Origin of the sequence: Stenotrophomonas sp. Ps181, assembly GCF_025697425.1 — a bacterium.
Taxonomy (GTDB): domain Bacteria; phylum Pseudomonadota; class Gammaproteobacteria; order Xanthomonadales; family Xanthomonadaceae; genus Stenotrophomonas; species Stenotrophomonas sepilia.
Map to the genome: position 1 here is coordinate 171955 of NZ_JAHWBI010000006.1, position 113883 is coordinate 285837.

Consider the following 113883-nt stretch of genomic DNA (forward strand, 5'->3'; position numbering starts at 1 on the left):
GCATGACCGACGTAGGCGAACTGCTGGTGGTGGGATGCCAGGGCGATGGCTGCATGGGTGGGGCCTCCGTGCCCGGGCAGGAGCGCCCGGCGGCGCAGCCTAGCAACGCCCCATGACGACTGCCTGAATCGCGGCCAACCTGATAACCGCCGGTACGGGCGTCATCGCCAGCGGCTTTCAGCGGGCGGCCCCGGCTGGCCTATGGTGGCGGTTTCCCCGGATGGAGCCTGGTGCAATGAGCGACCCGCAGTGGCAACTGGAAACCCTGGCCGTGCACGGCGGTTACCGTCCCGACCCGACCACCCGCGCGGTGGCGGTGCCGATCTACCAGACCGTGGCGTATGCCTTCGATGACACCCAGCATGGCGCCGATCTGTTCGACCTGAAGGTGCCCGGCAACATCTACACGCGCATCATGAACCCCACCACCGACGTGCTGGAGCAGCGCCTGGCCGCACTGGAAGGTGGCATCGGTGCGCTGGCGCTGGCCTCGGGGCAGGCCGCGATCACCTATGCCCTCCAGACCATCGCCGAGGCCGGTGACAACATCGTCGCCTCCAGCGCGCTGTACGGCGGCAGCCTCAACCTGCTGGCACACACGCTGCCGCAGTACGGCATCCAGGCGCGCTTCGCCGACCCGGCCGATCCTTCTGCGTTCGCCGCGCTGATCGACGAGCGCACCAAGGCGGTGTTCGTCGAATCGATCGGCAACCCGCGTGGCAACGTCACCGACATCGCCGCCATTGCCGAGGTGGCGCATGCTGCGGGTGTGCCGCTGATCGTCGACAACACCGTGGCTACGCCTTTCCTGCTGCGCCCGTTCGAGCACGGTGCCGACATCGTCGTGCACTCGCTGACCAAGTACCTGGGCGGCCACGGCAACAGCCTCGGCGGCGCCATCATTGACTCCGGCCGCTTCGACTGGGCGGCACAGCCGAAGCGTTTCGCCCGCCTCAACCAACCCGACCCCAGTTACCACGGCGTGGTCTATACCGAAGCACTGGGGCCGGCGGCCTACATCGGCCGCGCGCGGGTGGTGCCGCTGCGCAATACCGGCGCTGCGTTGTCGCCGTTCAATGCGTTCCTGATCCTGCAAGGCATCGAGACCCTGGCGCTGCGCATGGAACGCATCAACGCCAATGCACTGGCCGTCGCGCAGTTCCTGAAGGCGCACGACAAGGTCGCCTGGGTTCGTTACGCGGGACTGGCCGACGATCCCGAGCATGCCGCCGCGCAGCGCTACCTGGGCGGGCATGGCTCGGGCGTACTGACCTTCGGCCTGCCGGGTGGACGCGAGGCTGGCGCGCGCTTCCTCGACGCGTTGAAGCTGTTCACCCGTCTGGTCAACCTGGGCGACGCAAAGTCACTCGCCACCCATCCGGCCTCGACCACCCATCGGCAGCTGGATGCAGCGGAGCTGGCCAAGGCCGGGGTCAGCGAAGATACCGTGCGGCTGTCGATCGGCATCGAGCACATCGGCGACCTGCGCGCCGACCTGGAGCAGGCCCTGGCCGCCGCCTGATAGCCACGCGCTTGGTGCATATCGCCTCAGGCGATCACCGCCGGCCACGCGATGCGCTACGGTGGAACTGCCTCTCCAAGGCGTGGCAACGTGGCGATCCAGATCCCCGGTCGATGCGGGTCGACCGGGGATCTTTTTGTTTCCGGGGTCAGATCCGTTTTCCTGCCGAAAACGGATCTGACCCCGTGCGCCGCCGTGTCGACCAAGGTCGACATCCACCAACAGCAGCGGGGAACTGTCGAAGGCGGGGTGGGTCCGGTTGCGGGAGTGTCCGCGGCATGGATGCCGCGGCCAAGCCCCCATGGAAGGGTTTACGGCGTCTCCCGCAATCGGACCCACCCCGCCATCCCACGCTATGCCAGCTTTTGCCGTTGCCGTTGTTTCGGCAGGTGCAGGGCTGCAAGCCCTGCCGCACGCACGCCCCTCACACCACCGGGATGCTGTGCTGCCCCAGGTTCCGGTACGGCGGCGTGGACATCACCATCTCCGCCAGCGAATAGGCCAGCTCACGCTCGGCCATCACCGTGCCATCGGCACCATGCTCCAGCAGATGCTTCACTTCGGCATCGCTGTGCGCACGTGCCAGCAGGGTCAGGTCGGGGTTGATCGCCCGCAGCTTGGCCAGCGCCTCACCGGCTTCCAGCGGCTGTGGGATCGCCAGCACCGCGATCTTGGCGCGTTCCGGGTGGGCCTCGGCCAGCACCCGGTCGGCAGCGGCACTGCCGCGGATCGCCGCCAGGCCCTTGGCGTGCGCTTCCTCGACGTGTTCCTTGTTGTCATCGATCACCAGCACCGGCACGCCACGGTCGCGCAGCACCTGCGCCAGTTCGCTGCCGACGCGGCCATAGCCGATCACGATGGCGTGGTCATGCAGATCGCGCGACGGGCCGGTCGCCTCTTCCGGCTCCGGCGTTTGCGGCTGCTTTTCCTGCTTGGCCTGCCATCGGTCGAGCAGGCCGAACACCAGTGGGTTGAGCATGATCGACACCAGCGCGCCGGCCAGCACCAGCGACTGGCCTTCCTTCGGCAGGATCTGCAGCGCCACGCCGAGCCCGGCGATGATGAAGGCGAACTCGCCGATCTGCGCCAGGCTGGCCGAGATGGTCAGCGCGGTGCTGGTCGGGTGGCCGAATGCGCGCACGATGAAGAACGCCGCGGCCGACTTGCCGAACATGATGATGGCCACCGTCGCCAGCACCTGCCACGGGTGCTGCACGAGGATGTTGGGGTCGAACAGCATGCCGACCGAGACGAAGAACAGCACCGCGAACGCATCGCGCAGCGGCAGCGAATCGTGCGCGGCCTTGTGGCTCAGTTCCGATTCGTTGAGCAGCATGCCAGCAAAGAACGCGCCCAGCGCGAACGAGACGCCGAACAACATGGCCGAACCGAATGCCACGCCCAGCGCGATCGCCAGCACCGACAGAGTGAACAGCTCACGCGAACCGGTACCGGCGATGCGTTCCAGGATCCACGGGATGACCCGGCGCCCGACCACCAGCATCACCGCCACGAACAGGCCCAGCTGCACGAAGGTCCAGCCGATGTCGGCCAGCACGCTGCCCAGCGAGTGCGATTCCTTGGCTGCATCGGGGCCGAACACACCCGCCATCACCGGCATCATCACCAGCGCCAGTACGCAGGCCAGGTCTTCCACGATCAGCCAGCCGACCGCGATCTTGCCGCGCATCGTCTCCAGCAGGCGGCGTTCTTCCATCGCCCGCAACAGCACGACGGTACTGGCCGTGGCCAGCGAGAAACCGAAGATGACGCCATGGATGGCTGGCCAGCCCATCAGCGAGGCCACGCCCCAGCCGAGCAGGGTGGCCACTGCGATCTGGCCGATGGCACCGGGAATGGCGATGGCCTTGACCGCCATCAGGTCCTTCAGCGAGAAGTGCAGGCCGACACCGAACATCAGCAGCATCACGCCCAGTTCGGCCAGCTGGTTGGCCAGCGCCTGGTCGGCGACGAAGCCGGGGGTGAACGGACCTACGCAGATGCCAGCAACCAGGTAACCGACCAGGGGAGACAAGCGGAGCTTGTTGGCCAGCGCGCCGAAGATGAAGGCGAGCCCCAGGCCAACGGCAACGATGTTGATCAGGTCGGTGTCATGGTGCATCGGCACTCGCAGGAAATCGGGGGAATGCCCCGATTTTCACCGATGCGGCCACATACGGCAAACCCGGCCAGCGTATCGGATCGTTGCGTGGGCGGCTTGTGCGGGCGAGATATCAAGCCTTGTTGAGAGATGGCAGGCCCTGACGGGCCGAATGGTGCCTACCTATGGGGGGCTCCAGGCGTAGCCGTCGATGATCACACCATCTGCCGGCGCTGGGTCTCTTCCAGGGCAGGCTCGGCCTGCTGCGGCGAGGCGGCCAGCTGCTTGTCCAACTGATGAATCTGCCGCAGCGACTCCGCAACGGGTGGCTGAAGGGCCGTTTCAATGTTGATGTGGGCACGCAGATGGCCCGGGTCATCCAAGGCTCCTTGAATGACGAAGATGTTCTCCGGCCTTGGGGGCTGACCAGCCGGCAAGCCCAATACCACATGGTCGATCCGTTCCAGACCTTGTGCCCGGGCAAGTTGGGTGAGGCTGGCCGCCATGCGTTGGCTGGATTCATCAGATGCGCGACCCAGCGATGCGTCCAGCGCGTGGACGCCGGCGAGTGCCTGCTGGTGAAGCGATGCCGAGGCATCGCTCAGCGATGGGATGCTGGTTTCCGGCCGTTCGGTTGCCGGTTGCGGCTGCGAAGGACTGGTGGGCCGCACGCGCTCTGCCTTGCGAATGGACTCGATCAGCTCCCGCGGTGTATCGGTGAACAGCAGTTCGCCTGCATCCAGGGACTGCCCGGTAACCTTGTTCACGGTACTGGTCGCCCACGATGCGCAGGTATTGCCATATGACCAGGTGACATTTTCGCCCAAGGCCTGGTCAAGTCGCTTGACCTGCTCGGGAGTCAATTCGTAATAGCGTGAGGCCGAAGGTGTGGCCCGGGCTTCCATGCCTTCGCGGATGTCCGAACCTGGGCCATTGTCCTCAACGAGTGGATGGTTGTCTGGCCACAGGCCATGGAACGTCGTATGGCCGTTTCGCGTCACCGAGATCCAGGCGTGGCCGTCCACGAACTGATTGAACGACCCCTGTGTATTGGGATCTACGTGACTATGGATGCCGAGGACGACCTTGTCGCTCATGGGATGCCCTTACGGAAAAATCTGTGTTTCGCCATCGGCGTACAGCATCACCACGCGCGGCGCCATCAAGGGAATTTCCTGACGGGCCGGGCCAGCAGGTCCGGGCTTCACGTCGCGCCGCAGCATGGTTGTGCATTGGCCGGATATGGGGCAGCGATCAACAACGACTTTCATGGTGTCCCCTTCCACGACATAGCTCATCCCTGCCGCGTAATACATGCTTTCCATCGGTTCATTGAACTGGACCTGGAGCTTCGACGCGGAGAGCTGGGTGACGACGACCGGCTCAAGGCTCGATTTGGAATAGCTGGGTTTCACGTGATCTCCTGAACACCCTGACAGGGGGGCCGCCAGCGCAACCCACGCGAGCGCAGCGTACACATGGCGGCGAGTGATGCAGGCTCTCGTCACGGAGCGGCTCCTTCGTTGGTCCGCTGATTATGCACGGGACGACCTATGAGGCGCGTGCAACAGAGCACAGCCTGGAAACCGGGTGCAGGAGCTGGCAACGGTATACGGTCAGGACCGCGCCTGCCCCGGGGCCGCGGGCGGGTGTGTGGAGCAGCGCCGGGCAGGGCCCGGCGCACCCATTACCGCTTACCAGGTGTACTTGATCCGCCCGTACACATACGCGCCGTTGAAGCCGAACGGCGAGTAGTTGCTGTACGGCAGCATGCCGAAGGTGGAGTTCTGCAGGTCTTCGGTGCGGTCCGGGTACTTGTCCAGCAGGTTGTCGGCGCCCACGGTCAGGGTCCAGTTGCTGCTGGGCTTGTAGCTGGCCGAGGCATCCACCACCCAGGCATCGCCGTAGGTCTGGTCGCGCAGCGCGGTGGCAGAGTTGCGCACGGTGAATTTGCCGTAGCGGGTCGCGGCCAGGCCCAGTTCCCAGTGGTCCGAACGCCAGGTGCCGCTCAGGATCGCCTTGTCGCGCGGGTAGCTGTCCTCGATGCGACCGATCTCATCACGGCCGATCAGCGACTGGGTCAGGCCCAGCGTGCCGAATACCGCCGGAGTGCCGCCGACACGGCGCACTTCGGTGTCGTTGTAGCTGTAGGCGGCGGTCAGCTCCAGGCTGCTGGCGCTGAACGGCACCGTGTAGCTGGAGACAAAGTCGACACCGCGGGTGCGCGTATCCAGGCCGTTGGTGAAGTAGGAGAACGCGGTCACCTGCGGCAGGCCCAGGGTGCCCAGCAGCGCGCTGGTCGCGGCATTGGTGGTGATGCTCGACGACAGCGCGATGCGGTCATCGATGTCGATCTGGTAGGCATCGACGGTGATGTACAGGCGGTCGACCGGCTGCAGTACCAGGCCCAGGCTGTAGGAGGTGGAAGTCTCGGCCTTCAGCGGCGAGGCGCCCAGCGCCTGCGCGGCCGGGCTGGTGGTCGGGAAGGTGCCGCGCTCGACGAACACGCCATTGAGGAACTGGCTGGTGACCGCCTGGTAGCCCTGCTGCGCCAGCGATGGTGCACGGAAGCCGCTGGAGGCGGTGGCACGCAGCGCGACCTTGTCGGTGAACGCATAGCGCGCCGACAGCTTGCCCGAGAAGCGGTCGCCGAAGTCCGAGTAGTCCTCGTAGCGGCCGGTGATGCCGGCCGAGAACTTCTCGGTCAGGTCCGCTTCCAGGCCGGCGTAGACCGCGTAGTTGTGGCGGTCGGCATGCACTTCATTGGTCGGGGTGAAGCCCGCGAAGCCCTGCGCGCCGCTGCCGGTGTACGAGTTCAGTTCGCCCGGGTTCTGGTCCCACTTCTCCTTGCGGTACTCACCGCCGAAGGACAGCGTGACCGGGTAGGCCAGGCCCCAGTCCAGCGACTTGGTCAGATCGGCATTGAAGATGTCCTGCTGGTACTTCAGCGTACCGTCGTAGAACGAGCGCGGGCTGGTCGCACCGAGGCTGTAGTTGATGCTGTTGCGGGTGTGGAAATCGAGGGTGTTCTCGCCGTGGTTCAGGCTCAGGTCCCAGGTCCAGCCGCTGTCGGTGTTGCCCTTGACCCCGGCCACCAGCGAGCGGTCCTTGGAATACTGGTTGATCTCCGGCACGTAGCCGTCCGGGTAGGTCTGCGCCAGCAGCGCGCTCTGCCCGCTGTGGTTGCGCGAGCGGTAGAACGCGAACGAGGTGATGTCGCGGTTGCTGAGCAGCGCGCTGGCGTAGCCGGCCACGTGGTCGCTGAAATCGAAGCTGGCGTTGGCGGAGGCTGCGGTGGCGTCCACGCGCGGGTCGCCGACGATGAAGGTCTTCTGGCCGATGCTCGGGAAGTTGCCGGTGTTCGGCGTGGTGCCGCGGTACGGGCCGGCGCGGTTGCTCTCGTCCTGCTGGCTGATCTGGCCGGCCACGTGCACGCGGCCACGGCCGTTGCCGAACTCGACGCCGGTATCGCCGGAAAGCTGGTACTTGTTGCCGTCGCCGGCCGAGTACTGGCCGTAGTCCACTGCCAGGCTGCCGCCACGGCCGCTGCCCTTGAGCACGATGTTGATGACGCCGGCGATGGCGTCCGAGCCGTACTGCGCCGAGGCGCCGTCGCGCAGCACTTCCACCCGCTCGATGGCGGCGATCGGGATCGCGTTGATGTCCACCGCCGACGAGCCACGGCCGATGCTGCCGTTGACGTTGATCATCGCCGAGGTGTGGCGCCGCTTGCCGTTGACCAGCACCAGCACCTGGTCCGGCGACAGGCCGCGCAGCTGCGCCGGGCGCACGCCGCTGGTGCCGTCGGTCAGGGCAGGGCGTGGGAAGTTCAGCGAGGGCAGGGCGCGTGACAGGGCGGTGGCCAGTTCGCTGGTGCCGGTGGACTGCAGTGCTTCGGGGGTGATGATGTCGATCGGCGACTGCGATTCGGCGACCGTGCGGTCGGCCACGCGGGTGCCGGTGACGATCACCGTGTCCAGGGTGTTGGCGGCGGTGCCGGCCTGCTGGGCGGCGGCGACGAACGGAGAGCCACCGAGTGCGACAGCGACGGCGGCGGCGATCAGGCTGGTCTTGCGGGTCATCGGGATGGGGCTCCGGTTGGCGGGGGCGGCACCGGAATCGACATCACGGGGGTGAGGCGGACGGCGGTTGTTGCGGTGCGCAATACAGCAATTAACGGGATATTCAGTGCCTGTCAAATGCCGGTCATCGGGAAAAACGTTGCAGCAGCAACCATTTAGCCCGGACAGGCATCGGCGGGGAGGAGACCCGGGACGCGCGCGGCGGGGACGTGGGAGAGAGGAACGTCGGCCACTGCGCATCCCGGGACGCGTCAAGTATTCGTTAACGCTAGAATTGCGTCGCAGGAACAGTGCTCACCAGCACATTCCATCCGGTTATATGGACCCCTCCCCCGATGATCTCCCTTCGTAATTTCGCCTTGCGCCGCGGCGAGCGGCTGCTGTTGTCCAATGTCGACCTGACCCTGCACGCCGGCTACCGGGTAGGTGTGGTCGGCCGCAACGGTGCTGGCAAATCCAGCCTGTTCGCGGCGGTGAAGGGCGAGCTGGAGGCCGACAAGGGTGACGTCGACCTGCCCGGCAAGGTCCGTATCGCCAGCGTGGCCCAGGAAACTCCGTCGCTGCCGGACCCGGCGCTGAGCTTCGTGCTGGGCGGCGATACCGAGGTGGCCGCGGTGCTGGCCGAAGAGGCCGAGGCAACCGCCCGCGAAGACTGGGAGGCGGTGGCCAACGCACACACGAAGATGGCCGAGATGGGCGCCTACGACGCCGAAGCGCGCGCCGGCAAGCTGCTGCACGGGCTCGGCTTCCCCGCCGAGACGCACCACCGCGCGGTGTCTTCGTTCTCCGGTGGCTGGCGCGTGCGCCTGAACCTGGCCCGTGCGCTGATGATGCCCAGCGACCTGCTGCTGCTCGACGAACCGACCAACCACCTCGATCTGGACGCGGTGTACTGGCTGGAACAGTGGCTGCTGAAGTACCCGGGCACCCTGCTGCTGATTTCGCATGACCGCGAGTTCCTCGACAACGTGGCCACCCACACCCTGCACCTGCACGGCGGCGGCGCCAAGCTCTACCCGGGCGGCTACACCGATTTCGAGCGCCAGCGCGCCGAACAGCTGCGCCAGCAGCAGATCGCGCACGAGAAGGAGCAGGCCGAGCGTGCCCACCTGCAGAGTTTCATCGACCGCTTCAAGGCGCAGGCCAGCAAGGCCGCGCAGGCGCAGAGCCGCATGAAGCGCCTGGCCAAGCTGGCCGGCACCGAAGCGGTGCGCGCCGAACGCGAGTTCCGCATCGAGTTCGCGCCGCCGGCCAAGCTGCCGTTCTCGCTGATCCGCCTGAACCACGTCGAGGCCGGCTATGGCAAGGACGCGGTGATCCTGCACAACGTCGGCTTCGGCCTGGAAGCGGGCCAGCGCATCGGCCTGCTCGGCCCCAACGGCGCCGGCAAGACCACCCTGGTGAAGACCCTGGTGGGTGAACTGGCGCCGATCGTCGGCGAGCGCATGGCGCACCCGGACCTGAGGATCGGCTACTTCGCCCAGCACACGGTGGAGTCGCTGCACGAGGGCCAGTCGCCGATGGAGCATTTCCGCGAGATCGCCCCGGACGCACCGAACCAGTCGTTCCGCGATTTCCTTGGCAAGTGGAATTTCCCGGGCGACCGCGCGTTCGAGCCGGTGGATGGTTTCTCCGGCGGCGAGCGCGCGCGCCTGGCGCTGGCGCTGATCGCCTGGCAACAGCCGAACGTGCTGCTGCTGGACGAACCGACCAACCACCTTGACCTGGAAATGCGCGAAGCGCTGGCCGAGGCACTGGCCACCTTCGAAGGCGCGATCGTGATGGTCTCGCATGACCGCCACCTCATCGGCCTGGTCTGCGATACCTACTGGCGCGTGGCCGATGGCGTGGTCGAACCGTTCGATGGCGACCTGGATGCCTACGCCGCGTGGCTGCGCACCCGTCCGCAGGCGCAGGGCACCAAGGCGCGCATGGAGCAGGTGGAAGAGCCGGTGGTGGTCAAGACCGCCCCGGTGGCGCAGGTGGTGCAGAAGAAGCCGGTGAACCCGCACAAGCTGGCGGCCGCCGAGGCCAAGGTGGCCGAGCTGGAAGGTGCGCTGGCCGAACTGGATCGCCAGCTGGCCGATCCGGCCAACTACGCCGATGCGACCCGCATGGCGGTGATCGGACGTGACCGCGAAACCACCGCCGCGCAGCTGGAAAAAGCTGAGGCAGCGTGGATGGAGCTGCTGGAGTCCTGACCGGTCGTGCCGGCCGCTGGCCGGCAGCGCGATGCGCTCACAAGGATCCAGGGGTTGCCGGCCAGCGGCCGGCACTACCTATGCGCGCTGCGCCTGCAGCCATTCGCGGAAGCGCTTGGCCGGCTCGCGCTCGGCGCGCGAGCGCAGCCGCGTCAGCCAGTAGCGGCCCAGCTCCAGCGTGGTGCCGAACGGCTGCAGCAGGCGGCCTTCGGCCAGTTCCTGCTCGAACATGCGCAGCGGCAGCAGCGCCACGCCGGCTCCCCCGGCGGCGGCCATCGCCACCGTCAGCGAGGAATCGAACACCGGCCCGCGCGCTTCCACGCCGCTGACGCCGGCCGCCTGCAGCCAGCGCGGCCATTCGTCGCTGCGGTAGGAGCGCAACAACGGCAGCGTGGCCAGGTCGCGCGGCTGTTTCAGCCGCCGCGCCAATGCCGGTGCGCACAGTGGCGCGAACGGCGCATCGAGGATCGCCGTGCAGGCCTGGCCCTGCCAGTCGCCATCACCGAAGCGGATGGCCAGGTCCAGCCCTTCGCCGGCCAGGTCGATGCGGTTGTTGTGGGTCTGCAGGCGCAGCTCGATATCCGGGTGCGCGGCCTCGAATGCGGCCAGCCTTGGCAGCAGCCAGCCGGTGGCGAAGGTACCGACCACGCCCAGCGTCAGCACTTCACGGGCCGGCCCGCCGGTGTAGCGCGCGATGCTGGCAGAGATGCGTTCGAACGATTCGTTGAGCACCGGATACAGCGCCGCGCCTTCGTCGGTGAGGGCCACGCCGCGCGGCAGGCGATGGAACAGGCGGATGCCGAGCCGGTCCTCCAGCCCACGGATCTGATGGCTCAGCGCGGCCTGGCTGACACACAGCTCCAGCGCGGCACGGGTGAAGTTCTGGTGGCGGGCGGCGGCCTCGAACGCGCGCAGGGCGTTCAACGGCAGGGTGGGGTGCAGCATCGTGCAGTCGTGAGCTGGAGTGATGGCTGATCCTACCCTGTCAATGAAGTTGTTCGTAACAGCAGTGGGTTGAATGCAGCAGCCATGAATAATATTCATGTCTCTCGCTGATATTTCGCGCTGGTCGCCCATCGTGCTGGCCTGAATAATCGAGTGGTTGCCAGGAGATTCCGTATGCTCGCCCGTCGCCGATTCCTGCAGTTCAGTGGTGCCGCCGTCGCTTCTTCGCTTGCCCTGCCGTTGCTGGCGCGTGCGGCAGGCAAGGCCAGCGCACGCGCACCGACCGAGGCTGCCATTACCACCGCCAACGATTTCGCAGCGCTGGAGATGGCCTGCGCCGGCCGCCTGGGCGTGACCCTGCTCGACACCGCCAGCGGCCGCCGTTTGGGTCATCGCCAGGATGAGCGCTTCCCGATGTGCAGTACCTTCAAGAGCATGCTGGCGGCCACCGTGCTCAGCCAGGCCGAGCGCATGCCGGCATTGCTGGACCGGCGCGTGCCGGTGCGCGATGCCGATCTGCTCACGCACGCACCGGTCACCCGTCGCCACGCCGGCAAGGACATGACCGTGCGCGATCTGTGCCGGGCCACGATCATCACCAGCGACAACACCGCCGCCAACCTGCTGTTCGGCGTGGTCGGTGGCCCGCCCGCAGTGACCGCGTTCCTGCGCGCGAGCGGTGATGCGGTGAGCCGCAGTGACCGGCTGGAGCCGGAGCTGAACAGCTTTGCCGAGGGCGATCCACGCGATACCACCACGCCGGCGGCGATGGCCATGACCCTGCAGCGTGTGGTGCTGGGCGATGTGCTGCAACCGGCGTCGCGGCAGCAGTTGTCCGACTGGCTGATCGACAATGAAACCGGAGATGCCTGCCTGCGCGCGGGACTCGGCAAGCGCTGGCGGGTGGGTGACAAGACCGGCAGCAATGGTGAAGACGCGCGCAACGACATCGCCGTCCTGTGGCCCTTGTCCGGCGGCGCGCCGTGGGTGCTGACCGCCTATCTGCAGGCCGGCGCGATCAGCAACGAGCAACGCGCCGGGGTGCTGGCGCAGGTGGGGCGCATTGCCGATCGCCTGATCGGTTGAGGTAACCGGGAGTCATCCAGAAACGGCTTGCCGGATCGGTTCAGCGCGCGCATCCTGCGCGCGTTCCAACCCCACGGAAGACCCCGATGAGCCATGAGTTGATCTACCTGCTGCTGATCTTCGCGCTGCTGGTGATCCCGCGCGCGTTGCAGCGTTTCAGCCTGCCTGCCCCGTTGACCTGCCTGTTGTTCGGCATCATCGGCATGCTCTGGCTGGGGGATCAGGCACATGATGCGGTGATCGGACTGCTGGCCACCCTGGGCATTTCCTCGCTGTTCCTGTTTGCCGGCCTGGAAGTGGATCTGCAGGCGCTGCGCCGGGGCATGTGGCCGCTGCTGGCACATCTGGTCATCCGTACCGGCACGTTGTTCGGCGTCGGCTGGTTGGCCTGGCGTTACGCAGGATTGCCGTGGCAGGCCGCCGGGCTGCTGGCGTTGGCGCTGCTGACGCCCTCCACCGGCTTCATCATGGACTCGCTGTCGCGGTTGGGCCTGAGCGAGGACGAACGGTTCTGGGTGACCAGCAAGGCCATCGCCGGCGAACTGCTGGCGCTGGCGGCGTTGTTCATCGTGCTGCAGGCCGGTGATCCGGGGCACATGGCGCTGTCCAGCCTGGCGCTGCTGGCGATGATGGTCGGCCTGCCGCTGCTGTTCATCGCGCTGGGCCGCTGGGTGGCGCCGCACGCGCCGGGCTCGGAGTTCTCGCTGCTGGTGATGGTCGGCATGGTGGCGGCCTACATCACCTACCTGCTGGGCGTGTACTACCTGGTCGGCGCGTTCATCGCCGGCCTGGTCGCGCGCCTGCTGCACCAGCGCATGCCGCTGCTGGCCTCGCACGAGAACCTGCACGCGCTGCGCCTGTTCGCTTCGTTCTTCGTGCCGTTCTATTTCTTCAATGCCGGCACCAAGGTGCCCAGCGAAGCCCTCAGTTTCGAGGCCCTGGGGCTGGGCATCGTGATTACCCTGGTGGTGCTGCCGCTGCGCATCGGCGTGGTCTGGCTGCAGCGCCGGGTGATGTTCGGCGAGAGCTTCCGCAGCAGCCTGCGGGTCTCGCTGGCGCTGGCTCCGACCCTGATCTTCACCCTGGTGCTGGCGGCGATCATGCGCGAGCGTTTCCAGATTCCAGCGGTGCTGTTCGGCGCGCTGCTGCTGTACGCCGCACTGACCACGCTGCTGCCGTCGCTGGTGTTCCGCACACCGTTCGATGTCGATCCGGTGGAGCAGGAGCCCGCGGGCGAGGGCGAGGCCGCACCGGTGGCGGCCACCGAAGCCATCCATGCCGCGCCGCTGAAGGCGCCGCTGCCACCGCAGGGCTGAGCCGCAGCCGCGTGCAGCGGCTTGCACTCCCGCGCGCCAACACAGACACTGCGCGCCCGTGAAGCGCGCCCTGTCGTGGGCGGCCACAGTCAGGAGCAACAGGCGTGACCCAGGAAAGCAACCCAGACCGCAGCCTGTTGCCGGGCAAGATCCTGTTGTGGTTCTCGGCGGTCGCGCTGCTGGTCCTGCTGGGCTGCAGCTGGTCGATGCCCCCGGTCGATGCCTCCGGTTTCCGGCAGACGCAGACTGCACTGTCGATCGACTGGTTGCTGCGCGGCGGTCCCTGGCTGGACTACGTGACCCCGGTGCTGGGCGCGCCCTGGTCGATCCCGTTCGAGTTCCCGTTTTACCAGTGGTTGGCGGCGTTGCTGTCCAGCGTCACCGGCATGAGTGCCGACAACAGCGGGCGGCTGGTCTCCACCGTCTTCCATGCCGGCTGCATCTGGCTGGTCTACCGCACGCTGCTGGCATGGCGCCCTGACCGCACGCTGGCGCTGTGCGTGGCCGGCGCATTCGCCGTCTCACCGTACGCGCAGTTCTGGGGGCGCTCGGTGATGATGGAGTCCAGCGCGGTGTTCTTTGGCCTGCTCTTTGTCTGGGCGATGGCACGCCTGCGCAGCCAGCCGCGCGTGTGGGTGGGCCTGGTTGCCGTCGTCGCGGCGGTGCTGTCGGCGGCCATCAAGGTGACTTCGTTCTTCGGCTTTGCCGCGTTCGTTGCACTGGCCTTCCTGTGGCTGGCCCTGCGCGAGCACGGCTGGCGCCCGCGGTGGCTGCAGCAGCATTGGCAGCTGCTGTTCTGGGGTGGCCTGTCCGCGCTGGCCGTGCTGGCCACGCTCAGCCTGTGGCTGCAGCATGCCGATGCACTGAAGGCGCAGTCGGCGCTGGGCCGGCAGATCACCTCCGATGCACTGTCCACCTGGAATTACGGCACCCTGCAGCAGCGCCTGGATCCGGCTACCTGGTGGGGCACGGTGTTCAAGAAGCGCTTCTCCGGTGCGATCGGCTCCAACTGGATCTTCCTGGTCTTCGTCATCGCCGGGCTGTGGCAGAAGCGCACGCGCACGGCGGTGGCTGTCCTGCTGCTGGCCTACCTGGCGCCGTTCCTGGTCTTCACCAACCTGCACATCGCCCATCCCTACTACCAGGCGGCCAATATCGTGTTCGCCACGTCGATCATCGGCCTGGTGCTGTGGTCGACGGTGCTGGCGGCCGAAGCGGCGGGCAAGCCGCGCCGTGGCGTTGCGCTGGCGATCTTCCTGTGCGTGTTGTCGGTGGGCTTTGGCCTGGTGAAGTCGCTGAAGGACATCAAGGAAGCACGCGAGCCGACACCGGTTTCGCAGATCGCCGAGGCCATCCGGACCGGCACCACGGCGCAGGGCGTGGTGGTCGCGTTCGGCCAGGACTGGTCCTCCGAGCTGCCGTATTTCTCCGGCCGCCGTGCCGTGATGATTCCGGACTGGGCCTCGGACGACGTGCTTGCGTCGTTGGCCGCAGATGATGCAGCACTGGGGGGCTTGCCGCTGGCCGCACTGGTCAACTGCCCCAGCCAGGTAGGCAGCAGCCCCGAGCGCGTGCAATGGCTGGCCGAGATCACCCGCCGCTATGCCGCCGGTGGCCGGAAGCAGGACGTGGGCGGTTGCGAGGTCTGGCTGCACCACTGAGGTGACGTGGCCGGTGCGCAGGGTTTGCGCGCATCGGCCGGGGTCGTTAGGGTTGGGGCATGAAACTGCCTGCCGTTGTCACCGCTTCCGCCCTCCTGCTCAGCCTTGCTGCCTGTTCGCAGCGTTCCGATACGGTCGCCCATGATCTGGCGACCGCACCGGCCGATGCCTTCATGGCCGCCATCGCCGCGCATTGCGGCCAGGCCTATGAGGGCCGGGTGGTGGAGGACACGCCGGCGCCGACCGGCAAGGACCCGTTCGCCGGCCAGCGTCTGGTCATGCATGTGCGCGGCTGTGCCGACCCTGCCCACGAGCTGCGGATTCCCTTCCATGTGGGGGATGACCACTCGCGCACCTGGGTGCTGAGCCGCACCGGAAATGGCCTGCGTCTGAAGCACGACCATCGCCACCCGGATGGCAGCGCGGATGCGATCACCCTTTACGGGGGCGACAGCACGCCGCCGGGCACCGCCGAGCGCCAGCAGTTCCCGGCGGACACCGATTCGGTGGCGATGTTCCGTCGTGCCGACATGCTTGCGTCCACGCACAACACCTGGGCGATGGAGATCGACCCGGACCAGACCTTCGTCTACGAGCTGGCCCGCCCGGACGGCCGCCGCTTCCGCGTGAAGTTCGACCTGAGCAAGCCGGTCGATCTGCCGCCGCCGCCGTGGGGCGACGACAAAGCGCCCGCACCATGATCGCGGGGTCGGATGCCTCCTGTGGAGCGCTCCGACCCCGGAAAGACCCCCGGCAGATCCGCGTCATGCGTGGATGCGGGAAACCTGGTCGGGTCAGAGTCCCGGCCGCTGGCCAGGGATCCGCCCCCGCAACTCAACGCGTACCGAAGCGCGCCCGGCAACCATTGCTCACCCACACCTGGCCACGTGCGTAGCCCCAGCTGCGGCCCTCCTGGCAGGCGCTGCCGGACAGCTGCTGCTGCAGCACCGGCCGGCCCTGGCGCTCATCCCAGTCGCAGTTCTGCGTGCGGTTGTTGTTGCTGCTGCAGGTGATGGAGTAGTTGCTGTTACCGCCGCCCCAGCCACCGCCCCCGCCGCCACCCCATCCGCGAGCTTCGGCGAATTCGGCGCGGCAGCCGTTGCTGACCCACACCGCGCCATTGCGCACCCCCCAGGTACGGCCTTCGTCGCAGGGGCTGCCTGACAGCTGGCGGACCAGGCGGGCGTTGCGCCAGCCGACCGGGCAGCTGCGTTCGCGATTGTTCTGGCTCTCACAGCGGATGGTCTCGCCGGGGCGGCCGTTGTTGCCGCCCCAGCCACCGTCGTTGCCGCCGCCCCAGCCACCACGGGCTTCGACGAATTCGGCGCGGCAGCCATTGCTGACCCAGATGCTGCCATTGCGGCTGCCCCAGGTGCGGCCCTCGTCGCAGGCGCTGCCGGACAGCTGGCGGACCAGCTGCGCATTGCGCCAGCCTGTATTGCACACGCGTTCTCGGTTGTTCTGGCTCTCGCAACGGATCACCCCGCTTTGCGCGGCGGCCGGGGCAGAGGGCAGGGCGAGCGTGGCGATGGTGCCTAGGCTCAGGGTCACGGCCAGGCTGGCCAGGGACAGCGGATTCATGGCGGCATCCCATACGGTGGCAGGTGCCTGACTATAGGGAGGGGGATGATCAAGCCGGTGTGACTGGCCGGATTTGCCCCGGCCGGGGCCTCGGCCGCAGAATACGAGGCTTTCCGGCCCCCATCCGGCGCCGGCGTTCTCCAGCGGAGCTTCCCCCAATGCGTACCCACTTCTGCGGCCTGGTCGACGAGACCCTGATTGGCCAGACTGTCACCCTCGCCGGTTGGACCGACGTGGCCCGTAACCAGGGCGGCGTCTGCTTCATCGATCTCCGCGATCATGAAGGCATCGTGCAGGTGACTGTGGAGGTCGACAACGCCGAAGTGTTCGCCGTGGCGGCTTCGCTGGGCTACGAGGACGTGCTGCAGGTGGAGGGCGTCGTGCGCGCCCGCCACGCGGTGAACGACAAGATGCGCACCGGCAAGGTGGAAGTGATCGCCACCGCCATCACCGTGCTGAACAAGGCTGCACCGCTGCCGTTCCACGCCCACGAGAACCCGGGCGAGGAAACCCGCCTGAAGTACCGCTACCTGGACCTGCGCCGTCCGGAAATGCAGCGCATGCAGCGCACCCGCATCAAGCTGGTGCAGGCCCTGCGCCGCCACCTGGACGAGAAGGGCTTCCAGGACATCGAGACCCCGATCCTGACCAAGGCCACCCCGGAAGGCGCGCGCGACTTCCTGGTGCCGGCGCGCATGCACCCGGGCGAGTTCTATGCCCTGCCGCAGAGCCCGCAGCTGTTCAAGCAGATCCTGATGGTGGCCGGCTTCGACCGTTACTACCAGATCGCGCGCTGCTTCCGCGACGAAGCGCTGCGTGCCGACCGCCAGCTGGAGTTCACCCAGCTGGACATGGAATTCGCCTTCGTGCGCGAGCGCGACGTGCAGGACTTCGTCGAAGACATGATCCGCGCCATCTTCAAGGAAGTGGTCGACGTCCAGCTGGATGCCAGCTTCCCGCGCATGACCTGGGCCGAGGCGATGCGTCGCTACGGTTCGGACAAGCCGGACCTGCGCATCGCGCTGGAGCTGGTCGACGTGGCTGAACTGGTCAAGGACAGCGAGTTTGCAGTGTTCACCGGCCCGGCCAACGATGCCGAAGGCCGCGTCGCCGCGCTGCGCATCCCGGGCGGTGCAGCGCTGAGCCGCAAGCAGATCGACGAGTACGCCGCGCACGCTGCCAAGTACGGCGCCAAGGGCCTGGCCTACATCAAGATCGCCGACAACGGCGAAGTCAGCTCGCCGATCCAGAAGTTCTTCAGCGAGGCCTCCTTCGCTGCGCTGGTCGCCCATGTTGGCGCCGGCAACGGCGACATCGTGTTCTTCGGTGCCGGTGGCTACAACAAGGTCTCCGACTTCATGGGCGCGCTGCGCCTGAAGGCCGGCAAGGACTTCGGCCTGGTCGCCGACGGCTGGGCGCCGCTGTGGGTCACCGACTTCCCGATGTTCGAATGGGACGAGGAAGAACAGCGCTACGTCGCCCTGCATCACCCCTTCACCGCACCGGCCGTGGATGACATCGCCGACCTGCGCGCCAACGCCCGTACCGCCGTTTCGCGCGGCTACGACATGGTGCTCAACGGCAATGAAATCGGCGGTGGTTCGATCCGTATCCACCGCCCGGACATGCAGAGCGCAGTGTTCGAGCTGCTCGGCATCGGCGCCGAAGAGGCCCGCGCCAAGTTCGGATTCCTGCTCGACGCGCTGAACTACGGCGCGCCGCCGCACGGTGGCATCGCCTTCGGCATCGACCGCATCGCCGCGCTGATGGCCGGCACCGAATCGATCCGCGACGTCATCCCGTTCCCGAAGACCACCGGTGCACAGGATCTGATGACCGACGCGCCGTCGCCGATCGTCGACGCGCAGCTGGCCGAAGTGCACATCCAGGTTCGCCCCAAGACCAACTGATCAGGAGATCCAGGCAATGACCGAGTTTGCGTTTTCGCTGGAGTGGGAAAAGCTGGGCAATGAAGGCTCCGAGGCCAACCTGGTCACCGAGCGTGCACGTGTGTTCGGTGGTTGGCTGGTCCGCGTCGGTACCAACCCGGCGGCGATGGCCCTGACCTTCGTCGCCGACGGCGAAGGCCGTTGGGACGGTGAAGACTTCGGCGTCGAGGATTACGAGGACGACGAAGAGGAAGAGTACGACGAGGACGAGGAAGGCGAGGAAGAAGAGGACGAGGACGAAGAGGAGTACGAGGAAGAGGACGAGGAAGAGGACGAGGAAGAAGAAGCGGAGTCGCCTGAAAAGGCTTGACCCCCGCTTCGCCCTGGCGTCAACTTCCTGCATGTATTCGATCCGCCGCGCCACTGTGGACGATGCGCCGACCCTGTCGGCGCTGGCCGCCCGCACGTTCACCGAAACCTTCGGCCATCTGTACCCGCCGCAGGACCTGCAGGCCTTCCTGGAGGAGGCCTACACGGTCGAGCGCCAGCGCGTGATCCTGGCCCACCCCGATTACGCGGTGTGGCTGCTGGAACTGGATGGGGAGGCGGTCGGCCATGCCGCCGCCGGACCCTGTGGCCTGCCGCATCCGGATGTGAAGCCCGGTGATGGCGAACTCAAGCGCCTGTACCTGATCAAGACGCAGCAGAGCTGCGGCTGGGGCAGCCGCCTGCTGGAAACCGCGCTGGCCTGGCTGGAGCGCGAAGGCCCGCGCACGCTGTGGCTGGGCGTGTGGTCGGAGAACTTCGGCGCGCAACGCTTCTACGCCCGCTATGGTTTCGAGAAGGCCGGCGAGTACCTGTTCCCGGTCGGCGATACCAACGATCTTGAATTCATCCTGCGCCGCGCACCGCGCGCGGCCTGACGTTCACCGCCGCTTGCTGCGCGCGCGTGTTCAATCACCTCACGTTCCTGCCCCGCTGACCGCCAGGCTGTTTGCATGACTCCCCCCGTATTGCTGCTGCATGGCATCTGGAATGCCCGCGCCTGGGTCGGGCCGCTGGCCTGGCGCCTGCGCGCGCGTGGTTTCCAGGTGCATGCGTTCGGTTACTCCTCGGTGTTCGGTGGTCCCGACGTGGCGGTGCCCCAGCTGCTGGAGCGGCTGGCCGATGCCGGGCCGTTGTCGCTGGTCGGCCACAGCCTGGGAGGGTTGCTGGCGCTGGAAGCGCTGCGGCGCAATCCGCAGCTGCCGGTGCAGCGGGTGGTCTGCCTGGGCTCGCCGCTGCGCGGCAGTGGTACCGCACGCTCGTTGTCCGAGCACGGCTGGGGCCTGGCGCTGGGACGCAGCAGCGAGCTGCTGCTCGACGGCCTGCCGGACTGGCAGGGCAGGGCCGAGGTTGGCCTGATCGCCGGCTCGGTGCCGCATGGGCTGGGCAGCCTGCTGGGTGCCATCGACGATGCCTCCGATGGCACCGTGGCACTGGCCGAGACCCGGCTGCCGGGCCTGGCCGACCATTGCGTGGTCCGCACCAGCCACAGTGGCCTGGTGGTGTCGCCCGACGCCGCTCGGCAGACCGCGCATTTCCTGCGTCATGGCAAGTTCGACCACAGCCGCGACGCGGTGGCGGCCTAGGGGCAGGGAGCCAGGGCCGCCCTGTAGAGCCGGGCCCATGCTCGGCTGCATTCGGTCGGGCCCATGGAGCCGGGCATTGGCTCGGCTCTACAACAATACGGGCCTAGACACGGTTGCAGCGCCCGATCAGGTAGAATCCGCGCCTTGATCCTGAAGCAGCCAGACGGTAGCACCCATGGGTAGAGGCCCCTCCATCGAAGCCCGCAAGAACGCGTCCGACGCGAAGCGCGGCAAGATTTTCACCAAGATCATCCGCGAGATCGGCGTTGCCGCGCGCGGCGGTGGAGGCGACCCCAACAACAATCCGCGCCTGCGCGTGGCCGTGGACAAGGGCCTGGCCGTGAACATGTCCAAGGACGTGATCGAGCGTGCCATCAAGAAGGCGACCGGTGAGCTGGAAGGCGTCGACTACGAGGAAGTCCGCTACGAAGGCTACGCGCCGGGTGGCGTGGCCGTGATCGTCGACTGCCTGACCGACAATCGCGTGCGCACCGTGGCCGATGTCCGCCATGCGTTCAGCAAGTGCGGTGGCAACATGGGCACCGAGGGCTCGGTGGCCTTCATGTTCAAGCGCCTGGGCGTGCTCAGCTTCGCCGCAGGGGCCGACGAGGAAGCCATCACCGAAGCGGCCATTGAGGCCGGTGCCGATGACATCGTGGTCTACCCCGATGACGGCTCGATCGATGTGGTCACCAGCCCTGACGCGTTCAACGCGGTGAAGGATGCGATGGCCGCCGCCGGCCATGTCGCCGACCACGCCGAGATCACCTTCCGCGCGGACAACGACATCAAGGTTGAAGGCGACGTCGCCCTGCAGGTCAAGAAGCTGCTGGACATGCTCGAAGACCTGGACGACGTGCAGGACGTGTATTCCAACGCCGAACTCGGCGCCGACGCCTACGCCTGAGCCGTCTTCGACGGCCTGGGCGCGGGCCGTTGAACGGTCACCGCGGACAGTCATGAGCCCATACGCCTGCCAGCGCATCCCGTTCCGCCCCGCCAGGAGTGCAGCATGACCCGCATCCTCGGCATCGACCCCGGTTCGCAGCGGACCGGGGTCGGCATCATCGATGTCGATGCCGCCGGCCGCGTCACCTACGTGCACCACCAGCCACTGGTGCTGCTGGGCGCCGACGACTTCCCGCAGCGCATGAAGCTGCTGGTGCTGGGCCTGGCCGACCTGTGCCGCGAGTACCAGCCGCAGGAAGTGGCCATTGAAAAGGTGTTCATGGCCCGCAATCCCGATTCGGCGCTGAAGCTGGGCCAGGCCCGGGGCGCGGCGATCTCGGCCGTGGTGCTGCGCGACCTGCCGGTGCACGAATACGCCGCCAGCGAGATCAAGCTCGCCGTGGTTGGCCGTGGTGGCGCCGAAAAGCAACAGGTTCAACACATGGTCGGGCTCATGCTCAACCTGAAAACCAAGCTGCAGGCCGACGCGGCCGACGCGTTGGCGGTGGCGATCACCCATGCCCACGTACGGGCAACGGCCAACCGCCTGGGGCTCAGTGCCCGCCAGGCGTGGGGCCGCAAATGAGGAGCTGCACGCAATGATCGGTCGACTGCGCGGCATCGTCGCCTACAAGGCGCCGCCGTGGCTGGTGGTGGACGTGAACGGGGTGGGCTACGAACTGGAGGCGCCGATGAGCACCTTCTACGACCTGCCCGAGCTCGGCCGCGAGGTCACGCTGTACACCCACTACGCGCAGAAGGAAGACAGCGTTTCGCTGTACGGCTTCCTGCGCGAGGGTGAGCGGCGCTTGTTCCGCGACGTGCAGAAGGTCAGTGGCATCGGCGCGAAGATCGCGCTGGCGGTGCTGTCCGGCGTTTCCGTCGAGGAGTTCGCGCGCATGGTCCAGGCCGGTGACATCACGGCGCTGACCCGCATCCCCGGCATCGGCAAGAAGACTGCCGAGCGCATGGTGCTGGAACTGCGTGACCGCGCCGCCCAGTTCGGCGCCGGCGGCGCGCTGCCCACCGGCAGCGGCCCAGCCCCGGCCGACCCGCTGTCCGATGCCACCGTGGCCCTGCAGCAGCTGGGCTACAAGCCGGCCGAAGCGGCACGCATGGCCCGCGACGCCTTCAATGAAGGCGACGAGGTAGCCACCGTGATCCGCAAGGCGCTGCAGTCGGCGCTGCGCTGAGCCGCGTCCCTTTCCTTCAACGAACCGCCTGAGCATCGCCAGGAGTCCCATGTCCAGCAGTCAAACCCCGCACGCAGCTGCCTCCGGCAGCCACGGTCACGCCCCTCCAGCAGGAGGCATGGCGCTGATCATCGGTGCGATCGGCGTGGTGTTCGGCGATATCGGTACCAGCCCGCTGTACACGCTGAAGGAGGCGTTCTCGCCGCACTACGGGCTCAACAGTGACCACGACACCGTGCTGGGCGTGCTGTCGCTGGCGTTCTGGGCGCTGAACATCGTGGTCACGCTGAAGTACGTGACCATCATCATGCGCGCCGACAACGACGGCGAGGGCGGCATCATGGCGCTGATGGCGTTGACCCAGCGCACGCTGCGCAACGGCTCGCGCTCGGCCTACGTGGTCGGCATCCTCGGCATTTTCGGTGCCTCGCTGTTCTTCGGCGACGGCGTGATCACCCCGGCGATATCGGTGCTGGGTGCGGTGGAAGGCCTGGAGGTGGCCGCGCCGGGCCTGCATGCCTTCATCGTGCCGATCACGGTGGTGGTGCTGTTGATGGTGTTTGCGGCGCAGCGCTTCGGTACCGAGAAGATCGGCAAGGCGTTCGGCCCCATCACGTCGGTCTGGTTCATCTCGCTGGCGGCGATCGGCATCTACAACATCGTCGATGCGCCGGAAGTGCTCAAGGCATTCAACCCGTGGTGGGCGATCCGCTTCTTCATGGAGCACAGCTGGCATGGGATCTTCATCCTCGGCGCAGTGGTGCTGGCGGTGACCGGTGGCGAGGCGCTTTACGCCGACATGGGCCACTTCGGTGCCAAGCCGATCCGACACGCCTGGTACTTCTTCGTGCTGCCGTGCCTGGTGCTGAACTACCTGGGGCAGGGCGCACTGGTGCTCAACCACCCCGAGGCGCTGAAAAACCCGTTCTTCGAGGCGGTGCCGCCGTGGGCGCTGTACCCGATGATCATCCTGGCCACCATGGCGGCGGTGATTGCCTCGCAGTCGGTCATCACCGGTGCGTTCTCGGTCTCGCGTCAGGCGATGCAGCTGGGCTACATCCCGCGCATGCGCATCAAGCACACCTCGCACGACACCATCGGCCAGATCTACATCCCGGGCATCAACTGGGGCATCGCGGTGATGGTGATCGGCCTGGTGCTGGCCTTCCGCAGCTCGTCCAACCTGGCGGTGGCCTACGGTATCTCGGTGTCGGCCACCATGCTGATCGACACCCTGCTGCTGGCCCTGGTGGCCCGTTCGCTGTGGCCGAAGGCGCGCGCCTGGCTGCTGCCGCTGTGCGTGGTGTTCTTCATCATCGACCTCGGCTTCGTCATCGCCAACGGTGCCAAGCTGCTGCAGGGCGCCTGGTTCCCGGTGGTACTGGGGATCTTCCTGTTCACCATGATGCGCACCTGGCGCCGTGGCCGCGAACTGCTGCGCGATGAGATCCGCAAGGACGGCATCCGCCTGGATACCTTCCTGCCTGGGCTGATGCTGGCACCGCCGGTGCGCGTGCCGGGCACTGCAGTGTTCCTCACCGCCGACCCGACCGTCGCCCCGCATGCGCTGATGCACAACCTCAAGCACAACAAGGTGCTGCACGAACGCAACGTGTTCCTGCACGTGGAGACCCTGCCGATCCCGTATGCGATGGAAGGGCAGCGGCTGAAGATCGAATCGGTGGGCGACGAGTTCTACCGCGTCTATGTGCGCTTCGGCTTCATGGAAACCCCGGACGTGCCGCTGGCGCTGATGCGCTCGTGTGACCACGGTGGCATCTACTTCGACCCGATGGACACCACCTTCTTCGCCAGCCGCGAAACCATCGTTGCCACCGCCAACCGCGGCATGCCGATCTGGCGCGACAAGCTGTTCGCGCTGATGCACCGGAATGCCGCGCCGGCCACGGGCTTCTTCCGTATTCCCGGCAACCGCCTGGTCGAACTCGGGGCCCAGGTCGAGATCTGAGGTCTGGTAGTGCCGGCCGCTGGCCGGCTTCCGCCGCACCACCGGTGTTCATGGGGTTGCCGGCCAGCGGCCGGCACTACCGTGCTTCCGGCCCCGGAATGCAACCATTTACCGCATAATCACGGTATGACCGACGACCGCATCATCGGCGCCGGCGCCACCCGCGAGGATGACGCCGCCGACGCCAGCATCCGCCCCAAGCGCCTGGCCGACTATCTTGGCCAGGCCCCGGTGCGCGAGCAGATGGAGATCTACATCGAAGCGGCCAAGGGGCGCGGCGACGCGCTCGACCACGTGCTGATCTTCGGGCCGCCCGGCCTGGGCAAGACCACGCTCAGCCACGTCATCGCCAACGAACTGGGCGTGGCCCTGCGGGTGACCTCCGGCCCGGTGATCGAGAAGGCCGGCGACCTCGCCGCGCTGCTGACCAACCTGCAGCCGCACGACGTGCTGTTCGTGGACGAGATCCACCGCCTGTCGCCGGTGGTCGAGGAAGTGCTGTACCCGGCGATGGAAGACTTCCAGATCGACATCATGATCGGTGAGGGCCCCGCGGCCCGTTCGATCAAGATCGACCTGCCGCCGTTCACCCTGATCGGTGCCACCACCCGCGCCGGCCTGCTGACCGCGCCGCTGCGCGACCGCTTCGGCATCGTCCAGCGGCTGGAGTTCTACAGCGTCGAGGAGCTGACCCGGATCGTGCGCCGCTCGGCCACCATCCTCGGCATCGACTGCACCGCCGATGGCGCCGGCGAGATCGCGCGCCGCGCGCGCGGCACCCCGCGTATCGCCAACCGCCTGCTGCGCCGCGTGCGCGACTATGCGCAGGTGAAGGCGGGCGGCCACATCGACGAGGCCGTGGCGCAGGCCGCGATGAAGATGCTCAAGGTTGATCCGGAAGGCTTCGACGAGCTCGACCGGCGCCTGCTCAAGACCCTGGTCGACTACTTCGATGGCGGCCCGGTCGGGATCGAGTCGCTGGCCGCGGCGCTGTCCGAGGAGCGCGGCACGCTGGAAGACGTGGTCGAGCCGTACCTGATCCAGCAGGGCTTCCTGGTGCGCACCGCGCGCGGCCGCATGGCCACCCACAAGGCCTACCGGCACATGGGCCTGAAGCCGAAGAACCCGCCGCAGGACCTGTTCGCGGAGGTTCCCGATGTCGGTTGAGCCACTATTCAGTTGGCCGACACGCATTTACTGGGAAGATACCGACGCAGGCGGCGTGGTCTACCACGCCCGCTATGTGGCCTTCATGGAACGGGCCCGGACCGAATGGATGCGTGCGCTCGGCTACGGCCAGGAGCGCATGCGCGCCGAGCATGGGATGGTCTTCGCGGTGCGCTCGATGCAGATGGATTTCATCAAGCCGGCACGGCTGGATGACACCCTGCAGGTGAGCGCCCGCCTGGTCCAGCTGAAGAAGGCCAGCATGGTCTTCGACCAGCAGATCCTGCGCGACGGCGAGCTGCTGCTGTCGGCCCGGGTCCGCATCGCCGCACTGGAAGCGGCCAGTTTCCGCCCGCGTGGCATGGACGAGGCCGTCCTTGCCATGCTGCAACCCCACCTCCACCCCGAATCCGAACACTGAGGAACAACGGATGATCGCAACGCTCCTGGCCCTGCAGGCCACGGTCACCGAGGCACTGCCGGCCGACGTCAGCAACGCCGCGACACAGACCCTTGCCCAGGCCACCACCGGCGGCGGCATCAACTACCTCGAACTGATGGCCAAGGCCAGCCTGCCGGTGAAGATCATCGTGCTGCTGCTGCTGGTCGGCTCGTTCGTCAGCTGGGTGATCATTTTCCGCAAGGCCCGCGTGTTCAAGCAGGCCACCCGCGAAGCCGACGAGTTCGAGAACCGCTTCTGGTCCGGCGCCGACCTGGGCAAGCTGTACAGCGCCGCCACCGACCGCAGCCGCAGCGTGACCGGCCTGGAAGCCATCTTCGAAGCCGGTTTCCGCGAGTACACCCGTCTGCGCGACAAGCGCCGCCTGGATGGCCGTGCGCAGCTGGAAGGCGCGCAGCGCGCCATGCGCACCACCTACACCCGCGAAGTGGACCAGCTTGAGCGCAACCTGGAACTGCTGGCCAACATCGGTTCGACTGCCCCGTACGTGGGCCTGGTCGGTACCGTGTTCGGCATCATGGTGACCATGCACGACATGATCAGCAGCGGTGCGCAGGCCGGTATCGCCGCCGTCGCGCCAGGCATCTCCGAAGCCCTGTTCGCCACCGCCATCGGCCTGTTCGTGGCGATCCCGGCGGTGTGGGCCTACAACCGCTTCACCACCCGCGTGGAGCGCATGTCGGTGCGGTTCGAGACCTTTGCCGAAGAGTTCAGCTCCATCCTGCAGCGCCAGAGCGCTGGCGACGAGTAAGCGCCTGACCCGGGAGTCCAAGCCATGTCCGCTGCCATCGGTCGCCGCAAGCGCCGCAAGCTGAAATCGGAAATCAACGTCGTTCCCTACATCGACGTCATGCTGGTGCTGCTGATCATCTTCATGGTCACCGCGCCGCTGCTCACCCTGAGCTTCGACGTCGACCTGCCGCAATCCAACGCCAAGGCGCTGGAAAGCAAGCAGGACCCGGTGATCGTCTCGGTGCGCCAGGACGGCCAGCTGAGCCTGAAGCTGCCCGATGCCAAGGAACCGACCGCCGTGTCGGCCGAGGAACTGGAAGGCCGCCTGGCAGGCATCGCCGCCCAGGACAAGGGCGTGCGCGTGATCGTCGCCGCCGACCGTGCCGTGGCCTATGAAAAGGTCATCGCCGCGATGGATGTGATCAAGCGCGCCAAGGTAGACAAGGTAGGCCTGGCCACCGATGCACGCTGACGCCCTGCCACCTCCACAGCAGCGCGAACCCGGCTGGGGCCTGCCCCTGGCGCTGGCGTTGCTGGTGCACCTGCTGGTCGCGCTGGTCTTCATCGTGGCCTGGTTCTGGTCACCCGAGCGCAACACCGACGCCGCCGCCGGTGATCCGTCGGTGGAGGCCAGCCTGGCGCTGTCCGCGTCCGAGGCGTCCGCCGCCCGCCAGGCCCTGCGCCAGTCCGAAAAGCTGGAGGACCTGCCGCCGCCGGTGGCCGAGCCGGATCCGGTGCCGGAAGACACCATTCCGCCGCCACAGCCGATTCCCGAGCCGCGCCCACAGGACGCCCCCACGCCGCAGCAGCAACAGGCGCAGGAGCGCGTCGCGCAGCCGGATACCAAGGACCAGGAAGCAGTGAGCGCGCTGGCCATCTCGCAGGAGAAGGCGAAACAGGAACAGGAAGCCAAGCGCCGCCAGGAGCAGATCGACCTGACCGAACGCAAGCGCCAGGAAGAGGCCGAGCAGAAGCTGCGCCTGGCCAAGCAGCAGGAAGAAGACGCGAAGAAGAAGCTGGCCGATCAGGCGCGCCAGGCCGCGGACAAGGCCGAGGCCGAGAAGCAGAAGAAGATCGCCGAGATCCGTGCCCGCCGCGAGCAGGCCGAAAAGGAAGCCAAGCTGGCCGAGCAGAAGCTGCGCCAGGTCGCCGCCGCGCGCAATGCCGCGGGCAGTGCCGCCGCCGGTGCCAGCGGTGCGTCCCAGCCGGCCGCCGGTGGCGGTGGCAACAGCGATGATCTTTCGGCCAAGTACGCCGCGGCGATCCAGGCCAAGGTCCTGTCGCAGTGGGTGCGCCCGGATACGGTGCCACTGGGCCAGCGCTGCCAGATCACCATCACCCAGATTCCGGGTGGCACGGTGATGCAGGCCAAGGTCAGCCCGAACTGCCCCTACGACGAGGCCGGCAAGCGTTCGATCGAGGCCGCCGTGCTCAACGCGCAGCCCCTGCCGTACCGTGGCTTCGAGTCGGTGTTCGCACGCACGCTCAACTTCACCTTTACCGCCCAGGATCGCTGAGGCGGGCAGGGCAGGGGGGGCTCGGGCCACTCCTGCCCACGGTTGTCGCGCTTGCCTCTGGTGTGCTCGGTTTCGACCGGGCAGGCTGTGGGCTGCTGTCGAACGCCGTCCTCCGGGGCGGCGTGACCAGGGCAGACGGTGCGATGTTGGCCACGACGTTAACGGTGCGTGAGAAGACGGGCTGGAACTGACCCGGAATTCACGTACCCTTGGTTCATGATTGCGAAGCGGTTCACTCCCGCTTTGTTATCCCTCGTTCCGGTTTCCCCTTATTGAGCGCTCCATGAAAAAGATGCCTCGCTGGCTTGCCGTGTTTGCGGCCCTGTTGCTGCCCTTTGCTGCCGTCGCGCAGCAGAAGGGGCTGGATATCGACATCATCGGCGGCAATGCCTCCGCGCTGCCGATCACCATCGTGCCGATGCCCTACCAGGGTTCGTCGGCCGCTCCGCAGACCGACGTCGCCGGCGTGGTCCGTGCCGATCTGGAGCGTTCGGGCCAGTTCCGCACGCTGCCGGAAGCGCAGATCGTCGAGAAGCCCGTGCGGGGAGGGGATATCCAGTTCGCGACCTGGCGCGCGCTGAAGCAGAACTACATCGTGGTCGGCCGCGTGCTTGATGCCGGTGCCGGTGCCTACCGCGTCGAGTACGAACTGTTCGACGTGCCCAAGGGCGAGCGCCTGCTGGGCCTGGCGATGACCGCCCGTGGCAATGCCATGCGCGACGTTGCCCACCAGATGGCCGACGCCATCTACGAAAAGATCACCGGTGTGCGCGGCGCCTTCTGGACCCGCATCGCCTACGTGACCGCCAGTGGCAAGGGCGACGCCATGCGCTACGCGCTGATGGTGGCCGATTCCGATGGTTTCAACCCGCAGACCATCGTGCGCTCGGCCGAGCCGCTGCTGTCGCCGTCGTGGAGTCCGGATGGCAGCAAGCTGGCCTACGTCAGCTTCGAGCGTGGCAATTCGGCCATCTACATCCAGAACATCGGTACCGGTGCGCGCGAGCTGGTCACCAGCTTCCGCGGCATCAACAGCGCCCCGGCGTTCTCGCCGGACGGCCGCAAGCTGGCCCTGACCCTGTCGCGCTCCGGTAACCCGGAAATCTACGTGATGGACCTGGGCAGCAAGCAGCTGACCCAGCTGACCAACCACTTCGCCATCGATACCGAGCCGACCTGGGCACCGGACGGCAGCGCGGTGTACTTCACCTCCGATCGCGGCGGCCGTCCGCAGGTCTACAAGGTCGGTGCCGGCGGCGGCAGCGCCGAGCGCGTGACCTTCCAGGGCAACTACAATGCCAAGCCGTCGGTGTCCTACGATGGCAAGAAGATCGCCGTCGCCCAGGGCTCGGGCAACAGCTACAAGATCGCGATGATGGACAGCTCGCTGGGCTCGCCGCGCTGGAGCACGCTGTCCCCGGGTTCGCTGGATGAATCGCCGAGCTTTGCGCCCAACGCAAGCATGGTGCTGTACGCCGCCCGCGAAGGTGGCCGTGGTGTGTTGTATGCCGTTTCGGCCGATGCGCGGGTTCGCCAGCGCCTGGTCCTGGCTGACGGTGATGTGCGCGAACCGGCATGGTCCCCATACCGTACCCAGCGCTAAAAGAGTGTTAATATTTTCGTTGTCTTGAACCCCTCATCGGCTTAGGAGCCACAAAGGTATCGCCATGAACAAGTCCACCCGCGTTCTGCTTGTTTCCCTGCTGTCTGTGGCCGTCCTGGCCGGTTGCTCGAAGAAGGTGAAGGAAGAGCCGGCAGCCCCGGTCGACACCGGCACCTCGACCACCACCCCGACCGGTCCGTCGACCTCCGGCCTGTACGGCCCGGGCGACCTGGACACCGACGCTTGCCTGCGCCAGCGCGTGGTCTACTTCGACCTGGACAAGGAAGACGTGAAGCCGGAATTCCAGGCCATCATGGCGTGCCACGCCAAGTACCTGCGTGACCGTCCGTCCTCGCGCATCACCCTGCAGGGCCACACCGACGAGCGCGGTTCGCGCGCGTACAACCAGGCCCTGGGTGAGCGTCGTGGCAACGGCGTCAGCTCGGCCCTGCAGGCCAACGGTGGTTCGGCTTCGCAGCTGACCGTCGTGTCCTACGGTGAAGAGCGTCCGGTCTGCACCGAGTCGAACGAGTCCTGCTGGTCGCAGAACCGTCGCGTCGAAATCGTCTACACCGCGCAGTAATCCATGCGCATTGGCATCAAACTGATGCTGGTCGTTGCGGCAGCCCTCGTGGCTGCCGCACCGGCGCACGCACAGCGACAGAGCCTGGCTGACCGTGTCGGCGCGCTCGAGCAGCAGATGTACAACAACAGTGCCAACCAGGACCTGTTGAACCAGATCAATCAGCTGCGGCAGCAGGTCACCAGCCTGCAGGCCTCGATCGAGCAGTTGCAGCATGACAACGCCCAGCTCAAGCAGTCCGCCCAGGACCAGTACCTGGATCTGGACAGCCGCCTGAACCGGCTGGAAGGGGGCAATGCCGCCCCGGCCCTGCCGCCTGTTCCGGCGAGCGCGCCGAAGGCCGCACCGGCCCCGGCAAAACCCGCAGCGGCGGCCACTTCCGAGCGGCCGCCTTCCGTCCATGGTGATGCTGGCAGCCTTGCCGCCACCGGCGACGAGCGCACCTCCTACAACGTTGCCTTCGATGCGTTGAAGGCCGGCAGGTACGACGATTCGGCGCAGCTGTTCCTGAGCTTCCTGGAGTTGTACCCGAACGGCGTCTACGCGCCGAATGCGCTGTACTGGCTGGGCGAGAGCTACTACGCCACCCGCAATTTCCCGATGGCCGAGACCCAGTTCCGAGAACTGCTCTCGCGCTATCCGACCCACGACAAGGCCGCGGGCGGCCTGCTCAAGATCGGCCTCTCGCAGTACGGCGAGGGAAAGGTCGACCAGGCCCAGCAGACGCTGGAGACCGTCGTGGCGCAGTACCCCGGCTCGGACGCCGCGCGCACCGCGCAGGACCGTCTGCAGTCCATCCGCCTGGGCAAGCAGATCCGCTGACCGGGCGTACAATACGCACCGTGGCGCTGGGCTGATGCCCGGCAGCCTCCTGTAGAGCCGAGCCCATGCTCGGCTGCTTTCGTTTCCGGCGCCGTGAATCGGCTGCCCGTCCCATGAAGAACTTTCCGCCATGACCGCCGTTACCCCGTCCAACGCCGTCGCCACCCCCAGCGACATCGTGCAGTCGCCGCTGCCGCGCCTGAAGATCACCGAGATCTTCACCTCGCTGCAGGGCGAAGCCGAGACCGCTGGCTGGCCGACCGTGTTCGTGCGCCTGACCGGCTGCCCGCTGCGCTGCCAGTACTGCGACACCGCCTATGCCTTCCATGGCGGCACCTGGTGGGATATCGACGATATCGTGGCCGAGGTGCTGGCCCAGGGCGTGCGCCACGTCTGCGTGACCGGCGGCGAGCCACTGGCGCAGAAGCGCTGCCTGGTGCTGCTGCAGAAGCTGTGCGATGCGGGCATGGATGTCTCGCTGGAAACCTCCGGCGCGCTGGATGTCAGCGCAGTGGACCCGCGCGTGTCGCGCGTGGTCGACATCAAGACGCCGGGTTCGGCCGAAGTGGCGCGCAACCGCTGGGAAAACCTGCCGCTGCTGACCGCGCGCGACCAGATCAAGTTCGTCATCTGCAGCCGCGAGGACTACGACTGGGCCAAGGCCATGGTCGCCGAGCACGGCCTGGTGAAGCGTTGCACCGTGTTCTTCTCGCCGAGCAAGGGCGAGATCACCGCGCGGCAGTTGGCCGACTGGATCGTCGAAGACCGGCTGCCGGTGCGCTTCCAGATGCAGTTGCATAAAATCCTGTGGAACGACGAGCCCGGCCGATGAGCCGGTGCAGCGTTCCCTGATGTAGCTCCGGCGCGGGACAGCGTGCTGGCTTTCCCCTCCCAACCGGAAGATTCTCCATGAAGAAGGCAGTCGTGCTTCTCTCCGGCGGCATGGATTCAGCCGCCGTCATCGCCATGGCCCAGGAACAGGGCTTCGCCGTGCACGCCCTGAGCGTGCGCTACGGCCAGCGCCACACCTCCGAACTGGATGCCGCCGCCCGCGTGGCCAAGGCCCAGGGCGTGGTCGCGCACAAGACCGTGGACGTGGACCTGCGCAGCATCGGTGGCTCGGCGCTGACCGATGACATCGACGTACCGGAGGCCGGTGGTGCCGGCATTCCGGTCACCTACGTGCCGGCGCGCAATACCATCATGCTGTCGCTGGCCCTGGGCTGGGCCGAAGTGCTCGGCGCCAACGACATCTTCTGCGGCGTCAACGCCGTCGACTACTCCGGCTACCCCGACTGCCGCCCCGAGTTCGTGGCCGCGTTCCAGGCGCTGGCCAACCTGGCCACCAAGTCCGGCGTGGAGGGGGCGGGCATCAAGGTGCATGCGCCGCTGCAGTTCCTCAGCAAGGGCCAGATCGTCAGCGAAGGCGTGCGCCTGGGCGTGGACTTTGGCTTGACCGTGTCCTGTTACAACGCCGACGCCAACGGCGCCGCCTGCGGCCACTGCGACGCCTGCCGGCTGCGCGCGCAGGGCTTCGCCGAAGCCGGCGTGCCCGACCCTACGCTGTACGCTTGAGGTAATGGGGGCGATGTCCCCCCGTGGTGGGTGCGAATCGTTGGTTCGCACTCCCTGTTCCGCCGCTACCGGCGGCTGGAGTCTGGTAGTGCCGGCCGCTGGCCGGCAGCCTCATCAGGCAACCACCCCGATGCCTCGATGAAGGCCCGCACCGCCTCCGGATCGGCGTAATCCAGCTCGATCATCCGCGCGATCCCCGCCTTCTCATCGGCCTGCTGCCGCATGTACTCCTGCGCTATGCGATACCCGGCGTAGTACCCCAGATCACTCACCCCGAACGGATTGCGGGCGCTGTTGTAGAGCCAGTTGTCGAGGTTACCCCCGTCCATCTCGGCAATGAAACGCGTGCGGATGTCCGCCTCATGCGCGGGCCCGTAGCTGTACAGCGGAAGCGCCGGCCGACGCCCGCTCAGCCGCTCGGCCACATACTCGGCGACGCCCTCGCGCAATGCATGCTGGGCCAGGCTGCCGGTGGTCTCGCGCTGCTGGGTATGCACGTACTCGTGCAGGTTGTTCTGCGCGTTGTTCGCGCCCGGGCGGCTGTCGTAGAAGATCCGCAGCCGGCTGCGCATCGGCTCCGGAAGCTCGCTTACATCCACTCGCTCATCACCCAGCGCCATCTCCGCACCGATCAATACCTTGTTGCCCAGCGTGGTGCCGCCGGTGCGCAGGACACCGATCGCATAGGTGATGGTGGCCGGGCGCAGTGCCGGGTAGAGCGCGCGGAAGGCGGTCAGATCCCGCTCCAGCGTGGCGCTGGCCTGCTGCGCGTTCGCAGTCAACGGCCGTACCGACGTCCAGAAGCGTGGCCATGACTGCATGGCCTCGGCGTACTCGCGGGCGGTGTAATGGCGGGCCTGCATCAGTGCATGCAGGCCGGGGCTGCCCGGATCGATGTAGCGCTGCTGGACCAGCGCCACCCGGCGCTCGGCATCGGGTTCGGCGCGCACCGCGTCATAGGTGGCCCAGAAGCGGGCGATGTCGTCGGTGACGACCTGGGGCGGCGAAGCCAATGCTTTGCAGGGCAGCAGGGCGGCAAGCAGGCTGACGATCAGACGCATCCATGGCTCCAGAAAGGACCACAGATGGGATGCGCCAGTGGCGCCAAAGGTTTAATCCCGCTGGTAGTGCCGGCCGCTGGCCGGCAACCCCGACACACCGGGGTTCCACGCGACCGGCCAAAATAGGGTAGAATGCCCACCCCGCCGAAAGGCCGGGGCGATGCATTGGGCCGTTAGCTCAGTCGGTAGAGCAGAAGACTTTTAATCTTTTGGTCGAAGGTTCGAATCCTTCACGGCCCACCAATTGCATCAACGACTTAGGCGCCCGTGCGGCGCCTTTTTTGTGTCTCCGGAAAAATTAAGTGGATCCACGCTCAAGTGCGTTCCTCCTTCCGGGCGGTTGAACCACCGGCAGTTCATCGTCACCTTCGGCGATCCCGTGGAACGGACAGTGCATCTTCATTTCCCGTCTGAAGAATCAAAATTCTGCCGACATTGGCGGAATTCCTCCGCATGAGCCACTACCCATGTCCACATGGGAATCATCAGTACAAGAAGGTCCTTGCCCAGCGCTGTGATGCTGTACTCCACGTGCGGCGGTACTTCGTGGAAATCCTCCCGGCTGATCAACCCGTCACGCTCCAATTGCCGGAGGGTGCGCGTAAGCATGCGCTGGGTGATCCCCTTCATCCGTCGTGCGACCTCGGCATGACGCAGCGTTCCATACACGCCAAGCGCATGGATGATGCCCAGGGACCAGCGGCTACCAGCGTGCGCCAAAACCTCCCGGCGCAGTCCATCTTCGTCCTCGCTCATCCCGTCGCATATCGCTTGAGAGTGCCTTAGCAGTTCTTCCGGACTCATGAACGGTGCGGTCGGTATCATCGATGTGCCTTCTTACGTGTGGGCCAGTAGGCGAGCAGAATCGCCGCCATCGTACACACACAGGGCGATTTCCATGTCATCTCATATCAGCACTACCCCCTCTCGGTCGATCCTGGTGCTCGGCGCAGGCGAGCTTGGAATGCCTGTCATCCGGAACCTTGCACGTTTGGCCGTAAGTCATCCAGGCACACGGATCAGTGTGATGCTACGGGCGACGTCGATTGACTCAGAACTGCCGGAGAAGCAGCGGGTGGTCGATGAAATCCGCGCCTTGGGGGTGAATATCGTTGCTGGTGATCTGGTGACTGAATCGGTAGAGGCGTTGGCGGCTACCTTTGCGCAGTTTGACACAGTGATTGGATGCACCGGCTATGCCGCAGGCCGCGATACGCCAATGAAGGTTGCGCGTGCGGCGGTGAAGTCGGGTATTCCCCGCTACTTTCCTTGGCAGTTCGGTGTCGATTTCGATGCCATCGGGCGCGGTGGTCCCCAGGACCTGTTCGATGCCCAGCTGGACGTGCGCGAGTATCTGCGTTCGCAGACTGCGATGGACTGGGTGATCATCTCTACTGGAATGTTCACCAGTTACCTCTTCGAGCCGGACTTCGGGGTGGTCGACCTGGTTGGGCATAAAGTGAACGCGTTGGGCTCGGCGAGCAATGCTGTCACCCTGACCACGCCGGATGACATCGGCGCAATGACAGCGCGCATCGTGTTCCACGCACCTGCGATCCGCAACGAGATCGTGTATCTGGCAGGCGATACCATCCGCTACGGTGACCTTCCGGATATTCTGCAGAAGGCGTTCGGGGAACCTTTCGAGCTGGTGATCTGGGGCGTACCCCAGCTCATGCAGGAACTGGCTAACGACCCGGGCAACATGATAAAGAAGTATCGCGCCGCCTTTGCCCAAGGGAGGGGCGTTGCGTGGGATGTGGAGCGAACCTTCAATGCGAAGATCGGGGCCGAGCTACAGGGCGTGCAGGCGTGGCTGGATTCCAACGTGCAGCGCTCCTGATTTGCCGCTGGATTGTGAGGAGGCGCCCGCTGGGCGCCTTTTTCATTGCCGTTCCCGCCCGCACGCTCACGATGGTCGCACGTCGCGGCACACCAGTTCACCAGTGGCTCGGTAACCGGCGTCAAACGGTGGAACCTTGGTCGTGGACCCCGTGTATATCCCTTGAGACGGCGGAAAAATTGTCGAGTGAGCTTAGGATCGGCAATGGTTCCACGCTCGGCGGGCGGAAAAATAGAGCGGCGCACCCGGTTGTTTTCAAAGGAGTCGCAAGCCTTCTTTTGATCTTTTTGGTCGAAGGTTCGAATCCTTCACGGCCCACCAATGCAATCAATGACCCAAGTCATTCAGAAAGGCACCGCTCAGCGGTGCCTTTTGTGTTGTTGCCCGCAAAATGCCTATTTCGCCTTGGCGCCGCGCGCCCGCGCCGCCTCGCGTTCGGTGGCTGCCTGCGCGCCAACGGCTGCAGCATTGGCGGCGGCATTCGCAGCCCGCACCGCTGTCGCACGATCCGCATCGAACCGCGCCTGCCGCTGGGCGCTGGAGGTGCGTTCCAGTTCCAGCGAGGCAAGAAAACTGTCTGGATGCTTTGCGGCACACGCCTGCTGTACCAGTTGCACAGCATGATCGGACAGCCCGGGCTGGATATTGCCCAGCAGGCAATCGGCATACGGAACGGACGCAGCCGGGCCAGCAGCCAGCGCGGCAACGATCACGACATTCAACACGCAAACCTCCTTGTAGGTTTCGATGGGACCCGGTGCCGGCCGGTCCGGCCCCAGTATGGCCCGGTTCGCGGCACAGGGTGATGCTACTCCGGCCGCACATCCCGGCACACCAGCTCGGCCAGGCTGCGGCAGGCGAAGAACAGCCCTTCAATCACGCCGGCATCCAGATGCCGGTCCGGCGTGGCCATTGCCCGGCAGCGGTCGGCGGCGTGCAGCATTTCCACCACGGTCAGCATGCCGATGGCGGCCCGTTCCACCCGCGACAGGGCAACCCCGCGCCCGATGGAAACGCTGGTTTCAGGCCAGGGCAGGCCATCGGCGCCTTCGCCCGCGCGGATGCGCTTGAGGCAGCCTAGAAACGTGCTCAGTTCGGGCGAAGGGTTGTCGTCGTCATAGTGAGTACTGGCGGTGTACGAAGCATAGGGCGGACGATCGGTCATCTCGGCTTCCTCGACTCTGGAGTGGGCGTGCCACCGCGCAGAACGGGTGGCGGGCGATGCGTGGCTGCAAGCCGGAATGACAGTAAGCAGTTAACCGGCGGGTCCGAAGACCCCCACGCAGCGCCCGCCATGAAGACCGACGGATCACCCGCCGGCATGGTCCAGAGACAGTGCCGATGGGTGAGCGCAAACAACATGCTTACAGTCATCACGGGCTTGCAGGCCCGCTGCCACCCGTTGTCGGTGGCGCGGCATGGTGTTTACGCCTGCGCCTGGACCTCAATGAGGATTTTCCGAAGAACGGTGCGGAATCCAGGCGCGCGACGATGGTGGCGCAGGCCGCGCCGACGCAGCAAGCGACAGGGCGCGACGCATGTGCTCAGGCGCTTGGCTAATCACGTTGGAAAATGTCGGCAACTGCCGCTGACGGCACGTTTGCCGTGATGGGGTACGTGGAAAGTGGGCGCCACGTTTGCCAGCCGTGGTGGTACGGAACAGCGGGTCACGCACTCAAAAATCGGTGCATCTGCGACGTCCAAGGTGTTGTAGAGCCGAGCCATGCTCGGCTGCGATTTGCGCGGTGGGCTGAGCCGAGCGTGGGCTCGGCTCTACAGTGATCCGTCCCATCCACGACGGTTGAGCTGTTGTAGAGTCAAGCCATGCTCGGCTGCGATTTGCATGGGAAACCGAGCCGTACCCGGTTGCGCGCGGGGAGGTCATCCCCGCATGGCATGGATCCACGCATCTGGCAGGGATGCTGAGCGTGCAGAAGCCGCCAATGCCTGCCGCTGGGGGCTATGCTCGGTCTCTATCCCAGGACGGGTCACCCCATGCGCTTGATCATGCTGTCGCTGTTGTTGTCCGCCATCTCCGTCGCGCCGCTGATGGCCGCCGAACCGGCACCATCCGCACAGGCATCGCCGGCAAACCCGCTGGTGATCGGCGAAACCTTCACCATCGAATCGAAGGCGCTGGGCGAGACCCGCCGCATCAATGTCTACCGTCCGCAGCCGTGGGGCCTGGACCCGAAAGCGCCGCTGCCGGTGCTCTACATGCCCGACGGCGGCATCGATGAGGATTTCCTGCATGTGGCCGGGCTGGTGCAGGTGCTCAGCGGCAACGGCAGCATGCGTCCGTTCCTGCTGGTCGGCATCGAGAACACCGAGCGCCGCCGCGACATGACCGGCCCCAGCAGCGACCCGCAGGACCAGAAGATCGCACCGCGCATCGGTGGCTCGGTGGCCTACCGCGCGTTCCTGCGCGATGAACTGATGCCGCAGGTCCGCCAGCGCTACCCGACCACCGACGAGCGCGCACTGATCGGCGAGTCGCTGGCCGGCCTGTTCGTGGTGGAAACACTGCTGCAGGAGCCGATGCTGTTCAACAGCTACATCGCGCTGGACCCCAGCCTGTGGTGGAACCGGGGCACGATGCTGGCGGCCGCGGCCAAGCAGTTGCCGGCCGTGATGCGCGCGCAGCCGCGCGTGTTCCTGGCCAGCAGTGGGCAGCCGGAGCTGGCTGCGTCCGCCGCACAGTTGGCCACGCTGCTGCAGCAGGCGTCGCCATCGCCACTGGTGAAGTACCTGCCGCTGCCGGAGGAAACCCACGCCACGATCTATCACCCGGCCGCCTTGCAGGCGCTGCGCACGCTGTTCCCGCCGCCGCCGCCGGCCTCGCCCTGACCGCACTGGCAGCGGCGTGCACAGCATGCAAGGATGCGGCAGCGGCGCCATCCGGTGCGCCGCCCGCAATGGGAGCGTGTGGATGCAGCGTGTGCGTGGATGGAGTATGGCGGCCTGCCTGGCCGTGAGTGGCTGTGCGATGTCGGTGGCGCCACCGGCAACGCAGCCTGAAGCGAAGGGCGACGCGACCAAGGCCGCGACGGGCGTGGTGCTGCCGGACACCGAAGCGCTGCGCGTGCACGATCCGGTGGGCCGCGATTACCCGATCTGGGTAGCACTGCCGGCTGACTATGCGGCGCATCCGGAAAAGCACTACCCGGTGCTGTATGTGACCGACGCGCTGTACAGCTTCCCGCTGGTGCGCAGCGTGCGCAACATGGTGGGCCAGAAGGGCGTCAACATCGAGGATTTCATCCTGGTCGGGCTGCCGCCGCAGGAGGGCCTGACCTCCAAGCAGAGCCGCTCGCGCGATTACACGCCCAGCAATCCAGCGCGTACGGTCGATGGCTACTACAGCGATGACGTCACCTACGGCGGTGCCGCGCACTACCGCGATTTCCTGGCAGCGCAGGTGCTGCCGATGGTCGATGCACGCTACCGCACCGATCCCGCCCGCCGCATGTTCGCCGGCCATTCCTATGGCGCCTTGTTCGGGGCCTACGTGTTGACGACCCAGCCGGACATGTTCAGCACCTACATCCTGTCCAGCCCGTCGCTGTGGTTCGACCAGCTGCTGCTGCCGCGTATGCAGGATGCCGCTGTGATTCCGGCGCAGCCGACGCGGGTGCTGTTGTCGGTGGGAAGCTACGAGACGGACAAGCCGGGGCCGCGTTACTCAACCGGGAACGACATGCTGCGGCAGACTGCCGACTTCACTGCACAGCTTGAGCGCAGTGGCCGCAAGTTGAAGGTGGACAACGTAGTGATCGACGGTGAGGACCACCTGACCGTCTACCCGCGGGTGATCACCCGTGCGCTGCTGGACGTGATGCCGGGAGAGGGGCCGTATACCAGCGGCTGATGGCCGGTTGCATCCACGCGTGGCGCGGATACTGGGGTGTTGGCGCGGATGACTGCCTCACGCCGCCTGCGCGTCCGGCCCGATCAGTACGCCCACATCGGCGTGCCGGAAGCACAGCCGGATGGCGTCGAGCAGCTCGCTCATGTTGTAGGGCTTGGGCAGGAAATGAATGCCGTCGCGCAGCTGCGGCAGCACCTGGTGCTGGTCCATGCCCGACGTCACCAGGATCGGCAGCTGGGGATACAGGCTGCGAACCCGGTTGGCGGCTTCAATGCCGCTGATCGGGCCCAGGTTGACGTCGGTGAACAGCAGGTCGAAACGCTCACCGGCGGCCAGCAGGCCCAGTGCTGCTTCGGCAGAGCTCACACCCACCACGTGGCAGGCCTGGCTTTCCAGCGCAAGACGGCTCAGCTCGCGGGTTTCCTCGGCATCCTCGATCAGCAGGACGCGGGGTTCAACGTGGCGCTTGGACAGCAACATGACGCTACAGCTCCGGAAAGCAGCAATGAAAAGGCGCGCAAGTATGCGCAAGCCGGGGGTGATCCCGGCGTGCACGCCAGGCTAAGTGGGCGTTACAGCGAGCGCTGGCGCTGGCGGCGTACCTGCCAGGCCAGCACCGCCACCGCCAGCAGCGCGGTGCCGATACGCAGGCTGGTGGCCTGCCAGCCCAGCGCAACGACGTCGTCGAGGCTGAACACGTTCCACGCCATGTTCATCGATACGTGCAGCACCAGGCCGCACCACAGGGTGTCGCCGTCCAGATGGTCGAGCCAAGCGAAGATGAAGCCGCCCAGTGCGATGACCGCGCCGACGAACAGGGCAGTGCCGCCGCCGTCGAAGCCGCCGAAGCCCAGCCAGTGCACCCAACCGAACAGCAGCGCCTGCGGCAGCGCAAGCAGGGACCACGGGCCACGCATGAGCTTCACCACCAGCACGAAGCCGAGGCCGCGGAACAGCACTTCCTCGGCCAGTGGGAACAGCACGGCGAGCATCGTCGCATCGAGTGCGGTCAGTGCGGTGTTGGGCGTGCCCAGCACCGCCAGGCCCAGCCAGCAGGGCAGGCTGGCCAGCAGCACCCACAATGGGCCGCGCCAGCCGTTCCCGTGCAGCCCCAGGCTGGCCATCAGGCCCACCCCACGCGGGCGCAGCAGTGCGGCCAGGAGCAGCGCCAGCAGGACGGCCAGTGCGTTGTCCAGCAGGCTGCCGCCGTAGGGCATAGGCAACGCGGGAATCGGCGCGCCTGCGGCCGCAGCGACATCGCGCAGATTCAGGCCAACGCCGACGCCGAGCAGCACCAGCAGCAGGCGCGCGGCGTTGGGCAGGCGGGACAGGACGGTCATGCACGCACTCCCTGCGGAACCAGCGTGGAGTGTGGAAGGCGGCCGGGGACGCTGGCACGCGCCGGAAGTCCCTGTGCCATCGGTCATGTGTTGCCGCACAGTCATCGGTGGGCAGGTAAAGTCGTTGCCAGACCTTCAGGAGCCATGCCCATGCTGTGCCCCGTGTGCAAGACCCAGACCCTGCAGATGGCCGAGCGCCATGGCATCGAGATCGATTACTGCCCCGGCTGCCGTGGCGTGTGGCTGGACCGTGGCGAGCTGGACAAGATCATCGAACGCGCCGGTGCCGGCGCTGCGGTGCCGCCGCCGGCACCTGTGCAGGCGCAGCCGGCCGCTGCGACGCCGCCGCCGGTGATGCATCGCGATACCCGCCACCTGGGCCAGCGCTACGAGGACAACCGTGGCCAGCAGTACGGCCATGGGTACAAGAAAAAGAAGAAGGACAGCTTCCTGTCGGAGCTGTTCGATTTCTAGTTTGTAGCGTCGAGCCATGCTCGACGGGATGTTGCAGGCCCTGGTCGAGCATGGCGCGACTCTACAGAGACGCGATCACGGCCGCCGCAGGATGAACTCGCGGTCGTGCGTGTCACCGACGATGAAGTCGTACTCGCCGACCTTGCTGCAACCGTAGCGCGCGTAGAAGCGTTGCGCGCCGGAGTTTTCTTCCCATACGCCCACCCACAGGGTGCGGCGGCGCGGCTGGTCCAGCCAGGCCATGAACGCGTCCATCAGGCGTGCACCATGGCCGCCGTTCTGGTGTGCGGCCAGGATGTAGAACCGCTTCAGTTCGATGTCGCCCTCGCATGCGTCGGCATGCGGGAGGGTGTTGGCGCCGGCGGCCAGGTAGCCGACCACGGCGTCAGCGTCCATCAGCAACCAGACCGCGCTGCGCGGGTCGGACAGTTCGGTTCGCTGCGGTTCGCTGCTGTAGTGCGCCTGCAGGAAATCATGCAGCTCCTGCGGCGGATAGGAATCGCCCCAGGTTTCGTTGTAGGTGGCAATCGCGATGGCCGACAGGGCGTCGACATCGGCAAGGGTGGCGCGGCGGATCTGCAACGACATGGGGGTGCCTGCAATGGAGCGTGGCGCAGTGTAGCCGGCCCCGGCGGCTGCCGGGGCCGGCCATTGCTCACGAACCGCTGCTCAGAACCACATGCGCACGCCCGCCACCCAGCGCGTGTCGCGTGCGTGGTCGCCAGCATAGTCGGCGGTGTCGCCAAACGTGCGCTCGTGGCTGATGCCGATGTACGGCGCGAAACGGCGGCTCAATTCATAACGCAGGCGCAGCCCGGCTTCGACCTTGTTCAGTCCGCGACCAATGCCGTACTCCGGTTCATCCTTGGCTGCGACGGTGGCTTCCAGCAGCGGCTGCAGGATCAGGCGGTTGGTCAGCAGCACGTCGTACTCGACCTCGGCCTTGGCCAGTACCTGGCCACCGGAGCCCATGTACAGCGTCGCCGAGCTCTCGAATTTGTACGGTGCAAGGCCCTGGATGCCGATGGCCGCCCAGGTACGCGAGTCGGCCGGCCGGAAGTCCTGGCGCACGCCGACCAGCACGTCCCACCACGGCGATACGCTGCGACCATACAGTGCTTCCAGTGACGACGATTCCGTACGGCCGCGGCTGCGTTCGCCATCGGTGCGCAGCCACAGGCGGTTGATGTTGCCACCGATCCAGCCGGTGGCCTCCCAGGCCTGGCCGGTGCTGTTCTTGCCGTCCCATTGTTCGAGGCGATCGATCAGCAGCAGGCTGTTGATCTCCGGTGCATGCGCCATCGCACCGTGCCCGATCGGTGGGAATGCGGCAGCGCGGTCGGCATCGGCGAGAACCGGGATGGGTTCGCGCGGTTCGGTTGGTGCGGGCGCGCCGGGCCCCATCGCTGCGTGGTCCATTGTTGAATGGTCCATCGTCGAGTGATCCATCGTCGAATGGTCCATCTTCGAATGATCGGCCGGTGTCGTTGCGGTCTTCGCCGGCGGCGCCATCGCGCCCATGTCATGCCCGGCATGCGATTGTGCGAACACCGGCAGTGCGGCAGCCAGGCCCAGGGCCAGCAGGCTGGGGGAAAGCAGTGAGCGGCTCATTCTTCGATCCTCACTTCGCGCATCATGCCCGCTTCCATGTGGTACAGCAGATGGCAGTGGTAGGCCCAGCGACCGAGCGCATCGGCACGCACGCGGTAACTGCGGCGGGTGCCCGGTGGCATGTCGATGGTGTGCTTGCGCAGCTGGAATTCGCCCTGCGCGTTCTCCAGATCGCTCCACACGCCGTGCAGGTGGATCGGGTGCTGCATCATGGTGTCGTTGACCAATACGATGCGCATGCGCTCGCCGTAGTTCAGTCGCAGCGGTTCGGCGCTGGCGAATGGAATGCCGTCGAACGACCAGGAGAACTTCTCCATGTGCCCGGTCAGGTGCAGCTCGATCTCGCGGCTCGGCTCGCGGCCATCGGGATCCTCGAACAGGCTGCGCATCGCGCCGTAGGTGAGTACCTGGCGACCGTTGTCGCGCAGACCGATGCCGGGATCGTCCAGCTTCGGTTCGGTGGCCGAGCTCTGCATGTCCACCAGCGGGTTGTTGCGCTCGCTGGCCGGGTGCTTCGGCGCCCTGCTGGCGGTATCGCCGCCGCCGTGCGGGCCGTGGCCCATGCTGGCGCCGCAGCCGCCTTCCATGCCCTTCATCGCGGCCATGTCGTGGCCACCATGGTCACCACTACCCATGTCGTGCCCCATGTCGCTCATCGTCAGCAACGGGCGTGGGTCGCGCGCGGGAATCGGTGCCTGCAGGCCATGGCGGACCGCCAGCGTGCCGGCGGCAAAGCCGGTACGGCCCATGTCCTGGCAGAAGATGGTGAACGCGTCCTGCCCGGTCGGTTCCACCAGCACGTCGTAGGTTTCGGCCGGCGCGATGCGGAACTCGTCGATGCTGACCGGATGGATGTACTGGCCGTCGGCGGCGACCACGGTCATCTTCAGGCCGGGAATGCGCACGTCGAAGTAGGTCATCGAGGCGCCGTTGATGAAGCGCAGCAGCACTTTCTCGCCGCTGCGGAACAGCCCGGTCCAGTTGCCGGCCGGGGCGGTGCCGTTCATCAGGTAGGTGTAGGTATGCGCGTTGATATCGGAGATGTCGGTGGGCGTCATCCGCATCCGCCCCCACATGCCACGGTCGGACAACGCGGCCGACCAACCGTCGCGCTTCACGTCACGCAGGAAGTCGGGCAGGGTGCGCTTGTAGTAGTTGTCATGCTCGGCGAGCTTCTTCATGCGCCGGAACAGCGCGCCCGGATCCATGTCGGTCCAGTCCGACAGCATGATCACGTGCTCGCGGTCGTGCCGGTACGGCGCTGGCTCGGCCGGGTCGATGATCAGCGCACCGTACAGGCCGGCCTGCTCCTGGAACATCGAGTGGCTGTGGTACCAGTAGGTTCCCGACTGCTTCAGTTCGAAGTGGTAGTGGTAGGTCTCACCGGGGCCGATGCCATTGAAGCTCAGCCCCGGGACACCGTCCATGTTCGCAGGCAGCAGGATGCCGTGCCAATGGATCGAGGTCGGGTGGCGGGCCAGTGTGTTGCGCACGAACAGGTCCACGGACTGGCCTTCGCGCCAGCGCAGGATCGGCGCCGGCAGCGAGCCGTTGACGGTGATCGCCGGTCGGGTGCGGCCGGTGAAATTGGCCAGCGATTCGCCGATGGCCAGTTCGATGCGGGTATCGCTGAGCACGGCCGGAGCGCCAGCCAGGCGTGGGGTGGCAGTGGCCGCGGCAAGCGCACGCTGCGGCACGCCGACGGCAGCAATGCCGGCGACCACGCCACCGGCGGCCAGGCCCTGCACGAACAGGCGGCGCGACGGCATGGGCAGGGCGCCCGGGCCGGGGGGATTACGGGTATTCATGAGGATGACTCCAGACACGGAAAGACGCCGGCAGGCCGCCGGCTCCGGTGCGCAGCGCGCACGCTGCGTGTGGAATCAGCCGATGGGAGGGCGTGAGATCGGCGGCAGCGGCGGCGCCGGCCGGCCGGTGGCCGGCATCGGCTGCGGGGCCAGCGACAGGCCGGGGCCCGCCAGGTACGGCAACGGCTGCACCACCAGCAGCGGGTGCTGGGCGCAGCTGCGCACGCAGTCCTTGATCTGGCAGTGGGCGTCGTGGGCCGGGGCCTGGGCCTGCGGGGCCGGGTCGGCCTGCATACCCGCGTGGTGGTGGCAGTCGGCAGTGCCGCCATCAACAGCAGCGGCCACGGCGTGCGCCATCCGGCCCATTTCTTCGTGACCACGGGCCATGGCCGCGTTCAGCCCGTTGAGCAACAGGCTGAGCATGAGCACGACGCGGAGCAGGGTCGAGGCCAGGGACATGACGCTAATCTAGCCGCAAGCGGGCGCGGATGCACTTCCGGCTGAATGGCCGGTTCAAGGTTGGAGCCGCACCAATGTAGAGCCGAGCCGGCGCTCGGCTGCTTCTGCGGCAATGGCAGCCGAGCGCCGGCTCGGCTCTACAGGAGCCCGGCTTACCCCTCTTCGCGCACGATCTCGACCAGGCGCGGGCCGTAGCGGCTCAGCTTGGTGCCGCCGATGCCACCGACCCGGGCCAGTTCGTCCAGGCTGGTCGGGCGCTGTTCGGCGATGTTGCGCAGGGTGCTGTCGTGGAAGATCACGAAGGCCGGCACGTTCTGCTCGCGGGCCAGTTCGGCACGCAGGCCGCGCAGCGCGTTGAACAGGGCCAGGTCCTGCGGCAGCACCGACAGGCCGGTGCGCTGCGCACTGCGCTCGCGTCCGCTGCTGCTGCTGGCCGGGTCGCGGCGCATGCTGATCTGGCGGCGGCCGGTCAGCACGTCGCGGCTGGCGTCGGTCAGGCGCAGGCCGCCGTGGCCCTCGCTGTCCACTTCCAGCAGGCTGGCGGCGACCAGCTGGCGGAACACGCTGCGCCAGGTGCGTGCATCCAGATCGCGGCCGATGGCATAAGTGCTCAGCTTGTCGTGGCCCTGCTGCCTCACCTTCTCGTTCTCGCTGCCGCGCAGGATGTCGATCAGGTGGCCGACACCGAAGCGCTGGCCGCTGCGGTAGACGCAGCTCAGCGCCTTCTGTGCCGGTATGGTCGCGTCCCACGAGGCCGGCGGCGTCAAGCAGTTGTCGCAGTTGCCGCAGGGCTGGGGGTAGGTTTCGCCGAAGCCGGCCAGCAGCACCTGGCGACGGCACTGCATGGATTCACAGTAGCCCAGCAGATGATCGAGCTTGGCCCGCTCCAGCTGCTTGCGCTCTTCGCCCGCCTCGGACTGCTCGATCATCTGCTTGAGCAGTACCACATCACCCAGGCCGTAGCACAGCCAGGCCTCGGCGGCTTCGCCATCGCGGCCTGCGCGGCCGGTTTCCTGGTAGTAGCCCTCCATCGACTTGGGCAAGTCGGTATGCGCGACGAAGCGCACGTCCGGCTTGTCGATGCCCATGCCGAAGGCGATGGTGGCACACATCACGATGCCGTCCTCGCGCAGGAAGCGGCGCTGGTTGCTGGCGCGCACTTCCGGCGGCAGGCCGGCGTGGTAGGGCAGAGCGTTGAAGCCCTGGCCGCAGAGGAATTCAGCGGTCTCCTCGACCTTGCGCCGCGACATGCAGTAGACGATGCCGGCCTCGCCACGGTGGCCGCGCAGGAAGTCGGTCAGCTGCTTGCGGGCATTGTCCTTCTGCACCACGGTGTAGCGGATGTTGGGGCGGTCGAACGAGCTGACGAAGTGGCGGGCTTCCTGCAGATCGAGGCGCTCGGCGATCTCGCGCTGGGTCGGCGGATCGGCGGTGGCGGTCAGCGCGATCCGCGGGATCTGCGGCCAACGCTCGTGCAGCACGGTCAACTGGCGATATTCGGGGCGGAAGTCATGGCCCCACTGCGACACGCAGTGCGCCTCGTCGATGGCGAACAGGGCGATCTGGCTGCGCGACAGCAGCGACAGGAAACGCCCGGTCAGCAGCCGCTCGGGGGCGACATAGAGCATGTCCAGTTCGCCGGCGAGCAGCTCGCGCTCGACGCGGCCGGCGGTCTCGGCATCCAGGGTTGAATTCAGGTACTCGGCGCGCACGCCGAGCTGGCGCAGGGCTTCGACCTGGTCCTGCATCAGCGCGATCAGCGGCGAGATGACGATGCCGCAACCGTCACGCAGCAGGGCCGGGACCTGGTAGCACAGCGATTTGCCGCCGCCGGTGGGCATCAGCACCAGGGCGTCGTGACCGGCAGCCACATGCTCCACGATGTCCTGCTGCGGACCACGGAAATCGTCGTAACCAAAGACGCGTTGGAGCAGGTCGTGCGCGGGACGGGAAGCCATCCGCTTAGTTTACCCCGGCGGGGGAGTCGGCAGGGCTGCGCCCTGCACCTGCAGAAGCGTTCAAGCCAGGGCAACGTCAAAGGCAACAGCCGGCTCTGGGGTGATCCGTTGTTTGGTGGGGCGGTGTCGGATTGCGGGGACGCCGTAAACCCCCAGACCGGCCCAGCCGCTGGCGGCTGTGCGTTCGGGCGCTTGCGAAGCAGTGCTTCGCAAGCAAAGCGCCCTCACCCCTGGGGGCTCGATGGCGCCATCCATGGCGCCAACGGTCCTGCAAGCCCACACCGCCCCGCCTTCGACGGTTTCCCGGTCACGGAGGGTCCATCCACGCCATGCGTGGATGAAATCTGTCAGATATCGACAAACAAAATGGGGTCAGATCCCGTTTTCTTGCGGAAAACGGATCTGACCCCAATGGCTTTGCTGGCAGATCGCGGAAAACTGTCGAAGGCGGGGTGGGTCCGGTTGCGGGGGCGTGAGCCGCATGGATGCGGCGACCGAGCCTACATGGACGTATTCACGGCGTCCCCCGCAACCGGACCTACCCCGCCAACCCACAGGAAACCCGCTTCTGCTCCGGCTGTTGCCGTTGCCGTTGCCTCTGCGGGTGCAGGGCGCAGCCCTGCCGAACCGCCCCCAACCCTTACTGCAACAGCGAGCGCAGCATCCAGGCATACTTCTCGTGGGTCTGCAGCCGCTGGGTCATCAGATCCTCGGTCGGGGCGTCGTCCCCCTTGGCCGCCACGTCCAGGACTTCACGTGCCGTACGGCAGACCGCTTCGTTGGCGACCACCAACTGGCGTACCATTTCACGCCAGTCCGCACTGTCGGTCAGGCCCGGTTCCTCGACGATCGAGGTCAGCGCAGCGAATTCCCGGTAGGAGCCCGGGGCATTGAAGCCCAGCGCGCGGATGCGCTCGGCCACATCGTCCAGTGCCGCCCACTGCTCGGTGTACTGCGTCTCGAACATGGTGTGCAGCGAGTTGAACATCGACCCGGTCACATTCCAGTGGAAGTTGTGCGTCTTCAGGTAGAGCGTGAACGCATCGGCCTGGAAGCGCGACAGACCGTCGGCGATCTTCTTGCGGTCGCCCTGGGTGATCCCGATATCGATGTTCGGCGCCGACGGTGCCGCCGCTGCAAGCTTCTGCTTGCCGGTCTTGGCCTTGGTCGTGCTCTTGGTCTTCGCCATGGGGTTCCTCCTTGTGGAATCGTTGGCCTTCACAATAAACCGGTCGTGATGACTGGTCGCTTTCAAAGTTTTGAACGAACCGATTGATGAACTCTATCGATAAAAATCCATCGCCCCGCCTGCGCCAACAGCGCGCCGCCATCGATGGCGCCATGAGCCGCGACCGGGGCCGTTTGCTGGGAATGCTCTCGCGTTGCCAGGCCAAGCCGCAGGATTCGGCACTGGCCGCTACTTTCGAGCAGGCCTTGCAGGCGTCGGTGCAGCGCCGGCAGGTGCGGGCGCAACAGCAGCCGTCCATTACTCTGGACCCGCAGCTGCCGATTGCGCGTGAAGCCGACGCGATCATCAAACTGATCCGCGACCACCAGGTGGTGGTGATCGCCGGTGAAACCGGTTCGGGCAAGACCACCCAGCTGCCGAAACTGTGCCTGGCCGCAGGCCGTGGGCAGGCTGGCATGATCGGCTGCACGCAGCCGCGACGGATCGCCGCACGTGCGGTGGCCAGCCGCGTGGCGCAGGAACTGCAGAGCGAACTGGGCCAGCTGGTGGGCTACCAGGTGCGCTTCAATGACAAGGTCAGCGACGACAGCCGCATCAAGTTCATGACCGACGGCATCCTGCTGGCGGAGATCGCCAGCGACCGCTGGTTGTCGAACTACGACACGATCATCGTCGACGAGGCACACGAACGCAGCCTCAATATCGACTTCCTGCTGGGCTACCTGAAGCAGCTGCTGCGCAAGCGCCCGGACCTGAAGCTGATCGTCACTTCGGCCACCATCGACACCGAACGCTTCGCCCAGCATTTCGACAATGCGCCGGTGATCAGCGTCGAAGGCCGCACCTACCCGGTGGAAGTGCGCTACCGGGCGCTGGAAGGCGAGGGCGACGACCAGGGCGAGCGCACCGTCAATGACGCCATCGTGTCGGCCATCGACGAGATCACCCGTCTGGATGCGCGCGGCGACGTGCTGATCTTCCTGCCGGGCGAGCGCGAGATCCGCGATGCGCACCAGTCGCTGGAACGACGCAAGTACCGCAATACCGAGGTGCTGCCGCTGTACGCGCGCCTGTCCAACCAGGACCAGGACCGGGTGTTCAACCCCGGGCCGAACCGGCGTATCGTGCTGGCCACCAACGTGGCCGAGACCTCGCTGACGGTGCCACGCATCCGCTACGTGGTCGATCCGGGCTTCGCCCGCGTCAAGCGCTACAGCCCGCGCAACAAGCTGGATCGCCTGCACATCGAGCCGATCTCGCAGGCCAGCGCCAACCAGCGCAAGGGTCGCTGCGGCCGTATCGCCGAAGGCATCTGCTACCGCCTGTACGCCGAGGCGGATTTCCAGGCGCGGCCCGAGTTCACCGATCCGGAAATCCGGCGCTCCAGCCTGGCCGGCGTGATCCTGCGCATGCTGCAGCTGGGCCTGGGCCGCATCGAGGAGTTCCCGTTCCTGGAGGCGCCGGACGAGCGCGCGGTGGCCGATGGCTGGCAGCAGCTGACCGAGCTGGGCGCGATCGATGCCGAGCGGCGCATGACCACCATCGGCAAGCAGATGGCGCGCCTGCCGGTGGACGTGAAGCTGGCGCGCATGCTGGTCGCCGCGCAGGCCGCCGGTTGCCTGCGGCCGATGCTGGTGATCGCCTCGTTCCTGGGCATCCAGGACCCGCGCGAACGCCCGCCGGAAGCACGCGGTGCGGCCGACAGCGCGCATGCGCAGTTCGCCGATGGCCGCTCCGAGTTCGTCGGCGTGCTGCGCCTGTGGGATGCCTACCGGCAGGCCCATGAGGACCTGACCCAGTCCAAGCTGCGCGACTGGTGCGGCCGTCATTTCCTCGGGTTCCTGCGCATGCGCGAATGGCGAGAGCTGCATCGCCAGCTGCGGCTGCTTTGCGAGGAGCTGGGCTGGAAGGAAGAGGCCAGCGAGGCGTCGATGGCACCGTTGCTGGCCGGCAGCAGTGCGCCGGCACCGGCGCGTGATGACGCGGCCGCAGTGAAAGCCACGCGTGGCCAGCTGCACCGCGCCGCGCGCCTGGCCCGCGAAGGCAAGGCCGAGGCCGCACCGGCACCGGTGGCCGTGCGCGCGCAGAAGGAACAGGCGCCCGCCAGCGGCGGCTTCAGCGAACGTGTACGCGCTGCTGCCTACCAGACCCTGCACCGGGCGCTGGTGGCGGGCCTGCCGACGCAGATCGGCCACCGCACCGAGAAGGGCGATTTCCAGGCACCACGCCAGCGCCGCTTCCTGCCGTTCCCCGGTTCCGCGCTGGCCAAGCGGCCACCGCCGTGGCTGCTGGTGGCCAACCTGCTGGATACGCAGAAGGTATGGGGCATGACCCTGGCCGCGATCGAGCCGGACTGGGTGATCGCCGAACTGCCGCACCTGCTGCTGCGCAAGCACTTCGACCCGCACTGGTCGCGCGCGCAGGGCCAGGTGCTGGCGTCCGAGCAGATCAGCCTGTTCGGCCTGGTGCTGGCACCGAAGAAACCGGTCCATTACGGCCGCATCGCGCCGGGCGAGGCGCATGACATCTTCGTGCGCCAGGCACTGGTGACCGGCGAGATCAATACCCGCGCCAGTTTCGTCGCCGACAACCAGAAAGTGCTGGGGGTCGCGCGCGAGGAAGAAGCCAAGCTGCGCCGCGCCGGCATCGTTGCCGACGAAGACTGGCAGGCACGCTGGTACCTGGACCGGGTGCCGCCGCAGATCCACTCGGCGGCGGGACTGGATAGCTGGTGGAAAGGGCTGGCGCCGGAACAGCGCAAGGCGCTGCACTGGTCGTTGGCAGACCTGTTGCCCGGTGAGGGCAGCGAACAGGAGCGCTATCCGAAGTACCTGGCGCTGGGCCAGGCGCGCTTGCCGCTGCACTACCGCTTCGAACCGGGGGCCGACGACGATGGCGTCACCCTGGACGTGCCACTGCACCTGCTCAACGCGTTGGATCCGGTGCAGCTGGGCTGGCTGGCGCCGGGCTTTGTCGCCGACAAGGCCTCGGCACTGATCCGCAGCCTGCCCAAGGCGATGCGCCGCAACTACGTGCCGGCGCCGGACTTCGGTCGCGCGTTCTACGAGGCCTTCCCGCAGCCCAGCGCCGATGCCATCACCGGCGAGCTGGCGCGTTTCCTGTCACGTGCGACCGGCGCGACGGTGACCGCACTGGATTTCGAGCCGGGTTCGATCGAGCCACACCTGCACATGAACCTGCGGCTGCGCGACGAACAGGGCAAGGTGCTGGCCACCTCGCGTGATCTGGAAGCGCTGCGCGCGAAATTCGGTGGCCGTGCTGGCGATGCCTTCGCCGCGCGTGCCGGGCGCGAGATGGCGGCTGACGGCCTGCGCGCGTTCCCGGCCACGCCGATTCCGCTGCAGGTGCCCGGTGAAGCCGGCGTGCCGGCCTATCCGGCGCTGCTGGACGAGGGCGACAGCGTGGCGCTGCGCATCTTCGCCGATCGCCAGCAGGCGCAGGAGGCCCATCCGCTGGGCGTGCGCCGCCTGCTGGAGATCGCCCTGGCCGAGAAGGTGAAGCAGGCACGCAAGCAGTTGCCGGTCGGTGCCAAGACCGGCCTGTTGTATGCCGCGATCGAATCGCAGGAGCGCCTGCGTGGTGATCTGGTCGACGCAGCGATGAACGCGGTGCTGGCCGAGGGCCTGGAAGACATCCGTGATGCGGCGGCCTTCGAGCAGCGCCGCGAGCATGCCGCCAAGAGCCTGTTCGGCGAGGCCATGTCGCGGCTGAAGCTGGCCGAATCCATCCTGGCGCTGGTGGCGGAGCTGAAGCCGATGCTGGAAGCGCCGTTGATGGGCTGGGCGCGCGGCAACCTGGACGATATGGAAGCGCAGCTCGCCGGCCTGATCCACCCCGGGTTCCTGCGCGATACGCCGGCCTATGCGCTGGCGCAGTACCCGCGCTACCTGAAGGCGATGATCCTGCGCACCGAGCGTGCCAAGCGTGATCCGCCGCGCGACCAGGCGCGCATGCTGGAACTGCATCCGTTCCTGGAAGCGCTGGAGGCGGGCGAGCAGCAGGGACTGCGTGATCGCCCGCAATGGCAGGCGCTGCGCTGGGATCTGGAAGAACTGCGGGTATCGCTGTTCGCGCAGGAGCTGGGTGCACGTTCTGGTATCTCGGCGAAGAAGCTGGCGCAGCGCGTGACTGCATTGCGCCAGGCCTGAGCGCGCCACGGTCGCCCCGCCGGGCGACCGTGGCCGGCCGGGCAGGGAGCCGGCACGGCCGGAATGCCCGGGCGTTACTTGGTGCGGCGAACCTTCGGCTGCACGTTCACCCCGTCCACCTTCATATACCAGGCGCCCATCACCCCTGGGCGCATGCTGACGCCCGGGGCGTCCTTGCGGCCACCGGAATAGTGCGTGGCGTCTATCTGCTCCCACTCCTGGCCGTTCTGCAGCACGTAGCGGCGGCCCTGGTCGAATCCACGGAATTCGCCCTGCAGGTTGCTTTCGATCGGTTCGCTGCTGCCGAAGTCCAGGAAGCCGCGGTTCTTCTTGATCACTTCCTGGCGGCCTTCTTCGCGCGCTGCGGCGACGGCCTGGGTGGTGGCCGCCTCGACCTTGCCCTGCAGCCAGCGGTTGAGCGTGGCCAGTTCACCGGCACTGAGCTTGTCCAGGCCGGCGGCCTTGAACTCGGAGGGCGACATCTGCTGCTGCAGGTCGCCCTCCACCACGCGCTGGGCCAGCGCAGGCGCGGACAGGGACAGCAGCACGGCGGCACAGGCCAGCAGCCGTGGACGGACGCGCGGGGCAATCGAAGGCATGGCGGGTCTCTCCTGGGTGTGTGGGCGAGTGTAGCGGCATGTCTTCATGCCGGGTGATGGTGGCTGCAGTGATTGTCCCTGAACGGCGCCGGCGCTAGTGTAGGGGCCTCTGTCTTGCCTGCTCGATGCTGTGAACCGCGCTTCCGTCCCTGGCCTGGATGCCTTGTTGAACCGTCCCTCGGCAGCGGTGCTGCCTGCTCCGCTGCGCCAGGCCCTGCGTGAGCATTGGGAAGCGCCGGATTGCGACCAGCAGATGCGTGCCACCTGGTCGGTGCTGGGCGATACCCTCGATGCGCTGGCGATGCTCTCGGCCGACGAAGGCGCGGTGGTGGCCGCATTGCTGTTCGACCTGCCGGGCCTGCGCGCCAGCCTGGACCAGCTGCCGCTGGGCAACCACAAGGCGGCGGTGGTCGGCCTGCTGGATGGCCAGGATGCGGCCGATCCGGTGTGGGCGCTGCATGCCGGCCGTGAGGCGGGGCGCAACAGTGAGGGCCTGCGCCGGCTGCTGCTGGCGATCATCCGCGACCTGCGCGTGGTGCCGATCCTGCTGGCGCGGCAGCTGGCACGGATGCGCGCGGCCGACAAGCTGGACGAAGAGCAACGCCGCGCGCTGGCCCAGCTGACCCGCGACATCCACGCGCCCCTGGCCAACCGGCTGGGCATCTGGCAGCTGAAGTGGGAACTGGAGGACCTGGCGTTCCGCCACCTGGAACCGGAAACCTACCGCCGCATCGCCCGCGAGGTGGATGAAACCCGCATCGCCCGCGAGCGTTACGTCGAGAACGTCAAGAAGGTGCTGTCGCGCGAGCTGGTCGCCCAGGGCATCAAGGCCGAAGTCAGCGGCCGCCCGAAGCACATCTACAGCATCTGGCGGAAGATGCAGAAGAAGCGGCTGGCCTTCGACCAGCTGTATGACATCCGTGCGGTGCGCGTGATGGTCGACGACGTTGCCGCCTGTTATGCCGCGTTGGGCGTGGTGCACGCGCTGTGGGCACCGGTACCGAGCGAGTTCGATGATTACATCGCCCGGCCCAAGGCCAACGACTATCGCTCGCTGCATACCGCTGTGGTCGGCCCGGAAGGTCGCACCATCGAAGTGCAGATCCGCACCCATGAAATGCACTCGCAGGCCGAGCTGGGCGTGGCCGCGCACTGGAAGTACAAGGAAGGTGGCAAGGGCGCGGAGAAGTCCTTCGACCGCAAGATCACCTGGATGCGCCAACTGCTGGAGCAGGCGCAGGACGGGCAGGGCAATGAACTGGCCGGGGCGCTTGATGCCGAGCTGACCGAGGACCGGGTCTATGCGCTGAGCCCGAAGGACGAGGTGCTGGACCTGCCGCAGGGCGCTACGCCGCTCGATTTCGCCTACCAGGTGCACACCATGGTCGGGCACCGCTGCCGCGGCGCCAAGGTCAACGGCCGCATCGTGCCGCTGACCTACCGCCTGCGCAGCGGCGACCGCGTCGAGATCCTGACCGGCAAGGAGGCCGATCCGCGCCGCGACTGGCTGATGCCGGCCAACGGCTTCCTGGCCAGCAACCGCTCGCGCGAGAAGGTGCGCAGCTGGTTCCACAAGCTGGACCGCGCGCGCAACGTGCAGGCCGGTCGCGAACTGCTCGAGCGCGAGCTGAAGCGGCTGGGCCTGCAGCACGCGGACCTGGCCGTGGCGGCGAAGAAGTTCCATGCCGACAGCGTCGATGACCTGTACATCCAGGTGGCGCTGGGCGATACCGGCCCGAACCAGGTCAGCCGTGCGCTGCTGGAGGCGGAGCGCGCTGCCAGCCAGCCCGCACCCGCACCGGCCCTGCCGCGGCCGACCGCGCGCCGCGAGAACCTGGGCAAGTCCAAGTTCACCGTGCAGGGCGTGGGCAACCTGCTGGTGCAGCTGGCACGCTGCTGCCAGCCGGTGGCCGGCGAGCCGATCGTCGGCTACCTGACCCGTAGCCGGGGTGTCACCGTGCATCGTGCAGACTGCGCCGCGCTGGCCCGGCTGGCGGCCAGCAGCCCGCAGCGCATCCTGCCGGTGGAGTGGGGCCAGGCCGGGGGCGGCTACGAGGTGGACGTCGTGGTCGATGCGGTCGATCGCCGCTGGCTGCTGAAGGACATCACCAACCTGATCGCCCAGGAAGACGCCTACGTGCTCGACATCCACAGTGACAACGTGCGCAACAGTGGCCGTGCCCATCTGCGGCTGCGCCTGAAGGTCAGTGACTACGGGCAGTTGTCGACGCTGCTGGGCAAGCTCGATGCGCTGCCGGGCGTGAGCGAGGCGCGTCGCCTCGGCTGAGCTTCACGCTGCCCCGGCTACCCTGCACGCATGGAACGCGAGCCCCCGCATCGCCCGCATGGCGCTGAACATCCTGCGCTGGACCGCGTCCGTCGCGAGGGGCGTTGGTGGTGGCTGCAGGCGCGCCATGCGCGACGGGTCTGGCGCTGGGCGCTGCTCGCAGCGCTGGCCGTGTTCGTGCTGCTGGTCCTGCTGCGCAAGCCGTTGGCAGACTGGTTCTGGGATGAGCCGCAGATCGAACAGCTGCTGGCCGAGGGGGATCGTGCATTGGCGGCTGGGCGCCTGAGCGATGCCGATGGCAGTGGTGCGCGCGAGCGCTACCAGGCGGCGCTGGCGCTGGACGGTGATCGCCCGCAGGCGCGCCAGGGCCTGGCCAATACCGGCACGGCAGCGCTGCAACAGGCGCGCGATCGCCTGCAGGCGGATGACCTGGACGGCAGCGCGCAGGCCCTGGCACTGGCCCGTGAGCTGCAGGTGCCGCAGGGCGACGCCGATGCGGTCGCCCGCCAGTTGCAGGCGCGACGCAGCGCCGGAGCCGGTATTGGTGCGTTGTTGGCGCAGGCGCGTAACGCGTTCGCGGCCGGACGCCTGGATGACGGCGACAGCAGTGCTTTGCCCTTGTTCCAGCGCATCCTGGCCCTGCAGCCGGACAACCTGCCGGCGCTGGAAGGGCGCGAAGATGCGCTGAGCGACCTGCTGCTGCAGGCACGCACGCTGGCGGAGCGAGGGGAGTTGGCCGAGGCGGCCGCGCTCCTGCGTCGTGCCCGTCAGTTCGATGCCGGTCATGCCGATCTGCCGGCGAGCGAGGAGGCCCTCGCGCGCGCGGCCGACCGGCGCCTTCGGCAGGCGCAGCGTGCGTTGCGACGGCAGCAGCTGGAAGCTGCGGCCAAGGGTTTCCAGGCGGTGCTGGTGGTGGCCGCCGATGATTCCAATGCGCAGCGCGGGCGTGAGCAGACCCTGCAGGCAGTGGTTGCACGCAGCCAGAAGTCCGCCGACGACTTCCAGTTCGATGCGGCGCAACGTGATGCGGCCCTGGCGGCGGAGCTGGGGGCTTCGCAGGCAGTCCGGCAACAACTGGCGCAGCGCCTGCAGCGCGCGCAGCAGGCGCTGCGGGCTCTGCAGCAGCCCGCGGTCAGCACGGCGCAGCGCGAACGCCAGCTGCGCGACCACCTGCGGAAGATCGAACGTGCCGAGCGTGCGGGGCAGTGGATCAGCCCACCCGGGCACAGCGCGTTCGACGCGTTGCGCGAAGCCCAGTCGCTGGCTCCCCGCGATGCGCGGGTGAAGGCAGCCGCCGCACGCTTGCTGCCCGCCAGCCGACGCTGCTTCGACGACAATCTGCGGCAGAACCGGGTACAGGCGGCGGGTGCCTGCCTGCAGGCCTGGCAGACGCTGTCACCGACCGCAGCGGGCCTGCCCTCGGCGCGGCTGCGGTTGGCCCAGCGCTGGCTGGCGATCGGCAGCGAGCGGCTCGGTAACGGTGACCTGGCCTTCGCCGCGCATGCCGCCGAACAGGCGCGGTTGCTGCAGCCGGATCTGGCCGAACTGCCGGCGTTTGAAGATCGCCTGCGCCGCGCCGGTGGTGAGCTGCGACCACGCTGATATCGACAGGATTCGTGCAGGTCGCACTGGTCGGGTATAGTCCAGCCGCTGCGTCACGCTCAAGCGGGGCAGTGAGTTGTCAGTCTTGCTGTCAATGCTATTGCTGCAGGCTTGACGGGAGATGGCCTTTGGTCGTTTTCATCGTTTTTCACACAGCCTGCGTTCCGCAGCCAGCGACATGACGTCATGAATCCAGTGATTCCGCAAGGGCCAGGTCCGGGGCCCGCATTCGATGCCTCCCTTGTCTGCGCTGTCATCGTCACCTATGGGCCCGAGCCGGACCTGTTGCGGCGGGTGGTTGACAGTGTGCTGCAGCAGGTGGGGCATCTGGTGGTGTTCGACAATGGCAGCACTGGTGTTGATGTCGACGAACTGCTGGCCGGAAGGGAGGGGATCAGCGTGGTTGCCTCGGCGCACAACGTTGGCCTCGGGAGTGCCTTGAACCGGGCCTATGAGCGGGCGCAGGCGCTCGGCTTCGCTTATGTGCTGCTGATGGATCAGGATAGTGTGCTGGCGCCAAAGATGGTGGATGTCCTGGGGACTGCACTGATCGAACTCAACCGCGCAGAGCGCGTGGCTGCTGTCGGGCCGCAGTTCCGCGATTCGCGCAGTGGCATGCTTGCCCCGTTCGTTCGCTTTGGCTTCCCGTTCAACCACAAGTTGCGAGGGGGGGCGGGCCAGCGCATCTCCTGCGATTTCCTCATCACGTCCGGTTCGCTGGTGCCGATGTCGGCATTGCAGGATATTGGTGCAATGGACGAAGACCTGTTCATTGACAACCTGGACATGGACTGGTGTTTCAGGGCCAAGCGCCAGGGTTATTCTCTGTATGGCATCTGCGATGCGCAGATGACCCATAGCATCGGCGAGGAGCTGCTGCCATCACGTACGAAGCCGGATGGCGTGATCGTGCACAAGCCCTTCCGCCTTTACTTCATCATGCGCAATCGCGTTCTGCTCTATGGACGTGCCTATACGCCCCGGGTGTGGATTGCCCAGGATGTGCCGCGCCTGTTGCTGAAGCTGGCAGGCAACGGTCTGTTCCTCGCCCCTCGCTGGATTCGGTTGCGGTTCATGCTGAGAGGTCTGTGGGATGGACTTCGAGGCAAGGCCGGGCCTTTGCCTCCGGTAAATCGCTGAACAGGCGGTTTGGTGAACCTGCCTTGCGGAAATGGGCTGGGGTAGACTCCGCTGACGCCCCTGCCATGTTTCTCCCGTGCCCCGACGCTACGATTCCGACGACACCGACGATTTCGACGACGACCAGCAGGACAGCGGTCCGCTGTGGCGGCGCCGGCTGATCACCTGGAGCATGGCTGCGGTCGCATTGGGATTGGGTTTCCTCATTCCCTATACGCTGTACCTGAACCAGCAGGTGACCCAGCGTTTCGGCGAGCTGCGCTGGCAGATTCCGACGCGCGTGTATGCGCGGCCGCTGGTGCTCACCCCCGGCAAGGCGATGGACGCGTCCACGCTGAAGACCGAACTGGCCGCCTCCGCCTACCGTGATGACGGCCAGGGCAAGGAGCCGGCCACCTATGCGGTGAACGGCGGTCGCTTTGTGATCTCCAGTCGTGGCTACAACGACGTCGATGGCCGGGTGGCCCCGCGCCGGGTGGAGCTGTCGCTGGCCGATGGCGGCGTGGCCTCGCTGCGCGACGCCGACAGCCGCAAGGCACTGAAGGCCGCGCGGCTGGATCCGGCGCGCATCGCCACGCTGTACGGCCAGAAGCAGGAAGAACGCCGCCTGATCCGCATGGACGAGGCGCCGGACCTGCTGGTGACCGGCCTGCAGGCGGTGGAGGACAAGGACTTCAACCGCCACCACGGCATCGACCTGTCCGGTATCGCGCGCGCGGTGTGGGTGACGATCCGTTCCGGTGGCCAGAGCCGCCAGGGCGCTTCGACGCTCACCCAGCAGCTGGCCCGCAGCGGCCTGCTCGGCATCGGCAAGGAGCAGACGCTCACCCGCAAGTTCAATGAGGTGCTGTACGCGCTGATCATGGAGGCGCGCTACGACAAGCGCACCATTTTCGAGGCATATCTCAACCAGGTGTACCTGGGCCAGCGCGGCAGCCAGGCGATCCATGGCATGTCCTCCGGCGCCGAATTCTGGTTCGGGCGTGACCTGCAGTCGCTGGAGACCGAGCAGATCGCCCTGCTGATCGGCCTGGTCAAGGGGCCGTCCTTCTACGACCCGCGGCGCAACCCGGAACGCGCGCTGGATCGCCGCAACTTCGTGCTGGGCAAGCTGCACGAGGCCACGCTGATCGACGATGCCGAGTACCAGCGCGCGCTGAAGGCTCCGTTGGGCGTGCCCAAGACACCGGGCCTGGTGGCAGCCAACCGCTTCCCCGCCTACGTCGACCTGGTCCGCCGGCAGCTTGCGCATGATTATCCGGAATCTGCGCTGCAGGGCGCGGGCCTGAGCGTGATGACCGGCATGTCGCCGTCCGCGCAGGCCTATGCCGAAGGCGCGGTGACCCGCACCATCAAGTCGCTGGAAAGCCAGCGTCGCCCTGAACTGCAGGCCGGCATGGTGCTGACCGACGTGCACAACGGCGACGTGCTGGCGGTGATCGGCAGCCGTGAGGTGTCCGAGGTCGGCTTCAATCGTGCGATCGAGGCGCAGCGCCCGGTCGGTTCGCTGCTCAAGCCGTTCGTGTACCTGCTGGCCCTGGCGCAGCCTGACCGCTATTCGCTGGCCAGCTGGGTCGATGATTCGCCGGTGACGGTGCAGCTCGGCCGCGGCCGCAACTGGAGCCCCGGCAACGCCGACAACCGCAGCCACGGCACGGTGCGCCTGATCGATGCGCTGGCGCATTCGTACAACCAGGCGACGGTGCGCTTGGGCATGCAGGTCGGCCCCGAGCGCGTGACCCAGCTGATCCATGTGCTGGCCGGCATCAAGGCCGAGGCCAATCCGGCGGTGATCCTCGGCTCGACCGACCAGAGCCCGTATGCGATGGCGCAGCTGTACCAGTTCCTCGCGTCCGGTGGTGAGATCCAGCCGTTGCACGCCGTGCGCGGCGTGCTCGATCCGCAGGGCAAGCTGCTCAAGCGCTACGACAAGACGCCGGCACCGGCACAGGAAGGCGATTCGATTGCCGCCAACCTGATCAGTGTCGGCCTGCAGCAGGTCGTCGCCAGCGGTACCGCGCAGCGGCTCAATGCTGATGGCCTCGGCCGTCTGCAGCCAGCCGGCAAGACCGGCACCACCAACGATGGCCGTGACAGCTGGTATGCCGGCTACACCGGCGATCACCTGGCGGTGATCTGGATCGGCAACGATCAGAACCAGCAGGCCGGCCTGTACGGCGCCACTGGCGCGATGCGGGTCTGGTCGGGCATCTTCCAGCGCCTGCCGAGTGCGCCATTGCGGGTCAGCAACAAGGGCCTGGATTGGCAGCCGGTGGCTCCCACCGGTCTCAACAGCACCGATGAAGGCTGCCCCGGCGCGCGTCGTTTCCCGTTCGTGGTGGGCTATGCGCCTGCCTATGCGCCGTGCGCGCCGGCCGCGTCGCCCGAGGGGCAGGGCGAGGCTGAAGGCGAGGGCGGTGGCTGGCGAAGCTGGTTCGGCCTGGACCGCAAGCCGGAAGCACCCGCCGAATCTGCCGCCACCCCTTCTCCCCCGAGCCGATGATGCCGATGAACATGCGAACCCTGCTGCAGCCCCTGGTCCTGACCGGTCTAAGCCTGGCCCTGGCCGCCTGCGTGAGCAGCGCGCCGCCGGTAGTCAAGCCGGTCGATACCACCACGCCGGCGCAGCGCCTGGCGGCCGTGGATGCTGCAGCGGGTCCGGACGACAAGGAACTGTCGGTGCAGCCGCTGCGTGATTCGCAGGTGGAAGACCTGAGACTGGCCGCACAGGCGCAGCGCCAGGCCAACGACCTCGCCGGTGCCGCCAGCAGCCTGGACCATGCGCTGGAGATCGTGGCCGGTGACCCGGCGGTGCTGCAGGAGCGTGCCGAACTGGCGCTGCTGCAGGGGCAGTGGGCACAGGCGGAGACGTTCGCGCGCAAGGCCGTGGATCTGGGCTCGAAGACCGGGCCGCTGTGCCGCCGGCACTGGGCGACGATCGAGCAGTCGCGGCTGGCGCGGGGCGAGAAGGAAAATGCGGTGTCGGCGCACGCGCAGATTGAAGGTTGCACGGTGCCTGGGATCAAGCGTTACTGAGTTTTCAGCCAACGGCACAGCCCCTCGTGGCTGTGGGTTGGTCGCTGAAGCCAGAAGCAAAAGCCGCGCTTGGCCGGGCGGGGTGGGTTCGCGGGGGACGCCGTGAACCCGTCCCTGGGGGCTTGGCCGCGGCATCCATGCCGCGGACACCCCCGCGAACCCACCCCGCCCGGCCTCTGACAGTTTCCTTGTGCTGCCAGCCACGGAAGAGAGAAAGAAAATCAAAAGCGGGTCGCGCGCTGCGCGCACTCGTTGTGGGGTCGGATCCGTTTTCCGCAGGAAAATGGATCCGACCCCTTCTTGTTTCCGTTCCACCCACCGCTTCTGAATCAGTCGAGCAAGCGCGACGCTACGAAGCACGTCCATCCGTCACCGGGAAACTGTCGAAGGCGGGGCGGGAGGGGCAGGCAGGACCGTTGGCGCCATGGATGGCGCCATCGAGCCCCCATGGACGGGTTTACGGCGTGTCCTGCCTGCCCCTCCCGCCCCGCCAAACACGCAGCAACCCAGAGCCATGAACCACGCTGTTGCTGTTGCCTTTGCCTGCGCTCTGGCTTGAAACGGGTGCCGGGCAGCGCCCGGCCGGGTATCCTTTCCCTCTGATGTCCGACCTTGTCCATGCCAGCCGCGAAGCCCTCAGCGAAGGCGGCGCGCTCGCCTCGCATCTGGATGCCTTCGTCCCGCGTCCGGCACAGCTGCACCTGACCGCAGCCATTGCCGATGCGCTGCAGCAGCGGGACCTGCTGCTGGCCGAGGCCGGTACCGGCACCGGCAAGACCTTCGCTTATCTGGTGCCGGTGCTGCTGTCCGGGCTGCGCACCATCATCTCCACCGGTACCCGCGCGCTGCAGGACCAGCTCTACCACCGCGATCTGCCGCGCGTGCGCCAGGCGCTGGGCGTCGGCCTGCGCAGCGCGCTGCTGAAGGGGCGCGCGAACTACCTGTGCCGCTACCGACTGCAGCAGGCGCGGGGCGAGCCGCGGTTTTCCAGTCCCGAACAGGCCGCGCAGTTCCAGCGCATCCTGGCGTGGTCCGGCCGCTCGGAGTTCGGTGACATCGCCGAACTGGAGGGCCTGGCCGATGACTCGCCGCTGCTGCCGATGGTCACCTCCACTGTCGACAATTGCCTGGGCACCGATTGCCCATTCTGGGACGACTGCTTCGTGGTGCGCGCACGGCAGCGTGCGCAGGCCGCCGACGTGGTGGTGGTCAACCACCACCTGCTGCTGGCCGATCTGGCACTGAAACAGGACGGCTTCGGCGAGTTGCTTCCGGGGGCGCAGGCCTTTGTCATCGACGAGGCACACCAGCTGCCCGAACTGGCAGCGCAGTTCTTCGGCGAAGGTTTCGGCATGCGCCCATGGCAGGAACTGGGTCGCGACTGCCTGGCTGAAGCGCGCGGCGTAGGGGGCGCGCAATCGGCGCTGCAGGCGCCGGTCGACCAGTTGCAACAGGCGTTGCTGGCGTTGCGTTCGGCGATGGAGGGGCTGCCGCCGCGGGGCACGCAGTGGCGTGCGCTGGCCATGCCAAAGGTCCGTGACGGCTTCGATACGGTGATGGCCGGCCTGGTGGCGCTGGAGCAGGCCTTGCAGCCGCTGCGCGAAGCCGCAGCGGGCCTGGATGCCTGCCATGCGCGGGCGCGCGAGGCGGTGTCGCGGTTGCAGCGCTGGCTGGGCGATGATGAACCCGCTCTCGATTTCGATGCCGATCCGGCGGACCACGCCAGTGCCGCCGATGTGCTCTGGTACGAGCTCACGCCGCGGGGTTTCCGCTGCCAGCGCACGCCGATGGATGTGTCCGGCCCGCTGCGCGAGCACCGCGAGCGCAGCCGCGCGGCATGGATCTTCACCTCGGCCACGCTGACCGTGGGCAATGGATTCGACCACATCGCCACGCGCTTGGGCCTGGACGATCCGCATACCCTGGTCCAGCCGAGTCCGTTCAACTGGCCCGAGCAGGCGTTGTGCTACCTGCCGGAAGGCCTGCCTGATCCGGCCGCACGGGGCTTCGGAACCGCGCTGATCCAGACCCTTCGGCCGGTGCTGCAGGCATCGCAGGGCAGGGCATTCCTGTTGTTCGCCTCGCACCGTGCATTGCGCGAGGCGGCCGAGGCACTGCGCGACGGGCCATGGCCGTTGTTCGTGCAGGGTGAGGCACCGCGCGCGACGCTGCTGCAGCGCTTCCGTGAATCGGGCAATGGCGTGCTGCTGGGCTCGGCCAGCTTCCGCGAGGGCGTGGACGTGGTCGGCGAAGCGCTGAGCGTGGTGATGATCGACAAGCTGCCGTTCGCGGCACCGGACGATCCGGTGTATGAGGCACGCCTGGAGGCGATCCGCGGCCAGGGCGGCAATCCGTTCCGCGACGAACAGTTGCCGCAGGCGGTGATCGCACTGAAGCAGGGGGTCGGTCGCCTGATCCGCAGCGAAAGCGACCGTGGCGTGCTGGTCCTGTGCGATCCGCGCCTGCTCAACCGCGGCTATGGCCGGGTCTTCCTGGATTCACTGCCACCCTTCCGCCGCACCCGCAGCCTGGCCGATGTGCAGGCCTTCTTTACGCCACAATGGGTGCCCGTGGCTGATGATGCGGCTGACCCGGCCGCTGTTGCGCCGGGCCCGGAGCCGGCTCCCGGTGCCACGTTCCCCCTGTTCTGACCTGATCTGATGAAACTGCTTGCCTTTGAAACCGCCACCGAAGCCTGCTCCGTTGCCCTGCATGTCGATGGGCGGGTGCTGGAACGCTTCGAGATCGCCCCGCGCCGGCATGCCGAACTGAGCCTGCCATGGGCCGAGGCGCTGCTGGCCGAAGCCGGCATCAGCCGTCGCCAGCTCGATGGCATCGCGCTCAGTCGCGGCCCGGGGGCGTTCACCGGTGTGCGCCTGGCGATCGCCATCGCCCAGGGCATCGCGTTGGCGTTGGACCGCCCGCTGCTGCCGGTTTCGACGCTGCAGGTGCTGGCGCTGCGGGCACCGGCGGAAGAAACGCAGATCCTGTCGGCGATCGATGCACGAATGGGCGAACTCTACGTCGCGCGCTTCGAACGCGTGGACGGCCTGCCGGTCGCGCAAGATGCCGAGCGCGTCTGCGCGCCCTCCGTGGTGACGCTGCCGGAAGGAATGCCGGCCTACGGTGTCGGTACCGGTTTCGGCGCGGGCGACGGCGCGCTGGTGGCACAGTTGGGCAGTGGCCTGCGCGGTTTCGATGCTGCGGCATTGCCGCGGGCGTCGGACGTGCTGGCACTGGCGGTGCCGGCGTTCGCGCGTGGTGAGGCGATCGCACCGGAGAAGGTCGAGCCGGCGTACCTGCGCGACAACGTGGCACTGACCCTGGTCGAGCAGCAGGCCGCGCGCGAGGCGAAGGCGAAGGCCAACGGCTGAGCCCCTCGTGGCGGGGTTGGTTGATCGCATAAACCAAAAGCCGCGCTTGGCCGGGCGGGGTGGGTTCGCGGGGGACGCCGTAAACCCCCAGTCCGGCCCAGCCGCTGGCGGCTGGGCGTTCGGGCGCTTGCGAAGCAATGCTTCGCAAGCGAAGCGCCCTCACCCATGGGGGCTTGGCCGTGGCTTGCACGTGTGCGCTGTCCTGCGCACACGGCAAGACCGGGGTTGGGCGTCCTGCCCAACCCGTCGGGCGCATGCGCCCGACCCATGCCGCGGACACCCCCGCGAACCCACCCCGCCCGACCTCTGACAGTTTCCGTGTGCGTCCGCCACGGAAAATCAAAAAAGAAAATCAAAGTCAAAAGCGGATCGCTTCGCTCGCATCCACGCGTGGCGTGGATGTGTGTCGACCAAGGTCGACACCTACCAACAGCGGAGCGGGACGCGATGCGCCGCGATTTGTCGGAGGTGGGGCGGTGTGGGCTTGCAGGACCGTTGGCGCCATGGATGGCGCCATCGAGCCCCCAAGGACGGGTTTACGGCGTGTCCTGCAAGCCCACACCGCCCCGCCAGGTCCAGCATCCCCGCCGCCGCTTCTGCTGTTGCTTCTGCTGTTGCTGTTGCCTCCAGCGGGTCCCGGGCCGCAGGCCCGGGCAACAAAACCCTACCGATCGTCGTGCAGGGTGCCACCCGGCAGGAACACCCAGGTACGGGTGACCTGCAGGATGTCGATCTCGTCCTCGGTCTTTGGCAACGGCGGGAATGGCTGCGCCAGCTTCACCACCCGCAGCGCCGCTTCATCCAGCAGCGGCGTTCCGCTTGAACGCAGGATGCGGCTGCTCTCCACGCTGCCATCGCGGCGCACGCCCACGCTGATCACCACCTGGCCGCCGAGCCGTCGCTGCCGGGCCTCGTCCGGGTAATTCAGGTTGCCTACGCGCTCGGCACGGTCGACCCAGGCACGCAGGTAATTGGCATAGGCATATTCACGCGTGCTGGCCGACACGAACTTGCGATTCGGGCGCTTGGCATACTGCGCCGAGCGCAGATGCACTTCGGCAGCCAGTCGCGCCATCTCCACATCGCGCTGCTCACGCGCGCTCAGCGGCGCATCCGGCTCAGGCTGTTCCGGCGTTGGACGGGACTGCGCCTGCGCCACGGTGTCCTCCCCATTGCGGCTGCTGACCACCCGTGCCTGCGGCGGCGGAACCGGCGCGGCCGATTGCTGTTGCTGGGGAACCGGGCTGAGTCCGGATTGCGCCTGCGGCACGATGCCGGCCTGGTTGTCGCGCGGACGCTGTGCGCGGTCGTGCTCGCCACCGCCTTCCTGGTTGGCGGCGGCAAGGAAATCAGCCTGCTTTGGCGTCAGTGCGGTGCGCGTCTGGCTGAAGATCACTTCCAGCGTCGGCACCAGCGGAGCATCGCCTTTCACGGCGAAGCCCACGCCCAGGATCAGCAGGGCGTGGACCAGCACCGACAGTGCGATGGTGGCCCCCAGCCGTTGCGCTTCGCGTGGCGGCGGGGGCAGAACGGCGGGTGCGGACGGCATCAGCGCAGGCCGGCCTCGAGCGCGTCGAACAGGGTGCCGGCAATGTTCAGGCCGTACTGCGCGTCGAGCTCGCGCACGCAGGTCGGGCTGGTCACGTTGACCTCGGTCAGGTAATCGCCGATCACGTCCAGGCCGACGAAGCGCATGCCACGACGCTTCATCTCCGGGCCAACCTGGCCGGTGATCCAGCGGTCACGCTCGCTCAGCGGGCGCCCTTCGCCACGGCCGCCGGCCGCCAGGTTGCCGCGGAACTCGTCACCCTGGGGAATGCGCGCCAGGCAGTAATCGACCGGTTCGCCGTCGACCAGCAGGATGCGCTTGTCGCCGGCGGTGATGTCGGGAATGAACTTCTGGGCCAGCGCCAGCTTGCGGCCGCCGTCGGTCAGGGTCTCCAGGATCACGTTCAGGTTCGGATCGCCCTGGCCGCTGCGGAAAATCGAGCGGCCGCCCATGCCGTCCAGCGGCTTCAGCACGGCTTGGCCGTGTTCGAGGGCGAAGGCCTTCAGCGCCTTGGCATCGCGGCTGACCAGGGTCGGCGGGCAGCACTGCGGGAACAGCAGGGCTGCCAGCTTCTCGTTGTAGTCGCGCAGGCCCTGCGGGTTGTTGACCACGCAGGCACCGGCAGCGGCGGCCACGTCCAGCACCTGGGTGTCGTAGATGTACTCGGCGTCGACCGGCGGGTCCTTGCGCATCAGCACGATCTGGCCGGGCCCGAACTCGGTACGGCTGAACTCACCCAGCTCATACCAGCCCGCCGGGTCGTCGCGCACCTGCAGTGGCGCGGTCCGGGCCACCGCCACGCCACCTTCCAGGGCCAGTCCGCCCGGCCGCACGTAGTGCAGGGCATGGCCGCGGCGCTGGGCTTCCAGCAGCATGGCGAAGGTGGTGTCCTTGGCGATCTTGATGTGGGCGATGGGGTCCATCACCACGATGACGTTCAACGGCATGGGCGCACCTGTCAGGCAAGGCGTTGATGGTAGCGGCAACGCCGGCCGCGCGCCTCCCTGCCATACTGCAACGCAGCGTCCGCCCGGCGGTCGCGCACCCATTGCGAAACCCGTCACGTTCAGGAGGGCGCCATGCCCCGCGCCGTGGGGCGGCCTTGAAGCGGGCGCGGAAAGTGCGATATAGATACGCTTTCGCAGCGGCCCCCGCCAGAGATCGGGCCGTGCGCTTGGGGATAGGCAATGACTGAAAACACGACTGCGGGCGGGGAACTCGCAGGACTCCGGGTGATGGTCATCGATGATTCGAAGACCATCCGCAGGACTGCGGAAACGCTGCTCAAGCGCGAAGGCTGCGAGGTGGTCACCGCCACCGACGGCTTCGAAGCGCTTGCCAAGATCGCAGACCAGCAACCGCAGATCATCTTCGTCGACATCATGATGCCGCGCCTGGACGGGTACCAGACCTGCGCGCTGATCAAGGGCAACCAGCTGTTCAAGGCGACCCCGGTCATCATGCTGTCGTCCAAGGATGGCCTGTTCGACAAGGCGCGGGGACGCATCGTCGGCTCGGAGCAGTACCTGACGAAGCCTTTTACGCGTGAAGAACTGCTGGGTGCCATCCGCACATACGTCAACGCCTGACCAGGGGGGAAAGGCACAATGGCTCGTATCGTCCTGATCGAGGATTCACCGACCGACCGCGCGGTGTTCACCCAGTGGCTGCGCCGTGCCGGCCACGAAGTGCTGGAAGCGGACAATGCCGAGGATGGCCTGCAGCTGGTCCGCGACCAGGTGCCGCAGCTGGTGCTGATGGACGTGGTCCTGCCTGGCATGAGCGGCTTCCAGGCGACCCGTGCGATGGCCCGTGATGCGGCGATCAAGCACATCCCGGTGATCATCGTCAGCACCAAGGCGATGGAAACCGACAAGGCCTGGGGCCTGCGCCAGGGCGCCGCCGATTACATCGTCAAGCCGCCGCGCGAGGATGAACTGATCGCGCGGATCAACGAACTGGTGGCCTGATGCGCTCGCCCTTCGACATCCTTGAAGCCTATGAACGGCGCAGCCTGGCCCATGCGGTGCAGCTGCCCGGAAAGCAGTTTGCTCAGGACCTGTGGCGTGGCGTGGGTTACCGCGTCGGCCAGCGCCGGCTGGTGTCCGATTTCCGTGAAGTGGTGGAAATCGTGCCGATGCCGCCGGTGACCCCGGTACCCTGCGCGCAGCCCTGGCTACTGGGCGTGGGCAACCTGCGCGGCAACCTGTTCCCGGTGGTCGACCTGAAGTACTTCCTGGAAGGCACGCGCACCGTGCAGCAGGAAGGCCAGCGCGTGCTGATCATGCGCCAGGCCGGCGGCGACGTCGCACTGACCATCGATGAACTGTTCGGCCAGCGCAGCTTCGAGCTGGACCAGCAGATCGAAGCGGGCACGCTGGCCGAAGGTCGCTACGGCCATTTCGTTGACCGTGCCTTCCATGCCGACGGCCACGACTGGGGCGTGTTCTCGCTCTCGCTGCTGTCGCGCACCCCTGAATTCCGGCAAGCCGCGGCCTGAGGCCGGGCATCGCCCCCTGCATTGAAGATCGAGGTTGAACGATGAGTACTGCTTCGGACGCCACCAAGACCGGCAAGCTGCGGCTGGGCGGCAGCAACCTGTGGCTGTTCCTGCTGCTGGCATCGATGATCCTGTTCGGCGTCAATACCGGCGTCGCCACCTGGCAGGGCAGCCGCCTTGCCGACGCCGGCTCCAAGGCCGCCGACCTGCAGGTGCTGTCGCAGCAGCTGGCCAACCAGGGACGTGACGCGGTCGGCGGCAACGCCCAGGCCTTCACCGCCTTCAAGGCCACCCGCAACGCGATCGAGCAGAACGTGTCGACCCTGCAGGGACGCTACGGCAAGGAGCCGGGCGTCGCCGGTGCCATCGCCACCCTGGGCGAGACCTGGGCGCCGCTGGGCAAGCAGGCCGGGCAGCTGGTGGCCAGCGAACCGGCCGTGCTGGCGCTGGCCGGCAACGCGAACAACTTCACCGGCGCGGTGCCGGGCCTGCAGGCCCAGCTGAACGAGCTGGTGCGTGCGATGTCCGCTTCCGGCGCGCCGTCGTCGCAGGTGTACAGCGCGCTGCAGCAGGTCGTGGTGGCCGGTTCGATGGCCCGCCGCGTGACCGAAATGCGTGCCGGTGGCAGCGCCGCGGCGACCTCCGGCGATGCGCTGGCACGCGACATCACCGTGTTCTCGCAGGTGCTCGACGGCCTGCGCAACGGCAACGAGGAACTGGGCATCACCGCCGTGCGCGGTGCCGCCGCCGTGGCCGCGTTGGAACAGTCGCAGCAGAAGTGGGAAGCGATGAAGCAGGACGCCGACGCGATCCTGGCCAGCTCGCGCCAGCTGTTCGCGGCGCAGTCCGCTGCCACCGCGCTGGGCCAGGGTTCGGCCCACATGCTGGATGACAGCCGCAAGTTGTTCGATGCGTTCTCCTCGTTCGGCTCGGTATCCGACACCCGCCTGTTCCCGAACTTCTGGATCGGCGTGGTGTCCGGTGCGCTTTCGCTGATCGCGATCATCGGCTTCGTCTCCACCAACGTGCGCAGCCGCTCGCGCGAGCAGGAACTGCGCTACCAGACCCAGGTGGAATTCAACAGCCGCAACCAGCAGGCGATCATGCGGCTGCTGGACGAAATCTCCTCGCTCGGCGAGGGCGACCTGACGGTGAAGGCCTCGGTGACCGAGGACATGACCGGCGCGATCGCCGACGCGATCAACTACGCGGTCGACGAGCTGCGCCACCTGGTGACCACCATCAATGACACCTCGGCCAAGGTCGCGATGTCCACCCAGGAAACGCAGGCCACCGCCATGCAGCTGGCAGAGGCCGCGGGGCACCAGGCCAACCAGATCACCTCGGCTTCGGACCGCATCGGAGAGATCGCGGCGAGCATCGAGCAGGTGTCGCGCAACTCGGCCGAGTCGGCCGACGTGGCACAGCGCTCGGTGGTGATCGCTGCCGAAGGTGCCGGCGTGGTGCGCGAGACCATCCAGGGCATGGACCAGATCCGTGACCAGATCCAGGAAACCTCCAAGCGCATCAAGCGCCTGGGCGAGTCGTCGCAGGAAATCGGCTCGATCGTGGAACTGATCAACGACATTTCCGAGCAGACCAACATCCTGGCGTTGAACGCGGCGGTGCAGGCCGCGTCGGCCGGTGAAGCGGGCCGCGGTTTCGCGGTCGTGGCCGACGAAGTGCAGCGCCTGGCAGAACGCACCTCGGGTGCGACCCGACGCATCGAAAACCTGGTCCAGGCCATTCAGGCCGACACCAACGAAGCGGTCACCTCGATGGAGCAGACCACCGCCGAAGTGGTGTCCGGTGCACGCCTGGCCGAGGATGCCGGCACCGCGCTGACCGAGATCGAGCGCGTGTCCAATGCACTGAACACCCTCATCAAGAACATCTCCATCGCCGCCCAGCAGCAGTCGGCCGCCGCCTCGGACATCACCCGCACCATGGGCGTGATCCGGCAGATCACCGGCCAGACCTCGCAGGGTGCCGGACAGACCGCAGAGTCGATCGGCCACCTCGCGCAGCTGGCGGCGGACCTGCGCCGTTCGGTCGCCGACTTCAAGCTGCCGGCGTGACGCGGGCAGGGCGGCGAGCAAGGAACCAGTCGATGAAGCATTTCCATTCCCCACGCCAGAACTCGCGCGGCTTCCGCGCGGCGGCGAACGGAGCGCGTCCATGAGCAGTCTGCGCGATGCGATGAGCCACGCAGCGCTGGGCTGGGTCAAGCCCGAGCTGGACGAGACCCTGCGCCAGGTGCGCAACGAAGTCGAGTACTACGCGGAAGACCCGACCGACGCCAGCCGCATGCGCATCTGCGCCGGCTACCTGCACCAGGTGCAGGGCACCCTGCGCATGGTCGAGCTGTATGCCCCGGCGATGGTGGCCGAAGAACTGGAGCAGCTGGCCAATGCCATCGGCGCCGGCCGCGTGGCCGACCGCGATGAAGCCTGCGCGACCCTGATGCGTGGCAGCGTGCTGCTGCCCGACTACCTGGAACGCCTGCAGAACGGCCATCGCGACATTCCGATCGTGCTGATGCCGCTGCTCAACGAGATCCGTGCGTCGCGCGGCGAAGAAGGCGTCACTGACAGTGTGCTGCTGGCCTTTGCGCCGGACAGCGTCACCGCCACCGAGGCCGAGCTGGACCATGCCCGTGGCAGCCTGAGCGGGCGCAATCGCGAACTGCTCGACACGGTCGGCAGCGCGGTGAAGGAAGAGCTGCTGCGCATCAAGGATGCGCTGGACCTGCACCTGCGTACCGGCGGTGCGCCGGAACAGCTGCAGACCCAGGCCAACGAGCTTGGCGCCGTGGCCGATACGCTGGGCATGATGGGCCTGGGCGTGGCCCGCGGCGTGGTCGTGCAGCAGCGCGATGCGCTGCGCGGCGTGGTCGAAGGTCGCCAGCAGATCGACGAGAACCTGCTGCTGGATATTGCCGGTGCACTGTTGTACGTCGATGCCTCGCTGGACGACCAGGTTGCCCATCTGGGCGCCGGCGGCAGTGGCGAGGACGACCCGAGCGCGGTCGAGAACCGGCGCACGGTGGAGGTGCTGGCGCACGAAGCCATCGCCAACTTCGCCGCTGCCCGCGAGCATTTCGTCGCCTTCATCGAAACCAGCTGGAACCATGCCGAGCTGCAGGATGTGCCACGCCTGCTGGGCGATGTGTCCGGCGCGCTGCGCATGCTCGACCTGGGTACCGCCGCCGATTACCTGCGTGGCGTGCAGCAGTACATCGAGGCCGAACTGATCGGCCGCCAGCGCGTGCCCAGCGGCCGCCAGCTGGACACCCTGGCCGATGCCATGGCCAGCCTGGAGTACTACCTGGAAGCGCTGCGCGACCGCCGCCCGGGCCGCGAGGACATCCTCGAAATCACCCGCAGCAGCCTCGAGGCTCTGCGCTACTGGCCGCTGCCGGAGCACAATGCCGTCGCGCCGGAAGCGCCGGCACTGCTGCCGGTCGAACGTGAGCCGGTTGCGTTGCAGGCTGAGCCGCTGCAGCCGGAGCGCATCGAGGTTCCAGTGCAGCCTGCGGCGCCCACTGCCGGCGACGTGCCGGTGCCACTGCCGGACTTCACCTTCGATCCGCCGCCGGCCTCGCCGGCGCCGATGGTGTCCGACAACCGCCTGATGTTCGGCGCACTGGGCACCGTGGCAGCCGTGGCCGCCAGCACGGCTGATACCGATGCTTCGCCGTTGCCGACGCACGACGATGCGGAGGCATCGCTGGTCTTCGCGGCGTCCAGCGCACCTGCCCCGGATGTCCCACAGTGGGAGCTGGCGCCGTTCCATCCGGAGGCCGACGCCATCGCGCCTGCCGATGACGAGCGCAGCCCGACCTTCGCCAGTTTCGATCCGGTCAGCTTCGAACTGGCCGACGGTGATCACTCCGGTGCACCGCAGTGGTCGCTGTCCGAGGCGCCGCAGATGCTTGAGGAGACCGCAGCGCCGTCGATCAGTGAGACGACGGACGCGGTGGCTTCATCCGGGACCGCTTTCGATGCTGCACCGGTGTTCGACCCGGTGGCAGCCGAACAGGATGCGGCTGCCGTCGCCGACGACGTGGTGTTCCGCTTCGATGCCGACGCGCTGGACAACGCTGACGACGTGCTGTCGCTGCATGCAATGGAAACGCTGTCGCTGGATGATGATGCCCGCTTGCAGCCGTCGCTGGAGATCGTCGATGCCGTGGCGCCGCCGCTGGCCGATGCATCGCCCGGCGCGCTGGTCGAGGTGGATCAGGCGCCGGATGAGCTGCCGGTACCGTCGATCACGTCGCCGTCGATCGAAGCGCTCATCCCGGCAGCGGAAACCTCCGCTCCGGCCGTGTCGGTGATCGATATCGACACCATCGCGCCGATCGATTTCAGCGAAGCCGATGCCCAGTTCTTCGCCGAGCTGAGTGCGGCCGCTGCCGGCTTCAATCCACAGGCGATGGCCGCTGCGGCAGCGCCGGAGGCAGTGGATTCGGCCGTTGCCGGGACCGACGCCGACACCAATGCGGGCTTCGACGCCGGCTTTGACGACGATGCCGAGAACATCGACGAGGACATCCGCGAGGTGTTCCTGGAAGAGTTCGATGATGAGCTGGCCAATCTCGGCACGCTACTGCCGGCATGGCGGATGCAGCCGGACAACATGGACCGGCTGCGCCCGATCCGCCGCATCTTCCATACCCTCAAGGGTAGCGGCCGCCTGGTCGGCGCACGCACCTTGGGTGAGTTCGCGTGGAAGATCGAAGGCATGCTCAACCGCGTGCTGGATGGCAGCCGCGCCGCGTCCCCCGCCGTGCTGGCGATGGTCGACAACGCGCATGCGGCGCTGCCCCAGCTGAACGCGGCGCTGCGCCATGGCCAGCGCATCAGCGTCGACCTGCAGGCCATGCAGGCCATCGCCGATCGTGTCGGTGCAGGCGAGGAAACCTACTACGTACCCCTGCCTGGTGCCACTGCACCGGTTGCACCGGTGGCCGAAGCCGAAGGCGAAGACGAGATCAGCCGCATTCTCGACGCGGAGATGGTCGCTTCGGCGCTGGCCGATACCGCCGAGGAGGCCGAAGCCACCGGCACGCCGGCCAACATCGACAGCGTGCTGCGCGAGATTCTCGAGGCCGAGGTGGAAGTCCACCAGGCCACCCTGCAGGACTGGCTGCGTTCGGCGCAGCAGGCACCGCAGCCGGTCAGCGACGCCCTCCTGCGCGCAGTGCACACCATGAACGGCGCCTTCGCGATGACCGAAGTGCCCGAGATCACGGCTGTAACCGGCGGTGCCGAGTCCTACATCAAGCGTGCACTGGCCGCCGAGGTGGTGCCGGGTGATGAAGGCGTGGCCGCGCTGGATGCGACCGCGCAGGCGATCACCGCCACCATGGAAGCGCTGCAGGCCGAACAGCCGCGCATCGCACCGCTACAGGTACTGGCACAGCGCCTGCAGGCGCTGGCCAGCGAGTTGCCGGAAGCGCGCTGGCCGATGGTGGGCCTGGAGGACGACGAAGCCGAGCTGGCGCTGGATGACGAACCGGCGGCGGAACGGGATGCGGACGCCTTCGCAGCCGTCGCGCCTGAAACCGATGCGGTACCGCCTTCGTTCGTCGTGCCGGAGCAGGAACCACAGGCAGTTGTCGATGCCGCCGAAGCCCCGGTCGAGGATGCGGCGATCGAGGGCGAGGGCGGGCTGGAGGTCGGTGAGCTGACCGCCAGCGACGATCTTTCGCGCTACTTCGATGCCGGATGGCCGTCGGTACCGGGTGAGGGAGCGGCGTCGCTACCGGTGGTCGAATCGATCCGGGTGGCCGACGATGCTCCGGGCGTTGAGGTAGACGGTGTCGAGGCGGAGGCCGAAAGCGCGCCGCTGTTGTCCGACGATGCCGGTTTGACCGTCGTGGACGATCTGTCGCCGTACCTGGATGCCAGTGCGCTGCCGGTCGACGACCGCGATGCCGAAGAGATTCCTGATGCTGTCGAAACCGTCGCATCTGACCTGAATGCGTCCTCGTTCGATCACGTGCACGTCGCAGACGCTGAGGCATTCGAGACGCCTGCTGCACTGCCACTCGACAGCGAGCTGTCGAGCCTGCAGGATGAAATGGCTGCGCCGGGGTTTGCAGAACCGGTCTCGCTGGACGCCGCGCTCGAGGCCGGCCTGCACGTGATCGACGAAGAGCAGCCCCTGGCCGACGACGGGCAATGGTCCGTGCTCGGCCTGCAGGCCAGCGAACTCGCGCCGGGCGAGGCGGAAGCCTTTGCCGAGGATGCGGACGTCGGCGGGGAGGCGGCGATCGGTGAAGGAGAGAGCGCCGATCAGCCGTCCCCGGCGACGGTGAATGAGGTGATCGCGGAGGCCGCGGCGCCGGCCACCGCCGGGCCGGTGCGGTTCTTCGAACTGGAAGACGCGCCGGGCCAGGTGCAAGTCCACGCCGAAGGTGCCGATACCGATACCGTGTCGGATGCCCCGGCCGTTGGCGCGCCTGGCGCCGACGTGGCTGATGTCGTGGCACCCGACGTCCTTGACATCCCGGCGCCGGAAGACAGCGCTGATACGCTCGACTTCAGCGTCTACGATCGCGAGCTGGTCGACATCTTCGTCGAGGAAGGCAAGGACCTGCTCGACCACTGCGATGGCCTGATCAGCGAGCTGCGCGATGCGCCGCAGGACCGCGAGGTGCTGGCCGGCCTGCAGCGTGACCTGCATACCCTGAAGGGTGGCGCACGCATGGCCGGCATCAACGCCATCGGCGATCTTGGCCACAGCATCGAATCGTTGCTGGAAGCCGTCGCCGCTGGTCGCACCGAGATCGAACGCCGCGATGTGCAGTTGCTGGAGCGCGGATTCGATCGCCTGCACCAGCTGCTCACCCGCACCGGCAACCACCGCGTGGTGGAACCGGCGCAGGACCTGGTCGACGCGTTCGAAGTGCGTACCACCACCGATATCGCTGCGGCGGCTGCTGCAGCCGCAGCCAACGTGGCGAGCGTCGCAGAAGCCACTTCGGCACCGGTTGCCAGCCCGGCACCGCCGCTGCTTGATGCGCCGTTGTCGGCACCGCTGCCGGCCGAAGGCGTGGTCGATGAAGATCCGCTGGCACGCCCGCAGCAGGAACAGGTGCGCGTGCGCGCGGATCTGCTCGACCGCCTGGTCAACCATGCCGGTGAGGTGGCGATCTACCGCTCGCGCCTGGAGCAGCAGCTCGGTGCCTTCCGAGGCGCGATGGGCGAACTGGAGCGCACCAACGCGCGTCTGCGCGACCAGCTGCGCCGCCTGGACCTGGAAACCGAAGCGCAGATCGTCGCCCGCTACCAGCGTGAGCAGGACCAGGCCGATCAGAAGTTCGATCCGCTGGAACTGGACCGCTTCTCCACGCTGCAACAGCTCAGCCGTGCGCTGAACGAATCGGCGGCCGATCTCGGGGGCCTGCAGGGCGTGCTCGACGATCTGTCACGCCAGTACGATTCGCTGCTGCAACAGCAGTCGCGCGTCAGCTCCGAGCTGCAGGACGGCCTGATGCGCGCGCGCATGGTGCCGTTCGATGGCCTGGTGCCGCGCCTGCGCCGCGTGGTCCGCCAGTCCGGCATGGATACCGGCAAGCAGGTGCACCTGACCCTGGAGGGCACCCACGGCGAACTGGACCGCAATGTCCTCGATCGCATGGTCGCGCCGCTCGAACACATGCTGCGCAACTCCGTGGCCCACGGCCTGGAAGCGCCGGAACAGCGTCGCGCCGCCGGCAAGCCGGAAGAGGGCGAAGTCGCCATCCGCCTGCACCGTGAAGGCTCGGAAATCGTGCTGGAAGTGGCCGATGACGGTGCCGGCCTCGATCGCGAAGCGATCCGCCGCCGCGCCATCGACCGTGGCCTGTTGGCCGCCGATGCGCAGCCCAGCGAGCAGGAACTGGACAACCTGATCTTCGCCTCCGGTTTCTCCACCGCCGACCAGGTCAGCCAGCTGGCCGGTCGTGGCGTGGGCATGGACGTGGTGCGCAACGAAGTGCGCCAGCTGGGCGGCTCGGTCGACATCCAGTCGGTGCGCGGCCAAGGCGTGCGCTTCACCCTGCGCCTGCCGCAGACGCTGGCCGTCACCCAAGCGGTGTTCGTGCAGATCGGCGAGACCACCTTCGCCGTGCCGGTGGCCTCGGTCAGCGGTATCGGCCGCCTGTCGCGCGAACGTTTCGAGGCCGCCGACAGCAGCTACCGCTACAGCGGCGAAGACTATCCGTTGTATGACCTCGGCAGCCTGGTCGGGCAGGCTCCGGCGCGTGCCGATGGCCAGGACCAGGTGCCGCTGCTGCTGGTGCGTGCCGGTGACCTGCGTGCAGCCGTGGCGATCGACCAGGTGCTGGGCAACCGCGAAATCGTGGTCAAGCCGGTCGGCCTGCAGATCGCATCGGTACCGGGCATCTACGGTGCCACCATCACCGGCGATGGCCGCGTGGTGGTGATCCTGGACGTCGCGCCGCTGGTGCGCCGCTTCCTGGCCAATCCGACCGCACCGGTGCTGGCCAATGCGCCGCGCGACGAACGCCAGGTGCCGCTGGTGATGGTGGTCGATGACTCGCTGACCATGCGCAAGGTGACCGGCCGCATCCTCGAACGCCACAACTTCGAAGTCAGTGTCGCCCGCGATGGCGTGGAAGCACTGGAGCGGTTGGAAGAGCGCGTGCCGGACCTGATGTTGCTGGACATCGAGATGCCGCGCATGGACGGCTACGAGCTGGCCACCGTGATGCGTGCCGATCCTCGCTACAGGGATGTGCCGATCGTGATGATCACCTCGCGCAGCGGCGACAAGCACCGCCAGCGTGCCTTCGAGATCGGTGTCCAGCGTTATCTGGGCAAGCCGTACCAGGAACTGGACCTGATGCGTAACGTGTACGACCTGCTGGGGATCGCCCGTGTCCGTGAGTGAAACCCATCCGGCCCCGGCCGTCGCCCTGCTGGCCCGCCCCGGTGCGGCGCGTGAACGCCTGCGCGAGGCGCTGGCGCATGCCGATGTACAACTGGTCCTGGAAGATGATCCGAACGGCCTGGAGCCGCAGGCCCTGCAGGCCGCGGATCCGCAGTTCGTGGTGATCGCGCTGGAAGCGGCCATCGAGGACGCACTGGAACGGTTGGAAGCCGTGCTCTCGGCACCGGGGCTGACCCTGGTGTTCGATGAGGCTGAGCTGGCCGCCCGCCGCGACGGCTGGGAGGCGCAACGTTGGGGGCGCCACCTGGCCGCCAAGCTGCACGGCCACCAGCAGGTGTTGCCGCCGGGCGCCGAAGAAGAGCCCAGCCTGCAGTTGGAGCCTGGCCATCCGGCGCCCGCGCCGGCGCCGCAGGAAGAAGCCCTGCGGCCGCATCTGGAACAGGCGCTGAGCTGGGCCGATGACGTTCCGGCCGACGGCCTGTATTCGCCACCGGCAGACCTGCACGAACCGATCGCGCTGGAGCAGGCCCTGGCGGCGCTGCAGCCGGTCGTGCCCGAGCCTCTCGATCCGCCTTCGGCGCCGCAGGCACTGGCCGAACCGGCGGCGCCCGGGACACCGCCGGTCTCCTTCGATCACACCGCCTGGTCGCTGGTCGAAGAATCGATCGAAGCACCAGTATCGGCAGAAGCCGTGGCGTCGGTCGTCGCGCCGCAGCCCTCGTTCGATACCGATCATTTGAGCCTGGTCGATCTGGATGCCGCCGCCCCGGCCGGTGCGCGTGCCGCATCGCTGCTGGTGCTGGCCGGCATCGGTGGCCCGGATGCGTTGCGTCGCCTGCTCGGCGCACTGCCCGCGTCGTTGAGCGTGCCGGTCCTGGTGCACATGCGTCTGGATGGTGGCCGCTACGGCAACCTGGTCAAGCAGATGTCCCGTGTTTCGCCGTTGCCGGTGCAGCTGGCCGAGGCCGGCCAGCACGCGGTGCCGGGCGAGGTGCACGTGCTGGCCGATGATATCGGCGTGCGCGCGGCCAGCGATGGCCTGCATTTCCAGAGCGATGCCAATGGTATTTCGCTCGCTTCGCTGCCGGCCGAACACACCGCGCTGGTGCTGCTCAGCGGTGCCGACCTGGCCCACGTAGGCCCGGCGCTGGACCTGGCGGCCGCCGGTGCGTGGGTGGCCGGGCAGGTGGGCGAGGGCTGCTATGACCCGGCGGCGGCCACCGCCGTGGTGGCTGCCGGCATGGTGGCCGGTGAACCGCAGGAACTGGCGCAGGCAATTGCCGCGCGCTGGGGTGAGCAGGACGACAACGGAGAGGCACCATGAGCTACGCCAGCAATGACGAAATCCGCGGCGTCCTGATCCAGGCCGGCAACGAGCGCGTACTGCTGCCCAATGCCACCGTGGCCGAAATGATGTCGCGCGTGCCGGTGCAGCCGGTCTCCGATGCGCCGCGCTGGCTGGTTGGCGAGATCGGCTGGCACGGCTGGCAGGTGCCGCTGGTGTCGTTCGCACGCCTTTCGGGGCTGGGCGAAGAGACGGTGGCCGGCCACAACAAGGTGGTGGTGCTGAAGTCCCTCAGCGGCAACGCGCAGCGCCCGTACTACGCGCTGCTGACGCAGAACTTCCCGCAGCTGATCTCGGTGCCACGCGATGGCCTGCTGGCCGACGCCTCCGAAGAAACCCTGCCGCAGACCGTGCACATGCGCGTGCTGCTGGGTGAGCAGAGTGCGCTGCTGCCGAACCTGGACGCGTTGGAAGCGGCGCTGGATTCGCTGGCGGCTTGATCGCGATTCCGCCGGTCGGATCCCGGTAGTGCCGGCCGCTGGCCGGCAACCCCATGATCCCGTGGATGCCGGCCAGCGGCCGGCACTACCACGAAGCAGCCTTACCCCAGGTCGCCCAACCGCGCCTGCAACGCCGCGACAGCGGCCAGCCCGGCCGTTTCCGTGCGCAGGATCCGCGGGCCCAGCTGCAGTCCCTGGAACCCTGCCGCTGCCAGCTGGTCGCGGTCGCGCGGCGACCAGCCCCCTTCCGGGCCGATTGCAATCACGATACCGCCAGCGGGAGCGGCTCCCAGCGTCGACAGGCGATGTGCTCCCTGCGGATCCAGGGTCAGCCGCAGCGAATCGGCTGGCAGCGCCGCCGCAGCCTGTGCCAGCGACAGCGGGGATCCTACCGGCGGAATGCGCGCGCGCCCGGACTGGCCGCAGGCCGAGGTCACCACGTTGTTCCAGTGCGCCACGCGCTTCTCGGCCCGTGCTGGATCGAGTTTCACCTCGGTGCGCTCGGCGTTGACCGGAATGATCGCCGCCACGCCCAGTTCGGTGGCCTTCTGCAGGATCAGGTCCATCTTCTCGCCACGGGCGATGCCCTGCAGCAGGGTGATCGCCAGCGGTGATTCATTGTCAATGGCCTGCATGGCGTCGATGCGCACCTGCACCTCGCGCTTGCCGGCCACGGTCAGCGTCGCGCTGTAGTCATGGCCGTCGCCGTTGAACAGCACGCAGGTGTCTCCCTCGCGCAGGCGCATCACCCGCACCAGGTGGTTGGCCGTCTCTTCCGGCAGGGTCACGGTCTGGCCGCTGTGCAGCGCCAGGTCGATGGGGCAGCGGGTCACGCGCATGCAATCGCCTCGTCGATGGCCGCCAGCGTGGTGTGTGCCAGCAGCTCCAGTTGTTCGTCATCCACGCAGTAGGGTGGCATCCAGTACAGCACGTCGCCCAGCGGGCGCAGCACCACGCCGCGCTTGAGGGCGGCCTTGTAGGCGTGCAGGCCCAGCCGCAGGCCCGGGTCGAACGGCGTGCGCCTGTTGCCGTCGCGCGACAGCTCGAAGGCCACCACCATGCCGGCCTGGCGCACGTCGGCCACGTGTGGATGGTCGGCAAACGGTGCCGCCAGCGTGCCCATCACCGAGGCGATGCCCCGGTTGCGCGCAATCACATCGTCGTCGCGGAAGATGTCCAGCGTCGCCAGTGCCGCCGCGCAGGCCAGCGGATTGCCGGTGTAACTGTGCGAATGCAGGAAGGCGCGCTCGCGCGAGTCGTCGAGGAAGGCGTCATACAGCGCCTGCGTCGCCAGCACGGCGGCCAGTGGCAGGAAGCCGCCGGTCAGGCCTTTGGACAGGCACATCAGGTCCGGCATCACCCCTGCCTGCTCGCAGGCGAACAGGGTGCCGGTGCGGCCGAAGCCGGTGGCGATCTCGTCGGCGATCATGAACGCGCCATGGGCATCGCACAGTTCGCGCACGCGCTGCAGATAGACCGGGTCATGCATGCGCATGCCGCCGGCACACTGCAGGCGCGGTTCCAGGATCACCGCGCAGATCTCGCCCGGATGCTGGTCGAACAGCGTGGCCAGGCCGTCGGCAGCCTGCCGCGCGCGGTCGGCCGCGCTCTGGCCGGGTTCGGCCAGGTAGGCATCGGGCGACGGCGCGAACAGCCCTTCGGCCAGCAGCGGCGCATAGACGCGGCGATACAGCGGGATGTCACCCAGCGCCAACGCGCCCAGGGTCTCGCCGTGGTAGCCGTTTTCCAGTGCAATGAAACGCGTGCGCCGCGGCTCCCCACGGTTCTGGAAATACTGGAAGGCCATCTTCAGCGCCACTTCCACGCCGGCCGAGCCGTTGTCGGCGTAGAACACCTTGGCCAGCGGCTCGCGGCCGGGCTGGCGTGGTGCCAATGCCAGCAGGCGTTCGGCCAGCGTGATGGCCGGCTCATGGCTGAAGCCGGCCAGCATCACCTGTTCCAGCTGCGTGGCCTGGGTGGCAATGGCACCGCCGATGCGCGGTTCGGCATGACCGAACAGGTTGGTCCACCAGCTGCTGACGGCGTCCAGATAGCGGTGGCCGTCGTGGTCGATCAGCCACGCGCCTTCGCCACGGGCGATCGGCACCAGCGGCAGGGTGTCCGGATGCTCACGCATCTGCGTGCACGGGTGCCACAGCACCTGCAGGTCGCGCTGCCGCCAGTGGCGGGCCAGCGGGGAGGGGGTCGGGTCTGCTAGCATTTCGGGCTCATGAACATGTTGCTGCCTGCACATTCTATCGGCCCCGGCGCAGCCGCCGGTCGCCGCGGAGATTCCGCATGAACGATGACCGTGCCGGCCGTCGCTTGCCGATCATCCATCGGATCACCGATGAGGAGAACGGCCCCTTCCAGCGCCAGCATCTGGACCTGGAATTCTCCAACGGTGAACGTCGCCGTTTCGAGCGCCTGGTCAGCCGTGGTCACGGTGCAGTGGTGGTGGTGCCGATGCTCGACGATGAAACCGTGCTGCTGGTGCGTGAATACGCCGCCGGCATGCATCGTTACGAACTGGGGCTGGTGAAGGGCAGGATCGACGCCGGCGAGACCCCCGAGCAGGCGGCCGACCGCGAACTGAAGGAAGAGGCCGGTTATGGTGCGCGCCGGGTCGACGTGCTGCGCGCGATGACCCTGGCCCCGACCTACATGAGCCACCAGTCGTGGCTGGTGGTGGCGCGCGACCTGTACCCGGAAAAGCTGGCCGGCGACGAGCCGGAAGAACTGGAAGTGGTGCCGTGGAAGCTGGCCGAACTGGACCAGCTGATGTTGCGCGAGGACTTCTCCGAGGGACGCTCGCTGGCGGCGCTGTTCATTGCCCGCCAGTGGCTGCAGGGAACGCGATGATCAAGCTGACGACGGACCTGCGCGAGACCGCCATCGCCATCGCCCAGCAGGCCGGCCAAGCCATCATGCAGGTGTATGCCGATGGCTTCGAGGTCCAGATCAAGGACGACAACAGCCCGGTCACCGCGGCCGACCTGGCGGCCAACCAGGTCATTGAGCTGGGCCTGCGGCAGCTGACACCGGACCTGCCGATCCTGTCCGAGGAATCGGCGCAGGTGGGCTGGGAGCAGCGTCGCCATTGGGGCGCTTACTGGCTGGTGGATCCGCTCGACGGTACCCGCGAGTTCGTCAAGCGCAACGGCGAATTCAGCGTCAACATCGCCTTGATCTACCAGGGGGCGCCGGCATTCGGCGTGGTGCTGGCGCCGGTCACCGGCATTGTCTGGCATGCCATGCGCGGCGAACTGGCCTATCGGCGGCAGGGCCTGCATGACACCGTGCTGCGCACCCGCACGCCGGCCTCCGCCCCGTTGCGCGTCGCCGCCAGCCGCTCGCACCGTTCGCCGGAAACCGAGGCGCTGCTGGCGCGCATGGGCCGCATCGAGACCATCGCGCAGGGCTCGTCGCTGAAATTCTGCCGGATCGCCGAAGGCGGCCTGGATGTCTATCCGCGGCTGGGCCCGACCTCTGAATGGGATACGGCCGCCGGCCAGTGCGTGCTGCATGCCGCCGGCGGCGCGGTGCTGTCGGCGGCGACCGGCAAGCCGTTCCGCTACAACCGCCGCGAGACCCTGTTGAACGGCGATTTCATTGCCCTTGGTGATACCAGCCTGCCATGGCGCGACTGGTTGTCCGACTGATCCTGGAGGCCGCATGAGCGCGCACGACACCCCCGCCACCGGCAGCGCCGCAAGCAACGAACTGGAGCGCCTGCTGGCGATCATGGCGCGGCTGCGCGACCCGCAGGGCGGCTGCCCGTGGGATCTGGAGCAGAACTTCGCGACCATCGCCCCCTACACCATCGAAGAAGCCTATGAGGTCGCCGATGCGATCGACCGCGGCGACCTGGACGATCTCTGCGACGAGCTTGGCGACCTGCTGCTGCAGGTGGTGTTCCACGCGCGCATGGCCGAGGAGCAGGGGGCGTTTGCCTTCGCCGAGGTCGCCCGTGCGATCAGCGACAAGATGCAGCGCCGTCACCCGCACGTGTTCGCCGATGTCAGCGTGGACGATGCGGACGGGGTGACGCGCAACTGGGAGGCGATCAAGCGCACCGAGCGTGCCGCCAAGGGCGAGCAGGACACCTCCGCACTGGCCGGTATCTCGCGCGGCCTGCCGGAATGGCAGCGGGCGGTGAAGCTGCAGTCGCGCGCGGCCAAGGTCGGTTTCGACTGGCCGGGTCCGCTGCCGGTGCTGGACAAGGCAGCCGAGGAGCTGCAGGAGCTGCGCGAGGAGTTCGAACGCGGCGATGTCGCGGGCAACAAGGCGCGCCTGCAGGAAGAACTGGGCGACCTGCTGTTCGTCTGCGCGAACCTGGCGCGTCATGCCGATATCGATCTGGGCGCTGCACTGCGCGGTGCCAACCACAAGTTCGAGCGTCGCTTCCGCGCGATGGAAGCGCAGGCCGACGCACAGGGTGAGGCGTTGGCCGCATTGGACCTGGATGCGCAGGAAGCACTGTGGCAGCAGGCCAAGGCAGCAGAGAAGGCGTGAAAACGCTCGGCCTGTTCCTGCTGACCGCGCTGGCCGAGATCGTCGGCTGCTACCTGCCATGGTTGTGGCTGCGCAAGGGAGGCAGCGTCTGGCTGCTGCTGCCGACGGCGGCCAGTCTGGCCCTGTTCGCCTGGCTGCTGACCCTGCACCCGACGGCCAGCGGACGGGTCTATGCCGCCTACGGTGGCGTGTACATCGGCACCGCGCTGTTCTGGCTGTGGCTGGTCGAAGGCATTCGTCCCAGCCGCTGGGACCTGCTGGGCGCAGCGCTGTGCCTGGCCGGCATGGCGGTGATCATGTTCGGGCCGCGCACGCCTTCGGTGTAGGGCCGGGCATGGCTCGGCGCAACAAGGTCAGCGATGGCGCATGATGGGGGCGCCCCTGGCCCCCGGAGCACGCACATGTCCCGCTTCGCCAGCTTCCGCGAGTTCTATCCGTTCTATCTCAGCGAGCACCGCCACCCGGTATCGCGGCGGCTGCACTTCATCGGCAGTTGCGGGGTCCTGCTGCTGGTCGCCACTGCCTTGTTGCGCGGCCAGCCGCTGTTCCTGCTCGGCGCCCTGTTCTGCGGCTACGGGTTCGCCTGGGTCGGCCATTTTTTCTTCGAGAAGAACAGACCGGCGACGTTCCGCCATCCGCTGTACTCGTTCATGGGTGACTGGGTGATGTTCCTCGACATCCTGCGTGGGCGGGTGCGCCTGTAGCGGGCGGCCCCGGTGCTTTGCGGGCATTGCCTCGCCGGCAGAGGAAAGGGCCCGGCGGGCCGCGCTTCCGCTTCCACGAACCGCTGCGCTGCGGCACGCCTGCGGGCGGCCGATCTGGGATAATGGGGTTTCTTGTTTCCTCTGCTGCCGGACCCGGTCATGACCCAGAAGACGCTGCTCAACGATACCCACCGCGCCCTTGGCGCCAAGATGGTCGATTTCGGGGGTTGGGACATGCCCATCCACTACGGCTCGCAGCTGGACGAGCACCATCTGGTGCGCCGTGAGTCCGGCGTGTTCGACGTCAGCCACATGACGGTGGTCGACCTGCGTGGTGACCAGGTCAAGCCGTTCCTGCGCCGCCTGCTGGCCAACTCGGTCGACAAGCTGAAGGTGACCGGCAAGGCACTGTACTCGTGCATGCTGAATCCGCGCGGCGGCGTCATCGACGACCTGATCGTCTACTACCTGGGCGACGACTTCTTCCGCATGGTGGTCAACGCCTCTACCCGCGAGAAGGACCTGGCCTGGCTGCGCGAGCAGGCTGCGCCGTTCGGCGTCGCCGTCGAGCAGCGCCCGGACCTGGCCATCCTCGCCGTGCAGGGCCCGCAGGCGCGCGACATCGTGATCGGCCTGGCCCGCGAAGCCGACCGCGCAGCGTTGACCAAGCTGGGCCGCTTCGCCGCCCTGCAGGTGCAGTCCGATGACGGCGTCGAGCTGTTCGTCGCGCGCACCGGCTACACCGGTGAAGATGGTTTCGAGATCCTGCTTCCGCAGGACGCCGTGGTCGCCTTCTGGAACCGCCTGCTGGCGGCGGGCGTGAAGCCGGCCGGCCTTGGCGCGCGCGACACCCTGCGCCTGGAAGCGGGCATGAACCTGTACGGCCAGGACATGGACGAAGAGATCAGCCCGTACGAAGCGGCGCTGGCCTGGACCGTGTCGCTGGACGAAGGCCGCGACTTCATCGGCCGCGACGTGCTGGAGGCGCAGAAGAGCGCCGGCACCGCGCGCCAGATGATCGGCCTGGTGATGGACGAGAAGGGCGTGCTGCGCCACGGCCAGACGGTCACCACGGCCAGCGGCCAGGGCGAGATCCTGTCCGGCACCTTCTCGCCGACGCTGGCCAAGGGCATCGCCTTCGCCCGCGTGCCGGCCGGTGAACTCGGCGAGGTCACCGTCGACATCCGCGGCCGTCAGGTGCCGGTGCGGGTGGTCAAGTTCCCGTTCGTTCGGGAAGGCCAGGCGCAGCCCGGCGTGCTGGCCGACGCCTGATCCTTACGTGCCGGTCGTCACTGACAGCAGTGGCGGCCGGTTGGTTACACTAGCCCCGTTTTTTCCACCCCCTGCATATCTCTGGAGCAGTCCCATGAGCGAGATCCCCGGCGACCTCAAGTTCCTCAAGTCCCATGAGTGGGCCCGTGTCGAAGGCAATGGCCGCGTCACCGTCGGTATTTCCGACCACGCCCAGGGCCTGCTGGGTGACCTGGTCTACGTCGAACTGCCGGAAGTCGGCGCCGACGCCAAGGCCGGCGAGCAGATCGCCGTCGTCGAGTCGGTGAAGGCCGCCTCGGACGTCTACAGCCCGATCAGCGGCAAGGTCGTCGAGGTCAACTCGGCCCTGTCCGACAAGCCGGAAACCATCAACGAAGATGCCTACGGCGAAGGCTGGATGTTCGTGGTCGAACTGACCAACGCCGATGAGGTCAACGAGCTGCTGGACCCGGACGCGTACGCCGAAGCCCTGGAGAACGAAGACCACTGAGTCGTCGTTTCCGGATTCTGGAACGGCCACCTTCGGGTGGCCGTTCTTGTTTTGGCGACTGCACCGGACTCATGACGCGGGGTTCGCTGCGCACCCTCGGCGTGGCATCAGCCGACAGGCGAACGGTGCCGATGGGCGTGCGCAGTTTTGCGCAAATCCGCGTTTCAGCCCCGCGCCGACGCACTCGGATGTGAAAAGTTTTCGCCCCCTGTTGCGGCGCCGTTGTGCTGGCGTTGGTGGCGTTGCCGGTGACCATCGACGTCGCACGCGCGATGCCGTTGCGAGTCTGCGTCTATATGCGCGGAGTGCTTATTTCAAGTGTTTTTTGTTCAACGTATGCATCGATGCCGGTGCATGCAGCGCGCTTGCGCGACGTTTCAACCGCCATGGCGGGCCGCGTAGAGCAGTGGCGCCGACGGCGCTCGGAAAGGCGCGGATGTGAAAATTTTTCGCGGGGGTTGTTGACAGTAAAAAAAACCGTGATTAGGTTTCGCCTCAGCAGACCTTGCCTGCCCAACCGAGTGCGCAGAATCAATCGTCCGATGCGAAGCAGCCCCTTCAAGACCACCGCGACCCTGATGACGGTGGACACGGCCCCGCTTCCCCCGGAGAAATGCAAGGCACCTCCCGTTCCGATGTCCGCTCCGCCGATCGAGGCGGGCATCGCCGCATCCGTAACGGCGCGCCTGACGCGCCGGCGGTCCCCGCACGCAGCATCCGCGGGTTTGATCCAACTGGGCGTTTCAACTCCCTATCACTGACGAGGAGCCATCCCATGGCAACCAAGAAAGCTGCGAAGAAGAAGCCCGCCGCCAAGAAAGCGGTGAAGAAGGTCGCGAAGAAGGCCGCTGCCAAGAAGGCAGTGAAGAAGGTCGCGAAGAAGGCGACTGCCAAGAAGGCAGTGAAGAAGGCTGCGAAGAAGGTCGCCAAGAAGACCACTGCGAAGAAGGCAGTGAAGAAGGCGGCGAAGAAGGTCGCCAAGAAGTCCACTGCCAAGAAGGCCGTCAAGAAGACCGCGAAGAAGGCGGCCAAGAAGGCCACCAAGAAGACTGCCAAGAAGGCTGCGGCCCGCAAGCCGGCCAAGAAGGTCGCAAAGAAGGCGACTGCCAAGAAGGCCGTCAAGAAGACCGCCAAGAAGGCAGTAAAGAAGACCGCGAAGAAGGCCACCAAGAAGGCTGCCCCGAAGAAGGCAGCGAAGAAGGTTGCCAAGCGCAAGCCGGCCGCCCGCAAGAAGAAGGCCGCTCCGGTCGCTCTGCCGGCAACCCCGGCGCCGCTGATCTAAGTACTTCCCGATAGCCGCATCCTGAAACCCCCTTCCCTGGCTGCCCAGCGGGGAGGGGGTTTTTTTATGGGCCGCTTCGATCGCCTGGTGGGGTGACTACCGGCGGGAATCGTTCCACCAGGAAGTCGAGGAAGCTGCGCAGGCGGGTGGAGTGGTAACGGTCGTGCGCATAGACCACGTGCATCGGCCGACCGGCCTGGCCGTGCCCTGGGAGCAGCTGCACCAGACGCCCCGCCTCGACATCGGCGGCCAGCAGCAGCGTCGACTGCAGGACGATGCCCAGGCCATGCAGCGCCGCCGAACGCAGCGCTTCGCCATTGTTGATCTGCAGTCGGCCGTCGGGCACGTGGTCGAGCTCGCCAGCGTCGTCCTGCAGCCACTGTGCAAGCGCACTCGGTTCGAACGACAGGCATTGATGGCCGGCAAGTGCATGCACGCTGCGTGGCGTGCCATGCCTGGCCAGATACGCCGGCGAGGCGCACATCATCAGGCGATAAGGGGCCAGGGCTCGCGCCACCAGCACGCTGCTGTCGGCCAGCGTGCCGATCCGCAGTGCCGCCTCGAAGCCCTCTTCGGCAAGGTCGACCACGCGATCAGTCAGCGTCGCTTCGACCCGGACATCCGGATGGCGCGCCATGTACTCGGCCAGTGCCGGTACCAGTGCATGCGTACCAAAGATCACGGGTGCACTGATTCGCAGCGTGCCCGCCGGTGCCAGGTGCTGGTGCTGCGCCTGCGCATCGGTTTCGTCCACCAGGCGCAGGATCTCCCGGCAGCGCGTGTAGTAGTCCTGGCCGAACGGCGTCGTGTGCTGGCGCCGGGTGGTTCGGCTCAACAGCTGCATGCCCAGCCGTGCTTCCAATGCACGCAGATGCTTGCCGGCCATCGTCGCGGAGATGTCCATCGCCGCAGCTGCCGCACTGAGGCTGCCCTTGTCCACGATCAGCACGTAGACCTGCATGCTCTCCAGCAGGTTCATCTGACACCCCGGGTGTTGAATGCTGAAACCTGCGTGGAGTTTATCAATCAGGGGTGATCAAACAGCATGTCGTGCACGGACCGGATTCGCCGGCCACGCTGACAGGAGAACACCATGGACTTGAATCTTGCTGGCCGTACCGCGTTGGTGACGGGCGCGGCCAGTGGCATCGGTGCCGCCGTCGCCAGGCAGCTGGCGGCCCAGGGCGTGCGCGTTGCCATCACGTCACGGCAGCGGGCACCCCTGCAGGCGCTGGCGGCGCGGATCGAAGCCGAAGGCGGCGCGGCACCGGTCGTCGTGGCCGGCGATGTCACCGTGGCCGGTGACGTCCGGTACATCGCGCAGGCATCCCGGGAGGCATTGCAGCGCGTCGACATCCTGGTCAACGCCGCCGGGGGCTCCCGGCCGACCAGCGTCGACGCCGATGATGATGTCTGGGAGGAAGCGATCGCCCTGAACTTTTCCGCCGCGCGGCGGATGACCCAGGCGCTGTTGCCTGGCATGCAGGCGCAGGCATGGGGGCGGGTGATCAATTTCAGCGGCTCGATGGAACCGCGTGCGGTGAACGCGGCCACTGCGGCGAAGGCGGCGCTGCATCTGTGGAGCAAGGGGCTGTCGTCGGAGGTGGCCGGGCAGGGCATTACGGTGAATGCGATTGCACCGGGGCGCATCAACAGCGCGCAGATCCTGGAACGCCTGCATCCCACCGAGGAAAGCCGGCGTGCGTTCATCGCCGGCAACATCCCGATCGGACGCTTCGGTGAACCCGAGGAAGTGGCGCCACTGGTGGCGTTCCTGTCCTCGCCGCTGGCCGGCTACATCACAGGCGCGGTGATTCCGGTGGATGGCGGCATGCACTACTTCGCGCACTAGCGCCGCGGAACTGCTCTTTGCATCTGTAGAGTCGAGCCAACAAAAAGGGCGACCCGCAGGCCGCCCTTCGCACACACGATCGAGCCCGCCTGATCAGCGCGGCGACGCCACCGCACGATTGGCCGAGGCGCCCTTGCCCTTGCGCTTGTCCTGCTGCGCCGGGCTGGCCCCCTCGGCCATCAGGTTGTCGCTGCCGAAGTCGGTGTCCACGTCCAGCCAGCGCTGCGCCGGCAGGCCGAGCGCGGAGTCGAGCACGGTCGGCAGCAGGCCGCTGGGCAGGCCGCTTTCGCCATTCCAGAGGATGGCGATGCCGAGGTCGCGTTCCGGCACCAGCGCGACCAGGCCGCGATAGCCCTGCACGGCACCTGCATGGAACACCACGTCGTGGCCGGCGTAGTCGAAGGTACGCCAACCCAATGCGTAGCCCGCCGAGTGCAGGCGCTCACGGCGCCAGCCTGAACGCATCTCGCCCGGCGTGTTGATCAGGCTCGAATGCAGGGTGGCCAGCAGCGGTGCCGGCAGCACGTCGGGGCGATGGCCGGTGTGGGCCAGCAGCCACTGCGCCATGTCGCTGGCGCTGGCGTTGACGCCAGCCGCCGGAGCGACGCGGTAATAGGTGGGCTTGGGCGTCAGCGAGACCCAGCCGTTGCGGCTGCGCACGTGCGGACGCGCCCAGCGCGAGCTGGCCTGGATGCCGGCCAGGCCGAGACTGGCATCATTCATGCCCAGCGGCTTGAAGATGCGGCGCTCGACCGACTGCTCGTAGAAGCTGCCCGAGGCCGCATAGACCACGTCGCCGATCAGGCTGAAGGCCACGTTCTGGTAGGCGTAGCAGTCGCCCGGCAGGCATTTCAGGCTGGTGTTGGCCAGCTTCTGGGTCAGCGCGTAGTACTCGGCGTTGCCTTCGATGTCGCGGTCGTAGGCGTTGTACGGCAGGCCGACGCGATGGCTGAGCACGTCGGCCACGGTCAGGCGGTCGGTGGCTTCGGGCGAATTGAGGCGGAAGCCCGGCACGTAGTCGGTGACCTTGCTGTCCCAGCGCAGCGTGCCGTCGTTGACCAGCAGGCCGGCCATGGTGCCGGCGAAGGCCTTGGACAGCGAGGCCAGGCGGAACACGGTGTGCGCATCGACCGGCAGCGGGTTGTTGACGTCGGTGACGCCATAGCCACGCGCGCTGAGAATGCGGCCGCCCTGCACGATCGCCACCGCCATGCCTGGCACGCGCTCGCCATAGGTCAGCTGCTGCGCCATCGATTCGATGTTGGCGACGTTGAAGCCAGCCGCCGGCGCCTGGACGCGCGGCACCAGACCGGTGCGGTAGGCCGCAGGCTGGGTATGGGCGACGGTGGCAGCCGTCGCGGATTCGATGTTGGTCGGCATCGGCGGCAACGCCGGCGGTGTCTGCGCGGTGGTGGACAAGGCAACGGGCATCAACATGCCCAGCAAACCGGTGGCCGCCGAACGGATCGGACGACGCAGGCTGTTCTTTTTCATCGGTTGGACCCGTGCGCGACTGCTGATGGCGATTCTAGCGCCGCTTTTCCCCTGTGCACAAACAGAGCGAAGATGAATGCGCATCTTGTTGAAAAAGTTGGAATTTTGACGCCCCGAAAGTGTGTATCGGAACGTGTCGTCCAGGCCGGTCGTCGCGTCCGTCCGCAGGCGCGAGGGCGCGTCACGCTGGCGATGTTGCAGTGCATTGGCTAACGTACGCGCTTCACCGCCCCGGAGCCTGCCATGCTGCTGTCCAACCGCCGTCTGTGGGCGAGGGGCGCTGCATGAGCGCTGCATCGGGCAAGGGGCCGCTGCAGGGCCTGGCGGCGGCGCTGCGCGAGTCGCCGGCGCTGTGGTGGTCGTTCCTGTACTTCTTCTGCCTGCTCAGCGGCTACTACGTGCTGCGCCCGGTGCGTGAGGCCATGGCCGCCTCGGCGGACCTGGAAACGGTGTTCCCGCCCGTGCTGATCACCTGGTTCGCCAGCCATGGCATCGCGTTGAAGGACTTCGTCCTGCAGTTCCTGTTCTCCTGCGTGTTCGTGATCATGCTGGTGCTGCAGCCGGTGTACGGCTGGCTGGTCAGCCGCTTCCCGCGACGGGTGTTCCTGCCGGCGGTGTATGGGTTCTTCATCGTGACCCTGCTTGGCTTCTACATGATGTTCGACAGCGGCGTGCCTGGCCGCGGCATGGCCTTCTTCTTCTGGATCACCGTCTTCAACCTGTTCGCGGTGGCGGTGTTCTGGAGCTTCATGGCCGATGTGTTCTCCAATGTGCAGGCACGGGCCTTCTATGGATACCTTGGCGCGGCGGGCACCGTCGGTGCCTTCCTTGGTCCGATCATCACCAGTGCGCTGGTGCAGCGCGTGGGCATCGCCAACCTGATGCTGGTGTCGGCCGGTTTCCTGGCGATCTGCTTGTTCTGCATCTGGCGCTTGCGGCACTGGGCGGTGCTCCGCGAGCAGGAGCAGCAGTTGATATCGGGCGAAAAGCCGATGGGCGGTCGTGTGCTGGATGGCCTGAAACTGATCGTGCGCGAGCCGCTGCTGCGCTGGCTGGCGATCATGGTGGTGTTCGGCGTGGGCGTGGGGACGCTGCTCTACAACCAGCAGGCTGCGATCGTGCGTGCGGCGTTCACCGACCCCGCAGCCAGCACCGCGTTCTTCTCGCGCATCGACCTGGCAGTGAATGCGCTGGCGCTGTTGATGCAGCTGGGCCTGACCCGCTGGCTGCTTTCGCGCCACGGCATCGCGCCGGCGCTGCTGATTCCCGGTTTCGCGATCCTGATCGGCTTCTCGGTGCTGGCGGCCTCGCCGATGCCCTTGCTGGTGGCGATGGTGCAGGTGATGACCCGCGCCAGCGAATTCGCACTGGCCAAGCCGGCGCGCGAGACCATCTACACGCGCGTGGACCGGCAGTGGCGCTACAAGGCCGGCGCAGCGATCGACACCGTGGTCTACCGCGGTGCGGACCTGAGCTTTGCCTGGGTGCACAAGGGCCTGTCATTGTTCGGCTCGCACGTGGTGTTCATCGGCGGCATGCTGGTGGCCGCGTGCATGACCGCAGCCGCGTTCGGTGTACTGCGCGAAGAAAAGAAACTACCGCGCGACCGCTGATTTCCCGGGGCCCGACCCCCATCCCTGTCCAAGGAACTGCCCATGTACTGGATCGCGCTCATCCTGACGTTGCTCGTCGCCCTGCTGCACGTCTATTTCCTGGTGTTGGAGATGTTCCTGTGGACCCGCCCGCTGGGCCTGAAGACCTTCCGCAACACGCCGGAGAAGGCGGAGACCACGCGCGTGCTGGCGGCCAACCAGGGCTTGTACAACGGCTTCCTGGCAGCAGGCATCGTGGTGGGGCTGGTGATCGGGCAGCCGGTGCTGGTGACGTTCTCGCTGGCCTGCGTGGTGGTGGCGGGGTGCTATGGGGCGTACAGCGTGAGCCGCCGCATCTTCATGATCCAGGCGGTGCCGGCGATCTTGGCGTTGGTGTTTCGCGCGCTGGTGTAGTTTCCAGCCAACGGCGCAGCCCCTCGTGGGTTGGCCGTTTAGAGCAGGTCATGTGTTGGGTGGGGCGGGTGGGCCGTACAGGGGACGCTGCAAGTACGTCCCTGTAAGCTCGATGGCGCCATCCATGGCGCCAACGCCCCTGCACGGCCCACCCGCCCCACCCCTGACAGGTTCCGTGTGCGGCCAGCCCACGGAGAAGAAAAAGAAGATCAAGGGCAACAGCGGGTTGCTGCGCTCGTGGGTTCTGCGCGCATGAAAACAGCGGCCATCGGGCCGCTTTTGCTTCTGCTTCTGCTCTTCTTTTTATCTTGCGTGGGTGGACGCCGCAGAGATCCGTCCGAGGCCGGAGGGGGGGGCGGGCGGGGTATCCGTGCCATGGATGGCGCGGCTAAGGCTACACGGACGTACTTGCGGCGTCCCCGCCTGGCCCCACCCCTCCGGCCCAACCGATAAACCGCATCCCGCGTCCACCCACGAGGGGCTGCGCCGTTCGCGGGAACTTACTTCGCCGGCGACAACCACATGTCGATCACCGCGCTGAACACCTCCGTGCCGGCACGGTCGCGCACGCTGACCGTCACCGGCAGCGCATAGCCCTCGGCCGCGACGACAATCGGCTGTGCCGGCAACGCCACCGCCTGCAGCGTGCCACGCGCCTTGGCCAGGTACCGCACCTGCATCCCCTTCGGGATCCAGCGCATGCCCTTCGGCAGCGAGGCGTCGACCATCAACCCGGCGGTCAGTTCGGCCAGGTTGCACATCGCGATCGCGTGCACCGTGCCGATGTGGTTGCGCACCCTGCGGCGGTCGGCCAGCGTGCCTTCGCAGCGGCCGTGTTCCAGGCGGGTGATGCGTGGCGCAATGCTGGCGAAGTAGGGGGCCTTGAAGCACACCGCGCGCGAGAACAGCCAGGTGCCGGCGGGCCAGCGCTGCAGGCGTTGGTAAAGCGAGAGCAGGGGCGTGGACATGAGGGGTATTCCGGTCGGCGGATAAAGCGACGGCGGGCCGAGGCCCGCCGTCGAAGGCAACGCGTGTCGCGGGCGATCAGGCCGCCTGCGAATGCGGGTCCTTGTGCTGGCGGTCGTAGTAGCTGGCCGCGCGCAGTTCGTGGGTGTCGAAGTCGTCCACGGTGATCGTGTCCAGGGTCAGCGTACGCAGCTCTTCCAGCAGGCTGCGCTCGTCCTGGGTGATCACGCCCTCGGCCACGGCCTCGTCCAGCTGGCTCTTGAAGTCCAGCGCTTCGATGCCCTTGCTCTTCAGCGCCTTCAGGAACTTGCGCTCCACCGGCTCGGCCATGATCGCCTTGCTCAGGTAGCTGTTGATGCGGCCGCCCGGGTTGTTCTCGCACGGGGTCAGGAACACGCCATTGGCCAGGCGGTCGCGGGCCTCGTTCGGCGCCATCAGCAGGGCGGCGACGCGGCGGCTCAGGCGATCACCCGGAGCCTCGGCACGACGGCCCAGCGGGAAGATCAGCGCCCACATCAGCCAGCCGATCGGACGGATCGGGAAGTTGCGCAGCGCGGCCGACAGCGACTCTTCGATCTTGTGCACGCTGTCATGGAAGGCCCAGGCCAGCAGCGGCTGGTCGGCCTGCGGTGCACCTTCGTCGTGGTAGCGCTTGAGCATGGCGCTGGTCATGTAGACATGGCTCAGCACGTCGCCCAGGCGACCGGACAGCGATTCCTTGAACTTCAGCTTGCCGCCCAGGGTCATCATCGAGATGTCGGCCATCAGCGCCAGGTTGGCCGAGTAACGGTCCAGCTTGCGGAAGTAGCGGCGGGTGTAGGCGTCGCCCGGGGCGGCGCCGAAGCGCGCGCCGGTCAGGCCGAACCAGAACGAACGCACGGCATTGGAGATGCCGAAGCGGATGTGGCCGAACAGGCTGCGGTCGAACTCCTGCAGGCCGGCACGGGTATCCGGATCCTGCGCGGCCTTCATTTCCTTCAGCACCCACGGGTGGCAGAGGATCGCACCCTGGCCGAAGATCAGCAGGCTGCGGGTCATGATGTTGGCGCCTTCCACGGTGATCGCGATCGGCGCGGCCTGCCAGCTGCGGCCGGCGAAGTTGCGCGGCCCCAGGATGATGCCCTTGCCGCCGATCACGTCCATCATGTCCGAGATCACTTCACGGCTCATGGTGGTGCAGTGGTACTTGGCGATCGCCGACGGCACCGACGGCACGTCACCACGATCGACCGCCGCGGCGGTAGCCTGCGACAGCGCGCTGATCTTGTAGGCCTTGCCGCCGATGCGGGCCAGCGCTTCTTCCACGCCTTCGAAGCGGCCGACCGACAGGCCGAACTGCTTGCGGATGCGCGCATAGGCGCCGGTCACGGCGGCACCAGCCTTGGCACCGCCGCTGGCGGTGGACGGCAGGGTGATCGAGCGGCCCACGGCCAGGCACTCGTTGAGCATGTTCCAGCCCTTGCCGGCCATGGCTGCGCCACCGATCAGCTGGGTCAGCGGAATGAACACGTCCTTGCCGCGGATCGGACCGTTCTGGAACGTCGAGTTCAGCGGGAAGTGGCGACGGCCGATTTCGACGCCGGCGGTATCACGCGGCAGCAGGCCCAGGGTGATGCCGATGTCGCGGGTATCGCCGATCAGGCCATCCGGGTCGTACATGCGGAAGGCCAGGCCGATCAGCGAAGCGACCGGGGCCAGGGTGATGTAGCGCTTGTCGAAGGTCAGCTTGACGCCGAGCACCTGCTCACCGTTCCACTCGCCCCTGCAGACGATGCCGTAGTCCGGAATCGAGGTGGCGTCGGAGCCGGCGAACGGACCGGTCAGGCCGAAGCAGGGCACTTCGCGGCCATCGGCCAGGCGCGGCAGGTACTGGTCCTTCTGTTCCTGGGTGCCGTAGTGCACCAGCAGCTCACCCGGGCCCAGCGAGTTGGGCACGCCGACGGTGGAGCTGACCACCGAAGACACCGACGCCAGCTTCTGGATCACCTTGTGGTGGGCCAGCGCGGAGAAGCCCAGGCCGCCATATTCCTTCGGGATGATCATGCCGAAGAACTTGTTCTTCTTGATGAAGGCCCACAGCTCCGGCGGCAGGTCGGCGTGGACGTGGGTGATTTCCCAGTCGTTGACCATCGTGCACAGCTCTTCCACCGGGCCATCGAGGAAGGCCTGTTCTTCAGCGGTCAGCTGCGGCTTGGGATAGTTGAGCAGGATGTTCCAGTCCGGATCACCGGTGAACAGCTCGCCCTCGAAACCGACCGAGCCGGTTTCCAGCGCGATGCGCTCGGTCTGCGACAGCGGCGGCAGCACCTTGCGGAACACCTTCATCATCGGGCCGGTGAGCAGCGGCTTGCGGATGAACGGCAGCAGCAGCGGCACGGCGATGACGGCCAACACGGCGGCCGCGACGATCGTGGCGGTCTGGTTGATGTAGGGAATGAACCAGCAGGCGGCCAGCAGGGCCACGCTGATCAGCGTCCAGGTAACCAGCCGCATGCGGTGGTAGGCGACGAAGGCGCCTGCCAGCAGCAAGGCGAGGAAGGGAAGAACGATGCTCATGAGCGTGCTCCGGTGACGTGCTCGTTTGTGGCGGACGAAGCCGCAGCGTCCGCTGCAGGCAACACGTCCAGATAGTCCAACACAGTAGCGGTAAAGGCGTCGTTGTCATCGCCGGCGACCATGTGGGTCGCTTGCGGCAGCTGTACATGGCGCGCATGCGGCGCCAGCGCCAGGAATTCGGCCACGGTCTGCGGCGTGACCAGGTCGCTGCGGCCGCCGCTGACCAGCAGCAGCGGGCACTTCACCTGGCGAGCGGCTTCGGCCAGTGCGTCCTGGTGCTGCTCGCTGTCGCGGGCCAGCTCGGCCACCAGGCGTGGGTCCCAATGCCAGCGCCAGCGCCCGTGGCCGTCCTCGCGAAGCAGCGCACGCAGCGACTGCTCGGATTTGCGCGGACGGTGCGGCATGTACGCCGAGATCACGTCGGCGGCCTGGGGCAGCGAGGCGAAGCCGTCGGGATGGGCGGTCATGAAGGCGAGGATGCGCTCGACACCGGCGGTATCCCAGCGCGGGGTGATGTCGACCAGTACCATCGCCGAAAACAGGCCCGGCCAGCGCGACTCGGCCAGCAGGCCGAACAGGCCACCCATCGAAGCGGCAACCAGTACCGGCGGGCGCGGCTGTTCGCCGGCCAGCACGATCAGGTCGTCGGCGAACTGTTCGCCGTGATAGGGCAGGTCGGCGCCATTCCAGTCCGAATCGCCATGGCCGCGGGCGTCGTAGGCCAGCGTCTGCAGGCCGGCCGCGTTCAGTGCGCGGGCAGTGGCATTCCAGGCGTGGCGGGTCTGGCCGAAGCCATGGGCAAACAGGACCCGGCCGCGCCGGCCATGGTCGCTGACGGTCGCCGCCAGGCGGGCGCCATGGGCGGCGTCCAGGCGCAGGTCATGGAACGCAGCGGGAGTTGGGGACATAACCATACTTGCTAGTATGGAGGGCTTCGAGGGGAAGTCAATACTGCACGGTATGGTGCGTTGCAGAATGCGTGTGGAGGGACCCTTCCGAGGGGCCTGCGACGGTTTCGACCGCAACCGCGTACTGCAACGAACCCCGGCGTATGGTTAAATCAGTCCATGAATCAACCTGACGCTTCCGCCGGCGAACCGCGCGCCGGCCGCAACAGCCGCCTGAGTGCCGAAGACTGGGCCCAGGCGGCCCTCGATCTGATTGCTGAACAAGGTGTCGGCGCCGTCGCGGTAGAGCCGCTGGCACGGCGGCTCGGCGTTACCAAGGGCAGTTTCTACTGGCATTTCCCTTCGCGCGATGCATTGCTGCAGGCGGCGCTGGAACGCTGGGAACTGTTCGAACAGGAACAGGTGTTCGGCAGCCTGGAAGACGTACCGGACCCGCGCGTGCGCCTGCGCCAGCTGTTCCAGATGGTGGCGCATGAAGTGCAGCCGCACATCATCTACAGCGAGCTGCTGAAGGCACTGGATCATCCGATGGTGCGGCCGGTGATCGACCGGGTCTCGCAGCGTCGCCTCGACTACCTGGTCGCCTCGTTCCGCCAGGCCGGCCTCAGCTCGACCGACGCGCGTCATCGCGCACGCCTTGCGTACGCCGCTTATGTCGGCTTCCTGCAGTTGTCGCTGCAGCTGCAGCAGCCCAAGCAGGCGCGCGAGGATTTCGAAGCGTACGTCGAGCATCTGATCGAGACGCTGATTCCGAACGGATGAGCGCCCGGAAGTGATCTCGAAGGAAGGCCGCAGCGATGCTGCGGCCTTTTTGTTGTGCGCTGGCCAGCGCCCGTCAATGGCACACAAAGAACAACGGCCCCTTTCGGGGCCGTTGCTGCATCCGCTGATCAGGTTCCCGATCAGAACTTCTGCTTGTACTGCATGTAGATCAGGCGACCGATGTCGTAGCCGCCGTAGTAGGAGTACTGCGAGTTCGGCGCCGAGTACATCTGCGGGCCGTAGTGGTCGAACACATTGCGTGCACCGACCGCGATGGTCGCATTCCACGGCGCGTTCCAGGAGAACTGGACGTCGTGGAAGGTGGTGGCGCCGCGCTTGTTCTGCGCCTGGTTGCGAGCCGGATCCGGCGAGCCGTAGTCAGGCAGCGAGCACTCGGTGGCGTAGTAGCAACGCTCCTTCACGCTGGAGAAGTAGCGGGTGCCCCAGGTGATGCCGAAGTCGCCGAATTCCCAGCCAACGGTCAGGTTCGAACGCAGGCGGAAGTTGCTGCCGAAGCCATTGTAGATCTGCACCGGGGAGTCATCATTGGCCGTCTTCAGAACGTTCTTGGTGACGTAGGTGTTCTGCAGGTTGAAGTTGAAGCTGCCCCAGGTGTCGGTCGCATAGCGGTAGCTTGCATCGAAGTCGAAGCCTTCGGTTTCGATGAAGCCGGCATTGCGGCTGCCGTAGGTCAGGTTGTTGACGTAGCCGAGCGTGGCGTCACGGGTGAAGGTGCTGCAGCGCTCAGCAATGCCCAGAACGTAGCAGTCGTTCAGCTGATCCGTCGGGGTATCGGAAACGATCGTGTTCTCGATCTTGATGTTGAACCAGTCCAGGCTCAGGTTCAGGCCCGGGGCGAAGGTCGGGCTCCAGACCAGGCCAACGGTCTTGGACTTGGACGTTTCCGGAGTCAGGTTCGGATTGGAGCCGGAGGTGAACGGCACCGGGCTCTGCTCATCCGGGCCTTCCGCCGGGACGTAACCCTGCTTCAGCTGGCGGAAGTTCGGGGCCAGGGCACCCAGGGCGGCAGCGCATCGCTGGGCCGTGGCGGCGTCGGTTGCGGCCAGACCGAACGAGGTATCGCACGGATCGGTGAAGTACTCGAAGGACTGCGAGCTGCCGCCGTACAGGTCGGCGATGGTCGGCGCGCGGAAGCCCTCGGAGTAGGTCGCACGAACCAGCAGCTGATCGATCGGGCGCCACTTCAGGCCGAACTTGCTGTTGGTCGTGTTGCCGAAGGTGCTGAAGTCGGAGAAGCGGGTGGCTGCGCTCAGGCTCAGTTCCTTGGCACCGGGCAGGTCGGCCAGGATCGGTACGTTCAGCTCCAGGTACACTTCATTGACGTCGTACTTGCCGCCGGTCGGGCCAGCCGCCAGGTCGGTGGAGTAACCCGACTGCGACAGCGCGTCCGGATTGAAGTTGCCCTTCTCCTCGCGGTACTCGTAACCCAATGCGAAGCCCAGGTCGCCTGCCGGCAGGGTCAGGATGCTGCCCGCAATGTTGGCGTAGTAGGACGTCATCGTGGTTTCGCCGACGTTGTGCGTCGTCGGGAACAGGAACTGCTGCAGGTCCGGATTGCCGGTCAAGCCGCCATCACCGGTGCGGCCGAACGGAATGGCCGGGTTCCACGGGATGCAGCCGCCGGCGCCGGGGCCGTAGGCCGGGTTGGTGCCCGCAGCCAGGCCCGCTGCGGTTCCGCACTCCACGCGGCCGGTTGCCGGGTTGTAGAACGAGGCCCCGGTGGCGGCGTTGGCAGCCAGGACGTTGTAGTTGCCGGTCTGGCTCTGGTTGTTTTCGGAGTTCTGGTAGAGGTAGCCGGCTTCCCAGTCGAAGTACTTGTCATTGAACTGGAACGAGCCCTGCAGCGCGCCGCTGAAGCGGAACGTCGTCAGCTTGTTGTTGGAAACGCGCGGCACTTCCCAGCCACGGCGGACATACGCCATATCCTGGCCGAACGGGTTGTAGTAGCTGTCGGCCGACCAGATGGAACCGAGGTTGGCGTAGGCTTCGGACTGCAGCGGGTAACCGGCCACCTGCGCTTCCGATTCGCGGCGGGTGTACAGCAGGTCACCGCTGAAACGGACATTGTCGGTAAGGTCGTACTGCAGGTTGGCGAATACGCTGCGACGCTTTGTCGGGGTCAGCAGCTGCATCTGCTGGTTGGAGTTGCTTACGTCACCGGTGATCGGGGTCAGGTCGGTTTCGTGGAAGTCCGCCGCGTTGTAAGGATTGCCGCCGCGGTTGAGGGTGAGCGACGGTGCGTCCGGATCGGTCGGGTCGAACACCGAGCCCCACTGGCTGACCGAGGTCCAGCCGGCGGTCGGATGGCGATTGGTGCGCGACGATTCGGAGAACCAGCGGTCCTTTGCCCACACCGCCTTTTCGTTGGAGTACTCGGCACCGATGGTGATCGAGCCGCGATCGCCGGTGAAGCCGGCAACGAAATCGGCGCTCTGCTTCTGGCCGTCGCCTTCACTGTACTGCCCGGTGTAGGCGTTGACTTCCAGGCCTTCGAAGTTCTTGCGGGTGATGATGTTGATCACGCCGGCCATGGCATCGGAACCGTACACCGAGGAAGCACCGTCCTTCAGCACGTCGATGCGCTCGACGATGGCCGACGGGATCTGCGACACGTCCTGATAGCCGCTGACGCTGGCGCCGAGGCGCTTGCCGTCGACCAGGATCAGGGTGCGCTGTGCACCCAGGTTGCGCAGGTCGATGTAGTAGCCGCCGACCATTTCACCGGAGGACAGCGGTTCGGAACGGCTGATGGCCGGGCTGCCGGCGGCAGAAATGTTCTGCAGCACGTCAGCAACCGTCTTGAAGCCGCTCTTTTCGATGGTGGCGCGGCTCAGGCTCAACACCGGCTGTGCCGTCTCGGTATCGACCTGGCGGATGCGCGAACCGGTGACCTCGATACGGTCGAGGTTGGTGGCTTCCTGGGCGTGGGCCGTCGCGGTGGTGGCACCGGCGACAAGCGCGATCACAACTGCGTCACGCAGCTGGCTGGACTTGAGTTTCATTGGCTCTCTCTCTCTCCAAGAAATCTTGGCTGGGGTTAGTGCCCGGCGGGGGAGCGAAAAAGCGCTCCCAAATCGCGAGGCTGACCCGATAGTAACGGGCGTTCGCCAAGAATTAAAGCTGTGTTAATGAAGCCTGTGATTTTGGTAAAAAAGCGCTTTTTCCAGTCCAATCAACGGGTTGCTGGTAGGGCTATGCCGGTCTGCCTCGTTTGTTAACGCAGAATGATGAAAAAAGTTTCGACTGATATGTATCCCAATATGTCGATGCGCTCTGCGATCGATACCGATCATGCGAGTGCGAGGCAGGCACGCACATGCAAAAAGGCGCCTTTCGGCGCCTTCGGAAATAGCGTTGCTGAACCTGATAGGGGGATCAAAGATCCTGTTCGTAACGCACGTACGGCACGGTGCCGTCGTCGTTGCTTTCGTTGCGCGGGGAGAATGGATTCTTGCCGCGGCTGATCACGTTCTCGGCGCCGACGGTCAGCTGGCCGGACCACGGGGTGCGCCAGGTCAGGCCGATGCCCAGGCCTTCCCACTTGCCGGGCTTGCCCGGCACGTCGACCACGCGGCCGATGATGCTGCCGGTGAAGTTGCCGTAACCGGCACCGATGCTCAGGCTCTTGCTGTCCCAGCGATCGACGATGGCCGGCGAAGCGTCGGCCAGCGGTACCAGGCGTGCCTTGGCGTAGGTGCCGGCAATGGAGACGAAGCCTTCGCGACCGATGTTCTTCTGCGCGAACACAGTCAGATCGTTCTGCTCGGCGCGCAGCGAGGGCGTCTTGTTCGGTCCCGACAACCAGGCGGGCAGGGTTTCACGGCCGGTGCCGGCGGTGATGCCCAGGCGGCTGTTGCCCCGGTTCAACGCGGCGGTACCACTGAAACGACGGCTGTTCAGATCATCCTCGTCGCCCAGGCTGGCCAGCATGCAATGGCTGGCCAGGCCACTGATGCTGGTACCGCTGCTGCTGTTGCAGAGCAGGCCCAGCGAATCGCCGGAGGACAGGCCAAAGGCCGCGTCCAGCGAATTGCGGCCGAAATGCCAGCGGGCGCCGGCTGCCTGTTCGCCGGTCGGCTCCAGGTACAGCAGCGCCTCGACCTTGCCGCTGCCCTTGTTCCATACCGGCAGCACGGTGCGGGTGTCCTTGCTCTGCGCATGCACGCCCGTGATCGCGCCAAGGGCGATCAGCAGGGCCAGCGGTAGACGCAGGAAGGTACGCATCGGACCAGTTCAGACAGGGACGGACAACGGAAGTTCCCGCGGGGACGGGAACTCGATCCTAGGGTGTTTATGAATTCTTAACAAGCCTTGATCCTCCCCAGGTACAAGACTGCCGTTTACTGAAGTCGTTCAGGCGCCGCTACAGCCCCCTGGGCGCCGTGGAACAGTATGCCGAACTCCGTCAATGGAAAGTGATACTCACGCCCGCAGAATTCGCAACGCACCTCGACGGCGCCAGTGGCCTCGGCGGCCGCGCGGGCTTCGCCCTCGCCCAATGACTGCAGCATGCCGGCCACCCGCTCGCGCGAGCAGGAGCAGGCGAAGGACAGCGGCTTGTCGCCCAGCAGTTCCGGCCGCTCCTCGTGGAACAGGCGGTGCAGCAGCTGCTCGGCCGGGGTCGCCAGCAGTTCGGCCTTGCCCAGGGTTTCGAACAGGGCGCTGGCGCGGGCCCAGCCATCCTCGTCGCCTTCGTCGCCCGGCAGCTTCTGCAGCAGCAGGCCGGCGGCACCGTTGCGGTCGGCCGCCAGCAGCAGGCGGGTCGGCAGCTGCTCCGACTGGCGGAAATAGTCCTCGAAGGCCTCGTCCAGTTCCGGCGCAGTCAGTGCGACCAGGCTCTGGTAGCGCTGCGGCTCGCGCGGGTCCAGGCCGGGGTTCTCGATGGTGATGGCGAGGATTGCGTCATCACCGAGGCGGGACAGGTCACGCGGTGCGTCGCCACCCTCGCTGAGCTGGGCGATACCGCGCAGGGTGCCGGCGGCGGTGCATTCGGCGAACAGGGTGCGCAGCGCGGTGCTGCTGCGCAGCTGCACCGACAGGCGCCCGTCGATCTTGGTGTGGCCGGTGAACAGCGCCGAGGCGACGCAGGCCTCGCCAAGCAGTTCGGCAGCGGCGTCCGGGTAGGCGGCATGGGACAGGATTTCCTGCCAGGTGGCCTGCAGGTGCACGTGCACGCCACGCACGCCGGCGTCGGGGAGCAGGAAACGGATCAGGGAATCGGGGTTGGCGGTCATCGGCTCACATCGCGCGTAAACGGGGGCGGTTGCCGGATAATGCGCCGACAACCAGACAGAAGAAGGATGCACCAGTAATGGGGGCAGCGGGAGAGCAGCACAAGGTAGAGGCGGTGGTCGCCGCGCCGCGCCGGCGACGCTGGCGCTGGAAGCGGCTGCTGTGGCTGCCGGTGCTGCTGGCCGCCTTCAGCTGTCTGCAGGTGCTGGTGCTGCGGTTCATCGACCCGCCGGTGTCCATGGTGATGCTGTGGCGCTATGGCGAGGCGCTGGGCGAGGCCGACTGGTCCTATCGGCTGCATTACCAGTGGCGCGACCTCGACCAGATGGCGCCGAGCCTACCGATCTCGCTGGTGGCGGCCGAGGACCAGCGCTTCCCCGACCACAACGGCTTCGACCTGCAGGCCATCGAAAAGGCGCGCGACCACAACGCCAGGGGCGGGCGCCTGCGCGGCGCCAGCACGATCAGCCAGCAGGTGGCCAAGAACCTGTTCCTGTGGCAGGGCCGAAGCTGGATCCGCAAGGGCCTGGAAGTCTGGTACACGGTGCTGATCGAGGCGCTGTGGCCAAAGGAGCGGATCCTGGAGATGTACGCCAACATTGCCGAATTCGGTGATGGTGTGTATGGCGCGCAAGCGGCAGCGCAGAAATTCTGGGGCAAGGATGCTGCCCGGCTGAGCCCGGCCGAGAGCGCGCGCCTGGCCGCGGTGTTGCCGGCACCGCGTCGCTACAATGCGGCAAAGCCTGGGCCGTATGTGCAGCGGCGGGCCGCGTGGATCCAACGCCAGGCGCGCCAGCTGGGTGGTGCGTCCTATCTGTCGGAGGACTGAGCCTGGCCCTGCAATTGGCAGGCGACGGGCCGGGCGCGTGCCGGCAACGTACAATCCGGCCATGACCCGCGAACGGCTTACCTTCGTCATCGCCGCCTACAACGAGGCCCTGGCACTGCCGCTGCTGCATCCACGGCTGTGCGCGGTGCTCGACGGCATGCCCGACATCGACGGTCACATCCTCTACGTGGACGACGGCAGCCATGACCGCACCTGGGAAGTGATCGCCGGGCTGGCCCAGGCCGATGCACGCGTATCGGCGCTGAAGCTGTCGCGCAACTTCGGCAAGGAAGCCGCGCTGACCGCCGGCCTGGATCTGGTGCACGAGGGTGCGGCGATGATCCTCGATGCCGACGGCCAGGACCCGCCGGAGCTGGTGCCGCAGTTCGTCGCGCGCTGGCGCGAAGGGCATGACAACGTCTACGGCACGCGCATGGCCCGCGATGGCGAGGCCTGGATCAAGCGCGCCACGGCAGCGATGTTCTATCGGGTGATGGGCCGCCTGTCGCGGACACCGATTCCGGCCGATACCGGGGACTTCCGCCTGCTGTCACCGCGCGCGCTGAACGCCCTGCGCGGGATGCGCGAGCGCCACCGCTTCATGAAGGGACTTTTCAGCTGGGTGGGATTCAAGCGGATCGCCGTGCCCTACCACCGCCACGCGCGTGTGGCCGGCACCAGCAAGTTCAGCCTGTGGCGGCTGTGGAATTTCGCCCTCGAAGGCATCACCGGGTTCTCGACCGTGCCGTTGCGGGCGGCGACCTACCTCGGGCTGGCAACCGCGGCCGTCGCTTTCGTGTTCGGCCTGTGGGTGATCGTGAAGGCGGCCCTGTATGGCGACCGGGTGGCGGGCTGGCCGACGATGATGGCGGTGATCCTGTTCCTGGGCGGCGTGCAGCTGATCGCGCTTGGCCTGATCGGCGAGTACCTGGGGCGGCTGTACGAGGAGTCCAAGCAGCGGCCGTTGTACCTGGTTGACGCCTGGCTAGCATCGTCCGTGGCAGACTCGGTCCCGCAACCCACCCTGGGAGGGCAGGCAGATGACCACGGTACGGCAACTGTTGGACGGCAAGTCTCCTGAAGTACATGCGGTCGCGCCGGATGCGGCGGTGATCGATGCGATCCGGTTGATGGCGGAAAAGGGCATCGGTGCGGTGCTGGTGATGGACGGCCCGCGGCTGGTGGGAATCCTGTCCGAGCGTGATTACGCGCGCAAGATCGTGTTGCGTGATCGCTCTTCGCGTGATACGGCGGTGGCAGAGATCATGACGTCGCAGGTGGTGACGGTGTCGCCGGGTGAGCAGGTGGAGCATTGCCTGCAGTTGGTGACCGATTACCGCATCCGCCACCTGCCGGTCGTGGAGGGCGCGCAGGTGCTGGGGGTGATCTCCATCGGCGACCTGGTGAAGTCGGTGATCGATGCGCAGCGGCGGGAGCTGGACCAGCTGCAGCAGTACATCGTTGCCGGGTGAGGGTGTCGCTGGCGGGCCTGCGGCCCGCCGGCCCGCTTTTCGAAGCCAGAGCCACAGCCAAAGCCACAGCAGCGCCTTCCTGATACGTTGGGAGGCGGAGGGTGCGGCTGGGCAGGACACGCCGTAAACCCATCCATGGGGGCTCGATGGCGCCATGGATGGCGCCATCGAGCCTACAGGGACGTACTTGCGGCGTGTCCTGCCTGCGTCACCCGTCCCCCTCAGGCCGCGATCAATGCAGGCGCCGCGAACAACGCTGTAACCCTACTTCGCATACTGCCCCCCGCAGTCGGCATCCTTGCCCGGCCCCAGTTCGATGGTTGCCAGCAACGCCGCTGGCGGGGCAATGCTGCCCAGCGCCAGGGCCACCGCACCGCGGATGCCCAGCGCCTTGAAGTCCGGGCGGAACGACGGGTCCTTGAACGTGCCGGCAATGTGCAGCGGCGAGCGCAGTACCAGGATGCTCCTGTCCTTCGGGCGCGGCTTCAACAGCAGGTCCAGGGTTTCGTCGCGCAGGCTGACGGTGCCTTCGCCGATGAGGATCGTGTCGGTGGTGTCCACCGCCAGCGCCTGGCTGGTCATCAGGCCGTCGCGCACACCGAAGTCGGCGAAGGCGCAGCGCAGGGGAATCTGCTTGTCGCCGGTCACCAGGAATTTCAGCGATTCGGTGATGTCCAGGCCGGCCAGCTCCATCACCAGGTTGCCGACATGGCCACGGCCCATCGCCAGGCCGACCTTGCCGCTGCTGCTGCCGAGCATCGCGGCGATCGAATTGCCGCGGCCATTCAGGTCCACCTCACCGCCGATGCCGCCCTTGGCCTGTTCGGCCAGCTTGGCATCGGGGAACAGCTGGCCCAGCTGAACGCCGCGTACGCTTGCCTTCAGCGCGGTGTTGATCTGCGGCTGGCGTGCGTCCATGCGGATGGTGCTGCGGATATCGCCGCCGGCGACGCCGAAGTTCAGCGGGGCCAACCGCAGCACCCCGTCATCCAGCAGCAGATGGGCGTCCATGTCGTCCAATGGCAATGACGGTGCGTTGATGCGGTGGGCCTTCCAGCGCACATCGGCATCCATCGCACGCAGCTTGCCGAGGTTGTAGGGCGTGTCCGGAAGCACGCGCGCGCGCGCGGCCACCCGTGCGGCCTCGGCCTTCTGCTCCGCATTGGCGGTTTCGCCGCCGCCGGTCTTCGGCGGCGCGCCGACGAAGCCGGCCAGGTCATCGAAGTCCAGGCGCTTGGATTCCAGCGTCGCGGTCAGCCGCGGACGGTCGCGGCCCACCTCGAACTGAAGACTGCCACCGAGGTCGCTGTCGCCCACCTTGCCGGTGAAGCCGTCGTAACGCCAGACGTCGTGGTCGCGCTTCAGGCGTCCGTTCAACGCGTAGGGCGGGGACGGCGGAATGGCGATGCCGAGCAATGGGTAGAGATCGGCCAGGTCCTGGCCACTGAGCGCGAACTGCAGGTCGAACACGCGCAGCTGGAACGGATTGGTCAGCGTGCCGCTGGCCACCGCGTGGGTGGCGCCGGCGCGGCCGTCGAGGTGGATGCGGAACGGGTGGTCGCTGTTGGTCAGTTCCAGCGGTGATTCGGTTCCGCCCTGCAGGGTGAACGGGTTGCCCTGCCAGTGGCCCTTGCCCTGCACCAGCAGCGGCGGCGAGGCATCGGCCTGCTTCGGCTGGCCGCTGCGCACGCCCACGCGGATGTCGGTACGGCCCGGCGCGTCAAGGAACTGCAGTCGGCCGTCGTCGATGCGCAGGCGCTTGAGCTGCGGGCTGGTGCCGCCGGCGCTGTCACCGAGGAAGTCCCAGTTGCCCGGCTCGCCCTTGCGTGGGGCGGTTTCCAGCAGCACGTCCGGCCGGGTCAGGCGCACTTCCGGCAGCTGCACGCTGCCGCGCAGCAGGGGCCACACGCGCACGTCGATCTCGACGCGGTCGGCCGTGGCCATGTTCGGCTGCTTCGCCCAACCGGCATTGGCGAAGGTGATCGCATCGGCGCGGATCGTGCTGGTGCGGCCGAGGTCGACATCCAGGTTCCCGATGTGCAGTACACGGCCGGTACGCGCCTGCACCGCGCGCTCGACCGGCCCCTTGAACCAGTTCCAGTCCCACAACGCGATCAGTACCAGGACCGCCGCCAGCAGGAAAATCAGGATCGTGAGCCAGCGCCGGCCTCGTGGGCCGGGGCGGCGGACGCGCCAGCGGGTCGTGCGCTTTGCGGCAGGGGAGGTGGCAGCATTCACGCTGCCATGGTTGCCCCGTCTTCGTGGACAGGGCGCGAAGCGTCCATGTGCATGGCGTGCACGCGCCGCCCGCGAGCGGCCGTTTACAGTACCTGCATGGTGACCGCGACGAAGTGGCAGACGCTGCCGCCGATCACGAACAGGTGCCAGATGGCATGCGAGTACGGGATCGATTCACGGTGGTAGAAGTAGGTCCCCAGCGTGTATGACAGGCCGCCGGCGAACAGCCAGGCGAGGGTGCCGCCATCGATCGAGGCCCACATCGGCTTGATCGCCACGACCACCAGCCAGCCCATGGCGATGTAGATCACCGTCGAGAGCACCTTGAAGCGGCCGGTGTAGAACAGCTTGAACACCACACCGCCCAGCGCGAGCGCCCAGATCGCGCTGAACAGGCCCCAGCCCCACGGGCCGCGCAGGCCGATCAGGGTGAACGGGGTATAGGTGCCCGCGATCAGCACATAGATCGCGCAGTGGTCGAACACCTTCAACCGGCCCTTGGCGACCGGATGCTGGATGGCGTGGTACAGGGTGGAAGCGGTGTACAGCAGCAACAGCGCGATGCCGAATACGATCGCGCTGGCCAGCTGCCAGCCGTCGCCGTAGATCGCAGCCAGGGTGATCAACACCGCGCTGGCGGCCAGGGCGAATACCGCGCCCAGGCCATGGGTCAGGGCGCTGGCGATTTCTTCACGGATCGAAGCAATGGACGTCGTGGACATGGCGTAGGCATTGTTCGCGGGGAGGGGGACCCGCACCCACCTATCATCGCCGCGATGGGCGATGCGTGCACGCCCGTCACCGTATGGTGCGTGAATCCCTGCGTTGCGACGGCGGGGTCAGAGCCCTTTCCTTGCGGAAAGGGATCCGACCCCGTGGCATCAGCCTGCCGAAACGGTGTGCGCCGCTTCGCGTGTGGCGGAGAAACGCACATCCGGCGAGCGTTCCTGGGCCAGCTGCAGGTTGACCCGGGTCGGAGCGAGGTAGACCAGGTGACCGGCCGCATCCAGGGCCAGGTTCAAGGCATTCTTCTCGCGGAATTCTTCCAGCTTCTTCTCGTTGCTGCAGTGGACCCAACGCGCGGTGGTCACGCTGACCGGCTCGAAGGTGGCTTCCACGCCGTACTCGTCCTTCAGGCGATAGGCCGCCACGTCGAACTGCAGCACGCCGACCGCACCCAGGATCAGGTCGTTGCTGGTCAGCGGGCGGAAGAACTGGGTCGCGCCTTCCTCGGACAGCTGGGCCAGGCCCTTCTGCAGCTGCTTGAGCTTGAGCGGATCACGCAGGCGTGCGCGGCGGAACAGTTCCGGGGCGAAGTTGGGAATGCCGGTGAAGGTCACCGCTTCGCCTTCGGTGAAGGTATCGCCGATGGAGATGGTGCCGTGGTTGTGGATGCCGATCACATCGCCGGGCCACGCTTCGGCCGCGATCTCGCGGTCGCTGGCCATGAAGGTCAGCGCGTTGGCCAGCTTCATTTCCTTGCCGGTGCGCACGTGGAAGGTCTTCATGCCGGCGCTGAAACGGCCCGAACAGACCCGCATGAATGCCACGCGGTCACGGTGCTGCGGGTCCATGTTGGCCTGGATCTTGAACACGAAGCCGGTCAGCCTGTTCTCTTCCGGTGCGATTTCGCGGCCGGTAGTGGTTCGCGCCTGCGGCGACGGCGCATGCTCGACGAAGAAGTCCAGCAGCGGCTGCACGCCGAAGTTGTTCACGCCCGAGCCGAAGAACACCGGAGTCTGCTTGCCGGCGCGGTAAGCGTCCAGATCGAACGGATGGCTGGCGCCCTGCACCAGTTCCAGTTCGTCGCGCAGGTCGGCCAGCATCTGCGCACCGATCTTCTCGGCCAGGCCGGGCGCATCGATGGACGGGAAGATGGTCGAGTCCTGGCGGGTGAAGTTGCGACCCGGTTCGTACAGGTGCACTTCGCCGGTCAGCAGGTGGACCACGCCCTTCAGGCGCTGGCCCATGCCGATCGGCCAGGTCACCGGCGCGCACTGGATGCCGAGCACGGTCTCCACTTCATCCAGCAGCTCGATCGGGTCCTTGCCCTCGCGGTCGAGCTTGTTGATGAAGGTCATGATCGGGGTGTCGCGCAGGCGGCACACCTCCATCAGCTTGATGGTGCGCTCTTCCACGCCCTTGGCCACGTCGATCACCATCAGCGCCGAGTCCACTGCGGTCAGCACGCGGTAGGTGTCCTCGCCGAAGTCGGCGTGGCCAGGGGTGTCGAGCAGGTTGACGATCTTGCCTTCGTACGGGAACTGCATCACCGAGGAGGTGACGGAGATGCCGCGCTCCTTTTCCAGCGCCATCCAGTCGGAGGTGGCGTGGCGGGCGGCCTTGCGGCCCTTGACCGAACCGGCCATCTGGATCGCGCCTCCGAACAGCAGCAGCTTTTCGGTCAGCGTGGTCTTGCCGGCGTCAGGGTGGGAGATGATGGCGAAGGTGCGGCGACGCGACGCTTCGTTGGCGACTTCGGACATGGCAGTGGCGCCCGCCCGGGGCGCTTTTCAAAGAGATAAGCGCCCGATTATACCGGCCGGGGCCGGTCAGCGCCCGATACCGCCGTCGGCCTCGCCGTGGCGGGCGAACTGCAGCTGGCCCTGCCCGGCGAAGATGCGCACCGGCACCGAGCGCAGGCCCATGCCGCGGTTGACCTGCACCACGAAGTGCAGGTGCGGCGCAGTGCTGTAGCCGCTGTTGCCGGACAGGCCGATCGGTTGCCCGGCTCCCACCGCCTGGCCGCGGCGCACACGCATGCCGCCGGCCTGGAGGTGGCCGTACAGGGCCATGCTGCCGTCGCTGTGCAGCACGCGGATGAAATTGGCACGGGCACCATCGCGCTCGCGGTCCTGGCCGTTGCCACGGAAGCCATCCTGGATCTGCATCACCGTGCCCTCGCGCGCGGCCAGCACCAGGGTGCCCTCCGGCAGTGCGAAGTCGACCGCGTCGCGGTTCTCCTCGTCGTCATGGCTGAATCGCCCCTGCGGCGCCTGGTCCACACGCAGGCGGGCCGCATCGAACGGCAGGCGATAGGCGACATCTTCGGCCTGCGCGGCCGGGTTGCCCGGCACCGACTGCAGTCGCAGATCCAGCATGCGGCCATCGATCGGGGCGGGCAGGTGGCCGACCACCAGGCTGCTGTCGCCCTGGATCAGCGACTCGACCGGGAGGCCTTCGACCGGGTGTCCGGGCGCGGCGCGCAGCTGGATCTGCAGCGGCCCTGCCAGCCCGTTGTCGATCCGCGCCTGCCATTGCGTACCGACCGGCTGCAGGCGCAACTGGGCCATGGGGGCGGCGCTCTCGGCACTGCCTGCGCGGGTGGCACGGGCGGAAGGGGGAGCCAGTCCCCAGCCCTGGCGCCAGTCGCTGGCGTGTGCGGTCGCGCTCGCCAGCAGAGGCAACAGCAGGCAGGACAGGGGCAGGCGCGGCATCGGCGTTTCCAGCGAGAGGACCGCCGGGACTGTACCCGATCCTGAACGGGGCGACCGGGACGGCCCTCGCAGAGTGATCCTGAAAATATCTATCGCTTTATCCGCATGAAGGGATTGACAGTGCCGGAAAGGGCTGGCATCGTGGCTCCACCATCGAGACCGGCAGAGGGACAGGCCCTTTGAAGCCGGGGCAGCCCGCAGGCGCGCAAGCGTCTGCGTAGGTGCCAAATCCTGCGGGGACCGTGGCGTCCACCGAAAGATGGTTCGAACCATGCACCCCACGTGCATCTCGAACGCGGGCCCGCGAAGGCTCGATGGCCGATTCCCCAACCGGATCCCGCCATGAGCTTCGCTGCCAGTACCGCCATTCGCCCCGAACCCTTTGTCCCCGTCAGCGTGCCGGTCGCAGACCGCGTGCACGCCGAGCGCGGTGAGTTCGCCGCGGTGCTGTCGATGCGTCATGCAGGCCCCAGCCCGGTGCGCCTGCGCTATGAGTGGGTCGGCCCGGCCAACGCGCCGGTGGTGGTGCTGGCCGGTGGCATTTCCGCGCATCGCCACGTGGCGTCCAACGCACAGTTCAGCGAGAAGGGCTGGGCCGAAGCGCTTGTGGGTAGTGGCCGCGCGCTGGATCCGCAGCAACTGCGCGTGCTGGCCTTCGACTTCATCGGTGCCGACGGTGCGCTGGATGTGCCGATCGATACCGCCGACCAGGCCGATGCGCTGGCGCTGCTGCTGGACCATCTCGGCATCCGCACGCTGAAGGCCTTCGTCGGCTATTCGTATGGCGCGCTGGTCGGCCAGCAGTTCGCGATCCGCCACCGCGCCCGCGTGCGCCAGCTGGTGCTGGCCAGCGGCGCGCACCGCCCGCATCCCTATGCCGCCGCGTGGCGCGCGCTGCAGCGCCGCGCCGTCGCCCTCGGCCAGCTGCAGTGCGGCGAAGACCACGGCCTGGCCCTGGCGCGGCAGTTCGCCATGCTCAGCTACCGCACCCCGGAAGAATTCGGCGAGCGCTTCGACGCTGCCCCGGAGGTCATCAATGGCCGCGTGCGCGTGGCCGCCGAAGACTACCTCGACGCCGCCGGCGCACAGTTCGTCGCGCGCACGCCGGTGACCGCCTACCTGCGGCTGTCCGAATCGATCGACCTGCACCGTGTCGACCCCGCCGCGATCCTGCCGCCGACCGTGGTGGTGGCCGTGGAGGGCGACCGCCTGGTGCCGCTGGCCGACCTGGTCGGCCTGGTCGAAGGGCTGGGCCCGCGGGGCAGCCTGCGCGTGCTGCGTTCGCCCTATGGCCACGACGCCTTCCTCAAAGAAACCGATCGCATCGATGCGATCCTCGCCACTGCCTTCCGCACCTCTGGAGAGTCCGCATGAGCCTGCACGCCAACGAGCCGTCCTGTAGTCGCACCACTGCCGCCGTCCGTGCCGGCATCGATCGGGACACCGCGCATGGCGCGGTCACGCCGCCGATCGTGCTGTCGTCGAACTTCAGCTTCGAAGGCTTCGGCAACAAGCGCCAGTACGACTACACGCGCAGTGGCAACCCGACCCGCGACCTGCTGGGTGAGGCGCTGGCCGAACTGGAAGGCGGCGTCGGTGGTGTAGTCACCGCCACCGGCATGGGCGCGATCAACCTGGTGCTGAACGCACTGCTGCAGCCGGGCGATGCCCTGGTGGTGCCGCACGATGCGTACGGCGGCAGCTGGCGCCTGTTCAATGCGCTGGCCAGGAAGGGCCACTTTGAACTGGTCACCGCCGACCTGACCGATCCGCGTGCACTGGCGCAGGCGTTGGCCACCCAGCCGAAGCTGGTGCTGGTGGAAACGCCGTCCAACCCGCTGCTGCGCATCACCGACCTGCGCTTCGTCATCGATGCCGCGCACAAGGCCGGTGCCCTCGTGGTGGTCGACAACACCTTCCTGTCACCGGCGCTGCAGCAGCCGCTGTCGTTTGGTGCGGACCTGGTGCTGCATTCCACCACCAAGTACATCAATGGCCACAGCGATGTGGTGGGTGGGGCGGTGGTCGCGCGCGATCCGGCGCTGCACGAGCAGCTGGTGTGGTGGGGCAACGCGCTGGGCCTGACCGGTTCCCCGTTCGATGCCTTCCTGACCCTGCGCGGCCTGCGCACGCTGGATGCGCGCCTGCGCGTGCACCAGGAAAATACCGCCTCGATCGTCGCCCTGCTGGATCAGCATCCGGCGGTCGGCACGGTGTACTACCCTGGCCTGGCCGAACATCCCGGCCATGCCATCGCCGCACGCCAGCAGAACGGCTTCGGTGCGATGCTGTCGTTCGAGCTTGCGCACTGCGCTGGTGAAGATCCGCACGCGGCAGTGCGCGCATTCGTGGATGGCCTGCGCTGCTTCACCCTGGCCGAATCGCTGGGCGGCGTCGAAAGCCTGATCGCGCATCCGGCGACCATGACCCATGCGGCGATGACCGCAGAAGCACGTGCCGCCGCTGGCATCAGCGAAGGGCTGCTGCGCCTGTCGGTCGGCATCGAGGCCGAGCGCGACCTGCTGGCCGATCTCGGTGCCGCGCTGCAGCGCGCCGAAGTCGTGATCGATGCGGCCGCACGCCGCAAACAGGTGGTGGATGCATGAGCGCACTCGCTGCTGAAATTCCGGCGCTGGGCGCGGGACGCCTGGCGCTGCTCGGTACCGGCACGGTCGGCTCGGCCTTCGTGCAGCGCTACCAGACGCTG

Annotated in this window: 99 protein-coding genes, 1 tRNA gene and 1 riboswitch (2 of these 101 cut by a window edge); of the genes, 63 read left to right on the plus strand and 37 right to left on the minus strand. The window is 67.2% G+C overall.

The features are described 5' to 3' along the window. Positions 1 to 55: the beginning of a response regulator transcription factor gene (locus tag KXV01_RS15175; protein WP_005418539.1), read on the minus strand. Its footprint begins 683 nt before the window's first position; 55 of the gene's 738 nt are visible here — the first part of the coding sequence; its start codon is at positions 53 to 55; the stop codon falls past the left edge of the window. Between the two features lie 180 nt (positions 56 to 235). Between KXV01_RS15175 and KXV01_RS15180 the strand changes: the two genes are divergently transcribed. After that, complete coding sequence (locus KXV01_RS15180) at positions 236 to 1522, plus strand: aminotransferase class V-fold PLP-dependent enzyme (RefSeq protein ID WP_111096901.1); 1287 nt, start codon at positions 236 to 238, stop codon at positions 1520 to 1522. Positions 1523 to 1946: 424 nt separating this feature from the next. On the opposite strand, the gene ybaL is transcribed toward KXV01_RS15180, so the two are convergent. The 4 genes from ybaL to KXV01_RS15200 form a co-directional block, all read right to left on the minus strand. Further along, entirely contained in the window at positions 1947 to 3644 is a 1698-nt protein-coding gene (gene ybaL, locus KXV01_RS15185) for a YbaL family putative K(+) efflux transporter (RefSeq protein ID WP_099487614.1), read from the minus strand. 194 nt (positions 3645 to 3838) lie between these two features. Then, a complete protein-coding gene (locus KXV01_RS15190; RefSeq protein WP_053091798.1) occupies positions 3839 to 4720 on the minus strand; it encodes an XVIPCD domain-containing protein in 882 nt (293 codons plus the stop codon). Between the two features lie 9 nt (positions 4721 to 4729). Next, entirely contained in the window at positions 4730 to 5038 is a 309-nt protein-coding gene (locus tag KXV01_RS15195) for a hypothetical protein (RefSeq protein ID WP_005418535.1), read from the minus strand. A gap of 279 nt (positions 5039 to 5317) precedes the next feature. Next, positions 5318 to 7705, minus strand: a complete 2388-nt coding sequence (locus KXV01_RS15200) for a TonB-dependent receptor (RefSeq protein WP_111097326.1) — start codon at positions 7703 to 7705, stop codon at positions 5318 to 5320. Positions 7706 to 8040: 335 nt separating this feature from the next. Between KXV01_RS15200 and KXV01_RS15205 the strand changes: the two genes are divergently transcribed. Then, positions 8041 to 9906 carry an ABC-F family ATP-binding cassette domain-containing protein gene (locus KXV01_RS15205; protein ID WP_111097325.1) on the plus strand — a complete coding sequence of 622 codons (1866 nt, stop codon included), beginning with the start codon at positions 8041 to 8043 and terminating at the stop codon, positions 9904 to 9906. A gap of 78 nt (positions 9907 to 9984) precedes the next feature. Here KXV01_RS15205 and ampR read toward each other — a convergent pair whose 3' ends face one another. Next, the gene (gene ampR / locus KXV01_RS15210; protein WP_099487616.1) at positions 9985 to 10851 is read right to left on the minus strand and encodes a LysR family transcriptional regulator AmpR; all 867 of its coding nucleotides are present in this window, start codon (positions 10849 to 10851) and stop codon (positions 9985 to 9987) included. Between the two features lie 174 nt (positions 10852 to 11025). On the opposite strand from ampR, the gene blaL2 reads away from it, so the two are divergent. The 4 genes from blaL2 to KXV01_RS15230 all read left to right on the plus strand — a co-directional run bounded on the left by blaL2 (position 11026) and on the right by KXV01_RS15230 (position 15615). Continuing rightward, complete coding sequence (gene blaL2 / locus KXV01_RS15215; protein ID WP_049415333.1) at positions 11026 to 11937, plus strand: L2 family extended-spectrum class A beta-lactamase; 912 nt, start codon at positions 11026 to 11028, stop codon at positions 11935 to 11937. Between the two features lie 86 nt (positions 11938 to 12023). Further along, complete coding sequence (locus KXV01_RS15220) at positions 12024 to 13253, plus strand: cation:proton antiporter (RefSeq protein ID WP_111097324.1); 1230 nt, start codon at positions 12024 to 12026, stop codon at positions 13251 to 13253. A 104-nt stretch (positions 13254 to 13357) separates the two neighbouring features. Then, complete coding sequence (locus KXV01_RS15225; RefSeq protein WP_049441311.1) at positions 13358 to 14914, plus strand: glycosyltransferase family 39 protein; 1557 nt, start codon at positions 13358 to 13360, stop codon at positions 14912 to 14914. A gap of 59 nt (positions 14915 to 14973) precedes the next feature. Further along, on the plus strand, positions 14974 to 15615 hold the full coding sequence (locus KXV01_RS15230) for a hypothetical protein (RefSeq protein ID WP_100478642.1): 642 nt from the start codon (positions 14974 to 14976) through the stop codon (positions 15613 to 15615). 133 nt (positions 15616 to 15748) lie between these two features. On the opposite strand, the gene KXV01_RS15235 is transcribed toward KXV01_RS15230, so the two are convergent. Further along, positions 15749 to 16495, minus strand: coding sequence for a DUF3011 domain-containing protein (locus KXV01_RS15235; RefSeq protein ID WP_263467908.1), 747 nt, complete (start codon positions 16493 to 16495; stop codon positions 15749 to 15751). A gap of 158 nt (positions 16496 to 16653) precedes the next feature. On the opposite strand from KXV01_RS15235, the gene aspS reads away from it, so the two are divergent. The 18 genes from aspS to queC all read left to right on the plus strand — a co-directional run bounded on the left by aspS (position 16654) and on the right by queC (position 32584). Then, the gene (gene aspS / locus KXV01_RS15240; RefSeq protein ID WP_049415340.1) at positions 16654 to 18405 is read left to right on the plus strand and encodes an aspartate--tRNA ligase; all 1752 of its coding nucleotides are present in this window, start codon (positions 16654 to 16656) and stop codon (positions 18403 to 18405) included. A 16-nt stretch (positions 18406 to 18421) separates the two neighbouring features. Further along, entirely contained in the window at positions 18422 to 18754 is a 333-nt protein-coding gene (locus tag KXV01_RS15245; protein ID WP_111096140.1) for a DNA primase, read from the plus strand. 31 nt (positions 18755 to 18785) lie between these two features. After that, positions 18786 to 19307 carry a GNAT family N-acetyltransferase gene (locus KXV01_RS15250; RefSeq protein WP_049415346.1) on the plus strand — a complete coding sequence of 174 codons (522 nt, stop codon included), beginning with the start codon at positions 18786 to 18788 and terminating at the stop codon, positions 19305 to 19307. Positions 19308 to 19382: 75 nt separating this feature from the next. Beyond that, positions 19383 to 20015: an alpha/beta fold hydrolase gene (locus KXV01_RS15255; RefSeq protein ID WP_049415348.1), complete on the plus strand. Its 633-nt coding sequence runs from the start codon at positions 19383 to 19385 to the stop codon at positions 20013 to 20015. 175 nt (positions 20016 to 20190) lie between these two features. Continuing rightward, positions 20191 to 20922 (plus strand): YebC/PmpR family DNA-binding transcriptional regulator, encoded by a 732-nt coding sequence (locus tag KXV01_RS15260; protein ID WP_005418519.1) that lies wholly within the window; start codon positions 20191 to 20193, stop codon positions 20920 to 20922. A gap of 105 nt (positions 20923 to 21027) precedes the next feature. After that, positions 21028 to 21549 carry a crossover junction endodeoxyribonuclease RuvC gene (gene ruvC / locus KXV01_RS15265; RefSeq protein ID WP_005418518.1) on the plus strand — a complete coding sequence of 174 codons (522 nt, stop codon included), beginning with the start codon at positions 21028 to 21030 and terminating at the stop codon, positions 21547 to 21549. Positions 21550 to 21562: 13 nt separating this feature from the next. Beyond that, positions 21563 to 22156, plus strand: coding sequence for a Holliday junction branch migration protein RuvA (ruvA, locus tag KXV01_RS15270; protein ID WP_005418517.1), 594 nt, complete (start codon positions 21563 to 21565; stop codon positions 22154 to 22156). A gap of 49 nt (positions 22157 to 22205) precedes the next feature. Next, the gene (locus KXV01_RS15275) at positions 22206 to 24125 is read left to right on the plus strand and encodes a potassium transporter Kup (protein WP_049415352.1); all 1920 of its coding nucleotides are present in this window, start codon (positions 22206 to 22208) and stop codon (positions 24123 to 24125) included. Between the two features lie 126 nt (positions 24126 to 24251). Beyond that, positions 24252 to 25292 carry a Holliday junction branch migration DNA helicase RuvB gene (gene ruvB / locus KXV01_RS15280; RefSeq protein ID WP_005418515.1) on the plus strand — a complete coding sequence of 347 codons (1041 nt, stop codon included), beginning with the start codon at positions 24252 to 24254 and terminating at the stop codon, positions 25290 to 25292. Beyond that, a complete protein-coding gene (gene ybgC / locus KXV01_RS15285; protein WP_049413323.1) occupies positions 25282 to 25713 on the plus strand; it encodes a tol-pal system-associated acyl-CoA thioesterase in 432 nt (143 codons plus the stop codon). The genes ruvB and ybgC overlap by 11 nt, the downstream gene beginning before the upstream one ends. Before the next feature lie 10 nt (positions 25714 to 25723). After that, positions 25724 to 26503: a protein TolQ gene (gene tolQ / locus KXV01_RS15290; RefSeq protein WP_005410752.1), complete on the plus strand. Its 780-nt coding sequence runs from the start codon at positions 25724 to 25726 to the stop codon at positions 26501 to 26503. 24 nt (positions 26504 to 26527) lie between these two features. After that, positions 26528 to 26956: a protein TolR gene (gene tolR / locus KXV01_RS15295; protein WP_005410751.1), complete on the plus strand. Its 429-nt coding sequence runs from the start codon at positions 26528 to 26530 to the stop codon at positions 26954 to 26956. Beyond that, a complete protein-coding gene (gene tolA, locus KXV01_RS15300; RefSeq protein ID WP_049413325.1) occupies positions 26946 to 28001 on the plus strand; it encodes a cell envelope integrity protein TolA in 1056 nt (351 codons plus the stop codon). The genes tolR and tolA overlap by 11 nt, the downstream gene beginning before the upstream one ends. A gap of 283 nt (positions 28002 to 28284) precedes the next feature. Then, on the plus strand, positions 28285 to 29604 hold the full coding sequence (gene tolB / locus KXV01_RS15305) for a Tol-Pal system beta propeller repeat protein TolB (protein WP_005418511.1): 1320 nt from the start codon (positions 28285 to 28287) through the stop codon (positions 29602 to 29604). A gap of 64 nt (positions 29605 to 29668) precedes the next feature. Beyond that, positions 29669 to 30187, plus strand: a complete 519-nt coding sequence (pal, locus tag KXV01_RS15310) for a peptidoglycan-associated lipoprotein Pal (protein WP_005418510.1) — start codon at positions 29669 to 29671, stop codon at positions 30185 to 30187. Positions 30188 to 30190: 3 nt separating this feature from the next. Then, entirely contained in the window at positions 30191 to 31009 is an 819-nt protein-coding gene (gene ybgF / locus KXV01_RS15315; RefSeq protein ID WP_019660125.1) for a tol-pal system protein YbgF, read from the plus strand. A 130-nt stretch (positions 31010 to 31139) separates the two neighbouring features. Further along, a complete protein-coding gene (queE, locus tag KXV01_RS15320; protein ID WP_049413329.1) occupies positions 31140 to 31841 on the plus strand; it encodes a 7-carboxy-7-deazaguanine synthase QueE in 702 nt (233 codons plus the stop codon). 77 nt (positions 31842 to 31918) lie between these two features. Further along, positions 31919 to 32584, plus strand: coding sequence for a 7-cyano-7-deazaguanine synthase QueC (gene queC / locus KXV01_RS15325; protein WP_005410745.1), 666 nt, complete (start codon positions 31919 to 31921; stop codon positions 32582 to 32584). A 65-nt stretch (positions 32585 to 32649) separates the two neighbouring features. On the opposite strand, the gene KXV01_RS15330 is transcribed toward queC, so the two are convergent. Further along, positions 32650 to 33645 (minus strand): DUF2268 domain-containing putative Zn-dependent protease, encoded by a 996-nt coding sequence (locus tag KXV01_RS15330; RefSeq protein WP_099494994.1) that lies wholly within the window; start codon positions 33643 to 33645, stop codon positions 32650 to 32652. Positions 33646 to 33812: 167 nt separating this feature from the next. On the opposite strand from KXV01_RS15330, the gene KXV01_RS15335 reads away from it, so the two are divergent. Beyond that, positions 33813 to 33888, plus strand: a tRNA-Lys gene (locus KXV01_RS15335). 156 nt (positions 33889 to 34044) lie between these two features. On the opposite strand, the gene KXV01_RS15340 is transcribed toward KXV01_RS15335, so the two are convergent. Further along, positions 34045 to 34401 (minus strand): helix-turn-helix domain-containing protein, encoded by a 357-nt coding sequence (locus KXV01_RS15340; RefSeq protein ID WP_231109319.1) that lies wholly within the window; start codon positions 34399 to 34401, stop codon positions 34045 to 34047. A 142-nt stretch (positions 34402 to 34543) separates the two neighbouring features. Here KXV01_RS15340 and KXV01_RS15345 point away from each other — a divergent pair, with 142 nt between their 5' ends. Further along, positions 34544 to 35488: an aromatic alcohol reductase gene (locus KXV01_RS15345; RefSeq protein ID WP_049456377.1), complete on the plus strand. Its 945-nt coding sequence runs from the start codon at positions 34544 to 34546 to the stop codon at positions 35486 to 35488. A 395-nt stretch (positions 35489 to 35883) separates the two neighbouring features. On the opposite strand, the gene KXV01_RS15350 is transcribed toward KXV01_RS15345, so the two are convergent. Together KXV01_RS15350 and KXV01_RS15355 are read right to left on the minus strand one after the other, a co-directional pair. Further along, on the minus strand, positions 35884 to 36213 hold the full coding sequence (locus tag KXV01_RS15350) for a hypothetical protein (protein ID WP_099487632.1): 330 nt from the start codon (positions 36211 to 36213) through the stop codon (positions 35884 to 35886). 83 nt (positions 36214 to 36296) lie between these two features. Next, positions 36297 to 36653: a hypothetical protein gene (locus KXV01_RS15355; protein WP_099487634.1), complete on the minus strand. Its 357-nt coding sequence runs from the start codon at positions 36651 to 36653 to the stop codon at positions 36297 to 36299. A gap of 176 nt (positions 36654 to 36829) precedes the next feature. On the opposite strand from KXV01_RS15355, the gene KXV01_RS15360 reads away from it, so the two are divergent. The 3 genes from KXV01_RS15360 (at position 36830) to KXV01_RS15370 (ending at position 39356) form a co-directional block, all read left to right on the plus strand. Further along, a complete protein-coding gene (locus tag KXV01_RS15360; RefSeq protein WP_143566379.1) occupies positions 36830 to 37048 on the plus strand; it encodes a hypothetical protein in 219 nt (72 codons plus the stop codon). 435 nt (positions 37049 to 37483) lie between these two features. Continuing rightward, complete coding sequence (locus tag KXV01_RS15365; protein ID WP_099494996.1) at positions 37484 to 38335, plus strand: alpha/beta hydrolase-fold protein; 852 nt, start codon at positions 37484 to 37486, stop codon at positions 38333 to 38335. A gap of 82 nt (positions 38336 to 38417) precedes the next feature. Beyond that, positions 38418 to 39356 (plus strand): alpha/beta hydrolase-fold protein, encoded by a 939-nt coding sequence (locus tag KXV01_RS15370; RefSeq protein ID WP_099494997.1) that lies wholly within the window; start codon positions 38418 to 38420, stop codon positions 39354 to 39356. A gap of 57 nt (positions 39357 to 39413) precedes the next feature. Here the strand turns inward: KXV01_RS15370 and KXV01_RS15375 are convergent, their stop codons facing one another. Together KXV01_RS15375 and KXV01_RS15380 are read right to left on the minus strand one after the other, a co-directional pair. Then, positions 39414 to 39836, minus strand: a complete 423-nt coding sequence (locus tag KXV01_RS15375; RefSeq protein ID WP_049413341.1) for a response regulator — start codon at positions 39834 to 39836, stop codon at positions 39414 to 39416. 92 nt (positions 39837 to 39928) lie between these two features. Then, complete coding sequence (locus tag KXV01_RS15380) at positions 39929 to 40696, minus strand: CPBP family glutamic-type intramembrane protease (protein ID WP_049441281.1); 768 nt, start codon at positions 40694 to 40696, stop codon at positions 39929 to 39931. A gap of 150 nt (positions 40697 to 40846) precedes the next feature. Between KXV01_RS15380 and KXV01_RS15385 the strand changes: the two genes are divergently transcribed. Further along, entirely contained in the window at positions 40847 to 41170 is a 324-nt protein-coding gene (locus KXV01_RS15385) for a zf-TFIIB domain-containing protein (RefSeq protein ID WP_049413343.1), read from the plus strand. A 75-nt stretch (positions 41171 to 41245) separates the two neighbouring features. Here the strand turns inward: KXV01_RS15385 and KXV01_RS15390 are convergent, their stop codons facing one another. The 6 genes from KXV01_RS15390 to KXV01_RS15415 form a co-directional block, all read right to left on the minus strand. Then, complete coding sequence (locus tag KXV01_RS15390) at positions 41246 to 41758, minus strand: GNAT family N-acetyltransferase (RefSeq protein ID WP_099494998.1); 513 nt, start codon at positions 41756 to 41758, stop codon at positions 41246 to 41248. A gap of 81 nt (positions 41759 to 41839) precedes the next feature. After that, positions 41840 to 42781 (minus strand): copper resistance protein B, encoded by a 942-nt coding sequence (locus KXV01_RS15395; protein ID WP_099494999.1) that lies wholly within the window; start codon positions 42779 to 42781, stop codon positions 41840 to 41842. Further along, on the minus strand, positions 42778 to 44589 hold the full coding sequence (locus KXV01_RS15400) for a copper resistance system multicopper oxidase (protein ID WP_049413348.1): 1812 nt from the start codon (positions 44587 to 44589) through the stop codon (positions 42778 to 42780). The genes KXV01_RS15395 and KXV01_RS15400 overlap by 4 nt, the downstream gene beginning before the upstream one ends. A gap of 75 nt (positions 44590 to 44664) precedes the next feature. Continuing rightward, positions 44665 to 45048, minus strand: a complete 384-nt coding sequence (locus KXV01_RS15405) for a CopL family metal-binding regulatory protein (protein WP_099495000.1) — start codon at positions 45046 to 45048, stop codon at positions 44665 to 44667. 152 nt (positions 45049 to 45200) lie between these two features. Continuing rightward, entirely contained in the window at positions 45201 to 47006 is a 1806-nt protein-coding gene (recQ, locus tag KXV01_RS15410) for a DNA helicase RecQ (RefSeq protein ID WP_049441274.1), read from the minus strand. Between the two features lie 640 nt (positions 47007 to 47646). Further along, positions 47647 to 48195: a Dps family protein gene (locus KXV01_RS15415; protein ID WP_005418469.1), complete on the minus strand. Its 549-nt coding sequence runs from the start codon at positions 48193 to 48195 to the stop codon at positions 47647 to 47649. An 86-nt stretch (positions 48196 to 48281) separates the two neighbouring features. On the opposite strand from KXV01_RS15415, the gene hrpA reads away from it, so the two are divergent. Next, complete coding sequence (hrpA, locus tag KXV01_RS15420; protein WP_099495001.1) at positions 48282 to 52364, plus strand: ATP-dependent RNA helicase HrpA; 4083 nt, start codon at positions 48282 to 48284, stop codon at positions 52362 to 52364. 74 nt (positions 52365 to 52438) lie between these two features. Here the strand turns inward: hrpA and KXV01_RS15425 are convergent, their stop codons facing one another. Beyond that, positions 52439 to 52963: a hypothetical protein gene (locus KXV01_RS15425; RefSeq protein ID WP_049414182.1), complete on the minus strand. Its 525-nt coding sequence runs from the start codon at positions 52961 to 52963 to the stop codon at positions 52439 to 52441. A gap of 130 nt (positions 52964 to 53093) precedes the next feature. Between KXV01_RS15425 and KXV01_RS15430 the strand changes: the two genes are divergently transcribed. The 7 genes from KXV01_RS15430 (at position 53094) to tsaB (ending at position 64402) form a co-directional block, all read left to right on the plus strand. Continuing rightward, complete coding sequence (locus KXV01_RS15430; protein WP_049414183.1) at positions 53094 to 55250, plus strand: bifunctional (p)ppGpp synthetase/guanosine-3',5'-bis(diphosphate) 3'-pyrophosphohydrolase; 2157 nt, start codon at positions 53094 to 53096, stop codon at positions 55248 to 55250. Positions 55251 to 55280: 30 nt separating this feature from the next. Further along, positions 55281 to 56852, plus strand: a complete 1572-nt coding sequence (locus KXV01_RS15435; protein ID WP_111096207.1) for a hypothetical protein — start codon at positions 55281 to 55283, stop codon at positions 56850 to 56852. Positions 56853 to 57038: 186 nt separating this feature from the next. Continuing rightward, entirely contained in the window at positions 57039 to 57992 is a 954-nt protein-coding gene (locus KXV01_RS15440; RefSeq protein ID WP_099487653.1) for a glycosyltransferase family 2 protein, read from the plus strand. Between the two features lie 76 nt (positions 57993 to 58068). After that, positions 58069 to 60495, plus strand: a complete 2427-nt coding sequence (gene mrcB, locus KXV01_RS15445) for a penicillin-binding protein 1B (protein ID WP_099495003.1) — start codon at positions 58069 to 58071, stop codon at positions 60493 to 60495. Beyond that, positions 60492 to 61028, plus strand: a complete 537-nt coding sequence (locus KXV01_RS15450) for a hypothetical protein (protein WP_049414191.1) — start codon at positions 60492 to 60494, stop codon at positions 61026 to 61028. Before mrcB ends, KXV01_RS15450 begins: the two co-directional genes overlap by 4 nt. Positions 61029 to 61630: 602 nt before the next feature. Further along, complete coding sequence (locus KXV01_RS15455) at positions 61631 to 63679, plus strand: ATP-dependent DNA helicase (RefSeq protein ID WP_099494532.1); 2049 nt, start codon at positions 61631 to 61633, stop codon at positions 63677 to 63679. Positions 63680 to 63688: 9 nt separating this feature from the next. Next, positions 63689 to 64402 (plus strand): tRNA (adenosine(37)-N6)-threonylcarbamoyltransferase complex dimerization subunit type 1 TsaB, encoded by a 714-nt coding sequence (gene tsaB / locus KXV01_RS15460; RefSeq protein WP_049411606.1) that lies wholly within the window; start codon positions 63689 to 63691, stop codon positions 64400 to 64402. A 664-nt stretch (positions 64403 to 65066) separates the two neighbouring features. On the opposite strand, the gene KXV01_RS15465 is transcribed toward tsaB, so the two are convergent. After that, positions 65067 to 65951, minus strand: coding sequence for an energy transducer TonB (locus tag KXV01_RS15465; RefSeq protein ID WP_049415555.1), 885 nt, complete (start codon positions 65949 to 65951; stop codon positions 65067 to 65069). Next, positions 65951 to 66898 carry a glutathione synthase gene (gene gshB / locus KXV01_RS15470; protein ID WP_134709577.1) on the minus strand — a complete coding sequence of 316 codons (948 nt, stop codon included), beginning with the start codon at positions 66896 to 66898 and terminating at the stop codon, positions 65951 to 65953. Before gshB ends, KXV01_RS15465 begins: the two co-directional genes overlap by 1 nt. Before the next feature lie 240 nt (positions 66899 to 67138). On the opposite strand from gshB, the gene pilG reads away from it, so the two are divergent. The 7 genes from pilG to KXV01_RS15505 all read left to right on the plus strand — a co-directional run bounded on the left by pilG (position 67139) and on the right by KXV01_RS15505 (position 79140). Then, entirely contained in the window at positions 67139 to 67540 is a 402-nt protein-coding gene (gene pilG, locus KXV01_RS15475) for a twitching motility response regulator PilG (protein WP_005418455.1), read from the plus strand. Between the two features lie 18 nt (positions 67541 to 67558). Next, positions 67559 to 67921, plus strand: a complete 363-nt coding sequence (locus tag KXV01_RS15480; protein ID WP_005410717.1) for a response regulator — start codon at positions 67559 to 67561, stop codon at positions 67919 to 67921. Beyond that, on the plus strand, positions 67921 to 68451 hold the full coding sequence (locus KXV01_RS15485; RefSeq protein WP_049415560.1) for a chemotaxis protein CheW: 531 nt from the start codon (positions 67921 to 67923) through the stop codon (positions 68449 to 68451). Before KXV01_RS15480 ends, KXV01_RS15485 begins: the two co-directional genes overlap by 1 nt. A gap of 41 nt (positions 68452 to 68492) precedes the next feature. Further along, positions 68493 to 70529: a methyl-accepting chemotaxis protein gene (locus KXV01_RS15490; RefSeq protein WP_049415562.1), complete on the plus strand. Its 2037-nt coding sequence runs from the start codon at positions 68493 to 68495 to the stop codon at positions 70527 to 70529. Between the two features lie 100 nt (positions 70530 to 70629). Then, complete coding sequence (locus tag KXV01_RS15495; protein WP_263467909.1) at positions 70630 to 77355, plus strand: Hpt domain-containing protein; 6726 nt, start codon at positions 70630 to 70632, stop codon at positions 77353 to 77355. Continuing rightward, on the plus strand, positions 77342 to 78679 hold the full coding sequence (locus tag KXV01_RS15500; RefSeq protein ID WP_099495360.1) for a chemotaxis protein CheB: 1338 nt from the start codon (positions 77342 to 77344) through the stop codon (positions 78677 to 78679). The genes KXV01_RS15495 and KXV01_RS15500 overlap by 14 nt, the downstream gene beginning before the upstream one ends. Then, entirely contained in the window at positions 78676 to 79140 is a 465-nt protein-coding gene (locus KXV01_RS15505) for a chemotaxis protein CheW (RefSeq protein ID WP_005418442.1), read from the plus strand. The genes KXV01_RS15500 and KXV01_RS15505 overlap by 4 nt, the downstream gene beginning before the upstream one ends. Positions 79141 to 79241: 101 nt before the next feature. Here the strand turns inward: KXV01_RS15505 and KXV01_RS15510 are convergent, their stop codons facing one another. Both KXV01_RS15510 and bioA read right to left on the minus strand, forming a co-directional pair. Beyond that, complete coding sequence (locus KXV01_RS15510) at positions 79242 to 79979, minus strand: 16S rRNA (uracil(1498)-N(3))-methyltransferase (protein ID WP_099495361.1); 738 nt, start codon at positions 79977 to 79979, stop codon at positions 79242 to 79244. Further along, complete coding sequence (gene bioA, locus KXV01_RS15515) at positions 79970 to 81361, minus strand: adenosylmethionine--8-amino-7-oxononanoate transaminase (RefSeq protein WP_220075464.1); 1392 nt, start codon at positions 81359 to 81361, stop codon at positions 79970 to 79972. Before bioA ends, KXV01_RS15510 begins: the two co-directional genes overlap by 10 nt. 77 nt (positions 81362 to 81438) lie before the next feature. Here bioA and nudE point away from each other — a divergent pair, with 77 nt between their 5' ends. From nudE to gcvH, 7 genes are all read left to right on the plus strand, one after another. Next, positions 81439 to 82002, plus strand: coding sequence for an ADP compounds hydrolase NudE (nudE, locus tag KXV01_RS15520; protein WP_005418435.1), 564 nt, complete (start codon positions 81439 to 81441; stop codon positions 82000 to 82002). Further along, complete coding sequence (gene cysQ, locus KXV01_RS15525; RefSeq protein ID WP_049415579.1) at positions 81999 to 82802, plus strand: 3'(2'),5'-bisphosphate nucleotidase CysQ; 804 nt, start codon at positions 81999 to 82001, stop codon at positions 82800 to 82802. The genes nudE and cysQ overlap by 4 nt, the downstream gene beginning before the upstream one ends. 13 nt (positions 82803 to 82815) lie before the next feature. Continuing rightward, positions 82816 to 83655, plus strand: a complete 840-nt coding sequence (gene mazG, locus KXV01_RS15530) for a nucleoside triphosphate pyrophosphohydrolase (RefSeq protein ID WP_099495363.1) — start codon at positions 82816 to 82818, stop codon at positions 83653 to 83655. Next, a complete protein-coding gene (locus tag KXV01_RS15535; RefSeq protein ID WP_099495364.1) occupies positions 83652 to 83981 on the plus strand; it encodes a YnfA family protein in 330 nt (109 codons plus the stop codon). The genes mazG and KXV01_RS15535 overlap by 4 nt, the downstream gene beginning before the upstream one ends. A 75-nt stretch (positions 83982 to 84056) precedes the next feature. Next, positions 84057 to 84359 carry a DUF962 domain-containing protein gene (locus KXV01_RS15540; protein ID WP_049415586.1) on the plus strand — a complete coding sequence of 101 codons (303 nt, stop codon included), beginning with the start codon at positions 84057 to 84059 and terminating at the stop codon, positions 84357 to 84359. A gap of 159 nt (positions 84360 to 84518) precedes the next feature. Beyond that, positions 84519 to 85631: a glycine cleavage system aminomethyltransferase GcvT gene (gene gcvT / locus KXV01_RS15545; RefSeq protein ID WP_049438098.1), complete on the plus strand. Its 1113-nt coding sequence runs from the start codon at positions 84519 to 84521 to the stop codon at positions 85629 to 85631. Between the two features lie 94 nt (positions 85632 to 85725). Further along, entirely contained in the window at positions 85726 to 86121 is a 396-nt protein-coding gene (gene gcvH / locus KXV01_RS15550) for a glycine cleavage system protein GcvH (RefSeq protein ID WP_005418426.1), read from the plus strand. Positions 86122 to 86413: 292 nt separating this feature from the next. Here gcvH and KXV01_RS15555 read toward each other — a convergent pair whose 3' ends face one another. Further along, a complete protein-coding gene (locus KXV01_RS15555) occupies positions 86414 to 86785 on the minus strand; it encodes a hypothetical protein (RefSeq protein WP_134709580.1) in 372 nt (123 codons plus the stop codon). 111 nt (positions 86786 to 86896) lie between these two features. Here KXV01_RS15555 and KXV01_RS15560 point away from each other — a divergent pair, with 111 nt between their 5' ends. Next, entirely contained in the window at positions 86897 to 87403 is a 507-nt protein-coding gene (locus tag KXV01_RS15560) for a hypothetical protein (protein ID WP_049415591.1), read from the plus strand. A 64-nt stretch (positions 87404 to 87467) separates the two neighbouring features. Here KXV01_RS15560 and KXV01_RS15565 read toward each other — a convergent pair whose 3' ends face one another. Beyond that, positions 87468 to 88382, minus strand: coding sequence for a LysR family transcriptional regulator (locus KXV01_RS15565; protein WP_099495365.1), 915 nt, complete (start codon positions 88380 to 88382; stop codon positions 87468 to 87470). A gap of 114 nt (positions 88383 to 88496) precedes the next feature. Here KXV01_RS15565 and KXV01_RS15570 point away from each other — a divergent pair, with 114 nt between their 5' ends. Further along, the gene (locus KXV01_RS15570) at positions 88497 to 89255 is read left to right on the plus strand and encodes an SDR family oxidoreductase (protein ID WP_049415599.1); all 759 of its coding nucleotides are present in this window, start codon (positions 88497 to 88499) and stop codon (positions 89253 to 89255) included. Positions 89256 to 89348: 93 nt separating this feature from the next. Here the strand turns inward: KXV01_RS15570 and KXV01_RS15575 are convergent, their stop codons facing one another. Next, the gene (locus KXV01_RS15575) at positions 89349 to 90749 is read right to left on the minus strand and encodes a serine hydrolase domain-containing protein (RefSeq protein ID WP_099495366.1); all 1401 of its coding nucleotides are present in this window, start codon (positions 90747 to 90749) and stop codon (positions 89349 to 89351) included. 284 nt (positions 90750 to 91033) lie between these two features. On the opposite strand from KXV01_RS15575, the gene KXV01_RS15580 reads away from it, so the two are divergent. Further along, the gene (locus tag KXV01_RS15580; RefSeq protein ID WP_099495367.1) at positions 91034 to 92362 is read left to right on the plus strand and encodes an MFS transporter; all 1329 of its coding nucleotides are present in this window, start codon (positions 91034 to 91036) and stop codon (positions 92360 to 92362) included. A 42-nt stretch (positions 92363 to 92404) separates the two neighbouring features. After that, positions 92405 to 92755, plus strand: a complete 351-nt coding sequence (locus KXV01_RS15585; RefSeq protein ID WP_049415604.1) for a DUF1304 domain-containing protein — start codon at positions 92405 to 92407, stop codon at positions 92753 to 92755. A 500-nt stretch (positions 92756 to 93255) separates the two neighbouring features. On the opposite strand, the gene KXV01_RS15590 is transcribed toward KXV01_RS15585, so the two are convergent. From KXV01_RS15590 to KXV01_RS15600, 3 genes are all read right to left on the minus strand, one after another. Further along, positions 93256 to 93723 (minus strand): hotdog fold domain-containing protein, encoded by a 468-nt coding sequence (locus tag KXV01_RS15590; protein ID WP_049412216.1) that lies wholly within the window; start codon positions 93721 to 93723, stop codon positions 93256 to 93258. 76 nt (positions 93724 to 93799) lie between these two features. Next, a complete protein-coding gene (locus tag KXV01_RS15595) occupies positions 93800 to 96277 on the minus strand; it encodes an acyl-CoA dehydrogenase (protein ID WP_049439014.1) in 2478 nt (825 codons plus the stop codon). Further along, entirely contained in the window at positions 96274 to 97191 is a 918-nt protein-coding gene (locus tag KXV01_RS15600; protein WP_049412221.1) for an alpha/beta hydrolase, read from the minus strand. The genes KXV01_RS15595 and KXV01_RS15600 overlap by 4 nt, the downstream gene beginning before the upstream one ends. A 153-nt stretch (positions 97192 to 97344) precedes the next feature. Between KXV01_RS15600 and KXV01_RS15605 the strand changes: the two genes are divergently transcribed. Next, positions 97345 to 97947, plus strand: coding sequence for a TetR/AcrR family transcriptional regulator (locus tag KXV01_RS15605; RefSeq protein WP_005418411.1), 603 nt, complete (start codon positions 97345 to 97347; stop codon positions 97945 to 97947). A 140-nt stretch (positions 97948 to 98087) separates the two neighbouring features. Here KXV01_RS15605 and KXV01_RS15610 read toward each other — a convergent pair whose 3' ends face one another. The 3 genes from KXV01_RS15610 to KXV01_RS15620 all read right to left on the minus strand — a co-directional run bounded on the left by KXV01_RS15610 (position 98088) and on the right by KXV01_RS15620 (position 103202). Further along, complete coding sequence (locus tag KXV01_RS15610) at positions 98088 to 100970, minus strand: TonB-dependent receptor (protein WP_049412226.1); 2883 nt, start codon at positions 100968 to 100970, stop codon at positions 98088 to 98090. Positions 100971 to 101343: 373 nt separating this feature from the next. Continuing rightward, positions 101344 to 102192 carry a hypothetical protein gene (locus KXV01_RS15615; protein ID WP_014648071.1) on the minus strand — a complete coding sequence of 283 codons (849 nt, stop codon included), beginning with the start codon at positions 102190 to 102192 and terminating at the stop codon, positions 101344 to 101346. A 116-nt stretch (positions 102193 to 102308) separates the two neighbouring features. Continuing rightward, positions 102309 to 103202 carry an Hsp33 family molecular chaperone HslO gene (locus KXV01_RS15620; RefSeq protein WP_099494731.1) on the minus strand — a complete coding sequence of 298 codons (894 nt, stop codon included), beginning with the start codon at positions 103200 to 103202 and terminating at the stop codon, positions 102309 to 102311. Between the two features lie 77 nt (positions 103203 to 103279). Between KXV01_RS15620 and mtgA the strand changes: the two genes are divergently transcribed. The 3 genes from mtgA to KXV01_RS15635 all read left to right on the plus strand — a co-directional run bounded on the left by mtgA (position 103280) and on the right by KXV01_RS15635 (position 105501). Further along, positions 103280 to 104029 carry a monofunctional biosynthetic peptidoglycan transglycosylase gene (gene mtgA, locus KXV01_RS15625; RefSeq protein ID WP_005418407.1) on the plus strand — a complete coding sequence of 250 codons (750 nt, stop codon included), beginning with the start codon at positions 103280 to 103282 and terminating at the stop codon, positions 104027 to 104029. A gap of 61 nt (positions 104030 to 104090) precedes the next feature. Further along, the gene (locus KXV01_RS15630; protein WP_049412233.1) at positions 104091 to 105110 is read left to right on the plus strand and encodes a glycosyltransferase family 2 protein; all 1020 of its coding nucleotides are present in this window, start codon (positions 104091 to 104093) and stop codon (positions 105108 to 105110) included. Beyond that, complete coding sequence (locus KXV01_RS15635; protein WP_005418405.1) at positions 105070 to 105501, plus strand: CBS domain-containing protein; 432 nt, start codon at positions 105070 to 105072, stop codon at positions 105499 to 105501. The genes KXV01_RS15630 and KXV01_RS15635 overlap by 41 nt, the downstream gene beginning before the upstream one ends. Before the next feature lie 264 nt (positions 105502 to 105765). Here the strand turns inward: KXV01_RS15635 and KXV01_RS15640 are convergent, their stop codons facing one another. From KXV01_RS15640 to KXV01_RS15655, 4 genes are all read right to left on the minus strand, one after another. Continuing rightward, positions 105766 to 107739, minus strand: coding sequence for an AsmA family protein (locus tag KXV01_RS15640; RefSeq protein WP_049415916.1), 1974 nt, complete (start codon positions 107737 to 107739; stop codon positions 105766 to 105768). Positions 107740 to 107822: 83 nt separating this feature from the next. After that, positions 107823 to 108461 (minus strand): hemolysin III family protein, encoded by a 639-nt coding sequence (locus tag KXV01_RS15645; protein WP_049439695.1) that lies wholly within the window; start codon positions 108459 to 108461, stop codon positions 107823 to 107825. Positions 108462 to 108620: 159 nt separating this feature from the next. Beyond that, the gene (locus KXV01_RS15650) at positions 108621 to 110225 is read right to left on the minus strand and encodes a peptide chain release factor 3 (RefSeq protein ID WP_099494732.1); all 1605 of its coding nucleotides are present in this window, start codon (positions 110223 to 110225) and stop codon (positions 108621 to 108623) included. 66 nt (positions 110226 to 110291) lie between these two features. Beyond that, positions 110292 to 111176 (minus strand): M23 family metallopeptidase, encoded by an 885-nt coding sequence (locus KXV01_RS15655; RefSeq protein ID WP_049415909.1) that lies wholly within the window; start codon positions 111174 to 111176, stop codon positions 110292 to 110294. A gap of 147 nt (positions 111177 to 111323) precedes the next feature. Then, positions 111324 to 111442: riboswitch (SAM riboswitch) on the plus strand. A gap of 76 nt (positions 111443 to 111518) precedes the next feature. On the opposite strand from KXV01_RS15655, the gene KXV01_RS15660 reads away from it, so the two are divergent. The 3 genes in view from KXV01_RS15660 to KXV01_RS15670 are tightly spaced (each overlapping or abutting the next) and all read left to right on the plus strand, a layout consistent with a single transcriptional unit that may run on beyond the window. Then, positions 111519 to 112550, plus strand: coding sequence for a homoserine O-succinyltransferase (locus KXV01_RS15660; protein ID WP_263467910.1), 1032 nt, complete (start codon positions 111519 to 111521; stop codon positions 112548 to 112550). Next, the gene (locus tag KXV01_RS15665; protein ID WP_099494733.1) at positions 112547 to 113782 is read left to right on the plus strand and encodes an O-succinylhomoserine (thiol)-lyase; all 1236 of its coding nucleotides are present in this window, start codon (positions 112547 to 112549) and stop codon (positions 113780 to 113782) included. The genes KXV01_RS15660 and KXV01_RS15665 overlap by 4 nt, the downstream gene beginning before the upstream one ends. Continuing rightward, positions 113779 to 113883: the beginning of a homoserine dehydrogenase gene (locus KXV01_RS15670; RefSeq protein WP_111097205.1), read on the plus strand. The gene runs 963 nt beyond the window's last position; the window shows 105 of its 1068 coding nt (coding positions 1-105); the start codon lies at positions 113779 to 113781; its stop codon lies beyond the right edge, outside the window. Before KXV01_RS15665 ends, KXV01_RS15670 begins: the two co-directional genes overlap by 4 nt.

Coding starts and splice junctions, on each gene's coding strand:
- ybgC (WP_049413323.1), top strand. CDS start 25,282: ATGTCGGTTGAGCCACTATTCAGTTGGCCGACACGCATTTACTGGGAA.
- pal (WP_005418510.1), top strand. CDS start 29,669: ATGAACAAGTCCACCCGCGTTCTGCTTGTTTCCCTGCTGTCTGTGGCC.
- KXV01_RS15355 (WP_099487634.1), bottom strand. CDS start 36,653: ATGACCGATCGTCCGCCCTATGCTTCGTACACCGCCAGTACTCACTAT.
- KXV01_RS15330 (WP_099494994.1), bottom strand. CDS start 33,645: ATGCGTCTGATCGTCAGCCTGCTTGCCGCCCTGCTGCCCTGCAAAGCA.
- KXV01_RS15590 (WP_049412216.1), bottom strand. CDS start 93,723: ATGTCCACGCCCCTGCTCTCGCTTTACCAACGCCTGCAGCGCTGGCCC.
- KXV01_RS15220 (WP_111097324.1), top strand. CDS start 12,024: ATGAGCCATGAGTTGATCTACCTGCTGCTGATCTTCGCGCTGCTGGTG.
- hrpA (WP_099495001.1), top strand. CDS start 48,282: ATGAACTCTATCGATAAAAATCCATCGCCCCGCCTGCGCCAACAGCGC.
- KXV01_RS15555 (WP_134709580.1), bottom strand. CDS start 86,785: ATGCCCGCCTCGATCGGCGGAGCGGACATCGGAACGGGAGGTGCCTTG.
- KXV01_RS15435 (WP_111096207.1), top strand. CDS start 55,281: ATGGAACGCGAGCCCCCGCATCGCCCGCATGGCGCTGAACATCCTGCG.
- gcvT (WP_049438098.1), top strand. CDS start 84,519: ATGACCCAGAAGACGCTGCTCAACGATACCCACCGCGCCCTTGGCGCC.
- KXV01_RS15540 (WP_049415586.1), top strand. CDS start 84,057: ATGTCCCGCTTCGCCAGCTTCCGCGAGTTCTATCCGTTCTATCTCAGC.
- ybaL (WP_099487614.1), bottom strand. CDS start 3,644: ATGCACCATGACACCGACCTGATCAACATCGTTGCCGTTGGCCTGGGG.
- tolQ (WP_005410752.1), top strand. CDS start 25,724: ATGATCGCAACGCTCCTGGCCCTGCAGGCCACGGTCACCGAGGCACTG.
- KXV01_RS15645 (WP_049439695.1), bottom strand. CDS start 108,461: ATGTCCACGACGTCCATTGCTTCGATCCGTGAAGAAATCGCCAGCGCC.
- gshB (WP_134709577.1), bottom strand. CDS start 66,898: ATGCCGTTGAACGTCATCGTGGTGATGGACCCCATCGCCCACATCAAG.
- KXV01_RS15495 (WP_263467909.1), top strand. CDS start 70,630: ATGAGCAGTCTGCGCGATGCGATGAGCCACGCAGCGCTGGGCTGGGTC.
- KXV01_RS15415 (WP_005418469.1), bottom strand. CDS start 48,195: ATGGCGAAGACCAAGAGCACGACCAAGGCCAAGACCGGCAAGCAGAAG.
- KXV01_RS15630 (WP_049412233.1), top strand. CDS start 104,091: ATGACCCGCGAACGGCTTACCTTCGTCATCGCCGCCTACAACGAGGCC.
- KXV01_RS15340 (WP_231109319.1), bottom strand. CDS start 34,401: ATGAGCGAGGACGAAGATGGACTGCGCCGGGAGGTTTTGGCGCACGCT.
- bioA (WP_220075464.1), bottom strand. CDS start 81,361: ATGCTAGCAGACCCGACCCCCTCCCCGCTGGCCCGCCACTGGCGGCAG.
- KXV01_RS15620 (WP_099494731.1), bottom strand. CDS start 103,202: ATGACCGCCAACCCCGATTCCCTGATCCGTTTCCTGCTCCCCGACGCC.
- KXV01_RS15455 (WP_099494532.1), top strand. CDS start 61,631: ATGTCCGACCTTGTCCATGCCAGCCGCGAAGCCCTCAGCGAAGGCGGC.
- KXV01_RS15275 (WP_049415352.1), top strand. CDS start 22,206: ATGTCCAGCAGTCAAACCCCGCACGCAGCTGCCTCCGGCAGCCACGGT.
- KXV01_RS15665 (WP_099494733.1), top strand. CDS start 112,547: ATGAGCCTGCACGCCAACGAGCCGTCCTGTAGTCGCACCACTGCCGCC.
- ampR (WP_099487616.1), bottom strand. CDS start 10,851: ATGCTGCACCCCACCCTGCCGTTGAACGCCCTGCGCGCGTTCGAGGCC.
- blaL2 (WP_049415333.1), top strand. CDS start 11,026: ATGCTCGCCCGTCGCCGATTCCTGCAGTTCAGTGGTGCCGCCGTCGCT.
- KXV01_RS15190 (WP_053091798.1), bottom strand. CDS start 4,720: ATGAGCGACAAGGTCGTCCTCGGCATCCATAGTCACGTAGATCCCAAT.
- KXV01_RS15585 (WP_049415604.1), top strand. CDS start 92,405: ATGTACTGGATCGCGCTCATCCTGACGTTGCTCGTCGCCCTGCTGCAC.
- ybgF (WP_019660125.1), top strand. CDS start 30,191: ATGCGCATTGGCATCAAACTGATGCTGGTCGTTGCGGCAGCCCTCGTG.
- KXV01_RS15480 (WP_005410717.1), top strand. CDS start 67,559: ATGGCTCGTATCGTCCTGATCGAGGATTCACCGACCGACCGCGCGGTG.
- mtgA (WP_005418407.1), top strand. CDS start 103,280: ATGGGGGCAGCGGGAGAGCAGCACAAGGTAGAGGCGGTGGTCGCCGCG.
- ruvA (WP_005418517.1), top strand. CDS start 21,563: ATGATCGGTCGACTGCGCGGCATCGTCGCCTACAAGGCGCCGCCGTGG.
- KXV01_RS15610 (WP_049412226.1), bottom strand. CDS start 100,970: ATGAAACTCAAGTCCAGCCAGCTGCGTGACGCAGTTGTGATCGCGCTT.
- KXV01_RS15365 (WP_099494996.1), top strand. CDS start 37,484: ATGCGCTTGATCATGCTGTCGCTGTTGTTGTCCGCCATCTCCGTCGCG.
- aspS (WP_049415340.1), top strand. CDS start 16,654: ATGCGTACCCACTTCTGCGGCCTGGTCGACGAGACCCTGATTGGCCAG.
- KXV01_RS15395 (WP_099494999.1), bottom strand. CDS start 42,781: ATGAGCCGCTCACTGCTTTCCCCCAGCCTGCTGGCCCTGGGCCTGGCT.
- KXV01_RS15385 (WP_049413343.1), top strand. CDS start 40,847: ATGCTGTGCCCCGTGTGCAAGACCCAGACCCTGCAGATGGCCGAGCGC.
- tolR (WP_005410751.1), top strand. CDS start 26,528: ATGTCCGCTGCCATCGGTCGCCGCAAGCGCCGCAAGCTGAAATCGGAA.
- KXV01_RS15450 (WP_049414191.1), top strand. CDS start 60,492: ATGATGCCGATGAACATGCGAACCCTGCTGCAGCCCCTGGTCCTGACC.
- KXV01_RS15250 (WP_049415346.1), top strand. CDS start 18,786: ATGTATTCGATCCGCCGCGCCACTGTGGACGATGCGCCGACCCTGTCG.
- mazG (WP_099495363.1), top strand. CDS start 82,816: ATGAGCGCGCACGACACCCCCGCCACCGGCAGCGCCGCAAGCAACGAA.
- KXV01_RS15635 (WP_005418405.1), top strand. CDS start 105,070: ATGACCACGGTACGGCAACTGTTGGACGGCAAGTCTCCTGAAGTACAT.
- KXV01_RS15570 (WP_049415599.1), top strand. CDS start 88,497: ATGGACTTGAATCTTGCTGGCCGTACCGCGTTGGTGACGGGCGCGGCC.
- KXV01_RS15200 (WP_111097326.1), bottom strand. CDS start 7,705: ATGACCCGCAAGACCAGCCTGATCGCCGCCGCCGTCGCTGTCGCACTC.
- queE (WP_049413329.1), top strand. CDS start 31,140: ATGACCGCCGTTACCCCGTCCAACGCCGTCGCCACCCCCAGCGACATC.
- KXV01_RS15390 (WP_099494998.1), bottom strand. CDS start 41,758: ATGTCGTTGCAGATCCGCCGCGCCACCCTTGCCGATGTCGACGCCCTG.
- ruvC (WP_005418518.1), top strand. CDS start 21,028: ATGACCCGCATCCTCGGCATCGACCCCGGTTCGCAGCGGACCGGGGTC.
- KXV01_RS15230 (WP_100478642.1), top strand. CDS start 14,974: ATGAAACTGCCTGCCGTTGTCACCGCTTCCGCCCTCCTGCTCAGCCTT.
- KXV01_RS15465 (WP_049415555.1), bottom strand. CDS start 65,951: ATGCCGTCCGCACCCGCCGTTCTGCCCCCGCCGCCACGCGAAGCGCAA.
- KXV01_RS15380 (WP_049441281.1), bottom strand. CDS start 40,696: ATGACCGTCCTGTCCCGCCTGCCCAACGCCGCGCGCCTGCTGCTGGTG.
- pilG (WP_005418455.1), top strand. CDS start 67,139: ATGACTGAAAACACGACTGCGGGCGGGGAACTCGCAGGACTCCGGGTG.
- recQ (WP_049441274.1), bottom strand. CDS start 47,006: ATGGCTTCCCGTCCCGCGCACGACCTGCTCCAACGCGTCTTTGGTTAC.
- KXV01_RS15360 (WP_143566379.1), top strand. CDS start 36,830: ATGGGTGAGCGCAAACAACATGCTTACAGTCATCACGGGCTTGCAGGC.
- KXV01_RS15575 (WP_099495366.1), bottom strand. CDS start 90,749: ATGAAAAAGAACAGCCTGCGTCGTCCGATCCGTTCGGCGGCCACCGGT.
- tolB (WP_005418511.1), top strand. CDS start 28,285: ATGAAAAAGATGCCTCGCTGGCTTGCCGTGTTTGCGGCCCTGTTGCTG.
- KXV01_RS15370 (WP_099494997.1), top strand. CDS start 38,418: ATGCAGCGTGTGCGTGGATGGAGTATGGCGGCCTGCCTGGCCGTGAGT.
- KXV01_RS15560 (WP_049415591.1), top strand. CDS start 86,897: ATGGCAACCAAGAAAGCTGCGAAGAAGAAGCCCGCCGCCAAGAAAGCG.
- KXV01_RS15660 (WP_263467910.1), top strand. CDS start 111,519: ATGAGCTTCGCTGCCAGTACCGCCATTCGCCCCGAACCCTTTGTCCCC.
- KXV01_RS15485 (WP_049415560.1), top strand. CDS start 67,921: ATGCGCTCGCCCTTCGACATCCTTGAAGCCTATGAACGGCGCAGCCTG.
- KXV01_RS15255 (WP_049415348.1), top strand. CDS start 19,383: ATGACTCCCCCCGTATTGCTGCTGCATGGCATCTGGAATGCCCGCGCC.
- KXV01_RS15245 (WP_111096140.1), top strand. CDS start 18,422: ATGACCGAGTTTGCGTTTTCGCTGGAGTGGGAAAAGCTGGGCAATGAA.
- KXV01_RS15565 (WP_099495365.1), bottom strand. CDS start 88,382: ATGAACCTGCTGGAGAGCATGCAGGTCTACGTGCTGATCGTGGACAAG.
- KXV01_RS15580 (WP_099495367.1), top strand. CDS start 91,034: ATGAGCGCTGCATCGGGCAAGGGGCCGCTGCAGGGCCTGGCGGCGGCG.
- KXV01_RS15180 (WP_111096901.1), top strand. CDS start 236: ATGAGCGACCCGCAGTGGCAACTGGAAACCCTGGCCGTGCACGGCGGT.
- KXV01_RS15440 (WP_099487653.1), top strand. CDS start 57,039: ATGAATCCAGTGATTCCGCAAGGGCCAGGTCCGGGGCCCGCATTCGAT.
- KXV01_RS15490 (WP_049415562.1), top strand. CDS start 68,493: ATGAGTACTGCTTCGGACGCCACCAAGACCGGCAAGCTGCGGCTGGGC.
- KXV01_RS15510 (WP_099495361.1), bottom strand. CDS start 79,979: ATGCGCGTGACCCGCTGCCCCATCGACCTGGCGCTGCACAGCGGCCAG.
- tolA (WP_049413325.1), top strand. CDS start 26,946: ATGCACGCTGACGCCCTGCCACCTCCACAGCAGCGCGAACCCGGCTGG.
- KXV01_RS15505 (WP_005418442.1), top strand. CDS start 78,676: ATGAGCTACGCCAGCAATGACGAAATCCGCGGCGTCCTGATCCAGGCC.
- KXV01_RS15345 (WP_049456377.1), top strand. CDS start 34,544: ATGTCATCTCATATCAGCACTACCCCCTCTCGGTCGATCCTGGTGCTC.
- KXV01_RS15205 (WP_111097325.1), top strand. CDS start 8,041: ATGATCTCCCTTCGTAATTTCGCCTTGCGCCGCGGCGAGCGGCTGCTG.
- cysQ (WP_049415579.1), top strand. CDS start 81,999: ATGATCAAGCTGACGACGGACCTGCGCGAGACCGCCATCGCCATCGCC.
- KXV01_RS15600 (WP_049412221.1), bottom strand. CDS start 97,191: ATGGTTATGTCCCCAACTCCCGCTGCGTTCCATGACCTGCGCCTGGAC.
- tsaB (WP_049411606.1), top strand. CDS start 63,689: ATGAAACTGCTTGCCTTTGAAACCGCCACCGAAGCCTGCTCCGTTGCC.
- ruvB (WP_005418515.1), top strand. CDS start 24,252: ATGACCGACGACCGCATCATCGGCGCCGGCGCCACCCGCGAGGATGAC.
- KXV01_RS15260 (WP_005418519.1), top strand. CDS start 20,191: ATGGGTAGAGGCCCCTCCATCGAAGCCCGCAAGAACGCGTCCGACGCG.
- KXV01_RS15605 (WP_005418411.1), top strand. CDS start 97,345: ATGAATCAACCTGACGCTTCCGCCGGCGAACCGCGCGCCGGCCGCAAC.
- KXV01_RS15405 (WP_099495000.1), bottom strand. CDS start 45,048: ATGTCCCTGGCCTCGACCCTGCTCCGCGTCGTGCTCATGCTCAGCCTG.
- queC (WP_005410745.1), top strand. CDS start 31,919: ATGAAGAAGGCAGTCGTGCTTCTCTCCGGCGGCATGGATTCAGCCGCC.
- KXV01_RS15425 (WP_049414182.1), bottom strand. CDS start 52,963: ATGCCTTCGATTGCCCCGCGCGTCCGTCCACGGCTGCTGGCCTGTGCC.
- KXV01_RS15400 (WP_049413348.1), bottom strand. CDS start 44,589: ATGAATACCCGTAATCCCCCCGGCCCGGGCGCCCTGCCCATGCCGTCG.
- KXV01_RS15655 (WP_049415909.1), bottom strand. CDS start 111,176: ATGCCGCGCCTGCCCCTGTCCTGCCTGCTGTTGCCTCTGCTGGCGAGC.
- gcvH (WP_005418426.1), top strand. CDS start 85,726: ATGAGCGAGATCCCCGGCGACCTCAAGTTCCTCAAGTCCCATGAGTGG.
- KXV01_RS15375 (WP_049413341.1), bottom strand. CDS start 39,836: ATGTTGCTGTCCAAGCGCCACGTTGAACCCCGCGTCCTGCTGATCGAG.
- KXV01_RS15615 (WP_014648071.1), bottom strand. CDS start 102,192: ATGCGTACCTTCCTGCGTCTACCGCTGGCCCTGCTGATCGCCCTTGGC.
- KXV01_RS15235 (WP_263467908.1), bottom strand. CDS start 16,495: ATGAATCCGCTGTCCCTGGCCAGCCTGGCCGTGACCCTGAGCCTAGGC.
- KXV01_RS15595 (WP_049439014.1), bottom strand. CDS start 96,277: ATGAGCATCGTTCTTCCCTTCCTCGCCTTGCTGCTGGCAGGCGCCTTC.
- nudE (WP_005418435.1), top strand. CDS start 81,439: ATGAACGATGACCGTGCCGGCCGTCGCTTGCCGATCATCCATCGGATC.
- KXV01_RS15650 (WP_099494732.1), bottom strand. CDS start 110,225: ATGTCCGAAGTCGCCAACGAAGCGTCGCGTCGCCGCACCTTCGCCATC.